Genomic DNA, 115343 nt, shown 5'->3' with positions numbered 1-115343 from the left:
TATGAAAGCAAAAGAAGTTCTGGAATTATTAGAAATATCAAAACCAACCCTAACTAAGTATGTAAAAGAAGAGAAAATAAGAGTAACGGTTATGCCAAATGGATTTTATGATTACAACTATTTATACAAGGGTTTCAACTCCAAAACAAAAGAGGGATTTAGAAAATCAAATTGAATTATTAAAACAGTTTTGTTTTAATAGTGGCTATAAAATACACGGAGTATTCTCTGAACAAGCAAGTGGAATTAGCTTTGAAAAAAGAAATGAATTTTTTAAAATGCCCGATAGATATTCTTGCAGGTAAGGTACAAAGGGTTGTTATAGCCTATAAAGATAGGTTGAGCAGAGTGGGATTTGAATTGTTTAAACGCTTATTTAGAAAATTTAACACTGAAATAGTTGTTGTATCGGAAGTTGGAAGCAAGAAGCTTGATTCTCAGGAAATAATTGAAGAAATTATAAGTTTGCTCTACTGTTACAGTATGAAATTTTATAGCAAAAGAAAAATTCAAAAAATAAGAAAGCTTTTAGAAAGTGAGGTGTTTGAAGATAATACTCAAGAGGACAGAGCAAATACAGATAAACAAGAACCATGAGTTATGGAATTATTGTGATAAAGTGTGTTTTGCAGCAAAGAATTTATACAACTTTGCAAACTACACTGTAAGACAGGAATTTATAAAAAGTGGCAGGTGGATAAGATACAGAGAACTTGACAAAATGTTAAAAGACCATGAGAGTTATAAGAGCCTGCCAGCTCAGACTTCACAGCAAGTGCTAAGACTTCTTGATAAAAACTGGAAGTCATTTTTTAAAGCAATGAAAGAATGGGGCAAAGATAAAAGCAAATTTTTGGGTAGACCTAAATTACCAAAGTATAAGAAAAAAGACGGCAGGGCTATTTCTATTTTTACAAATCAGCAGTGCAAGATTAAAAATGGTTATTTGACTTTTCCGAAGACAGAATTAAAGCTAAAGACAAGGATAACAGACAAATTAAAAGAAGTCAGGATAATACCAAAAGGAAGCATTTATGTAGTTGAAATAGTTTATGAGAAAGAAATAGCCAAGGTAAAAAGACCACCAAAGAGGATAGCAGGTATAGATTTAGGGCTTAATAACTTTGTAACTTTAGTAAATAACATAGGCATAAAGCCTATTGTTATTAATGGCAAAGTTATTAAGTCAATAAATCAGTATTACAACAAGAAAAGAGCACAGCTTATGAGTTATGTAGGCAATAGAGGAAGTAGCAAAAGAATAGAGAAGTTGACTTTAAAGAGGAACAACAGGATTAAGGATTTTATGCACAAAGCAAGCCGTTTTATAGTCAACTGGTGTAAGCAACACGAAATAGACACTCTTGTTGTTGGGTATAATCCAAACTGGAAGCAGGAGATAGAGCTTGGCAAAGTAAATAATCAAAATTTTGCTTCTATACCATTTAATCAGTTTGTAAATATGCTCAAGTATAAGTGTGAAGAAGAAGAGATTAACATAATAATTACAGAGGAGAGCTACACAAGTGGCTGTAGTTTTTTAGATGGAGAAGAAATCAAAGAAATAAATTATAATCCACGTCGAAGAATAAAGAGAGGCTTATTTAGGAGCAACAAAGGGATATTAATAAATGCGGATGTAAACAGTGCGTATAATATTATAAGAAAAGTATTCCCCGAAGCATTTGCTGAGGGGATAGAGGGTGTGGGGTTACACCCAATTAGGTTGAATGTAGCCTAACAAAGAATAGTGTTTAGCAAAATTTTAAATAGTTTTTAATACTTTAAACACTATTCATAACCTTCACCCATAAAACCTGATACCTTCACAAAACCATCTTGGTCTGTGACAAGCTGTTGCGTGCCTGTCCACCATTCTTTTTTAATAAGATTATAAAGAGCATTATAAATTGGTTTTACCCTTCCATCTTTTGTAATAAATCCAGCTGGTGCACCAAGCCAAGCAAAAGTATCAATGAAATTCCACCAAGTAATAGCTTCAACAAGTGGATGTGCAAAGAGCATTTTGTAGAAAAGTGTTGCTTCCATTGCCTGTCTTTCTTCGCCCTCAGGAGTTGATGGCCAGCTTTCAGGCTTGTAGTCGTTGAGGTCTTTTATGTGCGGTGGCATAAGCTTTCCAGAGATTAATGTAATTTCTGTGAAATGAAGAGGCAGGCCAAAACGTGAAAACCTTTCAAGCACTTCCTGAGTCTTTTCCACTCCCCAGAAACCCTGGTGCATATGTGACTGTATTCCTATTGCATCAATCTTCACACCTTTGTCAAGCAACGCCTCAATCAGTATTTCATAGGCATCTGATACAACATAGTCATTGATAAGCAGAATGCTTTTTGGGTTTGCCTCTCTTGCTGCGTCAAAGACCATTTTGACAAGTCCTGGTCTGCCGTATTGCCTGCAAATTCTTGTAATGCCATTATCGTATTTTCTAAAGTTTGGCATTATGACAACCTCATTTATTACATCCCACATATCAATAAGACCGGCAAAGTCCCTTACCTCACGCCTTATCCTCATAAGCTGGGCTTCTAAAATTTGGTCATTTGTAAGTTCTAAAAGCCAGTCTGCAGTAACTGTGTGCCAGCAAAGCGGATGACCTTTGAGGACAAATCCGGCATTTTTTAGCCACTGAGCAGCGTTTTTAAGTCGCTGAGTATCTGGTTTTCCTCTGACAGGTTCAAACCTGCCCCAGTAAAAAGGAAGTGTGGCAAAGTTGAAAAGATCAACAAATTTTTCAAAAGCCATTTCAGCTTTTTCTTTCAATTCACCTGAAAACTCACCATTTACAAAAGGAACAACTGAAAATTCTGCACATCCAAACAAAAACTTATGTTTTATCTGCTTTACGGTGATTTCAACATTTTTTAAAGGTTTACCATCAGCTGTGGTAATTTTCAATAACACCTGACTTTTTCGATGTTGGTATCTATCCATTCTAAACCCTCCCAAAAAAATATTCTAAAAACTCAAGTTAAATAGCGTTACCAGCTATTTGAGTGTAACAATCTGACCAGGATTAACTTCAACAACACTACCATTTACAGAAAGCCATACAGAAATGGCCGAAGGATTATAAACAATATCTCTTTTTACAGAAAACTCAAGCATTCTCAACGCTTTGATGTATCTTACAATTTCAATATTTGTCGCGAACCAAATAGAATTTGTTTTTGAAACCATCTTGCAAAACTCTTCAATCAACTTCCAGTTATTTTCTCGCTCAAACTCAAAACTGTGACCCCATACATACAAAAGTTGAAGTTGATTTTTATTTTCTATTTCTAAAAATCTTTTTGTAATTTCAAGAAGATTTTGTTTGTGATGGCAGGTTGGATTCCAAACAATAAAGTTTGCTGGCATGTTAAAGTTATAGGTTGAATTTACTGTTCGTGAATATTCAATGCCAAGCGAGGGTATAATCTTTATCACTTCTTCATTGTAAACTCCATACGGGTATGACATTCCCTTAACAGGAGATCCAACCAGAAGCTCTAAGTATTTCCTGTCTTCAATAATCTCTTCAATTATACGTTCAAGGGGTATTGAGTCTAAAAAAGGGTGAGTTTTTGTATGTATTGCTACCTCATGTCCTTTATAAAGCTGAGAAACTTCATCAGGAAGAACAAAGATATCCTTGCCAAGATTTGCTGAGTTTAAAAAGAAAGTTCCCTTAATCCCGTATTCGTTAAATATGCTGACAAGTTTTCTGTCATATACCTGTCCGTCATCATAGCTCATTGTAAGCGCCTTAGACCTACCACCAGGAAATAGATAGCTTACATTCATTTATAATCACTCCATTTAAAAAAATTTAAATCTCATCTTCGGTTGTAAAAGGAGATGCTGGCAAGCCCTCTTTGTTGTAAAGATTTGCACCTTCTGGATTATCAGCCCAAGCGTACCGCACATAAACTGGGTTTTGAATACTGTCGTGCCACACAACCACTTTGTTATCTTTTATGATAGCATTTGCCCATACAAATTTCTTATCTTTTCCGGCAATTGCAAAATGTTTTAGCATTCCTCCTTCTTTTGCAACAAGTCCGCTCCCAAGTTCTGAAAACTCCAAAATAATTTTATTTCCTTCAATTTTCATAGACCTGTATAAAGGTCCAGATGCAACCAAATCCTTTTCACCGTATGCAACTTTTTGCGCAAGAAGAGCAAGCCTTTCACCCACATCTTTTTTATTCGATGGGTGAAGGTCGTTCCACTCACCAAGGTCAATTGCAACTGCCATTCCCACATTGTCAAGATGCAAAAGTGCTCTTCTTTGTTCTTCCCTCAACCTTGCCCAGTTGCTCTCACAAGGCTGCGGCTTTGCTTCCATAAAGTTTGCAAGCTGTACGTATAGAAAAGGTAGACTGCTATCACCCCATTTCTTTCTCCAATCTTCAACAAGATCACACAGTTTTTTACAGTAACCCTCAGGCCTGTCTGTATTGGATTCACCTTGATACCATATTATACCTTTTATATTGTAATTTAATAATGGTGCAATCATTCCGTTATAAAGACCTGTAGGTTTGTACTGCCAAAAAGTTTGTGGTGGCAGAGGTTCTGGGCTTTTAACACCCACCTTGCACAGCCACTGGCCTTTTAGGTCAATCTTGAAATCTCCTATAAATATCTTGTATTCCTTCCCTTTTACAAACTCTCCATTTCCATCGTTGCTTATTACTCTTACAACAATTGTATTTTTTCCTTCTTTTAGAAGACCAGCAGGTATATTATACTTTCTTGGCGGATATCGGTATGAAGTTGACCCAACAAGCTTTCCGTTGACATATGTAAAGTCACTATCAACTATTGTTCCAAGATATAATTTTGCTGGATTTGCTGCCATGCAAGAAGGTATGTCTATTTCTTTTCTGAACCACACAACACCTATTGTTGAACCAAGGCCCATCTCTTTCCATGTAGCTGGTATTGTTACAATTTTCCAGTCAGATGTGGAACAATTTTCATCAAAAAATGAAGGTTTGCTATTAAGACCGATATCGTGGGTATCTAAATAATCAAACCATGCCTTTATTTTAGTTTCCTGTTCTTTTGATACAGACTCTATGTAACTGTCATCTTTAAGTTTTTCAAATTCATCAGGGTTTTCAATGAATTTATAGACTATATCATTACTCATCCATGCTTCAATTGGTGTTCCACCGACACATGCTTTAATCAATCCAATGGGCACATTGTATTTTTTATAGATCGCTTTTGCAAAAAAATATCCAACAGCTGAAAACTTAAGAAGTGTTTCTTTGCTGAGAACATCCCATGAACCACCTTCTAACTCTTCTTGAGGTCCTTTAAAGTTATATCTATCGGGGACGGTAAACTGCCTGATAAGCGGAATATTGCAGTCATCAAACTCTTCAGGATATAAATCGATGACTCTTTCCATCGGCAAAACCATATTAGACTGTCCGGAGCATACCCACACATCTCCAATGAGAATGTCTTTGATTGTAACGGCATAATGTTGGCATTTGATTTCCATAAAGTATGGACCGCCAGCATCCATGGATGGCAAAGTAACTTTCCATTTTCCCAAGTGATCAGCTACTGCCGTGTATGACTTTCCCAGGAAATTTACTGTTACCAGCTCGCCTGGTTCAGCCCAGCCCCAGATATTTACTTGTTTGTTTCTTTGAAGCACCATACCGTCGCTAATTAAATAAGGCAGCCTCAACGACATACTCAATCACCTTAACTTTTAATATTTTAGATAGGAAAGCGATTTCATAAATATAAAAATTGTATTACATAGTTTCTAAAATGATTATATCATCTTGCAAAATAAAATAAAACCAAAAAAATATTTTTGTTGCCTTTTTTGTCTGCCAAACTACACTTGACAAAATCTTTTAAAAGAATTATTTTATTTGAAGATGCTGAAGAATAATAAATTCTGAAGATTAATATTGTCTATAAAATGGGTATTTAAAAATTATAATAAGCATTTTGAAAGGGAGAAAAAGAAAAGTGATTCCACTTAGAGACACAATTCCAAGTAGAGAAAAGCCTTTTATGACATGGTTTATAATAGTTACAAATGCCCTTGTTTTTTTATTTCAAGTTTCTCTTCCACCGGATGCAGCCAATGAACTTGTTTTAAGATATGCATTTGTCCCTGTTGACTTTACTAAAGCTTTGTCACATGGTCTTGTAACAGGGATTACTTATTCAATAATGCCAATAATTTGTTCGATGTTTATGCACGGAAGCTGGATGCATCTTATATCTAACATGTGGTCACTCTGGCTTTTTGGCGACAATGTTGAAGACAGGGTGGGACATTTTAAATTTTTAATCTTCTATCTTTTGAGTGGATTTTTTGCAGCTTATACCCACTGGTTTTTCAATACAGACTCTAATGTGCCAGTTGTTGGAGCATCTGGTGCAATCGCAGGTGTGATGGGTGCATACTTTTTGATGTTCCCACTTTCAAGTATTGTTACACTTATACCGATTGGGTTTATTCCACTTTTTGTAAACATCCCGGCTGTATTTTATCTTGGTCTGTGGTTTTTATCACAGGTATCGTCTGGAATTTTAGAACTTTTTGGACCAGTATTCGGAGGCGGAATAGCTTGGTGGGCTCATATAGGTGGTTTTGTATTTGGCGCACTTACAGTTAATTTCTTCAAAAAGAGGTACCGCAGATACAATAATTTTTTCGATGATGAAATCTTTTACTACAGATATTATTAAAATTCTTAAAAAGGAGAGTGCATGGTATGAGCTTTTGGGATTTGCTTATATTTTTCATCATAGCAAGTTCTCTTCAGCCTGCTTTAAAACAAAGGATGCTTGAGTCTGCAAGGCAAAAGCTAATTGCTAAAATAGAGAAAAAAAGAGGTTCAAGGGTGATACTACTTGTTCACAGGCAAGAAACTATGAGCTTTTTAGGCTTTCCAATATACAAATACATTGACATAAACGACTCAGAGGAAGTAATCAGGGCAATCAATATGACAGACCCGTCAATCCCGCTTGATATAATTCTTCACACACCGGGCGGGCTTGTTTTAGCATCAACCCAGATTGCAAGAGCTATAAAACGGCACAAAGGCAAAGTCACAGTTCATGTTCCGCACTATGCAATGTCAGGTGGGACGCTCATTGCACTTGCTGCAGATGAAATAGTTATGTCAGAGGATGCAGTTTTAGGTCCTGTTGACCCTCAGATTGGCGAATTTCCTGCTGTGTCTATTTTAGAGGTTGTAAAACAAAAAGCTATCAATGAGATTGACGACAAAACATTGATTTTAGCAGATATTGCAAGAAAAGCTATCAAACAAACAAAAGAGATAGTTTTGGAACTTTTGTCTAACAACTATACTGAGGATGTTGCTCAGAAAATAGCAAATGAGCTTGTTGAGGGTAAATACACACATGATTTTCCAATAACATATGAAAAGGCAAAAGAGCTTGGGTTAAAGGTAAGCTGTTGCATAGATAAAGAAATCAAACAGCTCATGTGCTTATACCCCCAGCCTGTTTCTAAAAAACCATCAGTTGAATATCTATGGGAGCCTAAAAGACAGTAGCAGAGTTTTAAAAATTTGATTTTTTTATGTTGTGAATATAGAATAAAATTTGTTAGTCTCCATTTACAACATCCACAAATGCATCCCACATTTTTTGCATTTCTTTTATGTTTTCATTCTTTATGCTGTCAATATACTTTTTAATTTCCCTCTCTCTTATCTTTGGATATCTTTTCTTCCAGTTTTCTTCAAGTTTTTCGACAATTCTTTTAACCTTGTTTACGTCAACCTCACCGATGACAATAAGAGAACCGAATTCTTCGACAAACCATTTTATGCCATTGTATTCTATTATTTCTGTTGGTTGATTTATGTCAACTGGAAGTTCTGGGTTTTTTGCTGTTGAGAGAATGGAGAATCTGTAGACAAGGCACAGACCTTTTTTTGAAGGAATTATTCTAAAGTATCTTTTGCATGCCATCAAAGCTTTGAACACAAGCATTGTGCGTTTTATTGATTTGATCAGCTCAAACAGTGTAGTGTAATCATCTTCAATTGGCATTCTAAAATCCCACCAGGAGTTTAAACCTTCTTCTTGCAAAACGTATTGGCGAAATCTGATTGAAGAGAGTTTTTTAAGAACTGATTTTCGCTGCATGTGTACCATCTCCCTTTAATTTTTTTTTTGCTGCAAGCAGCAGCAAAGGTTATTTTAACTGAGTTTTATTCTCTTTGGAAAGACAAATTTTTATGCGAAGTTGATTTTTGATTAGAGTTTAAACTGTAATTTTCTCAATTGTGCAGTAATTGCTTGAGAATAAAGTATTTGAGGCTGTGTTGTTTATGGCAAAAATTCATGGTGAAATAAATTTTTAATCTCACCTGATAAATTTGATCTTTAAACTTCGCATAAATTTTGGAGTTGTTCAAAAATGCGGCTGGTTGTAAACTGTATGTGAGAAATAAAGCGTGATGAGGGTATAAGAAAAATAGAGTTATTAAAGCTTAGATGAAAAAAGTTTTACCTTGAGAGGTGGCAAAAGATGGGATGGTGATTGCCGTCATTATCTTGATTATCCTTGCTCCAATCCTCCTGCCGCTAATATTCATTTCAAAGCCCAAAGGGAACCTTTCCTATACCTCAAACACCAAAGGTAGAGCTCCCTCTAAATTAACAAAAGGATTCTTATACACATAATCATATATTTTGTTATGTTTTACTCCCTCTTCCTCTCAGTCCCCAAAAGGAAGGCTACAAACCCCCTCCTCTCTCAATCCCCAAAGGGGAGGCTACAAATTAATAATATAGTGCAATCTGTATCTAAAGTTGATGTCTCTCAATCCCCAAAGGGGAAGCTACAACCGTAGATAGCTTGAAGAGCCTTGCAAGGAACAAATGGTTAATTTTTCAAGCTGCAGTATGTTATTTCTATTATACACCTCAAAATTTTGCAAGTCAACACATACCTGAAATTACCTTTTGCTGTCGACCCCCGGGGGTTTTTGAGAGGATTACGGGTCGACTGCAATTGGAAAATACAAAAGCTAGTTTAAGTCTTATATTTCAAGATACATAAAGCCATATGGAACAAATAAACAAACAAATACGCTAATTACAGGATAAATTGCAAGTAATATGTCTTATTTTGCTTTTATTAAAATTTATGATACATGCCTCTTTTATATTTTGTAACGCTAATATAATGATTATACAGATTGCGCACCGACTAAATAATTGCTATCTTTATTAAAGTTCGCATATTTCTTGAACTTTTCAACTACCAAAAAAGGTTATAAAATAAACCTTGAAATGATTAAACTTACATAGAGGCTGAAAAAATTGTCTACTCTAAAAAAGTTGTAGAGAAAAAAGGAGGAGTGTAATATGGGAACAGTTACCTGTTCTGTGCTTGTAGGAATATCTCACCAGAACTATAGTGGAATTATTCCAGAGTATATATTGAATCTTTGGGAAAATGATAGACCTGCGTGGGTGCTAAGAAAAATTTCACAGGAAAGCCGTTTTGAAGACCACAAAATGAATACTGAAGATAGTGCAATTGTTTAGATTCCCACTCTTGAGAACATATTTGAGGATGCTCTTTTAATGATAGGATTATATGTTCTTAGAGATAAAAAGTTAATTGAGCTTGCAGAAAAGTATTTTAAGAAAGACTTGAGCGAGAGGCTTATGCTTTATGATGACATAGACCAAGAAAACTTGAAAAATCTTTATGAAACTTGTAGAAAAATAAAAGCAAATTACAGAAAGTTTTGCAGAAAGCCTCGTCCTTTTAGGGCGGGGATGAATGCAATGATTGAAAATGAGAACCGATTATGATATAATTGAATCAAACCTTTAAAAATAGCAGGGTAGATTATAATGCATACCTACAAATCAACACGACATGCTAAATTTCTAATCAACTATCACTTTGTCTGGATACCAAAATATCGCAAGGATATTTTAAAAGACCCTGAAGTAAAAAAGATTGTCGAAGAAACAATTGAGGAACTTTCCAGGACATACAATTTCGAAATTTTAGCACTTGAGATAATGCCTGATCATATTCATTTGTTTATTTCAGCACTTCCAAGATATTCACCAAGTGAACTAATTAACGTGATAAAAGGTACAACTGGTAGGAATATAGCTCAAAAGTTTCCCAAGTATAAGCAGAAGGATTCAGTGTGGACAAGAGCATATTTTGTTGCAACAGCTGGCAATGTGTCTTCTGAAACAATCAAAAAATACATAGAAAGTCAATGGAAGAAGGCAGAAAAAAATGGATAAGACATATATTCTACCTATCCCGGAAGAGTATCAGGTTTTGGCAAGAGAACTTTCAAAACAATCAGGTAAAATCTACTCTAAAGCTGTAAGTTTTCTAAAGCGAATGAACAAAAAAGCTATTAAGATTTCAAAAAAGACATTTGACAGGTACATGGAATGGTGGATACATCAGAGAGACTTTGTTCTTCACAGCCAGAGCAAACAGGTAGCATACCGACAGGTATGGACAAATTATATTGCAACTTTTAGAAAAATACAAAAAGCAAAAAAGAAAGGCAAAAGTACATCCCAAATAAGGTTGCCATACAAGAATAAGAAATATAACAAGGTTGTATATAAGGATAGTGCGATACATGTAGAGGACAATAAGTTAGTTTTTTCTAACATGAGAGGTATGCCCAAAATAAGATTGTCAGATATAAACCCAGATGTAAAGCCAAAGTATGCTGAATTGCTTTATCATACAAATATGAAGAAGTACTATTTGCATGTGGTAGTTGAAATTGAGAAGAAAAAGGAAAAGGAAAAAGAAGAGAAAAAGGTTGAAAAAAGGGGAAAGATTTTAGCAGTAGACCTTGGGGTAATACATCCAATGGTTTGCTTTGATGGGCAAAATGTTTTAATCTACAATGGCGGAGTTTTGAACTCAAAGATAAGGTATCGCAACAAAAAGATAGCAGAGTTTCAACAGAAACTTTCTTTGTGTCGAAAAGGGTCTAAGAGATTCAAAAAGTTTGAAAAAGCAAAGAGAAAGGTTTTGAGCAAGTTGAACAACCAGATAAGAGATGTGTTGGAAAAATACACATCTCATTTGATAGGGTATTGTATCAAGAATGGTATTGGAACGATAGTAATAGGCGATGCAACTGGAATAAGGAAAAGTAAGAAATACAACAAAGTAGCAAACCAAAAGATACACCAGTGGTTGTTTAAGAGAATAGAAAAGAGGCTCAAAGCTAAGGCAATATTTGCTGAGATAAAATTTGAGAAGGTAAGGGAAAACTGGACATCCCAGGTTTGTCCTGTGTGTGGAAGCAAAAACAAACCACAGGACAGGAACTATAAATGTAACAAGTGCGGATTTAGATACCACAGGGATGGAGTTGGAGCGATAAACATCTACAGAAAGTATACAGAGGCAGAACCTCTGGTAGTAGGGCAGTTGGCCTGCTCCACAGGTGTAAGGTTTAGAGCCCACCTGTGTTGCCCAGTAGAATGGAACATCCATCTATGGAAGAAAGATTCTACTGGGAAGACAGCCTGAAATAAAGAGCTGTCAGGAATCCTCGTCTCTGTGAGGCGGGGAGAAGTCAAAAAATTGTTGTAAGTATCTTAGATTGTTCATCAGTTACAAAAATGAAGCTGAAATGTTTGCAAGCTTATTCGATGGATGTTGAAGTTTTAAAAACTGTTTATAAAAGAGAGTTCAATGCTTGGACTCACAGGCAAGAAATAATAGGAAGTCTTGATGAAATTAACCCTTAAATATCTAAAAAGAAAAGGAAAATAAAACATGATATGGGACCCTTACTTAGAAAACTATCTTTCACAAGCCTCAGAGGTTGAAAAAGTACAAATTACTGAGCAAATAGAAGGGATTTTCCTGCAAGCAAAGGAAGAGAACCTTCCACTTATTAACTATCCTTTCAGACTTATTGGCAAAGATAAAACAACAGGTGAGATACTGTTTTCTGTCAACCTTGAAAAGTCATTTGCTGGCTTTTATTTTATTGGTGCGCATGTAAAAAATGGCCATATCAATTTTGGCATAGCAAATGGAATATCCGGTTTTAATGATTTCAAGAAAAAAGTTCTTGATTGTGCAAGGATAATTATTAAAGATAATTTGTTTGAACTTAAGTAAAGTTTTTGCCTGTAAATATTTTCTTCAAAGATATTTTGTTGTATAATGGTATAAAGTGTATTGTTATTACTGAATCTGTCGAATACACAACAAAAAAGAAGGTGGACAAGAAAGATGATTTTTTATAATGCTCATCAACCAGAAGATAAAAACTTTGACTATACTCTTTTTCTTGGCGCAATCTTGCACGATATTGGCAAAACAATAATTATTCAATAAAACAAGGGGATTATCCATATTTTTGTATTGTCAAAGGTGATATATCCGGAATACAGGATTTTGTTTTTGACACCAAAATAGATGGTGCTTTAAAAGCACTCAAGGCAAAGTCTTTTTATATTTCGTTTCTTCTTGACACAGTTGCAAAATACATTTTAAAAGAAGAGGAAATACCCATTTGTAACCTTATATTCAATGGCGGATGGCATTTCTATCTATTGATGCCTGCATACTTTGTAGAGAAACTTGAGCAGTATCAGAAAAAGATTGATAGGCTATTATTTGAAGCACACAGAGGTTCAATTAGCATTCTTCTTTAGAGCTTGTTACACAAAACGTATTAAAGATTTATGAAAGTTTAAATAGCTTGTTTGATGGCATTTACTTGAAGAGAATTTCATGCATGACGCAGCAGCCAAAGACAAGTGGAAATTTGCTCAGCGGTGTGTTTGTTCAAAAAGATGGTGCTTGCTTAGAATATGACAGACAGCCAGAGATTTTTTCAGAGATGCTAAGAAGGCAGCTTTTGAACATCTACTACCAAAGGTTTGGAACACATCCAGAAGAACAGAGGTTTTTCTTTGTCATAAAAGATGGCTTGAAAAAACAGCATGTGGTTCCTTCAAGAATTGAGTATTTTGGTAGATACGAAGTATTTGCCTCAACAGAGCTTCTTGATATGTTTTGTCAGTTGTTTTGTGTAAAGTAGATTTTGTAAAACTCTGCTATTCAGCTTGTGCAGACTGCAAACCAATTTTCTTCGCAGAAAAATTGACTTTTGTAAGCTTTTCATAGAGGGTAAATTATAAGTAGTAAGAAAGTTAAACTTAAGGAGAAAAACCCGTTAATAGGAAAAAGCATTGTTAATGCTATATTTTACCAAATATAAATGATCAAGCACAGAACAAGGAAGGGATTAATTATGGATGAAAAAACAGTGAAAGAGAGCTGGTGGGATAAAAAAAATATACAAGATGCTACTGTGAGAGTGACAGATATTCTTAACGAAAAAGAAAAATTAACCATGACAACATTTAGAAATTACAACATCGTAGAGGAGCTACCAGCCAAAGGCGGAGAATGCGATGCTTACGTTATAGAAAATAATGGTAATAAGATGTTTTTAAAGCTATACAGAAAGGGTGTTACCCCCAAAATTGAAGTATTAGAAAGATTAAAAAAGATATCTTTTGAACTAAAAGAACATGTTGTAACAATTTTTGAAGTGGGTAAAGATGAACAGACCGGCAGATATTTTGAGATAATGGAATATATTCAATATGGTAGTTTAAAAGATAACATAGAAAAGGTAAAAGACAAAGTTGATATTGTAGTAAAAGAAATTGCAGAAGCTATTGAAGCACTGCATAAAAAGGGAATTGTTCATAGAGACTTGAAACCTTCCAATATTCTTATAAGAGATTTAAAGTCATTGGACCTTGTACTGATTGATTTTGGGATATCTTTTGCTATGTCTGAAGAGTTTTCTAAGGTTTTCACTACATTGAAGGGGACATATTCTTATATGGCTCCAGAAGAAATTTCAGGTTATTTTGGCAAAGAAATTGATTGGTGGCATTTAGGAATAGTAATATATGAAGTTTTAAAAGGTAAGAATCCTTTCTCTAATTTATCAGAGGCTGTTATTATAAATACTTTTGCTACCCAAGGGGTACAAATTCCAGAAGATATTTCTGAAAGATACAAAATTTTGTTGAAAGGACTTCTTACGAGGAACTACAAAAAAAGATGGGGATATGAACAGATCAAGCAGTGGTTAAATAATGTGAAAAACGTACCTGTGTTCTATGAAGAATATAATGAGGAGAGCAAAAATTATGATGTTAAGGAATGGAATAGTGTTGGATTTTCTTCTGACTCCGAGTGGGTAAAAGCAGGTGTTGAAACAAACCTCAGTCCGCAAGAGGCGAAAATTTTTTGGGAAAAAGGATTTTCTGCAAAAGATATGAAGGAATGGGTTTTAGCTGGTTTTAGGAAAGGCAATATTGCATTGGAATGGTATAATTATAGTTTTAGCCCAAAAGAATCTACTATATTTGACAACCTTGGACTCAGTCCCAAAAATGCTTACGAGTGGCAAAGAAAAGGTATTACTGCTTTTGATATACTTGAATTATTAGAAAAAGGAATAGATAAGAATAAAATATTTGATTTTGTTGAAAAGGGTATTTTTCATTATATTATGAATGGTTTCTCAGAGATAGATGCTCAAAAATGGAAGAAATATGGATTTGATGTTGATGAAGCGAAGAATTGGGCTGAAAAAGGATTTAGTGCTGACGAAGCCGAAGAATGGAAAAAAAATAATGTTAGCATAATTGAAGCTGTCAGATGGAAAACAATAAAAGTAAAGCCAATATTAGCATCAAAATTTATAAATTTGGGATTTAGCATTAATGAAGTTGAAGAAATGGTTTTTAAAGGAACAAAAGATAGTGAAATTTTAGAAAGGATAGCAAATGAAATAATTGAATGGTGTAAGGCAAAATTTTCAGTGTCTGAAGCAGTCGATTGGATAATAAAAGGTTACAAATTACATCAAGCAGTTCGCAGAAAAAAGCTTTTAAGAGATATTAAAAAAACATTAAAAAGTATATATAAAGTGTCTATATTTTACCTTGTGGGTTTGATAGCAACAAGGTTGATATTATATTTTACCACAGATCAGTATTTTTACGATGTCATAGTTAAAAAATATTTTGACAACAGTAGAAATTATTATATGTTTGTATTGATTGTTATATCATTATTATCATATTATTTATATAAAAAATATTTTCATTTTACCAAGATTAAAATTGCAAGATTATCAATTTTGTATGTTTGTGCAGTTATGTTCTATTTTTCTTACATTTCATCTTATGAATATTTCATTAATGGCACAGCAAACAAGACATTAGTTAACTCAGTGTATTTTTATTTTGTTTTATCTGTTATTTCAGTATTATTCAAAATTTTAAGACGTTATAATGATTAAATATAAATTTAAAAATTAAGAGGATGATAGTATGAGTAGCTTCACTTATTGTTGGACCTTTGTCGGCAATAAAAATTTGACTGAAACTCTTAGAGAAAACAAAGAGTTTTTTAAAAACCAAATAGATAATTCTATTAGCCATGTAAAAGACATGCTAAAAAATATTGATTCATGCTTTTTAGGTAAGGATTTAATAGAAAATCTTGAAAAATGCAAGAAAGATTTTTTGGAAAAATACACAATGGAAATTTTGTTAAGTGAAAACCATACTCAGTGGGTTGACGCGCAAATTGCAAAACTGCAGGATGTAGTTCGAAAAACAAAGGAGTATATTATTTTAGTTAAAACAGAGCTGACAGATAATTTAGATATCCAAACATTAAAAGCTTTTATAGATGTATTACCAGATGGTGCTTTAGAGACCAAAAAAAAGATACAAAAAATTATAGAATTATTTGAAAATTTAGAGAAAGAATTTAAAAATCCCAATGCAAATATAAATGTTATAAACCAGTATCTCAATATATTCCCAAAAGATTTATGTAATAATAGATATTATAAAAAGATGAAACAATATACCGAAATTCTAAACACTATAGAAAAGTATACATTTGATAATCCTTCAGATATTGAAATACTAAAGGAGTATTTAAAAGAAGTACCAAGTGAGTATCATGGTATTATAAGAAGGATAAAACAAAAATTGCTTGAGCAAAAAACTTTTGAAATAAAAGATCAAATTGAAGTAGAAAGAATTACTAAAGAAGAGAACACCGAGGTTACAAAAAAGGAAGAGATATTAGAAAAGATTGAAGTTATATTTGATAAGTTAAAAAATATAAATCTCAAGTTGGCTGAAGAAAAGAAACAGTTAATACAAGAGGCAAAAGAAACAGATGATATATCAAGAGTAGAACTGATTTTTGAAGACCTCAAGTTCAGTTACATAAAGGCAAGAACAATATATATTCAAACTGAAGTATTAAAAAATGATTTAAAAATGTACGAAACATTTGCAGAAGAGGTAGGTATGAAAAGTGAATTTAATGATTTAATGCAAATGAGAGTATTGTATAAAGAAGCAGTTGATGATTTTGTAAAAAGACTACTTGAAAGAAGAAAACAGGTTTTGGAACAGAAAATCAGAAAGGCTTCAGTGGATAAGTTTATTGGAAAAATAAGAGAGTTAGGTTATTCTGTTGTAGAAGAAGGTTTGATGGAAAAATTATCAAAGGGTGAAATAGTAGAAATTAGAACACCTTTTGGAGATGATTATATGTTGAGAATAAAATATGAAAATGACGGAATAAAAATTATGTTTGTAAGGTATGTTGAAGATGAAAGAAGTTTAAGTGAATATGAAAAACATAAGGATATCTCTATAGCAAAAAAGTGGTGTTCCGATTATGACAAAATTAAACAGCTTTTAAGTCAGGAAGGGATAGTAATTGAAGACAAACAGAGGATTGAACCTGAAATGAGATTTTATTACATGAAAAGAGAAAAAATGGAAGTCAGCAAAAAACATCAAAATATCAAAAACATTAATATACAACAGAGACAAAGGAGTGTGTAAAGTATGGCAAACGACATAATACCTGAAAAAATCAAAGGCATACCAAAGTTTGCAAAAGAGCTTTTAAGATTTTGTTCTATAACATGTCAGTTTGTTCTTTTTGGGAATATTTATGACCTTTTTCCATTTCCACAAGGTGAAAAATATATACCCATGAATATAACTCAATTTATTGCTCATTTGCTTACTACATATGATAGCTACAAGATTGTAATAGAGTATGTTCCTCTTGAAGGGTTTAGACTATTAAAAGGAGATGAAGGAATATTTACAAACCTCTCTGGAAGAAAAATTGGTGATAAAGTTGTGACTTTGCTTGATGCGTATGAAACTATAGAAAAATTTATTACAGGTGATGAGAAGGCAGCTGTTGTTATTAACTTTTCATCGAGATTGCCAGAGATTTCTTGCAGTAGAGATTTACCAGATTTTCTTTACCACACATTCAAGCTCTCTATTAACATAAACCAGAAAGGTAATCCACCTTCTTATAATCCAATAATTTTCCTTGTAGAAAAAGAAAATGATTTGCCGCCATGGTATACTGTTGAAAATCCAAGAATAAGAACAATTCCTATTCCAAAACCTGATTTTGAGATAAGAAGATGGATAGCACAAGCTCTTTTGCCGCGAATGGATGAGTGGACAAGTTTGCCTGAAAGCAAAAAGGAAGAATTGATAAAAGATTTTGTAAATCTGACGTCTGGCATGTTTGCAAGGGAAATGCTTTCTATAGTAGTTTTGTCAAAGAGAGAAAATCTGAGTGCAAGAGAGATTGGAGAAGCAACAAGGAGATATAAAGTTGGTGTCAGCGAAAATCCATGGGCAAAAATAGATAAAGAAAGGCTTAATAACGCAGAGGAATTTTTAAAAAGAAGAGTTATGGGGCAAGAAAAAGCTATAAAACAAGCAGCTACTATATTGAGAAGAGCTTTTTTCAATCTTTCGGGTTCACAATTTTCGCGATATTCAAACAGACCTAAAGGTGTTTTGTTTTTTGCAGGACCAACCGGTGTGGGGAAGACTGAACTTGCAAAAGCTATAACAGAATTAATATTTGGAAGTGAACATCATTATATAAGATTCGATATGTCAGAGTTTTCACACGAACATTCTGACCAAAGACTCATTGGTGCGCCACCCGGATATGTGGGATATGATGTTGGTGGTGAGTTGACAAATGCCGTAAAACAAAATCCTTTTTCAGTAATTCTCTTTGATGAGATAGAAAAAGCTCATCCAAAAATACTTGATATTTTTTTGCAAATACTTGACGATGGCAGACTTACCTCTGGCAGGGGAGAAACTGTATACTTTTCTGAAACTCTAATAATATTTACATCTAACCTTGGTGTTTACGAAGTGACGTCGGATGGCAAAAAAATACAGCGCATCTCACCAGGAATGAGTTATGATGAAATTGAGAAGATTTTGACTGAAGCTATAAAAGAATATTTTACATTCAAGATTGCAAGACCTGAAATTTTGAATCGTATAGGAGAAAACATCATTGTATTTGATTTTATACGCAATGAAAATGTAAAAAAAATATTGGATAAAATGCTGAATAATGTTAGGATAAAACTTGAAGAAGACAAGGGGATAAAGCTTGAAATATCAGATAATGTGCAGCAAAAGATATATGAAGAAATTGTAAAAGACCTGTCTATGGGTGGAAGGGGAATAGGTAATAAACTTGAACTTTTGTTTATAAATCCTCTCTCAGAGCTTTTGTTTAAATTATTTCCTCAAACAGAAAGTACTGTGGTGGTTAATGAATTGGTTAAAAAAGATGACAGGTGGGAACTTAATGGAAGAGTTGTTGGTTAATATTATACATTATCCTGTTTACACACTTGGACCTGGTAAAAGAACAGGTATTTGGCTGCAGGGATGCTCAATAAGATGTAAAGGATGCATGTCTTTACATACATGGGAATTTGATAAAAGCAGAGCAATTAAAATAGAAGAAGTTGCTAATGTCCTGAAGAGTTTTGGTTGCAAAAAACTAACAATAAGTGGTGGGGAGCCATTTGATCAGCATGTCCCCCTGCAGAGTCTTTTAAATTCTATAAGAGACTTTTTTGATGACATTCTTGTTTATACTGGATACACATATGAATACCTTTTAAATAAACATAAAGATATTTTGAAGCTAATAGATGCATTAGTGGATTCCCCTTTTATAGAAGGACTTGAAAGTGAATTGATTTGGAAAGGCTCAGAAAATCAACGATTTTTCCTTTTTAATAAGTCTTTGAGCAGTGATTATTCACTCTGGATAAAAAAGAAAAAAGAAAGAGTTCTCCAGATTATTAATCAGAAAGATAAATTAGTTATAATAGGCATACCCTACCAAAAAGATACTGAGGTGTTAATAAATGGAGAGATATAAGATATGTCCAAACTGTAATTGGCAAAATCCTCCTGATGAAATAATCTGCATCAAATGTATGGCAGATATAATAAATGTGCCTGTAACTGGGGATAGTGCAGTCAGAGAAGCTAAGAAGACTGAAGGGATAGAAAGAAAAGAATCTTTTAAAAAAGAGTCTTACGATGATAGAACAATGGTTGAAGTTTCTAAAATCGTTTTGAGGGGGAATAATTTTGTATTAGAGGTTTTTAGTGGCGATGTGGTAGGTAGACATGAAAAAGGAAAAGAATATTTGGAAGTATATAAAACTGTTTCAAGAAGACATGCAAGATTTTTCAAACAGGCAGGTACCTGGTATGTTGAGGATTTAAATAGCACAAATGGAGTTTATATAAATGGCAGGAGGATAAAAGGTAAAGATGTAATCAAAAAAGGTGACAGGATATCTCTTTCGTTATCATTAGAACTTACAGTAGATGAGTTACAGTAAAAAAACCAGATAGGAGTTGTAAACATGTATAAAGTTTTTTATTTTACGAATAGAGGGAATTTGAGAAACACAAACGAAGATGCTTTGTTAATTTCTGAGAAAATTATAAGCAATACTGATATGGAAAAATGTGAGAGTATATATATTAATGACAAAAATATTTTTCTTGCTGTTGCAGATGGTATAGGAGGAAACAATAAAGGTGAGTTGGCCTCAAAAATGGTTTTAGAAGTTTTGCAAAGTTATAAAGAAGATATTATCAAAAAAGAGCTTTTTATTGAAGATGCAATTAAAAAAGCAAGAGATGAATTAGAAAATTATGCGCAGACAAATCCAAACAGTTTTGAAATGGGATGTACGATTGCAGGGATCTTGATTGTTGACAACAAAGTTCAGGTTTTCAATGTAGGCGATTGCAGAGTTTATAGATTGCTTGGAACAAGAGCAATTAGATTAACCAAAGACCATACTGTGGTTGAAGAGCTTGTCTCAAGTGGCTACATAACTGTGGATGAGGCAAAGACTCATTCTAAAAAGCATACTTTAACTTCTGCAATAATAGCAGATAATTATCGAACAGAGGTTCAAATTTATAGAAATGAGACAGAAATTATTGATGAAGATAGGTTCATCATATGTAGTGATGGGTTCTGGGATGTATTTGAAAAAGAAATACCAGAAATTTTTTATTCTGATGATTTTTGCATGGAATTTCAAAAAAGATTTTATCTGAGAAATTTCAATGACAATGTTTCTTTTATCTTGCTAACATAACATCTTTCAAAATAACAAAAAACATAATAGTAATCTAACTGAAAATATAAATATAATATTTATCAGCTAGATTTGAAAATTCTTGAAAGGGTAACTCCTCTTTTCTTGGAAGCAAAGAGCAGAAAAAGTATTTACAGAATTAAGGATAATTCTTTTAGATTCTGGTATCGATTTGTTTTTACCAACAAGACTTTAATTGAACAGGGATTGATTGATGAAGTTATCGAGAATAAAATCAAACCTTTTATGAATGAGTTTATTGGAGAAGTTTATGAGGAGATATGCATGGATTATCTTAAGATTTTAAACAAGACAAAAAAATTACCCTTCATTTTTGAAAATATAGGTAAATGATGGGGGAATAATCCTTATAAAAAGCGTGAAGAAGAAATTGATATAGTAGCATTTAATCAAGATAATATACTCCCCTACTGGACAGCAAGCTTTAAAAAAGACAAAAACCAGCGTCAAGCGTGCGGATGTGTCCAGAGCATAGACCTTGGGATATATTCAACACATGCAAACACTTTTGCACTTACTGCTATGCAAATTTTAGCAGAAATTCAATCCTCAAAAATGCGAAAAAATATGATGTCAACTCACCACTTCTGTGTAGTAGACTTGGTCTTGAAAAGGATGAAAATAAGAATGAGAGAAAAAGATGGCTCTATAAAACTTGACAAAAAAGCTATTTTGAAAGCAGAGGCAAACCAAAAAGAATTAATGACACAGCTTGGTTTTTACGAATATGAAAAAATTTCTCTTGAAGATAATTCTAATAATTGGCTTGTAGAAAAAATTTTGGATTATCTCAAAAAAACAAAGCAGGGAAACTTGCTGTAAAGAGGGCTATTGCTACTTCTCTTTGCAGCTTTTTCTTTTTTTAGAGGAGAAAATTAGGTATAATTAAATTATACTGAAGAAAAATTTAGCAATAAATGCAAAATGTTTTTCTGAAGAAAGGAGTGGAGATAGTCAAATGAAAGTAATATACCAAGTTGGGAGACTGGATAATCCTGCAATAGCTATTAAAAAATTTTATATTAAAAATTTTAATGGTGAGATAGTTGAGGAGAGCGGAGAGTCTGAACTTTCTTCAACTGTGTTGCGAGATTTTCTTCGCAAAAGAGGCTGTGAGGCAAAAACAGTTGTTATATATCCTGTTAGCATTGTTCTTAACAGTAGACTTCCTGAGTACATTCAGCCAACCAATTTAAAAGAAGAAATTGCAGCCATCTTTAAAGATCCATCAGACTACCTGAAAAATCCAGATGAGTTTATAGATAAAATAGAACTTGAAAGGTGCAGGGACGAAAAGCTTATTGTTCACTCTCTTGGTGAGTATATGGGAACATTTCTTGATACAAGCTATGATGATATTGTACTTGAGATTCTTTTTGATATGATAGAAAGACACTTGAAAGGTGAACTTGAAGAACTTTACCTTGACATTTCAAGCGGACACAACATTTATATTTCTGCAATTTTGGAGGCTGCAAGACACTTTGCTGTTTTCTCAAATCTTATGAATTGGCTTGATGAAAGCAAAGTGCCAAAGATATGCATCACTTTTTCTGACCCGATTATAGGAAGTTCAGCAAAAAGTTTTGAGATACACATTCAGCAGCAAAGATTTACGGCATTTTTCTCATCTCCAATTAAACGAAAAGAGGCAGCAGAGTACAACTTTTCATTTTTAAGAAATATATATCCAGATCCAAATAACGGTGCAAAAGGGTCAGAGGCTGCAAAGCTCAAACAGCAGGTGAGAGAAAAAAGAAAGAAATTGAGAGAGAAGATAGAAATGTTTTGCCTTTTGTTTTCTGCCATAAAAAATAACGTTCCTTTGTATCTTTACTATCAGCACTACCACTCTATAGATGAGATAAAAGAAGAGATTTTCAAGCTAATTGAACATGCCAAGGGTCAGCTTTGCAGCAATTATCAAAAGTCTCCCAACCTCAATAAAAGAGCTTACATAGATGCAATTTTGAGTTTGGGATTTTACATTGGGATTGTAAATATGCTGGAAAAGCACAATATAACTATGTTCTGTCAGGATACAGGAATTGACCTAAACTTTCTAAAGAGAAACTTTTTTGAGATTTATTCAACATTCAGAGTACCTACAAACTATGTTATGCTTAGCAATGAAATATCAAATACGCAAAAAATATTAGAACAAATGGACGATATTAGTAGCTGGACAGGACTTTACAAGATAATTGATCCTGGAAAGCTGGTGGGCGAGCCAATTGACAGAAATTATTTTGCCCACAGCGGATTTGAAAGAAACATAACAGAGATAAGGACAGAAGACAGCACAATTTTTGTAAGATATGCAGTTAATACAAATTTTAATGTAATCAACTGCTGGCTGAAAGATAGAATAGAATAGTTTGATGTTTATAAATTTGTGTAAGAATCAAGCCACGGCAGGAACAAAAATCTTCTTTATTATCTTCCTGGCTTTTTTATCTTGTTTTGCTTTTGGGAAAATTTTATTGGTTATTACTATTTGAAGCAGTATTATAATGTTAATCTTAGGATGAAAGGAGTTTATGGTTATGGAAATACAAGAGGAAAACTGGGTTTTAATATCAATCATAGGTAAAGGACGAGAGAGAAGAGATGGAGCTAGGGGATATGAAAAGACGCGCTATGTTTTCAATGCAAAATCAGAAAACGAATACTTAACAAAAGAGACAGCCTTCTTTGGTATAGGACTTCTTGAATATTTAAAAGATGTTGAAAAGCTCAATATTGACAAATTTATAGTTGTTGGAACTGACAAGTCAGCATGGTCAGAGCTTTTGATGGTAATACCACCTGAAGAGCAGCAAAGCGAGAGTATATCTGATTTGTATCTGAAAGTATATGAGCAAGAGAGCGCAAAAGACGAAGAAGAAGGCGTCTCTGAGGAGATATTAAAGAAATGGGAAATGACTTTGCAAAATTTTTTGCCAATTTTGAGGTTACACAGAGTCAAACCTTTAGATTTTAAGGTTTATCTTGATATTATCCTGAAAGAGCTTGAACCACAAAAAAAATATAATGTAGTTTTTGATTGCACACACGGGTTTAGATACATTCCAATTGTTTTTTCTTATGCTTTAATGTTTTCCAAATATTTGAGAAATATTGACAACATTAGGATTTTTTATGGAGCATTTGAGATGAAGGATTATTTTCTACACAGAGAGAATTACTCACCGGCTATTGAGGTTGGGTTTGTAAACGAAGCTGTAAAGCTCATAGAATCTATGTCGACATTTGAAAATTCAGGATATTTCTCTTCTCTGCTTGATTGTATAGGTATTAAAAATACTGAAGAAACATATTTCAAGATTGAAATGAACAGACAGCCTTGGCGTGAAGTAGAAAAAATTATAGAGGAATTGGGAAGCAAAAAACAGCTGTCAGAGAATTTTTATATTGAGGAAATATCAGATTATTTGCTCAAAGAATTCTCAGAACTGAACAGGCAGAATAGGCTGTATCTGAGGATGTTCAAAAGAGCCCAGTTTTTCTTTAGGCGAAATCAGTATCTCAAAGCTTTAATTCTCTTATATGAAGCAATAATTTTATTGTTTGCTGATGTGTATGGGATAAAAGATGTGATGAATTATGATTCGCGAGAAGAAAGCAGAAAAAAAATTAAGACAGAGATTCACAATTCCAAAATTGACCCAGAGAAAAATAGACTTATAAAAGATAAGGATGAAGCAGAAATTTACCGAACTTTAGAGTATGTTCGAAATGCAGCAGCACACGGTTCAGAGCCACGGACTAATCAAAATTATCTGCTAAATTTAAAAGCATTCAATGATTTGTTTAATTTAGCATCTGAGCTCTTTGAGAAGATGTTAAAGCGAAAAGATGAGCTGAAAAGATAAATACAAAAATGCCCGTTCACTCAATCTCAAAGGAGAGGCTACAACTTTGTTGTTGTGTATAGAAAAAGGCGTGTTGGAAAAACTACTCTGCTTACTGGGTTTTGCAAAAATAAACCCTCATATTTTTTGTTGCTAAAGTATACAATGATAAAATTAACCTTGAATTTTTTTTCAGATAAGATACTCTCTAAAAGTGGAAACTGACATTGATTAATGTGCAAAATATATTTCTGTACTCATAGATTTAAAAATTCTTAAGAAGGTAACTTCCCTTTTCTCGGAGGAAAAACTTCGCATATTTTTTGAACTTTTCAATTATCAAAAAAGGGTATATTATTTCCCTGTAAATCTTTTCTTCAAAGATATTTTGTTGTATAATGGTATAAAGTGTATTGTTATTACTGAATCTGTCGAATACACAACAAAAAAGAAGGTGGACAAGAAAAATGATTTTTTATAATGCTTATCAACCAGAAGATAAAAACTTTGACTATACTCTTTTTCTTGGCGCAATCTTGCACGATATTGGCAAATTTTATATGAGAACAGAAAACCCTGATGCTAAAAAGAACATCTCAAGAGAATATGAAGCATTTTACAGAGAAGAAGGAAAGTATGCTCCGCGACATCAGGAGTGGAGCGCGTTTTTTGTCGAACATTTTTTGCCAGAAAGTTTAAAAACGGTCATATCTCTTGTTTTGTATCATCACAGACCATCTTCATACCAGCAGTTTTTGATAAGTGTTGCTGACAAGATCTCAGCCAAAGTCGACAGAAAGGATGCAGTCGAGGAAGAAACAGGTGAAGACAAATCAAAGTACTTAATCTCTGTTTTGTCTCAAATAAGCCTTGATGAAAAAAAGAGAAATACGAAAACACCTTATTATAAGCTTCTGAAAAAAAGGTATGAAGTTGAACCACCTTCTAATAGTTTCAATACAAATGCAAAAGAAGATTATCAAAACCTATGGACAGAGTTTTCCAGAAAAGTAAATGCTCTGAGAGATGGTTTTGGTAGTTCATTTGACTTAGAAGACTTTGCGACTGCTATTTACAACTTGCTTAGAATTTACACATACAACATTCCATCTGCTTTTTACTATTCGCAGCCTGACATATCCCTTTGGGCGCACAGCAAATCAACTGCTGCAATTGCATTTTGTCTTGACAGGCAGCTTAAAAAAGAGTTTTCGCAGGAAAATGAACGAGTAAAAATTTTAGAGGCTATGAACACAAAACTTTTGCCGGGCAATGATTATTCAATAAAACAAGAGGATTATCCATATTTTTGTATTGTCAAAGGTGATATATCCGGAATACAGGATTTTGTTTTCGACACCAAAATGGATGGTGCTTTAAAAGCACTCAAAGCAAAGTCTTTTTATATTTCGTTTCTTCTTGACACAGTTGCAAAATATATTTTAAAAGAAGAGGAAATGCCCATTTGTAACCTTATATTCAATGGCGGAGGGCATTTCTATCTTTTGATGCCTGCATACTTTGTAGAAAAACTTGAGCAGTATCAGAAAAAGATTGATAGGCTATTATTTGAAGCACACAGAGGTTCAATTAGCATTCTTCTTGATGCAGAAATAGTTGACCTTTACGATTTTGCAGGTAATTTTGGAGATTGCTTTGACAGAGTTTCATCGAAAATCTACAGGAAGAAAATTTCCAAGTTCAAAAGTGTTATTGAACAGGAAAATTTAAGGTTTTTTGAGCCGCATGAGGACTATGAACAAAAATGTCCTCATTGTTCAAGGGAGCTGAAACTAAAACAAGATGATTCTGATTTTTGCGAATTTTGTGAAAGCTTTGTTGACTTTGGCGACAGACTGATGAAAAGCTATTTTATCATAGATTCATGGGGGAAAGAAAAGGACTTTTCGGATTTTGATAGGGTAGAAGACATTTTTGAGGCATTTGGAAGAAAGATTTTATTTTCAAACCACTATGAAAGCATGGCAAGTACAATTGTTATTGACAGAAATCGACTTGAAAACTTGTTAGAAAGAAATGTAAATATTGAAAAAGGGAATAAATCAAATAAATTGAGATTTGAGATTGATTTTTATGAAGCTCTTGATATTTCAACACATGCACCTTTTAAAAATGAAGTTAGTCTGAAAACAATAGAAGAGATATCAGATTCTTCAAAAGGAATAAAGACATGGGGAATTGTTCGCGGTGATGTTGACAATCTGGGAAAAATTTTCAAAGAAGGGCTTGGCAAAGACAGTTCAATTTCAAGAGTGATGACTCTATCTGAGGAGTTTTCACTGTTTTTCGGCTACTATTTCAACAGGCTTGTAAGTGAGCAGCAGGACAATATTGTTGTTATTTATGCAGGTGGGGATGACTTTTGCATACTTGGTCAGTGGGATGTGCTACCTCATACAGCACACAAAATTTATACAGAATTTAGAAGCTTTTCATGCCATAATCCAGATATTACACTTTCAATGGGCTTTGAAATAGCACCAGATAAAAAATATCCAATTTACAGGGTTGCTATTGTGTGTGGAGATCATCTGGACAAAGCCAAAGAATACGAAAGAGAAGATGGTAGGAAGAAAGACTGCCTTGCGTTTGGCGGCAATTTTGTTGGCTGGGAAGATTATGATGATGTGGAAAAGTTGAAAGAGACAATTGCAGATTTAATTGGTAGCAAAAACGTTTCAAAAGCGCTTATAAACGGCATCTATGCCGTTTGCAATCTTAAAAAGATAGCACAGACCCAAGATGAGCTTTTCAAATCATGGAGGTTTGTATATTTCATGGCAAGGTTAAAAGATAGGTATAAGAAGTATTCAAAAGAGCTTGAAGATGTTTTACGAAAAATTATTGATAAAAAATCAAATTCTTTGTACAAGCACTCATACCTTGCAGCGCGCTGGGCTGAGCTTGAGCTGAGAAGGTAAAAATCAATTTTGGGGAGAGGAGAATTTGTTATGCCAGCGCAACAGAATGTAAATCCGATTGTTAGCTTGAAAAATGATATTTTGAGCAAGATCCAGACTGCGATTGACCCTTCAAAGGACAAAGATGGTACTGTTTTAGCTGAAGTTTCAGAAAAGACAGGTCAGCTTTTGAAAGATTGTGGTGTTACTGTTACTCAGCTTAGAAAAGTGTTCACAGAGGTAAAAAGACTTTCTCCTGATGATGAAAATTACAAATACAAATTGAATCTTTTGAAAGCAAAGCTTGCATACACAGCAGGAAGGTTTCCAAAAATAAAAGATTTCCAGGAGATAGTTAACAAAGCAATTCCTGTGGCTTTGCAAAGCCCTGATGCTTTGAGCAGGTTTAAAGACTTTTTTGAAGGCGCTGTTGCATATCACAAGTATTATGGCGGAAAAGAGCAATAATCACAAAAGGAGGAGACTATTGCCATGGATGTAATCTTGAAAGGAAAATACATCATAAAGTGCAAGATTAAAGCTGTAACAGGTCTTCACATTGGTGAGGGCAACAACAGCCTTGAGATTGGCGGAATTGACAATGCAGTTGTGAAAGATGCAGAAGGCAAGCCTTACATTCCAGGTTCTTCTCTCAAGGGTAAGATGAGATCTCTTATGGAGTTTGCAGAGGGAAAGGTAAGAGATAATTTGCTTGTTGTGTCGGTCAAAAGGGAAGGTAAACCAGAGATATGCATTCACATGTGCGATGATTTGAATTGTCCTGTATGCGGACTTTTTGGCAGAAACCATGGCTCACATGATTTAAAAAGTGGTGGAAAGATAGATCTTACAGACGCAGTCATCCCCACAAGGCTCATTGTTCGCGATGCAAAGCTGATAGAAAGCTCTATAACTGACGAGATGAAAGAGAACCTTGACCTTGAGTGGACAGAAGTGAAGTTTGAGAACAATATAGATAGAATAACATCAAAGGCAAATCCAAGACAGAGCGAAAGAGTTCCTGCAGGTGTACAGTTTTCAGCAGAATTTGTCATAAACAGATTTGAAGTTAACAGCAAAGATGACCAGAAATACTACCTTGAAAAGTTTATCAAAGCAATGAAGCTATTAGAAGATGATTACCTTGGCGGGCAGGGTTCAAGAGGAAATGGAAAAGTGAGGTTTGTTGATATAGAGATATTCTACAAGGATTCAAGCGATTATGAAAAAGACTCAAGTGAACTTCAGCCAATTGTGACGGCGAAAAGCCTTGATGATCTAAAACTTTCTTAACAAATCTGTTTTTTAAAAGGTGATAAAAATGGACAAAAACAAAATTTGCAGAGCTGTGATGAGCTTTAAAGCACCTGTGCACATTGGCGAAAAGGAAAAACTATACAACATCACCAGAGCGTTTGCGCATTCAGACACGCTTATGTCTGGCATAATAAATGCATATTCGCTGCTTTACGGCAAAGATGAAACTGAAAAGCTGATTAGTGAATTCATAAACGGCACACCACCGTTTGAGGTTTCGTCTACAATGCCGTATGTTAACTTTCAGTATTTTGTGCCTGTTCCTCTTGGCTTGAACATGGAAGAGTACAAGAATAAAGGAATAATAAATGCTGAACATCAAAAGGAGCTCAAGAAAATAAAGTTTGTAAGAGAAAAGGATCTGTTTGAAGGCTTTCCATTCAAATACAAGCCGGCAGGAAGCTTTCTAATACCGCAAAGTGAGTTTGAAAATGATAAAAAAAAGACTTTTTCTCTTGGCAGGACAAAGGAAAGGGCAAGAGTTTCTGTCGACAGACAAACATCATCTTCTAACATATATTACTTTTCTCATTTTGAGTTTGAAAAAGAATCAGGTTTGTGGTTCTATCTAAAGATTAACATCGAAAAGCTGGAAAATAAAATCAAAGCAGCGATAAGGCTTTTGGGCGATGAAGGACTTGGCGGCGATAGAACCTGTGGGCTTGGAAGCTTTGATGTTGATTTTAAAGATGATGTGCCGCAGTTCAAAAGCGATAAATCAAAATATTACATGAGTTTGTCTTTAGTTAATCCAAAAGATGAAGATGAGATAAAAAGCGTTGTGTATTACGAGATTTTGACGCGAAGTGGATATGTCTACTCCAAAGCAGGGCTTGGGATAAAGAGAAAAACTGTCAGTGTGTTTGGCGAGGGTGCAGTTTTTTCCAGTAAAATATGTGGCAGAGTGGTTGATGTCACACCCGAGAAGTTTTTAAGTCACAAGGTGTACTGTTTTGGGCTTGCCTTTTTGGCTCCTCTGCCGGAAGGGGTGATGCTGTTTGGCAGCAGATAGCTTTGAAAGCAAAACATACGAGATTGAGATTCTGACTCCCACAATCATAGGGGGACAGGATAAAATTCAGAGTTTTGAGTTTGTAAGAGAAGGAGAGTATTTGTACTTTTTGAACTTTGATAAGCTCTTTGAGAAAAACCTTTTTAAAGATAGCTTCATTGAAGAGCTTTCAAGAGGGCTTTCGTCAGGTGCAAGAGATTTTAATATAAAAGATATTTTGAAAAAATATAGCATAGATTTTAAAAAGGCGGTAAAGTACAGGCTTAGACTTGAGGGTGTTACAAGCCATTGCAAAGAAGTAGTTGCTTTTGTAAAAAGTGCAGGCAGGTTTTACATTCCGGGATCGTCGCTAAAAGGGGCAATGAGATCTTCTATAACAAAAGCTCTTTCGAAAAACCTTTTGCAGCTTTATGAGAATGCGCTATCAAATGCATACCAGAAGGCGTTGAACAAAAGCAGAGTTGATTCCAAGTTTGTAAGCCGTGATGCAGATGAGAAGATTTTTGGAACACCTTATGAATCGCCGTTCAAATACCTAAAGGTAAGCGACAGCAGCTTTGCAGATCAAGAGAGTGCAGGGATTTTTGAAATAAAAGTTTTGAACATATGTTCAAATCATGCAAAATGGTTTTCGAGAAATGGTAATATTGATGACCCAAGTCAGGCAACTGCCATTGTTGCTGAAGGATTGAAACCTGGTGTAAAGCTTTATGGAACTATCAAAGCTGAAAAAGATTTAATTGAAGGCAACAGCGCAGTTAAAGGGTTAAAGGAGAAGCTTTTGACAAGTGGAGCATCATCTTCACCATATGAGTTTGTTGCCCAGATTTTAAGTTCTGTTGCAAAGGATTATATCCAGAAAGAAATAAGCTTTTACTCAAAATATAATCAAAAGCAGATTGTTTCTGAGTATCAAAAACTTTTGAGTATTTTGAATTCTCTTGACAAAAATCAGTTTTTGCTCCAGATAGGATTTTCAACAGGATATCTTTCAAAAACTGTGGGAATATTTTTCAACAAAAACCATTTTGAAAAACTTTCAAGGGTAGATACTCAGTCGAAAATCTATCCAGACATTTTTCCAAAGTCACGACGGCTTTTGTTCAAAGATGGGAATATTTGGACAGTCCCCGGCTGGATAAAAGTAACCATTAGATGATGGGCTGTGATGAAAAAGTGGCAAAATACTTTACATTTCATTTCTGGGCAAGGGAGGATGGCGTATTTTTGCCATCCTCTTATTACTCTAAGGTATATGAAGCTTTGAAAAGTCTTCTTGCTACAGAGCAGTTTACCATCTCACCCATTAGAACAAAAAACAAAAAAGAGGTTGAAGATGGCATATGGGTGTTCGAAGATTTTAGAATATACCTTGCAACACCTTTTTTAGAGCTTGTTACACAAAACGTATTAAAGATTTATGAAAGTTTAAATAGCTTGTTTGATGGCATTTACTTGAAGAGAATTTCATGCATGACACAGCAGCCAAAGACAAGTGGAAATTTGCTCAGCGGTGTGTTTGTTCAAAAAGACGGGGCTTGCTTAGAATATGACAGACAGCCAGAGATTTTTTCAGAGATGCTAAGAAGGCAGCTTTTGAGCATCTACTACCAAAGGTTTGGAACATACCCAGAAGACCAGAGATTTTTCTTTGTCATAAAAGATGGCTTGAAAAAACAGCATGTGGTTCCTTCAAGAATTGAGTATTTTGGTAGATACGAAGTATTTGCCTCAACAGAGCTTCTTGATATGTTTTGTCAGTTGTTTTGTGTAAAGTAGATTTTGTAAAACTCTGCTATTCAACTTGTGCAGGCTGCAAACCAATTTTCTTCGCAGAAAAATTGACTTTTGTAAGCTTTTCATAGAGGGTAAATTATAAGTAGTAGGAAAGTGCTGCGAGGTGAGAAGCGATGTCGCTAAGTTCTCTTCTTGGCGCATCAATAATGCTCAATGGGCTTGCAGAAGGGTTAAAAGTTTTTGCAATTGTTGTTGTTCTGGGGTTTGTTATAAAAGGGTTTTGGCAGGGCTTTAAAAAGGCGCTTGCTAAGAATTAAAGTATTTGCAAAGAAATAATAGCTTCTGACAACACTCTAAAAGGGCTTGAAAGCCACAAAATGGCTTTTTCAAGCCTTTTTTCTTATTATCTTTTTGGACAGCCCCATTAATTATTTTATGTTCAAACATTCTCAATTTACCATGGATTTTCTCAATTCTTTAACTTTTTCAATCTGAAGCTCTGTAAGTTCTGCAATCTCTTCATCACTAAACCCCTTTTTTATTAATCTTTTTGCAAACTCTATTGAGGCTTCTAGTTTACCTTCGAGTTTACCTTCAAGTTTACCTTCAAGTTTACCTTCAAGTTTACCTGCCATGAAATCTTTTGTCTTTGCCTCATCTAGAAGTCTTGCAACATTTGATATAAACTCACCCATGGCATTCACTCCTCCTTCTTTCAACCTTCTTGCAACTCTATCGTACTCTGGCTTTTGATCTTCAGAAAGCCTTAGCCTTATAATGCGATACGACCATTCCAAAAATCTATCTACATTCTTTTTGCTCAGCTTCTTTAAGTTCTTCTCAACCTCTAAAAGCCTTCTTATCAGCTCACCCCTGTCTTCTCTTACCTGCTCAAGATAAAACACTATAGGTAGCAGTACATCCTTTTCTCTTTCCAAAAGCTCCTCTACATTAAGCTCTATTATGTCAACTACTCTGTATCTAAACACATCATCCTTAAATATGTCAAATGCTTCCATAAGGTCGGTTGATATACTCCATCTTTCACCTATTCCATTGTATACAACTATCGGTATAATTGCTGGCAGGATTTGGACCCCTTTTCTTATCTCCTCCGCCCATAAACTTATCATGTACTTTAAAATCTTTTGCTGCATCTCTTTTTTTACAGTTGACTGGTTCTCAATCAGAATATAAAAATATACTTCCCTGTCCTTTAGTTTTGCTTTTGCTACAATATCAGCCTCAACCTGCGAAAACTGCTGGGTAACATAGTTTGTCTTGACAAGCTCGATAGAGTCTTCTTCTATGATGTCTGCCCATGTATAGTATAGTATGTCTTTTACCAGCAAAAGTATTTCTTCTTTGTCTGAAAACAAAAACTTGAACGTTGTATCGTGCTCTTTTGGTGGCAATTTCTCGCACACAGTTTTTTCTCCTTTTTTCTTAGGTTGTATGGTTTTCTGTACACTTTTATTATACCACACTATGAAAGCAAAAGATACATTGCTTATTTCAGATTCCAAGAAAGTGACTACCACTTTCTTTTTTCAATCCACAAAGAAAAGTCTACCCACTCTTTCCTCTCAATTTCCAACAGGAAGGCTACAAACCTTCTCTTCCTTATCAATCCCCAAAGGGGAGGCTACAAACACGTTAAAAAGCTTGATTTTATTATATCAATATTATACACCCCTGTCAATGTTTTTATATCGAAACATCTGTGTAAAACTCAAATCAGCCCAGAAAAATCAAGCGATAAAAGCTTATTGAACCTTTCCGTCTATCCAGCTGCTGCCAGAAGGTTGTTCAAATCCATGTGCAGCAAATCTGAAACCGTATACAAATCAAACCTTAAAATTTTGCCACCGGAGGTCGGCAGATATGACTTTTGGTCAAAATGAAATAATATAAGTCATCTTTTGAATAATATTCAAAAACCATAATCTGTATTACTCTTGCTTTAAAAAAACAAAAACCACAAGCAGCTTTTTAACTCTAAAGCCACTTGTGGTGCAATTCTCTTGCTGTCAATTCAAAAGCTTTTTCCTCAATCTCTTTATCTCCTCAATATCAAGTTCGGTCAGCTCTGCTATCTCTTCATCTCTTATACCCTTTTGTATCATCTTCTTAGCTATTCTAATTTGACTTTCACGAATACCTTGTTGCAAGCCCTGCTGCAAACCTTGTTGCAGACCAAGGCTGAAATCTTTTGCTCTTGTTTTATTAAGAAGTCTTGCTGTGTTTGAGGGAGTTAAAATAAAATTGTGTCCACTGTATAATTAGTATTGAAATAATCACCAAGGGGGGTTTACGATTATGGTGAAAAATGAAATTTTTGAGACCGCTAAAAATATGGCTATCGAACAAATTATGTATTGCTTCCTGTGATGGCTCTATTTGCCCAGCTCTAAAACAGCTAAAAGTAAAATTTGCTCGATTGCTTTATGTTATCGGAAAGAAAAGTAGCCTTGCTAAAAACGAAAAAGACAAAGGCAATGGCTTTTATTGAAGTAAAACTTGCAACACCTGACTTGTGTCTTGAAATCTTTGTCCCTCGCACAATCCCTAAGAATTTCCGACCTTCTATCCTCTTCTTTCCGCTACAAAAGAGTTGATAGTTCATACACCGACCTTCTTATGTCTTTAGTTGTCAATAGTTATCCAGAACCGCTTCACAAGGCAGACAGAGGTGCTAAAACCCTCTTAAAATTTGCTAAGGGTATAATTCAGAGCAGTCAGCACTTTTACAGAAAAGATCCACTCAATATGACTTTTATGAAATTTCGAGATAGCCTCAAGTTTGATGATAAGGAGTGAAATGAATGTTCAATTGTGCTGCCGCTTTATTATAAACTTGACAATGATTTTTCTGGGTATCCGGGATTTTTGACAGAGGCAGCCAATAATATTTATAAGATTCTAAACAGCAAAAAAATAAAGATTTGGCGAACTGCAACATAACTGTTGCTGATTTTGTTAGAATGCATGAGAGAATGCTTTTAAAAGGTAATTTGGAGAAGAGCAAAGCTGCGGTAAAAAAGCTTTACGAACAGCTTCTGAAAAAGACAAATACTTTAAATGCTGCAGTTTATTGCAATCTCATGCTGTATATAGAAAAAAGTATTTTTTTTACGATAACCTTGGTTTAATTGCTCGTTCTAATTTAGAACTTTTTGTAAATGAGCTGAAAAAGAGGTATGAAAAACTTAAAGAGTTTGGATTTTCAAATAAAAATGTTATTGACCAGAAAAAACTTATTGATATTCTCAACAGACCAGACGAAAAAACGCTTGTGATATTTAAATCGCATGATCCTGATGAGCTGCGAAATCTTGCATATCAGATTGGCATGTCAATTTTTGAAGACAGGCGCAGAAGCGGCAAGATTGACCCTGTTGTAAGTTTTATATTTGACGAGGCTGATGAGATCATTCCGCAGGATGCAAAGGATTCATACGAGCGTTCAAGCGAGGTTGTAATGCACTTAGCAAGGCGAGGAAGAAAATTTGGCTTGGGGATAGGTATTGCAACCCAGAGGATTACTTACCTTAACACCAATATTATGGCACAGCCGCATACATATTTTGTCAGCAAGCTTCCGAGAAAGTCTGACCAGGAGAGAATAACAGATGCTTTTGGTATTAGTGAAGATATGTTCAAGCAGACATTCAAGTTCAAAAAAGGATGCTGGCTACTTGTAAGCTATGATGCAATTGGTTTAGAAGCTGTACCGTTGCCTATTTATGTACAAAATGCAAACGACGCTGTGCTTGAATTTCTGAGAACTCTTTAATATAACTAATCAAAGCGAGAAAAATAAATTTTATTCAATTCTAAACAGGCTCAAAAACTATCAGCATTTAAAAACAAACATCTCAAAAAATATTTTTCCAATAATGAGAAATAAAATTATTTTAAAAAGCAAGAATGTCATGACATCTAAGATAATCCATATGCAGGCTTACAAAATATACTTTAAAGTATAATAAAATAGAGTATAATAAACATGAGGTGATTTTTTATGAAAAAATTTATAAACCGCAGCAAAGAACTTGAGTTTTTAGAGAAACAGTATCAAGAGAAAAATTCATCGCTTGTTATCATTTATGGAAGAAGGAGAATTGGCAAGACTGCACTTATTAAAAAATGTATTCAACACAAGCCTGCTATTTATTTTTTGGCTTCTGAAGAGGCGGAGAATCAAAACATAGAGTATTTTAAAAAAGCTGTAAGCAATTTTTTAAAAAATCCTTTGATTGAAAGATTATCTGGTGTAGGTTGGGATGATATTTTTGATGTTATAGTAAATTCAAAAATTGATAAAAAAGTAGTGATAGTATTTGATGAATTTCAAAACTTGTGCAAAACAAATCCAGCTTTTGCTTCGGTTGTTCAAAGAATCTGGGATGAAAAACTAAAAAACCAAAATTTCATGCTTATTTTAAGTGGTTCTTTGGTTGGCATGATGCAAGAACATGCTCTTTCTTATTCAAGTCCTTTGTACGGTAGAAGAACAGGACAAATAAAGCTGAAGCAGTTTTCTTTCAAAGAAGCAAAAGAATTTTTTCCTGAAGTGTCAGACCACCAATTTATATGGATATATTCCATCATTGGCGGTGTTCCAAAATATTTAGAGATGTTCAAGTTTGAAGGCGATATTTACAAGGCAATTGAAGAAAATATTCTAAACAGACAGAGCTTCTTGTATGAAGAGCCTATATTTTTGCTTGAAAAGGAAGTTCATGAGGTAGGAAGCTATTTTTCGATAATTAAAAGCATTGCGCTTGGAAACCATAAACTCAGTCAAATTGCCCAGAACCTTTCTGTAGCACAAACAAAACTTACAAAATACTTGAATACTTTAATGGACCTTGATATTGTAAGAAGAGAAGTTCCAATAACAGAGGAGTATCCAGAAAAGAGCAAAAGAGGGTTATATTTTATAAACGATAATTTCATAGATTTCTGGTTTAAGTTTGTATATCCCTACAGAGAACAATTGGAACTTGACAATACTAAATATGTGCTTGAAAATATCAAGTCAAGAATTGTGACAAATCACATAAGTTTTGTTTATGAAGAAATTTGCAGGCAAATTTTAATGGATTTAGTAAAAACAAAAGAGATTGATGTTCAGTTAGACAGAGTAGGCAAGTGGTGGGATTCAAAGTCGGAGATTGATATAGTAGGAATTGGTAAAAATACAGGTCATGTTGTTTTTGGTGAATGCAAATATTCACAAAATGTAGTTGATATTGATGTATTTTTTAACCTTAAGAAAAAAGCAGAAAGTATCAAAATATTTCCTGAGCAAAAAGAACTTTATATTCTCTTTAGCAAAACAGGATTTTCAGAAAGGCTTTTGGAGTTTGCGAAAGAGACAAAGAATTTGATACTGATAAAGTTTCCATAGAAATAGCTCAGGTAGCAAGAACGTCTGTATGGGCAAAAAGGATTATCAAAACACTAAGATAAAGATCGGTCAAAGAAAAACCCAATCAAGTAAGTGCTGAATTTTCAATGCTAAATAGTCTAAAAGAAAAAGGATTATTGGGTGAAAATTTTAGTGTTTCGATTATACATTCTGATACTCCAGATGGCATTATGGCTGGGCTAATTAATAAAAAAGTAATAGAACTTATTTTTGAAGGTTCAACAGTTTTTATGGCAGAGGTAGAAGATGTGGATGTCTCAAATGAAGTGAAATTGCAAAGGTCCTTAGGGAATTTTATGCAAGTTGTTGGAAAAGAACTATTAAAGGGTTCAAAAGAAACAACTTTTTTTGCGCCAATTGGTGGCTACAAATACATGACTTATCTGGGATATGTTGCAGGTGCTCTTTTTGGTTATCCATCTGGGTATATGTACGAAAAAGATCAAGAGTTGCTTGTTGTGCCCCCAATTCCTATTGAAATAAATTTTGATTTAATTGCAAAAAACAAAAATTTTATAGCAAACTTGCTGAAAGCTGGGCAGCTGAGTTATCAAGAACTTAGTGAAGCTGAAAAAGAAGTTGTAGACACAATGCCTTATTTTTTCGAAAAGATAGTAGTTGATGGGCAAGAGATTGTAAGCCCAAATGCTTTTGCACAGTTTATTTTTGAAGATTACATCAATACAACAATAAAGGTAAGTACAGAGGTAAAAGAATTAATAAACAAAAATGAGCAGTATAAGAATTTTATTCATAATCAGTTGATGGAACTTATAAAGAAGGTAAAATTGTATTTCAAAAATTACAGGGAGTATCAGGGTTTAAAAGGAGAACTGCAACACAATGAAACTTGGGGAATAAATAAACCATATATTTACAAAGGGGTATCAAATGGCAGTAAATTTGTATTCAGATGCGCATATGATTTTGACAGTATCAACAGCGTCTTATCTATATACAAAATCTGGCTTAAACATGATGAGTATGAAGATGACTGCGGGAAAATTGCAAAAGGAAAAAAGATAATAGATATGGATAAAAATAAATTAGTTGAAATAGATATTGAGGAAGAGTGAAAAAATTAAACTTAAAAACTTTAAAGCCACAGGCAATGCAAAACAAATTATGCCTGTGGCATTTTTATTCAATACCAAATGAAAAGGTACAAATCCTTTCAACCTTATCAATCCCCAAAGGGGAGGCTACAAACACGTTCAAATGCTTGACTTTATTGTATCAACTTTATGCAGGGGTGTCAATGTTTTTTTATCAGTACATCATATCAAAATCCTGCTCAGTTCAGAAAAATCAAGCTCTTAAGCCTCATCTATCCTTCCGTCTATCCAGCTGCTGCCAGCAATTATGTCAAAGTCTGTAGCATAAGCACTGAAACCGAGTACAAAATAAACCTTAAAAAATATCCACCGGAGGTCGACAGAAATGACTTTTGGTCAAAAAGAAATAATATAAGTCATCTTTTGAATAATATTCAAAAACCATAATCTGTATTACTCTTGCTTTAAAAAAACAAAAACCACAAGCAGCTTTTTAACTCTAAAGCCACTTGTGGTGCAATTCTCTTGCTGTCAATTCAAAAGCTCTTTCCTCAATCTCTTTATCTCCTCAATATCAAGTTCGGTCAGCTCTGCTATCTCTTCATCTCTCATACCCTTTTGTATCATCTTCTTAGCTATTCTAATTTGACTTTCACGAATACCTTGTTGCAAGCCCTGCTGCAAACCTTGTTGCAGACCAAGGCTGAAATCTTTTGCTCTTGCTTCATCAAGAAGTCTTGCTACATTTGATACAAATTCACCCATATTCTTACCACCCCCTTGTTTAACCCTTTCTACTAACCGTTCATACTCCTCTTTTTGCTCTTCCAGCAACCTCGGTCGTATTATGTAATATGCCCACCTTAAAAATCTGTCTATGTTCTCATTGCTCAGTTTCTCTAAATTCTTCTCAACCTCTAAAAGCCTTCTTATAAGCTCATCCCTTTCTTCTCTTACCTGCTCTAAATAAAATATTATCGGCGTTAGCAAGTCCTTCTCCTCTTGAAGAATCTTTTTGACATCTACTTCAGACACATCTACTACTCTGTAACTGAATACATCATCCTTGAAAGTCTCAAATGCTTCCATTAAATCAGTAGAAAGATTCCATCTTTCCTTTGTTCCGTTGTACACAACTATGGATATGACAGGCGGAAGATTCTCTGCCCCTTTGCTAAGTTCATTCCACCACAGGCTTACCATGTACTTTAGTATCTTCTGTGCCATATCCCTTTTCACTGTCGACTGGTTCTCTATCAGGATATAAAAATATACTTCTCTTCCTTTTAGCTTTGCTTTTGCAACAATATCGGCTCTGAGCTGGGATAGGTGCTGTGTTACAAATTCGCTGTCATCAAATTCTATAGACTCCTCATCTATTTCATCTGCCCAGCTGTATCTGAGAATCTCTTTTATAAGCACAAGTAGCTCTTTTTTGTCTTTGAGCAAGAACTTAAAAGTGGTATCATGCTCCATTGGTGGAATTTCAGAGCTCAAGGCACTTTCACTCCGACTTATGAATTTTTCAGAATAAAATTCTACACTCTGTAGCCAAAGATGTTGAGTTTGTTTTATTTTTTGTCCAATTTAATTATACCACAAAAGCGGTCTCACAGTTTCATTTTTTTAATCTTCAAAGGGCAGGCTACAAACCAATGGTTTCAACAGAATTCAAGCACTTGTTGATATCAAGTTTCAATTCCCAAAGGGGAGGCTACAAACTATCAAAGCAAATGCAAATATGGGTGATGAGCAAATTTTCAATCCCCAAAGGGAAGGCTACAAACGCTACCGGTGCTATTATTCTAATTGATAGTACCGGATTTCAATCCCCAAAGGGAAGGCTACAAACAGGCTGCCGAATACGCAAAGCCTAAGCTTGAAGAAAGTTTCAATCCCCAAAGGGAAGGCTACAAACCAATTTTTTATTGTTCTGGTTATATTGTTGTTTTAAGTTTCAATCCCCAAAGGGAAGGCTACAAACCTTTATCAACCTCTAAAGCAGCCTGTTTGATTTCAGTTTCAATCCCCAAAGGGAAGGCTACAAACTGAACATTAGTACCTGTAACCAAAGCCTCTCTTGGTTTCAATCCCCAAAGGGAAGGCTACAAACTTACAGTTTAAACAACAAAACCTCCCTTTTCATAGTTTCAATCCCCAAAGGGAAGGCTACAAACGTATTGTTACTGGTAGGCTTATAGATGTTAAGGATTAGTTTCAATCCCCAAAGGGAAGGCTACAAACCCAATTGATACTAAATTGTAGATTCATGGAAAAATAGTTTCAATCCCCAAAGGGAAGGCTACAAACCGAAATGATAGAAAAAGCAATAAAAATTTTGCTTCGTTTCAATCCCCAAAGGGAAGGCTACAAACTAATTATGTTTGTTTTTCTTGTAGCAATATAAAACAGTTTCAATCCCCAAAGGGAAGGCTACAAACAAAAAGGAGGTTTAAAAGATGAAGTGGATAGAAGTGTTTCAATCCCCAAAGGGAAGGCTACAAACAAATCTTTGTCATTGTGCAACCATCTATAAGTTCCGTTTCAATCCCCAAAGGGAAGGCTACAAACATTGCCCGCTGCCCAATTAATCTTAGGTGTTTGAGTTTCAATCCCCAAAGGGAAGGCTACAAACATTGCCCGCTGCCCAATTAATCTTAGGTGTTTGAGTTTCAATCCCCAAAGGGAAGGCTACAAACCTGATGTTCCTTCAAATTCATTAGCTGTTGTTATTGGTTTCAATCCCCAAAGGGAAGGCTACAAACCTAACGTTCCAATATGCAGATGTATTTCTTGTGGCCGTTTCAATCCCCAAAGGGAAGGCTACAAACTATGACTATGAAGTTTGCAGCGTTAACCGTGCTTGGGTTTCAATCCCCAAAGGGAAGGCTACAAACTCTTTACTTACAGTGGAAATGCAATGAGAGGATTGTGTTTCAATCCCCAAAGGGAAGGCTACAAACTGGCAATTGGTCTGTACGGCTTGTCTTTGCTATATAGGTTTCAATCCCCAAAGGGAAGGCTACAAACTTTTTTATTTTGTCAAGTATTTTTTTAAAAAAATGTTTCAATCCCCAAAGGGAAGGCTACAAACTTATAAGAAACAATACATTTTATTTTGAATTTATGTTTCAATCCCCAAAGGGAAGGCTACAAACGGAGTGTTATGATGTTCAAAGAAGACTGGAACAATATGTTTCAATCCCCAAAGGGAAGGCTACAAACTATGGTTGATTTTATAGTGGATGGATTGTTAGTTTGTTTCAATCCCCAAAGGGAAGGCTACAAACTTATTTTCTCGAACCACAGTTGTGGATCGAGGTTTGGGTTTCAATCCCCAAAGGGAAGGCTACAAACGTATCGCCAAAATTGAAAAGACGGCATAAAATATTGTTTCAATCCCCAAAGGGAAGGCTACAAACCGTCGGTTCAGGTGCCTACCTGGATCGCAGCGCACAGGTTTCAATCCCCAAAGGGAAGGCTACAAACTAATTCCCAAGTTTCAATAACTTGACCATCTTTGAGTTTCAATCCCCAAAGGGAAGGCTACAAACTATCAACAATTGTGTTTTTATTGCCCTGGCTAATCTGTTTCAATCCCCAAAGGGAAGGCTACAAACCGAAAGCAGTCCTTCTCAATGTTGTGAGAAGGACTAGTTTCAATCCCCAAAGGGAAGGCTACAAACTATTTATGCATTTACAGAATTGTGCTTGCAAATTTAGTTTCAATCCCCAAAGGGAAGGCTACAAACTGAACAAGTTAAAAAAGGCAAAATTCATGTATTTGAGTTTCAATCCCCAAAGGGAAGGCTACAAACCAATAATTCTTCAAAATCAACATTATATCGATTAGCAGTTTCAATCCCCAAAGGGAAGGCTACAAACGGTAAAAAATGTTAGAGAGAAATTTAATTAAAAAAAGTTTCAATCCCCAAAGGGAAGGCTACAAACTAATTCATATATAAGCCTCTCCTTAATTTCATTAACGTTTCAATCCCCAAAGGGAAGGCTACAAACCAACATCAGCGACCGAATTGTTAGTATCCAAATTGTGTTTCAATCCCCAAAGGGAAGGCTACAAACCTTTTAGCCCCTGCGTAGCCTACCCTTTGGGGTTGTTTCAATCCCCAAAGGGTAGGCTACAAACGCTCAGTAGCTGTTGTAGACTTCGAAGTGATTCTTGTTTCAATCCCCAAAGGGAAGGCTACAAACTCCATGCAGCGCTGACAAGCTGTATGAATGTTTGAAGTTTCAATCCCCAAAGGGAAGGCTACAAACCGAAAGAGTTTGATAGGTATGGATTCGTTAGACCTTGTTTCAATCCCCAAAGGGAAGGCTACAAACTGAACAAGCTTAGAGAAATAAGAAAAGCCAAAAAAAGTTTCAATCCCCAAAGGGAAGGCTACAAACGCAACAAAAAGGCAGACCAACTGAATGGTTTTACCGAGTTTCAATCCCCAAAGGGAAGGCTACAAACGATAGTGCATAATAAGGGGGATGTATTTTTATTTTTTTGTTTCAATCCCCAAAGGGAAGGCTACAAACAACTTGCACCTAATATGAAGAACAGAAAATATGCGTTTCAATCCCCAAAGGGAAGGCTACAAACAAACATTTATGAGCATTTAAAACATGTTGTAACAGCGTTTCAATCCCCAAAGGGAAGGCTACAAACCAAACGCTACTTTAGATATTACGACACAATGCAATGTTTCAATCCCCAAAGGGAAGGCTACAAACTCCCAGCATATTCTCCTATTTTATTCCCATTTACAGTTTCAATCCCCAAAGGGAAGGCTACAAACCTTGTAAGAGCTCCTACAATATCAACTCCACCAGTGTTTCAATCCCCAAAGGGAAGGCTACAAACGCAATCATTCTATTATAAACATCTCTCTTTAAGTTATGTTTCAATCCCCAAAGGGAAGGCTACAAACTGTCCTGTTTGTGGTAAGCCAATAACAGATAATTTCAGTTTCAATCCCCAAAGGGAAGGCTACAAACCTTTATATTCATTTACTTTGGTATGGTATTGTCTTCGTTTCAATCCCCAAAGGGAAGGCTACAAACAATTTGTCCAAGAAGCTAAAAATTTTATAAGGGAGGTAGTTTCAATCCCCAAAGGGAAGGCTACAAACGTTTTATGTTACAAAGATGAAAGCATTATTATTGACAATGGTTTCAATCCCCAAAGGGAAGGCTACAAACAAAAAGAAGAAAAAGTAAGAAAAGTTATAGAAGGAGTTTCAATCCCCAAAGGGAAGGCTACAAACTTTTGATTGTGTTGCCAAAATTTTAAATAATAAAAGTTTCAATCCCCAAAGGGAAGGCTACAAACGTAGGATGTCTACCAGGCCCTACTATTTATGAAGAGTTTCAATCCCCAAAGGGAAGGCTACAAACAAATGAATAAGACGAAATGGATAGAAGTTAGAAATGTTTCAATCCCCAAAGGGAAGGCTACAAACGAATACCCACCCCAACTCTTGACAAAGAGCCGAAAGTTTCAATCCCCAAAGGGAAGGCTACAAACTGTTGCCAATTATGCTATAATAGTTCTATAAAGAAGTTTCAATCCCCAAAGGGAAGGCTACAAACCGACAAACTCTGCTTCTCCAGAAGCAGAGTCTATGTTTCAATCCCCAAAGGGAAGGCTACAAACTCCATGCAGCGCTGACAAGCTGTATGAATGTTTGAAGTTTCAATCCCCAAAGGGAAGGCTACAAACCATTCGAACCGTGGTGGATGCTATCCGCCACGGTTAGTTTCAATCCCCAAAGGGAAGGCTACAAACCGGGTGGCGATGTTTTTGCAGGGCAGGCTATATATTGTTTCAATCCCCAAAGGGAAGGCTACAAACACGGAGCGGAGTTATAGCTCCGCTCCGTTAAATCCCAGTTTCAATCCCCAAAGGGAAGGCTACAAACTGAATAAGATAGAAGTTAGAGATGAAAAAAATTTCCGTTTCAATCCCCAAAGGGAAGGCTACAAACCGGGCTTTTTGCACGTATCAGATAGCCCCCACTTTGGTTTCAATCCCCAAAGGGAAGGCTACAAACGGTTTTGGTTTCTTACCGGCCGGTTTGCAAATACGGGTTTCAATCCCCAAAGGGAAGGCTACAAACCGTCTGCTGGAGCTTTTTTCTGCTTGCGTGTTTTGGTTTCAATCCCCAAAGGGAAGGCTACAAACCCGTAGATGGCTTGAGAAATCTTACAAGGAACAAATGGTTAAGTTTTCAAGCTGCTGTAGGTTATTTCTATTATACTCCACAAGCTCTTGAAAGTCAACACATACCAGAAATTACCTTTTGCTGTCGATCCCCGGGGGTTTTTGGGGGGATTACAGGTCGACAGCAATTGGTAAATGCAAAGTCATAATACGTCGCAAATCACAAAGTACATAATTAAAAATGTCAATTTTTGCACAAACAAAAATAATATAAAATGAAAAAAATGACATATATATCTAATTAACTTCGCATAAAATTTGACCTTAAAAATTATAATGATGATATGTAAAATTAAAAAGTGTACTAAGTAACGAGGATTGCAAGTTCAAAATTTGGTTGTATCTTGAAAATAAAATTGGTATAATTAACATAAAAGCGAGGTGAGAGGCTATTGATAGAGGAAATGGTTGAGATTGGTGATGTTCTAATTGGTGATGCATCTGGAAATGATGCCTATTTATCTGTTCTTACAGAAGATATTGAGGTTCCATCTGGGGATGAAAAGAGATATGTTGCAAAAATTAACTTTTCTACAAATGAGAAAAAGATTAATATAGACTGTGCTGAAGAAATTGATAGTGAAACTGCTAAAAAATATGTTTATGTTGGTTCGGCAGAAGGGGCAAATTCGTCACAATGGTTTGCTTCTACGACATCTTTTGCATATTTTCTAACAGAAACCATTCCAAACCTTGTTGAATGTGAAATACCTGTAGTATCTGACATATGTAAAAAAATATTGGATATGTATTTTGTCAAAGTCAAAGAATATCTAAGCAAGTCTTCTGAACTTTTCGATGAAGAAAAGAGGTATTTGCAGCAGAGAATAGAGAAAAAATACGTTTATTTTTTAGATACTGACAATATAGTGGTAAATGACAACAAGAGACTGACTGAAAAGCCGCTATCACAGATTTACAAAGAACTAATTAACAATGCAAAATCAACAGATAAGATTTTTAAGCAATTGAGAGATGTTTTTACAAAGGAATGTACAAATGGATTAAGAAAATTAACAGAGCTAAAACCTCAGCAAATAGGCTTATATGTACTTTGCATTGATGGGAAACCTTTGACAAGCTATCAAGAGTATATTGACGCTGTTATTGCATACAAACGCCAGGTCAAAAAAGGCACAGAAAAAACTAAAAAGAAGCAAAAAGAAGGTAATATATGTTATATATGTTTGGACACAGATAACTTATCTTACGAAGGATTTAAAAAGACAAAGTTTAAATATTTTACAACAGACAAAAATATTTTTGCATCTTATCTTGACCAAAAGAACTATGCCAAGAACATAACTGTATGCGAAAAATGTCTTTTAAAGCTTGTGGCAGGAGATATATTTTTAAGAAATAAACTTAAAACCCAGCTTGGCTCTTTTGATGTATATGTTCTGCCAACTTTTGTTTACACAAGTGCAAAGCTAACAAAAAACTATTTAGAAGAACTTTCCCAAAATATCACGAATTCGTTGAACACTGCATGGAACTATAACAGCCTGGAAAAACTGCGAGATGATATATACAACTTTCTTTCATATTTCGACCAAAACCACTATTTTTTACTGAACCTGATTTTTTACAGAGAAGCACAAGCAAGTACAAAGATAATAAGGTTTATACCTGACATCAATCCTTCAATTTTCGACAAGATTTACAATGCAGCATCAAAAGTCTTTTCTCAATATACTGACCTCATTGGGAATGACCCTTCTTTTAAGATTTCCCTTGAAAGCATCTATTACAGCGTTCCAATAAGGCTCAAAAACATAAGTGAGAGTAAAGAAGCGCAAAGGCTTTTGAACATCTACGATGCTATTTTTTCTGGCAGAAAAATAGCAAAAAATGTTCTCATAGAAAATTTTATAAAGGCAGTAGGTGTTGTTGTTTACAAGAAAGAAGGGTATAACATATCAAAGCTGATAAGAAACAACATTGCTTCAATGGTTATCAGAATGGTTTTTGTTATAAGATTTTTAGAAATTTTGGATTGTCTGGAGGTGAAAAGAGGGATGGATGTTGCGCAGCTGAATTTGTCCGACGATCTCAAAAGCTATATTCAACAAATGAATTATGATGAGCCAAAGACAGCTCTGTTTTTGCTTGGAGTTTTGATTGGCGAGATAGGAGCAAAACAATATCTTGCTACCAAAGATAGGCAAGACGACTCTGCTGGGCACAAACCAATTTTGAACAAGATAAATTACAATGGGATTGACAAGCCAAAGCTTATAAGACTGTGCAATGATGTTTACAACAAGCTGAGGCAGGAAAAGATTTTGCCATACACCGAGATGATTTTTGCCGAGATGAAGAGGCTTTTGGACAAGCACATAGATTCATGGAAGCTTGACAAGTATGAAACTCTTTTTTACATCCTCTCAGGTTATGCATACAAAACTCAAAAGGTTATATTAAATGCTTCTTCAAACTCTCAGGATACATCTAATTAAAATAGGAGGGCTGATGTAAAGATGGAAAAGAAGATTATTGATAAGACCAGCGAGATTTTGTTTACCTATGATGCTAAGCTTTGCAATCCAAACGGTGACCCGGATGAGGAAAATCGACCAAGGATGGATTGGGAAAAAGAGATAAACCTTGTGTCAGATGTTCGTTTAAAAAGGTATATCCGTGATTATGCAGACGACCAGGGTATTCCAATTTATGTTCGAAAGATTGAAGGCAAGAGCGTAAAGCCAGAAGAAGTAATCAAAAGCGTAGGAGAAGACATCGACGAGCTTGAGACGTTCATTGACATAAGGCTTTTTGGTGCAACAATACCTATTAAGAAAGAGACGAGAACTTACATCGGGCCTGTACAGTTCAACTGGGGATATTCACTCAACAAGGTTGAACTTTTAGAAGCATCTATCACAAGCCATTTTGCAAGCGATGAGAAAAAACAGCAGGGTGCTATAGGAAAAGACTACAGAGTGAAATACTCTTTCATAGCTTTTTCTGGAATAGTGAGCGCAAGAAGAGCAAAAGAGACAAGACTTACAGAAGATGACCTAAAGTTTTTGGATAGAGCAATGAAAGAAGCAATTCCACTTCAGGCAACCAGAAGCAAGATAGGTCAGTATCCGAGGCTTTACATGAGAGTAGAGTATGTAGATGATAAGACCTTGCTTGGAGAGCTCAGAGATTATGTCAAGCTTATAGAAGTTGTCGAAAAACCGCGAAAAATTGAAGATGTTCAGCTTGACATCACAGATTTGGCTGAGTTTTTGCATAAGAACAAGAATGTAATTTCAAAGATTTACTATTTCAAACACCCAGAGCTTTGCCTTGTTTGCGGTGGCAATGTTGTGGACTTTAAAGATGCATTTGGTACTTTTGAGCTTGAAGAAGTTTAGAAAAACAAGGTGAGAAGAAAATGAAATTTTTAGTGTTTGACCTCAAAGGTAAGTTCGCTCACTTTAGAAAATTTTATACAAACTCATCATCGCTTTCGTATCTTGTGCCACCGAGGACTGTGATTGAAGGTATGGTTGCAGCTATCTTGGGTTTTAAGAGGGATAGTTATTATGGGGTGCTCTCAGCAGAAAACCTTTTAGTTGCAGTACAAAAGATAGAAAGGACATATAAGATTGTACAGACGGTAAATTATATAAAAGCTCAAACTGTAAATGAACTAAAAAATCCAAATACCCACACACAGGTGCCGCTTGAGATCTTGGCTGGCTACAATGGATTTGTAGGTTTTAGAGTTTTTGTTATGCCCAAAGATGAGAAGATATATTCTCTCTTGAGGGCAAGGCTTGAAAGTGGCAAGTCAGAATTTCCGATATACTTTGGCAGTGCTCCGTTTGCTGCAAAAACTGAGTTTTTGGGTGAATTTGAAGCTTGCAGGTGGGAAGACAGCAGGGCTGGTATTTTAACTGTGCTTGATGCAGGCTTAATAAAATCTCTAAGCTTAGAGTTAGAGTCTGCTTCTTCTCTTGCTCTTATGAGAGACAGGATGCCGTGCGATTTTGACAAAGATAGGTTTGCCACAAAGGTCAAGACGTATATTCACGACGAAAATCTCAATCCTATCTGGGTAGATTTGGATAGCAGTGCGCAAGACAAGGTGTATTATATAAAAGAATTTTCAGGTGACAGAAAAGAATGCATTTGTGTGATGTAAAAAATCTTTTGCCATTTGGGGGATAGCCCAGATGGCGTTTTTCTTGTTTTGTCAAAAAAGTTTTTATATATTGTCAAAAAGGTGGGATTTGTATGGAGTATTATTCTCACAAAAATCCTGATAAGCTTCTTTATGATCACCTTCTTGAAGTTTATCACTATGCTATGAAGGCAAATGTTGAGCTTAAGAACTGGGAAAAAGAAGCGCTGCAAATTATATGTCTTTGTCATGACTTTGGGAAATTTACAACATTTTTTCAAAGTCATCTTAGCGGTGTATCAAGCAAGCATTCACAGCATGGTTTTTTATCAGCCATCTTTGGAGTCTTTTGCTGGATGCAAAAGAAAGGACTGTGCTTACAACAGATGAACCCCCCAGCTTCTTTAGATGAAGTCATATCTCTTTTGATTTACGCTTGCATTCTTCACCATCACGGAGATGTCAAGGATATTAGCAAGAACCTGCCAGAAAAGTTTAAAGGAGATTTCAAGGCAGATATAAACCTTGTTCAGAAAATAGATGATGCCTATGTTCAGATTGAGGATTTGAGGTGCAACGCTGAAGATATAAAACCTTTGCTTGAAAAAATTGGACTTGGCAACAAATTTGAAAAGTTTTTGGCACAGCAAAGGGGTTTTATAGAGGATATCCTAAGATATCTTAAAAGAATTGAATATGGCATTCGCATGATTGGTATGATACCGCAGGCTTTCAAAGATGGAACTGAGCTTTATTTTGCCCAGCAAAAGTTGTATTCTCTTCTCATATGGGCAGACAAGATGTCGGCTGCAAATTACAAGTTACTGTTTCCTTGCTATGCTTCGTCAGACAGACTTATTGTGGCAAGAGACAAAGTTATCAAACCAACTCAGGACAAAAATCTGCAGAGAATAAGGCAAAGTGTGTTTGAGGCTGTGCTTTCAAATATTGAAAAGAACAAAGAGAAAGATATATTTTCAATCACAACACCAACTGGTACAGGAAAGACTTTGGCAGGAGTTTTTGCAGCATTAAAACTGAAAGAGATTTTGGAAAAGTCTGGTAGGATAATATATGCTCTTCCGTTTACCTCTATAATAGACCAAAACTACCATGTTGTCGAAAATCTATTTAAGGCAATAGAAGATTTTGAAAAAAACAGAGACAGGTACTTGTTAAAACACCATCATTTAACTGATGTTGAATTCAGGGGGAAAGAAGGAGCGCTAAAAGAAATTACAGATGAAATTACTGTATTTGAAAAAGTTGCTTCAGAGTGTTTTATAGAAAACTGGACATCTGGGTTTGTAGTGACAACATTTGTCCAGCTGCTTGAAACTTTAATTTCGAACAGAAACAGGATGCTCAAAAAATTTCATACTTTTTATGACTCAGTACTTCTCCTTGATGAGATTCAGGCAATTGATGTTGAGCTTTTGCCGCTTGTTGAAGAGGTTTTAAAGAAACTAACACAGCTTTTCAGGTGCAAGATTATTCTCATGACAGCCACAAAACCGCTTATATTCGAAGATGCTTGTGAGCTTGCAGGGTTTTGTGACTATTCAATTTTTAACAGAACAAAGCTTATGTATCACCACAGCGATTTAAAAGTAGCTGAATTTGTGGATTTCTTCTTACAAGAGGTATATGAAGACGAAAAATCGTTTTTGATTGTTGCCAACACCATAAATCAGTCGCATCAAATCTACAATGGCATAAAAAACAACCTCAAAAATAAAGAGGTTATTTACCTTTCAGCAAGCCTTGTACCAAAAGATAGAAAAGATATTATAAAGAAAATTGAAAAAATGTTAGAAAGTGGTGCAAAACCCATTGTTGTTTCAACTCAGGTGATTGAGGCAGGGGTAGACATTGACTTTGATTGTGTAGTAAGAGACATAGCTCCTATTGATTCAATAATCCAGTGTGCAGGAAGGTGCAACAGGCACAATGAAAAAAGCCAGGGTAGTGTGCTGGTTGTAAACATGAAAGATGAAAGTGGCATAACCTTTGCAAAAAGAGTTTATGGCAACACGGCAATTGAAATATCAAGAGGACTTCTTTTGAAGCATCTTGAAGTGGAAGAAAAAGACTATGGTATGCTGATTGATAGTTATTTCAGGATGATAAAAGAAAATAAATCATTTAAAAAGTCTGATGAGTTTTTGAAGGCAATAAGGCTTTTAAAGTTTGACAGTATTCTGGAAAAGGAAGAACTCACAATTTCAAGGTTTAGTCTTATCCAGCAGCGGGGTGGGTATGTCAGCGTTATCATAAGAAGCAATGAAGAAATAGAAGATGCTTATCAAAGGTATATAGACTCTTTTTCCATTAAAGATTATTACGAAAGAAGAGAAATCTATCTTAAACTTAAAAATATCCTTTTTGAATATACAATTTCTGTGCCAATAAAATACGCCCAGATTTTTGATGAAGAGAAAGGAATATTATCTTTGCCACCCACATCCTGCCAGCGATACTATAGCCCTAAGACAGGATTTGTGTATGACCCAAACGACCATATTATTTTTGCCTGAGTTTAAGAAACAGGATGGTGTTTTGAAAATGGATATTTACATGACAGGTGTTTACATCTGGTATTACAACATCTGCAAAAGACAGGTGTGGCTCATGGCACATAGCATCTTGCCAGATGAGAACGACGATAACATTGTGCTTGGCAGGTTTCTTCATGAGTATTATTACAGGAAAGATCAGAAGGAAATAAAATTCGGCAATGCAGTGTTTGACATTCTGTATCAGGATAAAGATGAGATAGTGATTGGTGAAACAAAGAAATCTTCAAGGTTCAAAGAAGCATCAAGGTATCAGCTTTTGTTTTATATAAAGCTTCTAAAAGAAGCAGGAATTTCAGCAAAAGGAGTGCTTTTTTATCCAGAGGAAAGAAAAAAGGAAGAGGTTGTTCTGACAGCTGAGGAAGAAGAAAAATTGGAAAAGATGATAGCTGAGATTGAAACGATAATTGAAAAAGAAAGCCCGCCTCCTGCAGCCACATGCCGATATTGTCCAAAGTGTGCTTACAGGGAATATTGTTTTGCTTGAAAAACAAGTCAAATGTCTTCAAAAAACTTTTCGGGGTGATTTGAAGTGAAAAAAGACCTTTATGTGTTCAATTCAGGATTTTTAAGAAGGAAAGATAACACCATCATGTTTGAAACAGATGAGGGCAAAAAATATTTTCCTGTTGAAGAGATAGAATCAGTTTTTATATTTGGAGAGGTTGACATAAACAAAAGATTTTTGGAGTTCATGACAGAAAAGAATATATGTGTACACTTTTTCAACAGGTATGAGTACTACGTTGGTACATACTACCCGCGCGAACATTACAACTCAGGCATTGTGATACTCAAGCAGGTAGAATTTTACAACGACTATAATAAAAGAATAACCATTGCAAGGTCAATTGTTGAAGGTGCTGTTTTGAACATGCTTGTGGTTCTGAGGTACTACAATTCCCGTGGAAATATGTTAAAAGATGAGATAGAAACTATCGAAAGAATGCGCCATAACATAAGCGCCTGCAGTGATGTAAATACGCTTATGGCTTTGGAAGGGAATATAAGAGAAATCTACTATAAGTGTTTTAACAAGATACTGGATGATGAAAATTTTACATTTGTCCGCAGGAGCAAAAATCCACCTCTTGACAGGATAAATGCTCTGATTAGCTTTGGAAATTCTCTTTTGTATGCTACAACTCTTGGAGAGATTTACCAGACACAGCTTGACCCACGCATTGGGTATCTACATTCTACAAACCAGCGTAAGTTTTCTTTGAATTTGGATATTTCTGAAATCTTCAAGCCCATAATTGTTGACAGAGTAATTTTTTCTCTTGTTAACAAGAAAGTGCTGAGCGAAAAACATTTTGAAAAGGAACTAAATGGAATTATTCTAAATGACCAGGGCAAAAAATTGTTTATCTCTGAGTACAACCAAAAGCTTTACTCAACCATTATGCATCCAAAATTGAACACTCAGGTGAGCTACAAAAGGCTTATTCGGATGGAAGCATATAAGCTTCAGAAGTTGTTTTTAGAAAATATAGAATACAAACCTTTTGTTGCAAGGTGGTAGGAGCTATGTTTGTGATTCTTGTTTATGATGTCAATGAAAAACGGGTGGCAAAAGCTTTGAAAAAATGCAGACAATATCTTACATGGGTACAAAATTCGGTATTTGAAGGAAATATATCAGAGGGGACATTGAGAAGACTAATTCTCGAACTTGAAAGAATACTGGATTTGTCTGAAGATTCGGTTATTATCTACAAATTTCAAAATACCTGGTACTCAGAAAGGCAAATAATTGGCATTGAAAAAAATCCTGTGGATTTTATGACATAGTGAATCAAAATAAATGGGAAACCTCAAGGGGGTATCCATCATCTTTTTGGATACCCTTACTTACTATTTTATGTTCAAATATTCTCAATTTACTATGGATTTTCTCAATTCTTTGACTTTTTCAATCTGAAGCTTTGTAAGTTCTGCAATCTCTTCATCACTAAACCCCTTTTTTATTAATCTTTTTGCAAACACTATTGAGGCTTCTAGTTTACCTTCGAGTTTGCCTTCAAGTTTACCTGCCATGAAATCTTTTGTCTTTGCCTCATCTAGAAGTCTTGCAACATTTGATATAAACTCACCCATGGCATTCACTCCTCCTTCTTTCAACCTTCTTGCAACTCTATCGTACTCTGGCTTTTGATCTTCAGAAAGCCTTGGCCTTATAATGCGATACGACCATTCCAAAAATCTATCTACATTCTTTTTGCTCAGCTTCTTTAAGTTCTTCTCAACCTCTAAAAGCCTTCTTATCAGCTCACCCCTGTCTTCTCTTACCTGCTCAAGATAAAACACTATAGGTAGCAGTACATCCTTTTCTCTTTCCAAAAGCTCCTCTACATTAAGCTCTATTATGTCAACTACTCTGTATCTAAACACATCATCCTTAAATATGTCAAATGCTTCCATAAGGTCGGTTGATATACTCCATCTTTCACCTATTCCATTGTATACAACTATCGGTATAATTGCTGGCAGGATTTGGACCCCTTTTCTTATCTCCTCCGCCCATAAACTTATCATGTACTTTAAAATCTTTTGCTGCATCTCTTTTTTTACAGTTGACTGGTTCTCAATCAGAATATATTTCAGATTCCAAGAAGTGACTATCACTTTCTTTTTTCAATCCACAAAGAAAAGGCTATCCACTCCTTTCCTCTCAATTTCCGACATAGAGGTTAAAATTCACCTTATTACAATCCCAAACGAGGAGTCTACAAAATCTCCTACCACCTTCAATCTCCAACGGTAAGGCTACAAACGATTTCGCCCCATACTCTGTTGCTAACCTTCTCAGCCATGACACTCACTCCCTTACAAGAAGACATAAAAATACCACCTCAACACTGTTGGGTTGGGTGGTTGGTTAGTGGAATATCACTTTGATTCTTGTCGCCAAGTCTTTAATTGATGTTCCGTCAATCTTGTAGTTATTTAAAAACTCCTCAATGGTGTCATACTCTTCCTCAGTTTCCGGTTTGTTATACTCACAAATATAGATTTTATCATAATACAAAAGCGAATAATGCTTGTCATTATATTCAAACTCTATTTCACCAACCGCTTTTAAGTCATCAATAAACTCTTTTAGCGAAGAATAAGTATCATACATCATTCTTCATCACTCCAAATATCCTTGATTTTCTCTCTTTCCGCTTCAGTGTTTCAATCCCCAAAGGGGAGGCTACAAACTGGTGGTGGTGGATATCCGAAGGCAGCGGGAATTACTTTGTTTCAATCCCCAAAGGGGAGGCTACAAATGCTTTTCACATGGGAGTATTGACAGAGCTGAGCCTGTTTCAATCCCCAAAGGGGAGGCTACAAATTAGTACGCACGATTGATATTCCTGTTCAGCTTTTCAGTTTCAATCCCCAAAGGGGAGGCTACAAACTAGGATGTCTACCAGGCCCTGCCAATTGGGAGGAGTTTCAATCCCCAAAGGGGAGGCTACAAACGGGAAATGGCAGCAAAACTCATGGCAGCAGCAGATGGTTTCAATCCCCAAAGGGGAGGCTACAAACTAATGAAGCTAAAGAGAAGACTGACAGAGTGATTGAGTTTCAATCCCCAAAGGGGAGGCTACAAACGCAGGTGCTGTGCGGTTGCAGTGCGGATGTAAATTGTTTCAATCCCCAAAGGGGAGGCTACAAACAGAGAAGGTGCTTTTAAAACAGCTGATGGCAGAGTTAGTTTCAATCCCCAAAGGGGAGGCTACAAACTTTATTGCTTCGCTTGTGTTAATATAATACTGTCTTGAGTTTCAATCCCCAAAGGGGAGGCTACAAACAATAAAACTCTATACTGCGCATGTCTCTAAGTAGTGTGTTTCAATCCCCAAAGGGGAGGCTACAAACTTGTGAACAATCCTGCTGATCAAAATGCACAGGTTATGTTTCAATCCCCAAAGGGGAGGCTACAAACTCCTCTAAAAGCATTGCCACTATAACTAAAAACTTGTTTCAATCCCCAAAGGGGAGGCTACAAACAAAAGAAATGGAGGGTTGAAAAATAATGAGAAAAGAGTTTCAATCCCCAAAGGGGAGGCTACAAACTCAATTGGTATGTGCGCGGTGATAAAAAGGAAATAGAGTTTCAATCCCCAAAGGGGAGGCTACAAACTGTAATTCAAGAATATGCCCGTGGAATAGAAAGCATTTGTTTCAATCCCCAAAGGGGAGGCTACAAACAAAAAGGCTATGTTACAAATTACGATTTATTCAAGTTTCAATCCCCAAAGGGGAGGCTACAAACTATTGAACTTATAGAAAAGCTTTATAATGCAGGATTTAGTTTCAATCCCCAAAGGGGAGGCTACAAACACAAAATTGGCTCATTATAAAGCTGTTAAACGAAAGTTTCAATCCCCAAAGGGGAGGCTACAAACTAGTCGTTTTGGAGGGTAAAGATTATCAAAAAAGGAGTTTCAATCCCCAAAGGGGAGGCTACAAATTATTACCATCCAGAATAATATAGTTATTCTGGATGGGTTTCAATCCCCAAAGGGGAGGCTACAAATGAACAAGTTAAAAAAGGCAAAATTCATGTATTTGAGTTTCAATCCCCAAAGGGGAGGCTACAAATTGTGTGAACTAACAGGGCTGAATTACAACGATGAAGTTTCAATCCCCAAAGGGGAGGCTACAAATTACACGATTGACAAGATAACAAGAAAGTTTGACCGTTTCAATCCCCAAAGGGGAGGCTACAAACCAAATTACTATTCTCAATATACATAAAATTTTTTTCAGTTTCAATCCCCAAAGGGGAGGCTACAAACAATCATCCTATCAAACTGTACAATCAGCACTACATCAGTTTCAATCCCCAAAGGGGAGGCTACAAACAAAGTAGAAGGATTGTTGAAGTGCTCATATAAAAAAGTTTCAATCCCCAAAGGGGAGGCTACAAACCCGTAGATGGCTTGGGGAATCTCACAAGGAACAAATGGTTAAGTTTTCAAGCTGCAGTAGGTTATTTCTATTATACACCACAAAAGCTTACAAGTCAACACATGTCAAAAACTTCCTTTTGCTGTCGACCCCCGGGGGTTTTTGGGGGGATTACAGGTCGACAGCAATTGGTAAATGCAAAAGTAAAAAAGTTATGAAAAATGAAAATACAAAAAGTAAAAATCATAAATAACATTATAACAAAAAAAGAAAATATAAACTGAAATACAAATAATATTATTTATCAAATATAATGAAAGTTCCAAATTTTCATGTTCATAAATGAAATTCGCATAATTTTTGACCTTAAAGTTATCAAAATCTCATATTAAAATTGCCTATGTCTTTTGTATTTCCAGTCTGTGAAGGAGAGTGAAAAAAGTGCATTTACTTGTGTATGATATTATGAGGGTTGCAAAAGAATTTCACTCACCTGTTTGTCTTCGTTTTTTGAATTCGACCTATCAGAGAGTAAGCACTTGTGAGAAATGCCTTCCAAGAGTTCACTTTAAAAGGAAGAATAATGGCAATATCCGTGATTATGATTGTCAAAGTATGATATACTATAACATATCAGTAATCAAATATTACTTTCCATACTAAGATGACCCAAGTCTTAAATTTGGCGCTGCACATTCTGATTTCAGGGTTGACTTTTCTAATATACCTGAAGACTTAAAAGACTATTTTGAGATGTGGGATGAATATTCAGCTTGTTCTAATTAAAAACTGAAATGTATTATAAAATTTATAAGTAGGAGATGATACAGTTGATTATAAGTGCAAGCAGAAGAACAGATATCCCAGCTTTTTTCGGCGATTGGTTTATAAACAGAATAAAAGAAGGATTTGCAATGTATCGAAATCCCATGAGGCCTACTCAGGTTTTTGCAGTGTCGCTTCATCCAAAAGATGTTGATGCCATAGTCTTCTGGACAAAAAATCCCAAAAATTTTCTAGACAAGCTAAAGTACTTAGAAGAGTATACTTATTATTTTCAATTCACAATTACCCCTTACGGCAAAGACATAGAACCTAATATTCCACCAAAGGATGAAGTTATACAAACTTTTATAGAGCTTTCAAACATGATAGGCAAAAAGAGAGTTATCTGGAGATATGACCCAATAATTATTACCGACAAAATGCCGCTTAGTTACCATAAGGAAAAGTTTGAGGAGCTCTGCGAAAAGCTTTCACCTTACACTCAAAAGTGCATAATAAGCTATGTTGACTTTTACAGCAAGGCAGTGGATGAGCTGAACAAAATAAATGCAAAGGATCTTTCGGTAGAGGAGCTTTACAATGTCTTTGGTGCAATAGGCAGTATAGGGAAAAGATATAATCTGAGTGTTGAGACATGCACAGAAGATGTGCCGATTGAACAGCTGGGGCTGAAAAAAGCGCACTGTGTGGATGGCGAGCTTATAAGGGAACTCAGAAAAGAAAAAGGTTTTTGTGAAGATAAAGAATACAAAAAAGACAACAATCAGAGAAAGGCGTGCGGGTGTGTTCAGAGCATAGACCTTGGAATATTCAATACCTGCAAACACTTTTGTACTTACTGCTATGCGAATTTTAGTAGAAATTCAATTATCAAAAATGTAGAAAAGTATGATGAAAAATCTCCTCTTTTGTGCAGTTATCTTGACCTTGAAAAAGACGAGGTAAGAATTAGGGAAAAAGATGGCTCAAGGAAGATTGAGAAAGATAATATTCTTCAGGAGAAATTCAATGAATTAAAAACAATAGAGCAGCAATCTTTTTGTACTATGGAAGAAGTTTTTTCAAAAGAAGATTCTAACGATTGGCTTGAAGAAAAAGTTTTAGAGTATCTCAGAAAAATCAAAAACACAATAGAAATCTGACTAAAACTATGTTGTAATATTTATTGATTTCAAAGTTATTAACTTTAAAGTTAGTAACTCTGGAGTTAGTAACTTTAAAGTAGGTGATTTTATGTTTGTTGGCAGAAAGTATGAGCTTGAAACATTAAACAAACTTTATAATTAAGACAAATTCCACTTTGTTGTTGTGTATGGAAGAAGGCGTGTTGGAAAAACTACTCTGCTTACTGAGTTTTGCAAAAATAAACCCTCAATATTCTTTGTTGCTGAAGAATACAATGATAAAATTAACCTTGAATCTTTTTCAGATAAGGTCCTATCTTATTTTAACCTTGAAGGGTTAGTGGGCAGATTTGAATCATGGGAGAAGGCATTTATATTTTTGGCACAGCAAGCGAGGAATAAAAGATTAATTGTTGTAATTGATGAATTTCCTTATATAGTTAATTCAAACAAAAGTATACTATCACTTCTGCAAAATTTGATTGACCATCATCTAAAGAATACCAAACTTTTTTTGATTATCTGTGGATCTTCTGTAAGTTTCATCGAAAAGGAAGTTTTAAGCTATAAAAGCCCTTTATATGGACGAAGAACTGCTCAGTTAATAGTTGAGCCATTTAGTTTTTTTGAAAGTAGAGAGTTTTTCCCTAATTATAGTTTTGAAGATCAGGTTATTGCATATGGAGTTTTGGGAGGAATTCCTCAATATTTGAGTATCTTTGACAGCACAAAAGACATATACGAAAACATCAAGACAAAAATATTGGACAAGTCATCTTATCTTTATGAAGAACCAAAACTGCTTTTAAGGCAAGAAGTAAGAGAACCAGCTTTGTATAATTCGATAATAGAAGCAATAGCAACAGGCAGCAGTAAATTAAGTGAGATATCTGCAAAAGTGGGAACTGACATTGATAAATGTGCAAAATATATTTCTGTACTCATAGATTTAAAAATTCTTGAAAAGGTAACTCCTCTTTTCTTGGAAGCAAAGAGCAGAAAAAGTATTTACAGAATTAAGGATAATTTTTTAGATTCTGGTATCGATTTGTTTTTACCAACAAGACTTTAATTGAACAGGGATTGATTGATGAAGTTATCGAGAATAAAATTAAACCTTTTATGAATGAGTTTATTGGAGAAGTTTATGAGGAGATATGCATGGATTATCTTAAGATTTTAAACAAGACAAAAAAATTACCCTTCATTTTTGAAAATATAGGTAAATGGTGGGGGAATAATCCTTATAAAAAGCGTGAAGAAGAAATTGATATAGTAGCATTTGACAACAATAACATCCTGTTTGGTGAATGCAAATGGAGAAACCAGAAAGTTGATATGTCTGTTTTGAATAACCTAATAGAAAAGAGTATGATTTTTAATAATCGTAAAAAGTTCTATGTGTTATTCTCAAAAAGTGGTTTTGCAGATGAGGTAATAAATTTTGCTATACAAAATCCTTATGTGTTATTGATTAGTAAATTTGAAGTTTAAAAATGGAATAATGATAACAGTTTTATTTCAATTCCGAAATGAGGACTACAAACTTTAAAAATATTAGCACTATGTATTGTAAATTTCAGAGACATTTACAGGTAAAAATAGTTCTTGCAATTTTCTTTTACTCAAAATTTGCATGTGCTTTTGATGTTTTCTTTTCCAGTTGTTATAATTGGACTATCTTGGAGCTGTCTAAAAAGATGAATGGACAGCTCCTTTGATTTTACTTTTTTGACATAGTGATATATTTTTAATATAATATGTCAAAAAAATGATAACATTTGGTAATAAACCAATAGCTCGTAAACATGATGAAGTTATCTTCAAAAATTCAACTCATACCAATTTTTGATACTTATTGACTCACAAGCTTTTATCCCACAAAATCATTTGGTCAGAGTAATTGATAAAATCATTGATAAAATAAGATATATCAACCATAATGGAAAAGAACAAAGGTGGTGGTACAAGCAGTTATCACCCGTTGATGTTATTAAAGGTGTTAATCTACGCTTACATACAAGGTATTTATTCATCAAGAAAAATAGCTCGGGCTTTACGAGAAAACATTACTTTTATGTGGCTCTCAAAATATCAAGCTCCTGATTTCAGGACTATCAACAGATTTAGAAAAGAAATTTTGGGAGAGGCAATTGAAAATATCTTTGCCGAGGTAGTTAAACTTCTTCTAGAGTTAGGGTATGTAAACTTCGACTTTTATTATCTCGATGAAACAAAAGTTGAAGCTAATGCGAACAAGTATTCTTTTGTTTGGGCTAAAAGTACAAGAACTTTCGAAAAAAAGTTAAGGGAAATAGTTAAAAACACACTCGAAGAAATTGATTTGTAATCATGATGGGCAGTGTAGAAAACTTCATGTCGGTAGCTCGCATGGCAGCGGCTTGGTTGATTGGCCTTGGTCCCGTGGGTTGGATTATTCTTGGTATTACAGGCATAATTGCTTGGGCTATAGCGGCGTGGAAGGCAAACTTCCTGGGCTTCCACGATTGGTTGACTAGGGTTTGGCAGACCATTCGAGAAAGCGCAAAAAAGCGTGGGATAGTATGTTTCAATCCCCAAAGGGCAGGCTACAAACCAGGTTAGTGCATATTTTGTGAGTGGGACAACTGAGTTTCAATCCCCAAAGGGCAGGCTACAAACTTGTAGGGTTATTACAGAAACAGAAGATGGGTACATGTTTCAATCCCCAAAGGGCAGGCTACAAACTAAGGATAAGCTTAAAAAACTTTGTTGCAAGCCTGTTTCAATCCCCAAAGGGCAGGCTACAAACACGTAGAGAGTCCTCAGAGTCTTGCAAGGAATAAATGGTTAAGTTTTCAAGCTGCAGTAGGTTGTTTCTATAATACACCACAAAAGCTTACAGGTCAACACATGCCAAAAAAACGACCTTTTGCTGTCGACCCCCAGGGGTTTTTGGGGGATTACAGGTCGACAACAATTGGTAAATACAAAAGCTTTATTTCGCAGGTTCATCTAAATACATGGCTTTAAAAGGTAATAAATGTAATAACAAAATAGTAAATCATTGCTTGTAAATAAGAATTGACTGAATTGTTTTTTGAATATAGTTTTAGAGTGCTCAGAAAATGGACTGAAATGGTGTAACAGCGCTTATAGAATGATCTTTGTAATAGACCAAATAAAGATGATGGTATTAAAAAAGGGGCTATTTACAAAGATAATATGATAGCCCCTTTCTTGTAAAGTATGGTTTTTGCTTCGTAGAGTTTTACCTTAGTTTTGCTCAATGAAAATTTCAAAATGTTATTTTTCCTTTCACTACTGTGAAGAATAAGTGCTTGATTGTGTTGTACCACTCTCAAGAGGCAGGCTTTCTTCAACGCTTTGCTGGCTGCCCTGGTCAGCCGATGATGGTTGCTGGCTCTGTGAAGAAGGTTGCTCCTGCTGCGAGGTATTGCCCTCCTGTGGCACAACCACCTCTTGTGGTGCTTTGTGAATGTCACAGTAGCTGGTTGGTGCTTGGTACATATAATCATCAGGTGGGACAGCTGAAGAACCTGGCCAAATAGGATTATCTCTTTTTATAAACACCTTTTCAATTGTTGTTGGGCAGTACTGTGTTGCAAGCTTTTTGGACTCTGTGCAAACTTTAAGTTTTACATGCCTGTCGCAGTACTCTGTTGGTTCTGTGCCTTCAGCAAAAATCTCTTTTATAACCTGACTTCCACGAGGGTCTTGTTTGCAAAGGCTTGTTGCAAGTTTGCCTGACTCTTTACACACATACCTTTCCACAATTCCAGCTGGTCTTATAAACTCTGAGCTTACACCTTTTTGGCTCACAACCCTGTCCATTATTCCTTTGAAAATTTTCAGTGCCGGATTTGTCCCAGTTAAATAATTCAGTGCAACAGGCTTGTCTTCGCCAACCCATACGCCAAGCGCATAATTTGGAGTGTATCCCACAAACCATCTATCTTTGCTATCATCGGTGGTACCAGTTTTTCCTGCAACAGGGTATGAAAATCTGACACCTACTGTTATCCTTGCAGTGACAACGCTCTGGAGCATATTTGTAAGTATATATGCATTCTTTTCATCCATTACTCTTCTTTTATAGGGCGTTCTTTCAAATATTGTAATACCGTTTTTGTCTTCAATTTTTGTTATAAAATAGGGCTTTATATACACACCGCTGTTAGCAACTGCAGCAAACGCAGCAGTCAGCTCAATGGGCTTGACTCCATAGGTAAATCCACCAATTGCAATTGAAAGACTGTTCATATCCTGTGGTGCAAGAGTTGTAAAACCAAACCTTTTCAAGTTTCTATAAACATTTTGAATTCCCAGATTATATGCAACCTTTACAGCAGGAACGTTTGCCGACCATATCAAGGCTTCTCTTACTGTCATAAATCCTTTGTATCCACGCTTACCTGATACAACATTGCTTTTATACCAGTTTCGTGGTGTGTATCTGCCAACAGAAAATGGTACATCATCAATCACAGTTGCAGCAGTATAGCCATTTTCAAGCGCTAAACTATAATCAGCAATTGGCTTTATGGCAGAGCCCGGCTGACGCACAGACATTGTTGCACGGTTCAAAAGCCTAACACCTTTTAAATTTCCTCTTCCGCCTATGATACCTTTCACAGCACCTGTTTTAAAGTCAATCAAAACAGCTGCTGCCTGTGGCTGTGGTACTCCTGATGCATCGTAGTGTTTTATTTTTGGCATAACTGATGGATCTGAAAAAACATCTTCCATTATGCTTTGTATTGTTTCATCCATTGTTGTATAGATTTTAAGCCCGCCGCTATAGATTAAGTTTTCTGCCTCATCCTCAGAAATTCTTTTCCTTTCAGCCAGAATTTCAATGGCTTCATCTATCACAGAATCAACAAAGTACGGATGTTTGTATGCACTTTCTGCAGAGATGTCTTTTTTTACATAAACAAGTGGCTGATTTTTTGCCTCTAAGTACTCTTGTTCGGTTATATATCCAAGCTCAAGCATCTTTTTAAGAACAATTTCCTGCTTTTTCTTTGCATGGTCCGGAAATACATATGGATTATAATATGAGGGGTTTTGAGTAATTCCAGCAATTAAAGCACACTCTGCCAGAGTCAGTTGCGATACATCCTTTCCAAAATAGGTGTATGCTGCAGCTCCAACACCATAAGCACCGCTACCAAGATTAATTGTATTGAGATACTCTTCTAAAATCTGTTCTTTTGTCCATCTTTTCTCAAGCTGAATGGCAAGGTACTGCTCTTGAATCTTTCGTTTAAAAGATTTTTCAAAGCTCAAAAGTTTATTTCTCACAAGCTGCTGGGTGATTGTGCTTGCGCCTTCTGAAAGAGAACCGCTTTTTATGTTTTTGAATATTGCACCGAATATTCTTTTAATGTCAATTCCATTGTGTTGCCAGAACCTCTCATCCTCAATTGCAACAAAAGCGTTTATGAGATTTTTTGGAATCTTAGTATATGGCACTCTTATTCTGTTTTCACTGCCATGAAGCCGGGCAATTTCATTTCCGCTCTGGTCATAGACAATAGTTGTTTGGGTGTCTGCAGAAGATGTTATTATCTCCAAAGCATTTGCTGGTATTGCCTTTATGTATCCTGTGACCATTCCAAAACCAGCACCAATTAAAACTGCCATGCTTGCAATCAAAAGTACTAAAGTAGTTCTTAAAAAGCTTTTGAGAAAAAGCCTAAATGGCGTTTGTATTTTTGTTTTTTTATTTTTGCTTTGCAACGAATATTCCTCCCCTCTTTCCTTATTCAATTATACCACAAAAATAAATATGTATACCATTCTGGGAAAAGGTGGATGGCAGTCAGCTTTTAAACCTGTTTAAAATGTGGTATAATTAATAGCAGCAAAGTAGATAGAAATACTCAAAATTTTCTTTATGACAGGAGAGAGTCAATAAAATGAAAGTAAAAGATATCTTGGAAAAAGCATGTCATGAGAATATTCTTTCTAAAGATGAGATAAAGCTTTTGCTGATGGCAGAAGATAAGGATAAAGAACTTCTTTTCGAAACAGCAGACAGGGTAAGGAAAGAGTATGTTGGCGACGAGGTTTTTTTAAGAGGGCTTATTGAGTTTTCGAGCTACTGCAAAAACGACTGTTTTTACTGCGGACTGAGAAAAAGCAATAGACACGCTCAGCGTTACAGAATGCAGGAAGATGAGATTGTAGAGGTTGCGAAAAGGGCGTATCAGATGGGGTACCGCACGGTGGTATTGCAGTCTGGTGAGGATATGTATTACACCAAAGACATGCTGTGTTCAATCATAAGGAAGATAAAAAGCAGCGTGGATGTTGCTATAACACTTTCGATTGGTGAAAGGTCGTATGATGAGTACAAGGCATTCAAAGATGCCGGGGCAGACAGGTTTTTGATGAGATTTGAAACTTCAAACGAAAAGCTATATAGAAAATATCATCCCGGAATGAGCTTTGAAAACAGGATAGAATGTCTCAAATGGATCAAAAATCTTGGGTATGAGCTTGGAACAGGTTTTTTGATAGGCCTTCCGGGGCAGAGTATTGATGATTTAGCACAGGATATACTTTTTGTAAAAGAGCTGGATGCAGATATGATAGGCATCGGACCTTTTATTCCTCATCCACAGACGCCTCTAAAAGATGCAGAGGAAGGTTCGGTGGATTTGACCCTCAAGAGCATTGCTATTTTGAGGCTTTTGATTCCAGATAGCAACATACCTGCAACAACTGCGCTTGGCACTTTAGACCCTCTTGGAAGACAAAAAGGTCTCATGTGCGGTGCAAACATTGTGATGCCAAATGTAAATGACCTTGAGTACAAACTCAAATATGAACTATATCCTGGGAAGATTTGCATAAATGAAGATGCGACAAAGTGCAGAGGTTGTATTGAGTCAATCATTATTTCGCTTGGCAGAAAAGTTGGACATGGAAAAGGACAAAGCAGGCATTACAAAAGAGCTGCTGCGTCTTAAAATTCCATTGATTTTACATTTATGTTGCTGTAGACTTATAGGTATAAATTAAGAATGTAGATTTGATTTTTGTAACCGAAAAGGAGTCAGAATATTTATGAAAAGAGAAAAAGCCAATACTAAAAGAGTTTGGGTTGTTGTTCTGATTGTAGCAGTATGTGCTCTTGGTATTTTGTCTGGATATTACATGACAGGGCATCTTGGTAAAAGACCTGCTGCTCTTGACCAAACTTCGCAGACAGACCAGTCTTCCCGGCAATTGCAAGGGGAAAATGAACAAAATAGCTCAAGCCGAGCACAGCAGGGTCAGGTTACAAACTTACAAGGTTCTGAGTCAAAGCAGCAGGATACAACAATTTCTTCAGAGGTTTACAAGGCTTTTGCAAGATTTGATGGTGGTGTTGATGCCCATGAAATTCAACTTTCTCTCATAAATACCAATTTTGATTATAAAGAATTTGAGATTAATGAAAATCTCACTCATGGGCTAAGTCTTTCAGAGGGTGAGATTGTTGAAGTAGAGTTTGAAAAACCTCAAGATGGTGGCAACCCCCGAATTGTGAGCATAAAAAAGCCTGACAAAGTGACTCTAAAAGGGAAGTTTGTGGGACTTGCAGATAACAACTTTGCAGAGTTTGTGTTTGACCAAAAACACATAGTTCTTCAGATAAGTAATGTTTCTGACAAATTAGCTTACTTTGATGAAAATACCTATGTTGAAGTAACTTTTAAAACAAATCCTCAAAATCCTAAATCAAATCCAGTTGTTGAAGATATAAAGGTTCTAAAATAGAAAATGATGTAATTTAAAGCAAAAACAAAAGGGGCAGATACTTTTTAGTTTTTCAAAGTACTGCCCCTTTTTCTGTTGTGATGTTCTCACTGTATATATTCCCTCTCTTGTATGATGCAACAATTCCCAAAATGGAAAGGATTGCAAACACCAAAAAGCTTGTCTTCATACTCTTTAAAATCAGGATAGAGTTTTCGTGCGAAAGTCTTACTCCTTTTAAAGACAGCATTGATACAAACGAGACAATTGCCATTGAGAATGCTTGACCGACAACTCTCATGACAGAAATTGTTGATGATGCCGTTCCATAGAGTGACTTTGGCACACAGCTCATGACAACATTTGTGTTCGGCGATGAAAAGAGTCCAAAACCAATTCCCATAATAAGAAGATTTAGTATAACAATCACAAGGCTTGTCTTGCTGCTAAATAGCGAAAACACAAAAAGTCCTATGGTTGTGAGGACCATGCCGGCTGTTGCGAGTTTTCGCGGCTCTACCTTTTCAGAGGCTCTGCCAGCAATCAATGAGGTTATAACCTGCGAAAGTGGCTGGACAATCAAAATAAAACCTGCAAGCTGGGATGGCAGAGCTTTTACAAGTTGAAGGTACAGCGACAAAAGGTAAGACGCAGAAAATGTGCAGCTGTAGTTTATTAGCGCTGCTAAGTTTGAAAATCCAAACTGTGGGATTTTTACAAACAGTTTTACGTCCAGAATGGGATTTTGAAGTTTTGACTCTGCAACAACAAAAATTACTATCAAAATTAACCCTGCAAAGAACGAAATTTTAGAGGTATTTCCCAGTTCAAATGTGGAGGCTCCGTACATCAAAAGAAAAAGCCCTGTCATCGACAGGATTGTGCCCATTTTGTCAAGTGATTTAAGGCTGTCAACCAGTTTTGCTTGCTTTGCATTTTTCACTTCTTTTTGGATCAAAAATAAACTCACAAATGAACCAACAAGTCCTATAACAGAACCAAACAAAAATATGCTTCTGTATCCCCAAAGTTTTACAAGCAAACCACCTAAAAAAGGTCCTAAGGATGTTCCCAAGTACACAACTGCTGTGTTTATCCCTAAAAGCCTTCCCCTTATTTGTGGTAAGTGTTCTTCAATCAAGATTGCCATTGATGTAACAAATGTGAATGCTGAGAAAAATCCCTGCAGGCTACGGAAGACAAAAAGAATTTCTACTGTGTTTGAGAGTGCACACATCAGGGTTGAAAGTGTAAACAGCAAAAGCCCTGTTTTGAATATCTTTGTTCTGTCAAATGTGTCAGAAAGCTTTCCCATGGGAAGGATGAAAGCTGCAGAGAATATCAAAAATATGCTTATCACAAGGTTCAGTTCTTCAGCGTTGAGCTTAAAACTTTTTGCTATATCTGGTGCAGCAATGTTAACGGCGCTTGACATAAACGGCACCAAAAAAGAAGAAAGTGTTGTTGCGATGAGTATGTTTTTATTTATTTTTCTGTCTTCTTGACTGTGCATTGTCCCTATCAATAGCTCCCTTCAAAATTTTATAAACTTTTTATTCTTCAAAGCTACATAATATAATAATATCACTTTTTGACAAAAATAAATACACCATAAAGAACAATTTTGCATATTTTAAGACTTTCGAGAGGAATTTTGATGATGGTAAAATAAATTATATAAAGTATTAAATAGCTTTGTCCACCTGAATTGTGAAAAAATCAAACATACAAGGTGAGAATGAAAATGAAAGTTGCATGGAGCGCAACTCATCAGGAGTTTTTGATTACAGATGGCTATTACTTTTCAGGGCTTTACAAAGAACTTTTTAAAAGAAAAATTGAAATTAAGGAAGTAGATGATTTTAATAAGCTTTTTGAGTATGACGTCATAGTTTTCAACTACCCAGAAAATCCTTTCAGCAATGAAGAGAAGGAAAAGATAAGAGAGGCTTTACAGCAAAAGGGCAAGAAAATAATCTTTACAGCACATTTCAAAAACAAAGATGGTGTCTCTGAAATTTGCAATAGCATCACAAAAGAATATGGAATAAACATATTGCCAGAAGGCATAAAAGATAAGGTACACCATTTAGAAGATGACCTTTTTATAATAACCACAGATGAAGTAAAGCTTTATCAAAAAGGTGTAAAAGAGGTTGTGTTCCCGTACTCAGCTCCGCTTGAGGTGGGAAATGGAGCTGAAATTATACTGAGGGCAAGAAAGACAAGCCTCACAGACAGCGGCAAAAAATCGCCTGTGCTCATTGCTCAAAAAAGGTTTGAAAGCGGTGGAAAGCTAATTGTGTGTGGAAGCTGCATCTTCTGGGACAACTTTTCCCTCTTTAGGCTTGATAATTTGCAGTTTGTGGTGAATATATTTGGAGGGGCTGAATAGAAAGAAGCTGGCTGGCAGAATTTTTATGGTGTATAATTGAAAGTAGAAAAGAACATACTGAAAAGGTGCTTTTGTATTATGGAAGACTACATTTTAGAAGAATTCAATTATGATAAGTACAAAAATATAGAAGATGATAACAGATATGAAATTATCGAGGGAAGGCTGTACAATTTAGCTCCCTCTCCTTCAATTTTTCATCAGCATGTGTGCGGAAACATATACCATAAACTGAGGATTTTTCTGCAAGGAAAAGAATGCATACCTTTCATTTCGCCTGTGGACGTGATACTTGCACCAAAAGGAGCTGAAGATAAGGATATAAAAAACGTTGTGCAGCCAGATGTATTCGTCATTTGTGACAAATCTAAGATTGATCAAAAAGGGATTATAGGAGCACCAGAATTTATTATAGAGGTTGTTTCTCCAAACACATCTGCAAGGGATTATCTTATAAAACTAAAACTATATGAAAAATATGGTGCAAAAGAGTACTGGATAGTGAATCCTCAGGAAAAAAGCGTTGCTGTATTTATACAAGCAGAAGAAGATGGATTTGACAGAGGCAGAATATATTTTCATCCAGCTATGGTAAAATCCTCTGCTTTGCCTGGCTTTGAAATGTCAACTGAAGAGATTTTCAGCAACATATAAAAGATTAAAAAAGTGGCAAGGTGTTATTTTTCATACCTTGCCACAACTCTTGTTGAAATACCACCACGTTCGTGAAACTCTCCAATCACTTCCATAAACTTTGGTTCAAGCAGTTTTACAAGGTCGTCTAAAATCCTGTTTACTGCATGTTCTTGCAAAATTCCCACATTTCTAAATGATGTCAGGTAATATTTCAATGATTTTAGCTCGACAAGCTTTTTGTTGGGTATATACCTTATTGTAAGCCGGGCTGTGTCAGGAAGACCTGTCCATGGACAGACTGACGAAAACTCTTCTGTGATATATTCCACTACCGTGTTCTTTTCAGGGTATTCATAAGGGATTGCTTCTAAGACCTCTGTGTCAATCTTTTCATACCCATAGATGTCAAATCTTCTTTGTTGATACTTATCAGACATAGAATTTGCACTTCCTTTCCTTGTTTTTTTGACCGGGGTTTGCCGCGACCCGGGCAGCGCTTTGAAGCATCTGCTAAAATGATTTTACCACACTTTTATTTACGATGTAAATTGGAGTATAATGAAAATTAACATACAAATTTAAAATTTTTGAGGAGAATGATGAATGCCAGAAAAGAGCCCTCATTACATAGAAGAGATTTTTGATTATGTTAGCCAGCGTCCACAGAAGTTTGTCTTGAATTTCTGGGAAGACCCAAGGTATTTTAAGCTTCACAGGCACAACTTTGTTGAATGTATGTATGTTGTAAAAGGGGAGGGGACAGAATATATAAATTCAATAAGCTACAGCTTAAAACCCGGTACATTCTCAATTGTAATGCCTTACCAGATTCACAGAATAGACTATTCGGAGCAAAAACCTATTTCAATCTATGTTGTTGCTATTTCGTTTGAGGAACTTTTAGCACCATCAAGCATTTTTTACAGAATAGGTAAACTTCTTTTAAATTATGATGAAAATATCCTTCCCTATTACTACTTTGAAGGCAAGGAAAAAGAAGTTATGGATAGGCTTTTTAAAGAAGCGTGGATATATTACAACCAGCAGGATGTGTGGGCAGAGATAATACTCAAAGCTAAGATTTTAGAGATAGTTACGTATTTCGATAGATGTAGAAATTTTGCATGTGCTAAAAACTCTCAAAAACCTGCCTATAACTTTGTCCAAAACAGGGCTAAAAAAGAGAGCATTCCTGTTCCGACCGACTACTGGCAGCTTGTGTACTATGTGCATAGAAATTATAACCAAAACATAGACCTAAAGACCTTGTCGAAAGAGTTTCACCTAAGTCCTTCTTACGTAAGCCAGCTTTTCAAAAAACTTGTTGGGAGCAACTTTCACAACTTTTTGATTGAGGTGAGGCTTCAGCACGCATGTAGCTTGCTTCTTTCAACAGACAAGCCGGTGACAGATATTGCTCTTGAGGTTGGGTTTGATTCGTATTCAACATTTGCAAGAGTTTTTCACAAACACAAAGGTATGAGCGCACTGGAGTTCAGAAAAAGAGGGGGAGTTTCATAGAGCAAGTCTCACAAATGAATTTTGGTTAGCTAAAAGAGTGATGGGAAATACAACATAGAAAGTTAAAAGGCGGGTGTGCTGCCCGCCTCACAATAAAAATAGATTTTTACTTTTATGCCTCTTTTTTCAAAACCTCTTTTATCTCTTCAACACCTGCAACCCTGCCAGAGAATATAAGCTTTTCATCTACAACAAGTGCAGGTGTTCTCATAACACCGTAAGACATTATCTTTTCGATGTCTTTTACCTCTTCAAATTTAGCATCAATTCCAAGTTCCTCAGCTGCCTTTTTAGCATTTTCCATTAGTTTTTTGCAGTTTGCGCATCCACCACCAAGAATTTTTATAACCATCTTTCCTATCACACCTTCCTTTCTTCCAAAAGTTTTATCCAAGAATAAAATTAAATAAATATCCGGTTACAATAATTCCACAACCCACAATTGCAACAAATACTGCTAAAAGTTTTGGTTTTAAAACCCTTCGCAAAAGTATCATCTCAGGCAAAGAGAGGGCTGTCACACTCATCATAAAAGAGAGTGATGTTCCCATCGAAATTCCAAGGCGCCTAAACTCGCTTACAAGTGGAATAATTCCTGCTGCGTTTGAGTAAAGAGGTATCCCAAGCACTGTTGCAAAAATTACAGCAAAAGGATTGTTCTTGCCAGCAATCTTTGCCAGTGCACCTGTTGGGATGTAGCCGTGCAAGAATGCGCCAATACCAATTCCAACAACAACAAACACCCATACCTTTTTTATGAGCTCAATGGTAAATTCCAGTGTTTCTTTGAGACGCTGATTTAAAGTTTTTTTGTCCTCAGCAATTTGAACATCTCCAACTTTAATTTTAAAAACATAGTCCTCAACATACTTCTCAAGATTAAGTTTTCCAATTACAATACCACTTACAATTGCAATTATCTCACCTGAAAGTACATAAATAAGAGCAATTTTAAGACCAAAATTTGCATACAGAAGTCCAAGTGCAACCTCATTTACCATCGGTGCGGCAATTAGGTACGAGAATGTCACGCCAAGCGGAATTCCAGCTTCAACAAAGCCAATAAAAAGTGGAACTGCTGAGCAAGAACAAAATGGTGTCACAATTCCCAAAAGCGCTGCTAAAATGTGGGCAAGGAGGATATTTTGGTTTTTGTGTGAAAGAATTTCTCTTGTTTTTTCAGGTGAGAAAAAGCTTCTTATAAAGGTTATGACAAATACAATCAAAAATAGCAGGATAAAAATCTTGATTGTGTCAAATATAAAAAAGTTTACAGCACTTGCAAGCTTTGAGTTCTGAGGGATTTTGAAAATATTGTATGTTACAAAATCTGCAAATTTCTGAACAGGCGAAAACAAATGCTATCACACCCTTTCAGTCTTTTGACTCTCAATTATAAAGATCTCTGCAATATTCAGTAAATCATTGACATATTCATTTTTAATCCTGTAGTGCATATTTGCACCCACTTTGCGATGCTCAAGCAAACCAGCTTCTTTTAGGATTTTCAAATGTTGAGATAAGTTTGGCTGAGAAAACTCAACAAACTGTAAAAGTTCACATACGCACTTTTCCCCGCTCAAAAGACTTTGAATTATCTTTATTCTAATTGGATGGGAAAGTGCTTTGAACACTTTTGCAAGCTTTTCTTCCATGGACATATTTTTTGCACAATCTTTCTTTTTTCAGCTTTAAAAGAAAGAGTTGTGCTTTTTACACCCCACTTTCATTTAGTTTATAAGCATTTAATTATATAATAAACTAATAATTAAAAAAAAGCAAGCATAATTATTTAAGGACATAGAATATTTCAGTGCAAGTTCTGTTTTGAAGTCAAAAGTTTTGAAATTATAAAATGCTGAATAAAAGTTCATATTAAGTCAATTATTTGGTAAGATAACGATGATAATTACATAATTGCAGTTGCAAGCATTAACGAATGTGATGTTTTGGTATCATTGAATTTTAAGCATATAGTTAGATATAGGACAATTCATGGCGTAAACACAATAAACAAACTTATGGGTTATAGGGAAATTCAACTAGTGTCCCCACTTAAATTTCACAACAGGCAGACCACAGATAATTATTTCTGCAAGCCGTCTGTGGCTTTTTTGTTTTTTAGAAAGCCAGCTTTTTAAAAAAGCTTGGTTGTAAGTAACTTTCACAACTTTTTGATTGAGGTAATGTTTTTAAGCACGCATGAAATTTGGTGCTTTCAAAAGAAAAAAACGAGAGACAAGCATTGATTTTGAGGTTTTAGATATTCAAAATTGTTTGAAAAGACTTGTAACGACTGTTTTGAATATGCAATTCAAACGCATAAACTTGCAAATAAACCTTAAGAATGGTATTATAATCAAAGATAATGTAATTGCAAAAATCATATTTTAGAAAAAAATTAAAATAGTTTTCAATTGTTCCTTTTTAATTACTATAAGTAAATGGAGGGAATTTTTTATATGAAATAAATTAACTTGAAACTGTCAAGTGAAAAAATCCTTTTTGGTATTCTGGCATTTTTTAGTATTGTGCTTTATATAATTTTCATATTCACCATAGTAGGCTTACTTTATGTTATTCCAATAATAATTTTTTTGTTCATCTCAAAAGGTATTTTTATAGGAAACATTAAAGGGAATGCTGTAAAGCTTTCTTATAATCAACTTGGTGACATCTACAATGAATACAAACAGATGGCAAAACAAATGGGATTTGATGAAGTCCCAGATATTTATCTAATTCAAGGTGGGGGACTTCTAAATGCTTTTGCTACAAGATTTGTTGGAAGAAATTTTGTAGTTATTTATGCAGATGTTTTAGAACTGGCATATAAACAAGGCATTGATGAGGTTAAGTTCATTCTTGCGCATGAACTTGGACATCTTAAAGCAAATCATCTAAAATACAGATGGCTTGTTCAGTTGAGCATATTTTTAATTCCATTGCTTGGGTATGCTTATTTGAGAGCATGTGAATATACAGCAGACAGATATGGAGCATATTATTCACCAAATGGTTCTTTAAAAGGTTTGACTTTACTTGCAGCAGGCAAGGATTTGTATAATAAAATTGATATCGATGAGCTTTTAAAGGGAGCAAGAGAGGATAAAAGTTTTTGGATGAATTTTGCAGAACTTTTTTCTACTCATCCCTGCTTAGTAAAAAGAATAGAAGCTGTGAAGGAATTTTTGCGTTATGTTAACTCAGCTCAAGATAATTCACAAGTTTATAGCTTTGAGTCTATTTAAAAAAATGCAAAAGTTGTATATCAAAGTTATTGTGTTTTACATATAAAAAACGTGGAACTACCAATAGATAAATCTTGGTTTAAATGGTAAGTTAGCCACGGTACAGGTTTGCAGAAAAAACCTTGCCGTGGCTTTCTGTTTTTTTTTGGTAGGCAAAATTCTGTGCCTGTTTTTCTAAAAGCGTGGTATAACAATAATGAGAGGTTTAAAAAACAAAAAAAGGAGTGATTGACCATGAAAAAGTTTGTAAGCTTTATTGTAATCTTGAGCCTGCTTTTAACCTTTGCCTTCCCAGTAGCACAGGCAGGAACAATCACACAGAAAGTACAGGCAGCAATAAACAAAATAGACTACATCACAGCAGGCGAGTTTGTAACATCGTTCTTAATAGGTGCAAAAGTAAAGCCAAATGGTATAGCTGACTACTGGGGAAAGGCAGTCAAAATGGGCTTGATTCCCGGTGAGGTCAAAAAAGACAGACCCATAACACGAGCTCAGGCAAGCTACATTGTGTGGAAGCTCATCAATGCAGTGCCAGAGCTTAAGGATAAGAATATACCGGTCAAAACAGTTGTACTGTCACCGGTAGATTACACATTCTGGTCAGGAGGGGATGTAACTCACAATTTCAGAGGTGCTTATGTTGCGTGGACTCCACCAGAATGGGATAATAGCCCTTGGGCACATTTTAACTCAAAGTACGCTATTATGGCATATGACCTTGTTGTGATTGACAAGTATTATAAGGACGGGACAGTTAAGACAGTGCATGTATGGAACAGGCTAAAAGATTACTTTTTGCCGCTTGACTGGTGGAAGGTTTTGCAGAGGTTTATGAAAGAGAACCCTGACAAAGTCAAGTTTGATATGCCTTCAGAAAGATTAAAAGCTCAAGTGTGGGTGTTGGGACATTACAAATTTTTAGCAAGTAAGAGTATTTCCGATAAAAAATTTGCAGTACCAGATAATGTTAACAGACAGCTGTATTCGTTATTTTATGTTCCTAAAGATTTTCCTCGTGGCTGGGGTGAAGGATATTCGTTTTTTACTTTTAAAGATGACAAGAGCGAAGGGAAATTATACTACCAGATATTCTTACCATGGCTTGAATTTGGCAAGTACAAGAGCACAAATGTAGATGACTGGCAGTGGACAGCAGAGCTCAATCCTGTGACGAATGAAGCACTTAACAGGTGGCTTATGAAACTGCCAAGGAAGCTCCCACTTGACTGGACAAGGTTTAAATACATTTGCAGGGACTATGATTCAATACCGAAACTCTATCAAGAGGCAATAGCAAGACTTGCAGACCTTGGCATAATCCAACCAGAAGCCAATGTTGATATGAACATATTTAAAAACGTTTATAAAAACTTTAAACCGATTGCTGATGCATGGACAGGTGTTCCAAGATATCCACCTGTAATGAACGTGCCTGATATAAGGTTCAATGCAGGTAAGGCTTTAACAAGGGCAGAAGCAGTTGATATGATAACAAAGATATTTGATGAAAGCAAAAGAGTTGTGTTTGATGAACTGACATTTAAAAATGATACTATCGATGATTATGGATATAATTATAAGTTTAAAGAAGCAAGGGGATATGAACCTGACGGTTTATACTGTGTTCTCTACTACCATACAGGCAAGACAATAACGTACCGAATAGATGAACTGTGGCAACTGTTGTATTGCAAATATAGACTTACAACTGAAAAGAGGTTGGTGCTTCTTAGTTCGGAGGACTCTGTTGGAATAGTTTTTAATAGAGAATATGGTGCGATAGGAACAACAGCAGCTCAGATATCTTTATATGATGGGACGTACTGATTCTGCTGAGGAGGTGTTTTCGAGGATGAAAATATTCAAGAGCAAGGGACAAAATAAACCCCTTGCTTTATTTTTAATCTTGGTATTTGTATTTGAACTTGTAGCTCAGTTTTTGCCCTTAACAAAAGCATATGCAATTGATTATAGTGCAGTAGCCAATAATTATTATGAAGGTGGTTTTGATAGTTATAATGGAATAACAAGAACAGATGTTATAAGGGATATACTTCACGGTGACATAAATAGCGACCAAAAAATAGACAAACAGGGTTACGGCACCTTTTACCTCAACACCGAATACGCAATAGACTACAGGAAAGCAGTATATGGACTGCCGGGGAATGTACAGGGCAATCCTTATGGTGCAACCAAAGTAAGTTACAGTGCAAATCCTTGGAAACCATCATCAATCGGTTACTGGTGGATAAAAGAATACCAGCCAAACATTGCAACAATAGTACCGCCTAATACTTCTGGTGCAACCAGAGTTATATTCAAATACGATGGATATGACATGAGCCGTCAGCCATATCAAAATCCTTACTGGTCGGAAACTGGCGATGATTTTTTGAAGTGGTCAGACCTGACAAGTTCAAACCTTGCATCAAAAACAGATAGTGATGTCAGGAACCAATATAACAGTTTGGTTGCACAGTACAGAACAAATAGTTTGGGTAGTAAAGAGAAAGATAAAATTTACAACACATACGTGAAAGGCGGATACTATCTCAGAGCTGTGAGCTCAAATAAAGATATAGATGGTTCATACATCAATGCACTTTCCTGGCTTACAGAAGATTTACTTTTCAGCAAAGGCGTTATAATAGGTTCTGCACAGGAAGGATATTTGCAAATAATCCTGTTTTTCAGGAAAAACGGAAAAGTTGCACCTGTAAAATTTACTGGTGCAATTAACAAGTTCTTGCCAGACCAGCAGGACGTAGTAGCCTACAGTATTTCATACGGTAGTTCAAATTTACCTAAAACATCAGATGGTTCTGCCTTTGTATTTGACCCTGCGAAAAACTCTACAGCTAATATCAACCTAACAGTTAAAGGTGTATTTTACGATTATAAGGATTACAACCATAGCATAGTAGACATATGGTATTTTACAAGAAACGACGCAAGATACTACACAGTTTTAAACTACTTTAAAATCAATGATGTTGATTACACAGACCAGCTTATTTACAAAGGTGTGACAGGTGAAAATAGGTACAGAGAAGGGGATTATCAGAGAAATCAATCTGACAATAGTAAAGCAGTCTTCACAAGCCGATCGAGCGATTACAATATTCAAATACCATCAAATCTTTTACAAACAGGTACTAACACAATAACGATAAGTGCCAAGGTAAGAGTATTCTTTACAGCAGGTTACCATGTAGATTCCTACAACTCAGCAAGCCAGACAATCACAATAATCAAAAAGCCTTCTCTGTCAGACCCACAGCTTGAGCTTTCAGTAACTCCTTCTTACAGCGAAGTTGTAATCTCAAACGGTCAGTACAACCCATCCACAATCCAGCACAAAGTAAAACCTGTAAAAGTGTCGGGTATGACAGTACCAGCAGGCTGGAGGATTGTGAGACTTGACTTTGTGATTGACAAAGACAGAAGCAGGGTTCAAAGTGCAACAACACCGGATTACAGCGAAAGCTATGATACAACAGCAACATCCATCACAAGCTTTACACAGAGCAAAACTTTTGATTACAACACAACATACATCCAGCCGGGCAAGGAAGGTACACCGGCATACTACGGCAAGGTCAGGTACGTTTTGAAAGACCCAAACGGGAATTTGCATACATCAGATTGGTCAAACCCTCCTGCACCTGTCCAGGCAAGAGTCAGTGTGAAAGAAAATTCTGATACACCAGTGCTTTTTGCAAATTCAAATGATGTAATTAATCTTGATAAGAATGGCAATCCAACTACATACACAGTAAAAATCTCAGCCACTGCAAAGGTGGGCGAGACAGGGGCTAAGACAATTCAAAAATGGGTATTCACAGCAGTTCATAGCGAAAATACATTGGTCGATTTTTTTCTGAAGGAAAAATAGAACTTTCTCCTGCGCTGTTAGAGTTAATTAATGTAGTTTCTAAGATGCCAGGAAATAAATTGAAATTGATAAGTGATTTTATAAGGGGATTGAGTAAAAACGATGATTAGACTTTGCTTACCCCAACAAATGTTCGCTATTCTAAAATTAATTCAAAGCAAATCAAACTTTTTGAAACCCCAGCAGACACAGGACAGCTCGAAAGCTCAAAACAGACTCCGGTATATGGCACAAAACAAGAATACAAACGGGTTTGCAGGAAGCAGGCAAACCTGAGAAGGGCTTTCGAGCTGGGGTTAAGCGACAAAACAGGCAAAGAGGCAGGGAAAAGATTTGTAAACGATTTCACAAAAGTGCTGCATAAAAAAGTCATATCAGCTACAAAACACCTGGTTCAAAAGCCCAAACAAGGCTTGTGCCAGTAGCTAAAACTCTTGAGAATCCTGGCATCAAACTGTGTTGCAAATTTTAAAGTTAGGGTATATAATAAAAACTGTCAGGGAAAGTGTATGAAAAATACGTCTACAAAAATGTAAAAATAAAAAGTACGTTTTCAAATTAAGCTAAGAAGGGTATAATAAAAGTAGAGGATTTTTAGAATACTCATCGAAGAGAGCAAGTAAGGTGTGGTATGCACCTTAAAAGCATACCGGGCTGTGGCAGCAAGCCTCTCCCTAGCTTCGGGACGTAAAATATAGAAGCGCATTGGGGCTTTTCCTTCGTGTTGGCGCCCTGCTGCCTAGGGATGAGAAATTCATCCCGAAAACAAAACACGAAGGCATAGTGTTTATAGGTAAAGGAGTAGACCCTGGGTCATAATGCCCAGGGTTTTTGCTTTAAAGGGGGTTCTTCTTTTATGGATCAGTTGCAACAAGCACTTGAAAATTACAAAGAGGTAATAGGAAAGTATTTTGTGTATACTTTAGATGATGGACAAAAAATAATACTAAAGTGTGGGAAAAGGAATTTAAAACATTTATTAGGTTTACATAAACTTCTTGACAGACCGCATTTGTCAAAAGCACCCCCAGATAGAGTTTTTAAAAGCATCAATGAAGGAAAAATCACTTTTGCTTGCCTGAAAACAAGCAAATATTTCAACGAAATTGAGGATAGAATAAAATTTTTTGATATACTCCCCATATTAACAAATAGCAAATACATAATTGATTTTGACCCCAGTAAACTGCAAAACTGCAAGCTCCAGTCCAAATTTTTGTTCTTCAGAATAGAAATAGAAGCGAACAAACCTGTTTATCTTTATTTGGGGATTAGAGAAAGGAGCGAAAAACCAAAGATATACTGTCCAGAGACCTTTATAGTTCAACGTCGCCAGCCTGATAAGTATTGCAGGAATCAAAAGTTAGTTCAAATTAAAAACGTGAGAATATTGAGTCAACAGAGAGTGCACAGACTGAAGAAGGTAAAAAAATACGGAACAAAAAAATTCTTAATGCAAAAAAGGCAATAATAAGTAAGGATTCTGCTGCGAATGTAATCGGAAAACCCTTCAAAAAGAAGTTAGTCACAGATAGTTTGCTCCAAAAACTATCTGTGACTTTTCTGTTTTTAACAACAAAAAATTCTGTGTCGAAATTTTGAAAAGTGCCGTATAAATATTATTGAAAAGCTTGAGAAAATCAAAGAAGGGGAAGAAAGATGGATAATACAAAAAAGAAGAAATCTATATGGTTTGAAGTGTTTTTGGTATGGGTTATTAGCGTATTCCTGGCAATACCTGCATTAGTCATACTATTTCTGCTGCATGGTACAGTAGATAACAAATTATACCAGTTTACTGCACGGGCTTTTATTCTTTTCCTTTTATTTCTTAGCATCGTTGGTTTTGCCTTGAGTATACATTTTCATCCTACTTTAAAACAAGTCTGCAGTAAAAATTGTAACGACAATAAACCGACAACGAACTTGAATAAGAGTTAATGGAGGTTAGCCACGGTACAGGTTTGCAGAAAAAACCTTGCCGTGGCTTTCTGTTTTTCTTGGGAGAAAAACTATTTACTGTGATAACAAATATGGTATAATTAAATAGAGGAAATGAACATTTATAACGAATGGTTATATGGAGTGATGTTTATGAAAGAAGAGGTATACAAGAAAATAGGTGAAAAACTTCGAGAGTTGAGAAAACAAAGAGGTTTTACCCAGGAGCAGGTTGCAAAATACCTGGGTATTACTCAGGAACAACTTTCATATTATGAAACCGGAGCAAGAGAAATAAGCGTTGCTACATTGCAGGCTCTTGCAAGGTTATATGGTTGTGATTACAACTACCTTTTAAGCGACGATGAACAATTAAACACACAGGTTGCGATTAATTTTAGAGCCGATGAAATTGCAGACGAAGACCTTGAGGTTATAGCTTTTGCCAATGAGTTTGTAATGAACCTTGATATGATGTACAGGATGTGTGAGGAGATAGAAAATGAGTAATATTGCAGAGCTTAGAGCACTGGAAACAAGAAAAGAACTTGGGCTTGCATTTTATGAACCGGTTGACATTTTTAAAGTCCTTCATGAGATTGAAGGTATATCAGTTGTGATTATGGAAATGAGCAACAAGATGTCAGGTTTATTTACTCGAAAAGGCAAAGCAAACCTGATAGTAATCAATTCAAGAAAGAGTCTGGGACATCAGAGGTTTACAGCCGCACATGAATACTACCACTTCAAGTATGGCAAAGGCGTTGTAAGCAGGATCTGCCCAATAAGAAAGTTTGCAGATGACAACCCGGAAGAAAGAGAAGCAAACATTTTTACTCTTAATCTTTTGGTCCCTGCCGACGGGCTAAAATATGTGCTGCAAAAAAAGACAAAAGGTAAACAGATAGGGATTAGTGATATAATCTTTCTGGAGCAATACTTTGGGGTAAGTCACCAGTGCATGTTAATAAGGTTAAGAGAACTGGGGATAATCAATGAACAGCAGAAAAAAGAGTTTAGCCAGAATGTAATTGCCAAAGCAAAAGAATATGGATATTCTACTCAGCTTTATAAAGACACATCAGATAAAGAAATTCAAGTATATTCAGAGTATGCAGAGCTTGCAAGAAAACTACTTGAAGCTGGCAGAATTTCATACGGCAAATATGAGGAACTTTTAGTAGAGGGCGGATATGCACCTTTGTTGTTTGAACCCCAGCAGGATACAGAAGGTGAAATAAATGAATTTGAAGATGCCAATAGTTTTTGACAATGATTGTATTTGTTCCTTTTCATGGATAAACAGACTTGATATAGTAGATAAACTTTTCGCAGGTCACATTATCATTCCAGATGATGTATTGAATGAAATAAAAAAATTGCTCAAATACAAATCATATCAGTATGTGTTTCATAACATAGAGTCAAAAATAAGAAATCAGGAGTATCGCCTTGAAAGAATTCCAATTTTAACCCCTTATGAGGAAGAGTTTAAGAGCTTGACAGATGAGGAGAGAAGAAAGAATCCTATTGGCAGTGGTATAATATATTTAGAACCAATTGCCACAAATGTATCTTTTAGGTGTTAATACAGAGTGTCAAATTTTTTAAATGAGTAAAACGAAGGTAAGTAAAATCAAAAGGAAGTTAGCCACGGCAAAAGTTAGGAAGTAAATTTGCCGTGGCTTTTTATTTTTTGGGCAGGCAAAATTTTTGTGTAGCAAATTTCAAAATCATGGTATAACTATAATGAGAAAAAACTTTAGCAAAAAGGAGTTGATGTAGTCATGAGAAAACTTTTAAGCTTTGCAGTCATCCTGAGCCTGCTTTTAACCTTTGCCTTCCCGGTAGCACAGGCAGGAACAATCACACAGGCAGTAACGACAGCAATAAACAAAATAGACTACATCACAGCAGGCGAGTTTGTAACATCGCTCTTGATAGGTGCAAAGGTAAAGCCAAATGGTATAGCAGACTACTGGGGGAAAGCTCAGACTATGGGCTTGATACCGGCAGAGGTAAAAAAAGACAGACCCATAACACGAGCTCAGGCAAGCTACATTGTGTGGAAACTCATAAATGCAGTGCCAGAGCTTAAGGATAAGAATATACCGGTGTCAGTCAGAAGAGTACCACCAACAGAAGCGTTCATGAGAGGTATTTGCTTTTTCGGTGGACCACTTGCAAGCAATTATGACATCTTCAACAGGCAGATAGTTGGCTACGACCTTACCGACTTTATTCAAGGTTATCAACTGCTGGTAATGGAATACAAATACGCTGACGGAAGGACTGAATACAAATATGTGTGGGACAGATACAAGGATGCCAGTTTAGCACCGGGAACATACAAGTATATAGATGACCCGTTCAGAAAGATACTCGCAGAATTCAAGAAAAAATACCCTGACAAGATAGTATACGCACCACGTCCATACCAGAAGGGCTGGATGTTCACAATAGACCCTTTGGTCGAGGTAAAAAAGTTGAATTTGAAATATCCGACGGATGTGTATTGTACCAATTTTGATTCGTATACAAAGAAATACGTTAAGGAGAGATATAGCATAGATAGTCCTGAAAGAATAATTGATTGGTTATTTTCAGATATAGACCTGTGTACTCCGCTTGGTATACCCCTTACCAGATTTGATTTAGCAGCGATAACCTATCTTTATCACACACAGGGAAGAGAAGTATTTCAGGGCGGTATAGCAAACTACAACATCAAAGAACATCCATACTTCAACATGTACCTTGAGGACTTTTTAGTAAACTATCCCAGAAAATATCCAACCGACCATACAAGGTTTGCTTACTACTGCAAAGATTATAGCAAGATACCGCAGATGTACAGAGAACCGATGTTGCACTTAGCAGATTTGGGCATTATCACACCCGACCAGTCAGCACTGTACATTGGCGTTTACTATTTCAATGCAGGCAAAACGCTAACAAGGGCAGAAGCTGTACAGATGATTGCAAGAGTATTCGATAAAAGCAAAAGAGATGTGCTAGATGAATTCAATTCAAAAGTACAGGAATATTGGGCTGTCAAAAATGAAGTAGGATTAGGATATTATGTTTATTATGACGATATTGTGCGTAAATTTGTAACTTCTCAAAATAAATATTCCTTTGATGAGATGGGAGGCGGAGTTGTATTTGCTAATCCACAGGTTATTGTAAGGATAGAAGAACCGAAAGTAATGAGTATCACAAGGGTTAACGCAAAATTGTATCCCCAAGGATATGGCGGCTTTGGATTGGCTCAACAAATAAGCTTGGGAGATTATGATTTGGCTGGCTTTGGTGTAGGAGATAGAGGATGTATCGTTTATGATGAAGTAGACAGTGTTAAAGTAGAGATTTCCGACAATCAAAAAACTCAATTGATTGATTACGTACCGCTTGCATATAGAGATGAATTAAAGAAAGACCTTGCAAACTATACACCCGCAAAAGTTAAAAGTATGAGTAAAAGTGGAGAGATTTTGAAGCAATATGGTGATGTATATATCAATTACAAAGCTAAACCAATACACGGAAGAATAATGGATTATGAGCTTTACACAGTGATACCACAGTATAAGCTTACTGATAAAAATTATTATCCAATCTTGATAGCAAAACCAAACCCAAAATACAAACAATAAAAGGGGGGTAAAAGGGAAAGATGAATAATAAGCACAGGAGCTTGTTTAAGGCTCTTTCTTTTTTATGTATATTGTCTTTAATTTTAAGTCTTGTCCCACCAGTAGGGATATGGCAGAGAATTAATGCAGATGATACAACCCTATATAATGGCGGTTACACAAGCTATAATGGTTTAGGTAGCTATGACTGGGCAAAGAAAGCGGGGGTAAAAGACCCAACAGACCCTAACAAATATCTTGATAAAATCCAAGTTAACGGCAAAGATGAATATTTCAACTGTGAAATCTACGCAGAGCGTGGGCAGGTAGTGTATGGCACACCAGATGATGTGCCAGAAAATCATCTTGTTTCCCCAGCGGGATTCAAACCGGCAGCAGATGGGTATTTCTATGCCGTCAAGCAAAGCAATGGGTCATACAAATTAGCACTGCCAGGAACACCGGGAGCTGTCCGTGGCTGGTTCAGATACCTGGGATATTCAAAGTCAGGAGCTCCGTTTTCCGACTCCAATTTCCCTCCTGACTTAAAGCCGGAAGTTGTACAGCCAAATGAAGTGGTTAAACTCTCAAGTGTTCCTGCTTCGGCAAGAGATGACCTTGGTCTTGCAGGGTATGACCCGAGCAGGGTATCTCCTTCTGACTGGCAAACACTGTGGCAGAATCTGCACCTGTTAACAGAAAAAGATTCTGTACCTACCAATCCTTGAAACAATTGCTTTTTGACAGCGGAAAAGTGACATCAGTAAGTCAACTTCCCACATATGTTGCATACCTTGGCACCGACGCAAACCACAACGCTTCAGCAAGAATTGTATGGCGTGATTCTACTGGCAGACTCAGATACAGAACATATACAGGTTTTATTCCGCAGGGCGGCAGTCCTAAAGTTACAACAAAAACTGTTGATGGCACAATAGTTTCAGGTTTGAGCTTTGCAAGTGGCAGCGGTTCGTCCAGCTTGAATGGTGCAGTTTTGCAGTATAACCGCTATGGAAGCAACACAAAACCTTCAGTGGACCTTTACATTGACGGGATACTTGATGATCAGCTTGGGGCAAATTCAGCAAACCCATACTATGACAACAATGCCCTTACAAGAAATGACGTTTTGCAGTATCAAACAAGGATAACGTCAATCACAATCAATGGCAATCCTGTTAGTAGCAGTATTATCAACAGATGGACAGATGCAATAGTTACCAAAAGAGATGTTAATACAGTTAACTTCAGGACAGCAGTAGAAGGCAGGCGATTTGATATACCAGCAGATATGCTGAAAGACGGAGATAATACAGTTGTGGTCACAGGCGAAACACGGGTAGTATTTGACGTAGGGGATGGCAAAACAAAAACTGTATTTTCACAAAATTCAGCAACCTTAACATTTACAATCAGAGTTCCAAATCCACCAGCACCACAGCTTCAACTTTCAGTAACTCCTTCTTATAGCGAAGTTGTAATTTCAAACGGTCAGTACAACCCATCAACAATCCAGCACAAAGTAAAACCTGTAAAAGTGTCGGGTATGACAGTACCAGCAGGCTGGAGGGTTGTAAGACTTGACTTTGTGATTGACAAAGACAGAAGCAGGGTTCAAAGTGCAACAACACCGGATTACAGCGAAAGCTATGATACAACAGCAACATCCATCACAAGCTTTACACAGAGCAAAACTTTTGATTACAACACAACATACATCCAGCCAAACAAGGAAGGTACACCGGCATACTACGGCAAGGTCAGGTACGTTTTGAAAGACCCAAACGGGAATTTGCATACATCAGATTGGTCAAACCCTCCTGCACCTGTCCAGGCAAGAGTCAGTGTGAAAGAAAATTCTGATACACCAGTGCTTTTTGCAAATTCAAATGATGTAATTAATCTTGATAAGAAATAGCAACCCAACTACATACACAGTAAAAATCTCAGCCACTGCAAAGGTGGGCGAGACAGGGGCTAAGACAATTCAAAAATGGGTATTCACAGCAGTTCATAGCGAAAATACATTGGTCGATTTTTTTCTGAAGGAAAAATAGAACTTTCTCCTGCGCTGTTAGAGTTAATTAATGTAGCTTCTAAGATGCCAGGAAATAAATTGAAATTGATAAGTGATTTTATAAGGGGATTGAGTAAAAACGATGATTAGACTTTGCTTACCCCAACAAATGTTTGCTATTCTAAAATTAATTCAAAGCAAATCAAACTTTTTGAAACCCCAGCAGACACAGGACAGCTCGAAAGCTCAAAACAGACTCCGGTATATGGCACAAAACAAGAATACAAGCGGGTTTGCAGGAAGCAGGCAAACCTGAGAAGGGCTTTCGAGCTGGGGTTAAGCGACAAAACAGGCAAAGGGACAGGGAAAAGATTTGTAAACGATTTCACAAAAGTGTTGCATAAAAAAGTCATATCAGCTACAAAACAGCTGGTTCAAAAGCCCAAACATGACCTGTGCCAGTAGACAAAAGTCTTGAGAATTTCAACTCTGAGTTGTATTGTAAAAACTGAAAATTAGAGATATAATGGAGTCAGTGGGAGAACCTATAAGCACAATGCATCTACATTAAGTCACAGAAAAAAATTGCGGCTTTTTGCTTTTTTGTAGTATAACTGCTCACTCTCGTGGTATAATTAGATTGTAAGGCAATATGCCCCCTGGAAGTTTGCCAGGAAAAGGGGGTTTGCAGTTTGTGAAGTTAACAAGAAGCTATGATGTGGGGTTTAAAAAACTTTTTTCAGACAAGATAAATGTTTGCTGGTTTATAACCGAAATAATCCCGGAACCAAGACTCAAAAACTATACACAGTCGGATATTGAGATTGTTGCAACAGAGTCTATAAACAACCAGTGGAAAGTACGACGCTCTGATATGGTATACAGACTCCCCTATTCATCATCGTGGATATACTTGCTGGTGGAGTTTCAAAGCAGGCCAAATAAGCAAATGCATTGCAGAATCTATGAGTACGTATTTCTTATTCAAAAGAAGTATCAGATAAACAAAAGACTTCCTGTGGTTGTACCAGTGGTTTTGTATAATGGAGTAGAAAAATGGCAACCTGCGACACAATTCGCTGATAACGTTGAATACGCAGAAGATTTTCCTGAGTATGTTCAGAGATTGAATTATATTTTCATCGACGTAAGAGATATACCGGAGGATAAACTGCTGAATGGCAACAATGTGCTTGCCGCTGCCCTGTACGTAGACCAGGTTGCAACAAACCCGGACAGTGTTGTAGAAAGACTTTTGGAACTGGGCAAAAACATCAGAATTCCGGAAGAACAAAGAGAAGAGCTGGCAGAATGGCTTTATCATGCAGTACTGAAAAGTTATAAGATACCCCGGGAAGAAGTCAACGAGTTGTTTGAAAAATCAAAAATTTTGGGGGTGGAAGAGATGTTTCAAAGTACTGCAATGAAAATTAAAAAAGGACTTGCAGAAGAAAAGAGAAAAATAAAGTTAGAGAGCAAAATTGAAGGGAAAATTGAAGGAAAGATTGAAGGAAAGATTGAAGGCAGAATGGAAGCACAACTCGAGATAGCAAGGAATCTGATACTTGAAGGTGCAGAAGATAGTTTTATAGCTAAAGTAACAGGACTTGATATTGAAAAAGTAAAAGAGCTTAGAAATCAACAACAAAAACAATAGATTTTGAGGCGGGGTTTTAACCCTGCCTTTTGTTTTCAGGAACAGAGTCAAGGTATAGTAACTAAAAAGTCATGTTGGTCAAAAAACGACCAGCCCAAAAGCCCAAACAAGGCTTGTTCCAGTAGTCAAAGAGCTTTGAAAAATCTCTTTTTAAATTGTATTGCAAAAACTGCAAAGAAGGTGTATAATAAAACCAGTTAGCAAAACCACACCTTAAAATCTGTCTACAAAAATGTAAAAATAAAAAACTACCACAGCAAAAGCTGTGGTTTTTGTTTTTCTGTGTGGTATAATAAAAATTGTAAGCAAAAACTTTCAAACAGAAAAAGGTGGTTTCGTTATGTTGTTCACAGTAGTAGTAAGCAAAGAGGATAACTGGTATGTCGCTAAATGCGTAGAAAACAGTGTAGCTTCACAGGGGAAAACCATCGAAGAAGCAATAGCTAACTTAAAAGAAGCTATTGAACTTTATTACGACGGCGAAGAAATACAAAAACCACAAATGCCACCGTTGATAACTACCATAGAGGTGGCAGTATAAAATGTCTTACAGGTATCCTATACTAAAACCACAGGAAATAATAAGAGCACTCAAAAAAGCTGGATTCAGGGAAGTTGCACAAAAAGGCAGTCATCTCAAACTCAAAAAAGAAAACCCAACAAGGGTCGTAATTGTCCCAATGCATGAAGAAGTTGCAAGAGGAACATTGAAAAGTATTCTGGAACAAGCAGGAATAAGTCTGGAAGAGTTTTTGGAACTCCTTTAGGTTTTCTCAATACCCAGTAGTTTCATTGTTGTAAAAACTGAAATTTTGTGTATAATAAATTCAGGCGGGAAAACTGCACTTAAAACCTGTCTACAAAAATGTAAAAATAGAAGCTACCACAGCAAAGAGCTGTGGTTTTTGCTTTTGTGACGATATGCTTGTAAATGAGGAGTAACAATTATGGAAAGCACTGTAATGCAAGAAATTCATCGGTTTCAGGAGAAATTCTATGAAGAAACAAAAAATATGACTTTGCAAGAATTTTTAGAGTACGTACACAAAAGAGCAGAAAAAGTCAGGAAGGAATTAGAAGAGTTTAAAGAAGAAAATGGAAAAGAAATACTGAAACAATAAGTACCCTGTTTTCAAACCATGTTGCAAGACTTAAAAATTCGATGTATAATTAAAACAGTTAGCAAAACCATGTTCAAAATGCGTCTACAAAAATGTAAAAATAAAAAGGAAGTTAGCCACGGTACAGGTTTGCAGGAAAAAACCTTGCCGTGGCTTTTTGTTTTTTGGGCAGGCAAAATTTTTGTGTAGCAAATTTCAAAATCATGGTATAACTATAATAAGAAAAAACTTTAGCAAAAGGAGTTGATGTAGCCATGAGAAAACTTTTGAGCTTTGCAGTCATCCTGAGCCTGCTTTTAACCTTTGCCTTCCCGGTAGCACAGGCAGGAACAATCACACAGAAAGTACAGGCAGCAATAAACAAAATAGACTACATCACAGCAGATGAGTTTGTAACATCGCTCTTAATAGGTGCAAAGGTAAAGCCGGATAAGCCTCTGGACTACTGGGGAAAGGCAGTCAAAATGGGCTTGATACCTCAAGAGGTCAAAAAAGACAGACCCATAACACGAGCTCAGGCAAGCTACATTGTGTGGAAGTTAATAAATGCGGTGCCGGAGCTCAAAAACAAGAACATACCGGTGTCAGTCAGAAGAGTACCACCAACAGAAGCATTCATGAGAGGTATTTGCTTTTTCGGTGGGCCTGGCGGATATGAAAATGAATTTGGTTATGTTCCAGGTTACGACCTTGATGATTTTATTCAGGGTTATCAACTGTTGATACTGGAATACAAATACGCAGACGGCTTGACTACATTCAAGTATGTATGGGACAGATACAAAGGTATAAAATATGACCCTGTGGGTGGGATAAATAAAATAAGCAAAGATTTTTTGGGATTAGTTGCAGAGTTCAAGAAGAAATACCCTGACAAAGTGGTATACGCACCACGACCGTGGCAAAAAGGCTGGATGTTTGCAATGGATATTGTAAGGGATACAAAAGGTATTCCAGCTACAATAGATGCAAGTGTTCATAGTTCAATTGACTATGCAAGACAAATACTTACTAAAGCCGAAGATGTTATCAGCAAGTTTACAAAGCTTGGTTACCCGATAACAAGAGAGGATATAGCACAGATAAACTACGGTTATTATTTTGAGAAGAAAGGAACTACTTTGAAAGGTTATTATGGATATTACGACATCAAAGAACACCCATATTTCAATATGTACCTTGAAGACTTTTTAATAAACTATCCCAGAAAATATCCAACCGACCATACAAGGTTTGCTTATTACTGCAAGGACTACAGCAAGATACCGCAGCTTTACAGAGAACCGATGTTGCACTTGGCAGATTTGGGCATTATCACACCAGACCAGTCAGCACTGTACATTGGCGTTTACTACTTCAACGCAGGCAAAACGCTAACAAGAGCAGAAGCTGTACAGATGATTACAAGAGTGTTCGATAAAAGCAAAAGAGATGTGCTGGATGAGGTTAGTGTAAAATCTTCAGCTTATTGGATTCCAGAAGCTAATATAGGTACAGGCAGATATATGATTTTTGAAAAGGAAAAGAAAAAATATACAGAACTTGAAACAAAAGCAGATGAAAGTGGCGGTGGAGTATCCTTGGCTTCTACCCAAGCTTTATTTAGAATAGAAGAACTAAAGTCAATGAGATTTGTTATAATGGCAAAGAATGTAATACCTAACAAATATGTTTCAGAAAAAGGTTTTGGTAGTTTTAGTATTGCTGAAACAAACAGCATGTTAGGGTCAATTGATTTAGCAGAACTAAACTTCAATGGGCAATCAATTGTCCTATATGATGAATTTGATTATCCTAAAATTGGAATTTGCGACCCATTGGTTAGTCTATGGGACTATCCTAAAACAAAACTTCTTGCCTACGTTGCACCAGCATACAGAGATGAACTTCAAAAAGATTTGAATTATTACACGTTTGGAAAAATCAAATCTGTATCCAAAAGTAATAAAATTATCAAGCAATATGGGGACGTATTTATTGTTTTTAATGCTGCATATCTCTTTGGTGCTAATGTAGTTAAATACGAACTCTATACTGTATTACCTTTGTACTTTACTGAAACAAGAGAGAAAAATTATTACGTGTTTCTTTCCCCTGCAAAACCAAATTCAAAATATACTCAATAAATAAAGGGGTGATATTAAGGTGCTTAAAAAACACAAGAGCTTGTTCAAAGCTCTTTCTTTTTTATGTATACTCTCATTAATTTTAAGTCTTGTTCCACCAGCGGGGATATGGCAGACAGTTAAAGCAGATGATATTAATTTGTATAACGGCGGATATGATAGTTACAATGGTAAGGACAGAAGTTACTGGATGCAACAGGCAGGTTTCAAGTCTGAAGAAATTAACACATATAAATCAATTAAGGTTAACGGCAAAGATGAATACTTCAACTGCGAAATCTACGCAGAGCGAAGGATGGTAGTGTATGGTACACCATGGGATGTGCCAGATAACAACTTTGTTTGGAATTTCAAAGAAGACCCCAATGGGTACTTTCATAAAAACAGAGATGGTACAGGTCCACGTGGTTGGTTCAGATATGCTGGTTATACTATGAACGGTGACCTTTTTCCAGACAAAGAATTTCCAAACGATGGTGATGGAACACAACCAGTAGAATATGCCAATATTCTAACATGGTCAGAAATCCGTCAATTAGATAACTTTACAAAGTCAAAACTTGCCGTGGCAGATTATGACCCAAGCAAAGTTGCAAGTTATCAATGGGAGACTGTAATGGAAATCAAGATATAATCTTAAAGATTTAAAATCGGGGCAAAGTCTTGGTCAGCTATTTTCCAAGTTTAGTAGCGATACATTACCACCGGATGAGTTCAAACAAAGAGCAGTGTTCAAGGGTGTAGACAGCCAAGGAAGTGCATCTGTTGTAATTGTTCACAGGAAAAACGGTGGGCTCTGGTACAGAACATACTCCGGTATGGTGATAAAACAAGACCCATCAAAGCTTCGTTCAGACTCAGTTTCAATAACCCTTGATTCGTACAGTTATCTTGTAAAACTTGACCAGAACGGGTCTGTGTTAAAATATGACCCTGCAACAAACATGTCACCAAGTGTGAATGTGTTTATCACAGGTAAACTTACGGACAATCTTGGCACAAATGGTGCAGACCCTTACTATGAAGGTTTAGTGACGACAAGAAACGATGTTACAAGTTATGCAACTATCATTAACTATTTTAAAATTACACATAAAGATCCAGAAACAAATAAAAACTGTAAGGGAAAGTGTATTAAAAATACGTCTACAAATTGGCGCTCTGCTGCCTAGGGATGAGAAATTCATCCCGAAAACAAAACACGAAGGCAAACCAGTTAGCAAAGCCATGTTCAAAACCTGTCTACAGAAATGTAAAAATAAAGACTACCACAGCAAAGAGCTGTGGTTTTTGCTTTTTAGTAGCATAAATACACCGATTTGTGGTATAATCATTACCAGATAGCTTTTCTTTGATAGTTTGCATATAAAAGTTTTTACTGAGAATAGGAAGAAATAGGATAAAACTTACAATAATGTAACTAGTTATAGATAAGATAAGGAAACTGGTTAAAAAAGAAAAATAAAATGGTAAAATCATATGATACAAAGAATGAGAGAAAGAAATATAACAAGAACAGATATATTGGAATGTATACAGGAAGGTGAAATTATAGGACAGTACGATAAAGATTATCCTCATCCAAGTTGCCTAGTATTAGGGAAAAGTAAAAAAGGGAAGTGCAATGCATGTTGTTTGTGCTGTTGGAGAAGGATGGTTATGGCTTATAACCGCTTATTATCCATCCGAAGATGAGTGGTGTGATGATTTCAGAACAAGTGATAAAGAAAGAATGAAATGTTCATTGTGCGGTGCAAGTATGATAGAAGGGAAAATTAAACATATTGTAGATATGGAAAAACAAACTATTATTATTAAGGATGTTCCCGCTCTTGTATGTAAACAATGCGGGGCATCATGCCTTGACGACGAAGTTGTTGAAAAACTTGAAAAAATGGTAGATGAGCTATTGAAAAACAGAGCAGAAATTGTTATTGCAAATTATTCTGAAATGGCCGCATAAAGCCACAAATGAGTAAAACGAGAAGGTGTAAAGAAACTTCCAGCAATAATTCCGATAGTAACGTACAACGGTCTTGAGAAAGATTGGTATATACTGCAAGAAATAATTATAGAATGGGTGAGTTTGTATCAAATGTTGCAAGACTACTGGATGAATTACAGATATGCATTTAGCTTAGCCACACTGTTCACATGTAGAAAATTTTACATTTTGCAAAAAAATTGCTGTGATATAATTATTAAAAAATGCCATTAATCATCTCCGATATAGAACTGGAGGTTTGGTAAATGCTAAAACAGATGATTACAAAATTGGAGAAATTCCCACCTATAATTAGGGTATCGCTGATTTTTATTGGTTTTGGATTATTTTCTCTTTTAACCTTTAGAATTGGAGAATTTGTTGGCAGACTAATTTACGATATATTACATTAATGAATTAAAATATTATCACAAGAAAAACTTTAATTAACACCTTCGAAGTACATTTTTGGATAACATCTTTACTCCGGCAAACACAAAAAGTAAGATTAAGAAAATTTGGTTAGATAGTATACTGCAATTTGTGTTCTGTTTTTAAGATTTAACTTTTGAAGAATGGATGTTATGTAGTTTCTTACTGTACCTTCAGAGATGAAAAGCATGGCTGCAATTTCCTTATTTGAGTATCCTTGTGATATGAGCTTTGCAATTTCAAGCTCTCTTTCAGTAAGGTTTTGTGTTTTTTCAAGCAGCTGCTTACTAGTCCTTTTCAATACATCTGAAACGTATAAAGCAATTTCTTTGTCTATAACAACCTTACCATCAAGCACAGACAAAATGGAATTTACAATATGCTTTGCATCAGAGCTTTTAAGGATGTACCCATCTGCGCCAAAACTCAAGCTCTTTTCTATGTAATCTTCTTCACAAAATGTTGTTAATATTATCACTTTGACATTTGGAAATTTGGTTTTTATATTAAAAGTTCCCTCAATACCATCCATAACAGGCATTCTAATATCCATAAGAACAACATCAACATGCCACATATTGAGAAACTCTATTGCCTCTTTTGCATTGGTGTAAAGGCTTACAACATCAAAATTTTCAAGCTCAAGGATGATTTTAAGACCGTCCAAAACGGCAGGGTTATCATCAACAATTAAAACCTTAGGTTTTTTCAAAGTAGTCTTCCCTTTGCCTTCAAAGTTCAAATGCTTGAATGTTTTCTACCAATGCTTTTATTTTACTAAAATTTTTTATAATAATGAAGATATATTCTAGAATACGCCGGCTTGTGGTATAATTAAATCAGAGGCGGGGAAGAGGTGTTAGTGTAAGAAAGGAGAAAGTTTGTAGCATTGAGGAGACTACGAGTATACATTGACACCTCAGTTATAAGTCACTTAGACCAGCAGGATAATCCTGAGTATATGCAGATAACAAAAAAATTTTGGGATGAGCTTAAACAAGGAAAATACAATGTATACATTTCAAGTGCAGTAATAACTGAATTAAATAAGTGCAAGGAACCAAAAAGAAGCAGGCTATTAGAGTATATGTCCCAGATAGAATTCACGAGAATTGAGATTAACCAACAAGTTTTGGAACTTGCGCAGAAGTATGTAAATGAATGTATAATTCCGTCAAAGTATTTCGACGACGCAGTCCATATTGCAGTTGCAAGCATTAACGAATGTGATATTTTGGTATCATGGAATTTTAAGCATATAGTTAGATATAGGACAATTCAAGGCGTAAACGCAATAAACAAACTTATGGGTTATAGAGAAATTCAACTGGTGTCCCCACTTATGATATTAGAGGAAGAGGAGTGACAAATATGTTTGAAACAAGTGCGATGAAAGAACTGCACAGGATACAGGAGGAGATCTACGAAGAAACAAAAGGCATGACCCCAGAAGAATTTATTAGATATTTTGAAGAAACGGCAAAAAAAGTAGAGAGAGAATTAGAGGAACTGAAAAAGAAAAGAAAGAAGGAAATTATTTAATAATTTCATAACAGGCAAGCCACAGATAATTTTTTCTGCAAACTATCTGTGGCTTTTTTGTTTTTTATAAAGCCAGCTTTTTAAAAAGCTTGTTGGGAGCAACTTTCACATTTTTGATTGAGAAGAGGTTTCAGCACGCATGCAGCGTGCTTCTTTCAACTGACAAGCCGGTGACTACTGAGATAGCTCTTAAGGTAGTCTTTTACTCATGTTCAACCTTTGCAAGGGTGTTTCACAAACACTAAGACATGATGCTTTAGAATTTAGAAAAAAAGGAGTATTCCAAGTAAAGTTACAAATACCACAGTAAAGGGATTGTTCTTGCCAGCAATTTTTGCAAGTACACCTGTTGGAATGTAGCCGTGAAGAAAAGTACTAATGCCAATTCCCACAACTACAAATACAAGGGTTTGTGTCATACTTGCTTTAAAAATTTTTTATCCTCAGCAATTTAAATATTTCAGGACATAAATAATATACAATATTAAAGTTTTAAGTTAGGCAATACTTACACAAAATAGAAAAACCCTCTGCAGTCTTTAAAATATCTATTCTTTGCTGCAAAAGGCAACAAAAAGTATTAAATAAACTAACTTACAATTTTGTAATAGGTTTTTGCTGTAAGGGCATACACGCCAGTATAAAATATAGCAAACACAAGTATAACAGCAGATGTGCAAAGAGCATACAAAGGTATATTTGTAAGGTTGAATACCTGTAACATTTTAACTATTATTTTAAAAGCAAACGCTATGTGAACTATTGCTGAGAATAAAGGCAAAAAGAAGGTTGCAAGTATTTGGCTTTGTATTGACTTTTTAATCTCCTGATGCGTCATACCCACTTTCTGTAAAATTTCATAGCGATGCCTATCATCAAAGCCTTCTTCAATTTGTTTATAATAAATTATAAGCACTGTTGCCATAATAAACAAAAGTCCAAGAAACAAACCAATGAATAATAACCCGCCATAGATAGAGTAAAAACCTTCTCTTGCCATTTCACGAACTTCAATTGTTGCATTATTTACTATTTTATTTAAGCTATTTTTTAGTGCTGTGCAAATGTCCATGAGATTATCATTGTTACCATCAAAATCAAAACCATAATAATATGAAAATTGTACCATGTCGTTTTTATTGCTATTTAGTGAACAGAAGATTTTCTTCATTGTTTCAATGTCTTTGACTATTATCCAAAAACAACTAATAGCTGGTGTAAGGCTATTAGTTAGAGAGTTTGAAGTTAATCGTTTTTTAATTGAGAGTTTGAAACCATTGAAATTGATAATGTTCTCAGAGATATTAACATTACTAGTATACAGAAGAACTTCATTATCAGATAATTTGATAACTTTCTTTTCAATATTATTGTAGTCCTCAAGAGGCACTACAAAGGCAGTGGCTGAGTTCTTATCAAAAAAATTTTGTTTTTTTATTCTGAAATGAGTTTTATCTTGAATCAAAGCAAGCTCCAAATATTTATATTTAACCATGTTTTTAGAAACTATATTAAATTTTTTCAATTGCTGCATTATCGTATTATCAACTTTTTTTACATTTTCTAAGTTAATATTGTCCGATGTAATAATTATTTCTTGTGGATAGCGAGTTTTTAAAATATCCTCAACTCCAATATACAGGGAAATTGTGGTTGAAAGTACAACAATTACTGCTGTTGAAAGTATACATATGTTTGCAAGTCCAACTGCATTTTGTTTCATCCTGTATATCATGTTAGAAATCCATATAAAATGATGAGGTTTATAGTAATAGTTTTTGTTTTTCCGAAGAGTCTTTAAAAATGCTATGCTTCCAGCGGTAAACAAACAATATGTCGCTATCATTACTAAGATAACTGCAACAAAAAAGATGTTCATCGCTGCTAAAGGCTTTTCAGTTGTAAGTGCAATGTAATATCCAATCCCAAGGCAAACTATACCAATGATGGTTAAAAGCCATTTTGTTTTTGGTTCTTTTTCTCCTACATTGCTTGCTTTTAATAATTCAATGGGTTTTGATAGATGTACCGAGAAGATGTTATATATAAGGTTTAATATAAAAATTCCGCTGAATAAAAGAGTTGTGACCAAAATGGGTGACGGTGATATTTCAAAACCAAACACAACTTTAAAACTTACAATTTTAAAAAGTAGAAGTGTCATAAGTTTGCTTAAAATTATTCCTGATAAAATACCAGATGCAATACATATCAGTCCTATGATTACCGTTTCAAAAAACATAATCCTTGCTATATGTCTTTTTTCCATTCCAAAAATATTGAAAAGTCCCAATTCTTTTTTACGCCTCTTTATCAAAAAGCTGTTTACATAAAAAATAAATATAACAGAAAAAATACCAATTACTCCTGCTCCAAATCGCAAAATACTCCTCAGCGCTTGGCTATCGCTCAAATGTCCGATATCTTCTGTATTAGCCAAAAAACACATGTTGTAAAACATCATAACTGCTCCAATACAGGTCAAAATATATGGGATATATGCTTGGGTATTTCTTTTTATGTTGTTGGCTGCAAATTTTATATAAAAAGATTTAAGCATTCCGGATACCTCCTGTTGCAATCATGGTAAGCGTATCGGAGATTTTCTGATACATTTCATCATTTGACATTGAACCTTTATAAATTTGATGAAAAATCTCTCCATCTTTTATAAACAAAACTCTTTTTGCATAGCTTGCAACTTTTATGCTGTGTGTGACTACAAGAATTGTTTGACCTTCATTATTTATCTCGGCAAATAGTCTTAATAATTCTTCGGATGAATGTGAGTCAAGAGCACCAGTTGGTTCATCGGCAAGAATAAGCTGGGGTTTTGTAATAAGTGCACGGGCAATTGCAGCTCTTTGTTTTTGTCCGCCTGAGACCTCATAAGGATATTTTGAGAGAATATCAGAAATTCTAAGTTTTTCAGCAACAGGTTTTAACCTCTCATACATTTCTGTATATGGTCTTCCTGCTAATACAAGAGGTAACAGGATGTTGTCTTGTATAGAAAATGTGTCAAGAAGATTGTAATCTTGAAACACAAAGCCTATGTTATTTCGTCTGAAGGCTGAGATTTCTTTTTCATTCATTGACGTAATTTCTCTGCCATTTAGTAATACTTTACCGCTTGTAGGTTTATCAAAACCTGCAATGATGTTTAACAGTGTTGTTTTACCTGAACCTGATTCGCCCATAATAGCTATATATTCTCCTTGCTCTACTGAAAAAGATACACTTGCAAGTGCCTGAACAGGATTTCCACCAAATCTTGTTGTGTAGATTTTCTTTAAACTATTCACTTCTAAAAGAACATGTGTCATATTTTACTTCCCTCCGAGTGCAAAATTGACTTTTTTATTCTTGTCCATTATAACAAAAAAGAGAAAATGCTTGCCTTATTTTTGGCTTACATTTTCTCTTCTCAATCTTACATTTTAGTAAGGTTTTAATTAGATAAACTAATCTGGTGCTATATCAACAGTATCAAAATTGATTTTTACTTTTGTGCCCTTTCCAACTTCTGATTCGATTATAATTTTGTGTGATAGTTTATATAAAATCCGCTTGCAAAGGTAAAGTCCAATACCTGTAGATTTTTTCTCCAGGCGACCGTTATACCCTGTAAAGCCTTTTTCAAAAACACGGGGCAAATCCTCTTTTGCAATACCTATGCCTGTATCTTCAATAACCAATGTATTTGGCAAATTGTTTTCCATATAAATAGAGATTTGACCACCGGGGTTTGTATATTTAAGCGCATTTGAAAGTATTTGTTCAATAACAAATGTTAGCCATTTTTCGTCAGTTAACACATGGCAGTTTAATTCTTTGTAATTGAGTTTTATCTTTTTTCGTATAAAAATTAGAGAGTATTTTCGCAGCGCTTGTTTTACAATATGGTCAAGTGAATATTTCTTTAGTAGTAAGTCATTGCTCATATTTTCCATACGAAGATATTGAAGAACCATTTCAACATACTGCTCTACCTTGAATAGTTGTTCTAAAAGTTCACTGCTAATTTTTGATTGTTCTGCTTGTAAAACCAGCTTTATAGCAGCTATGGGTGTTTTAATTTGATGTGCCCATGCTGTGTAATAATCAATCATATCTCTATAGACTTTCTCATTATTAGTTAAAATTTCAATTTTGCTTTCATTAATGATTTTAATTAGTTCTTGATAATCTTTTTCAATCAAATCCTTTGCAATTGAAAAAGAAAAATCCGCAATCGTAATGTTTCGTTTTAGTTTTTCAAGTGTTATATGTTGTTTATAAAATGAGAAAAAGTCAGTAATTCCAATGATAAATGCAAAAATATATGTTAGTACTAAGCTATAAACTGTGGGTTCTAAAGGAAGAGAATAAAGGAATGAAATAGAAAAAAATATACAGCTTGAAACCAACAGATAAATGATAAGCAACATATTCCGTTTTAAATATGCCCCTATAATGTTTATGTAATCCTTCATATTTTTTCCCCTCATTCTATAATATATCCAATGCCTTTTTTGGTTTTGATAAAATTTTCGAGACCTAACTCAGCTAACTTTTTGCGAAGCCTTGTTATATTTACTGTAAGAGTATTATCGTCAATAAAGCTATCACTTTGCCAAAGGTGTTGCATAATTTCTTCACGGGATACCACTCTTCCGGCATTTTCCATAAGCAATTGCAAAATTTTGTATTCATTTTTTGTTAACTCAATTTTTTTATTTTGATGAATTAGAGTGGTATTATTGAGATTTAAAATAACTCCCTTGTGCTCAATAAGGTTTATATTTGAGACAAATGAGTAAGTTCTCCTTATCAGGGCATGGACTTTTGCTGTAAGGACGTTCAAATCAAAAGGTTTTTCAATAAAATCATCTCCACCCATATTGATAGCCATTATGATATTCATATTATCGCTTGCAGAAGATATAAACATAATAGGAACTTTTGATATTTTGCGTATTTCGTTACACCAGTAAAACCCGTTGTAAAAAGGCAATATTATATCAATTAACACGAGATGTGGCTCAAATTGAATAAAGCACTCAATGATATTTTTAAAATCTGTAACATAAAGTGCGTCGAAATCCCATTTGGACAGGTGGTTTTTTATAGTTTCAGCAATAGATATATCGTCTTCAATAATCATTATCTTATACATTAAAAATCACTCCGACAAAAGGTCTACATAAACAGGGTACAGACAGATTATATTTTTTTATAACCATTTATTCAAGCATGCTTTTGAGTAACAATTGATTAACAAATGCCTATGTCTAACACTTTTGAGATTAAGAAAATTTGGTTAGATAGTATACTGCAATTTGTGTTCTGTTTTTAAGATTTAACTTTTGAAGAATGGATGTTATGTAGTTTCTTACTGTACCTTCAGAGATGAAAAGCATGGCTGCAATTTCCTTATTTGAGTATCCTTGCGATATGAGCTTTGCAATTTGAAGCTCTCTTTCAGTAAGGTTTTGTGTTTTTTCAAGTAGCTGTTTACTAGTCCTTTTCAATACATCTGAAATGTATAAAGCAATTTCTTTGTCTATAACAACCTTACCATCAAGCACAGACAAAATGGAATTTACAATATGCTTTGCATCAGAGCTTTTAAGGATGTACCCATCTGCGCCAAAACTCAGGCTCTTTTCTATGTAATCCTCTTCACAAAATGTTGTTAATATTATCACTTTGACATTTGGAAATTTGGTTTTTATATTAAAAGTTCCATCAATCCCATCCATAACAGGCATTCTAATATCCATAAGAACAATGTCTGGATTTTTTTGCATTACTACGTCTATTGCATCTTTTGCATTTGTGCAAAGCCCAACCACATCAAAGTTTTCAAGTTCAAGTATGATTTTAAGACCATCTAAAACAGATTTATCATCGTCAACAATCAACACCTTTGGTTTTACCACAGAAATTTATTCCCCCTTACACTTTAATGGAACAAACACAACTATAGAAAATCCAAAATGGTTGTCAATATTAACGGTGGCATTCATTGCTTTCGACCTTAATTTTATGCTCATAAGTCCAATACCGTCTTTGATTTCTCCTTTTTTTGTACCGTTGTCATGTATATACAAGCGAACATACATTGGTTTTGCTTCTAAATATACAGTAACAACAGTTGCATTTGAGTGTTTAGAAACGTTTACAAGAGCTTCTTTTAAAATTGCCATTAAGTTTTCGAATATGTACGATGGTATATTCTCAATGTCACCGCTGCACTTTAAATTTAATTTGCAAAAGTTAAACTCTTCTATCACCTTTTCTATATACCTTGTTTTAGACTCAAAAGAATTTTTGTGCGAATATACAAAGTTTCTGAGGTTCTTATATGAAACTTGAGTTTGGTTTAAACATGATGAAAGTATCTTATTTATTTGTTCATCTTCTAAAAGACCTTTTTTCTCAAGAAATGTCTTTAGAGCATTTAGCTGGATATTGACTGCTGCTAAATTGTGCCCCACTGTATCATGCAAAGAAGCTACAAGTTTCATCTGCTGATTTTTTTCAGAAAGCTTTTGTATTGTTTGCTGGGATTGTAAAAGTTCTGATTTGAGTCTGCTCAGTTGAAGATTTAGGAGTCTTAGATTATCTATGTTCTGAATATACTTTTGTTTGTTTTCTTGAAGTATTTGGTAGGTTGATTTTGAGTAAAGAGCAAATATACAGATTAGGAAATAATCTTTTGCAAAATTTGCAGGCATAAAGAACGTAAATATCAATAATAAAAAAGCTATTAGCATTGGTACAAGTTTGCTTTTATAATCCCAGAATGTGATCAATGAGCAGGGAATCAAAAATGAAAATTCCCATCCAAAAAGTTTGATGGAAATTACAATTAAAATTAGCTGAACAAAAGATATTGTGAAAACATAAAATCTTGATTTCAAATATTCAGTTTTTGCAACATCTAATATCAAAAATACAAGCAAAAACAAAATTATAACTTTTGAAATTTTTAGATTGATATATAGGCTAAAGAAGGCATATATAGTTACAATTAGTGGTAACATAGCATTTCATCTCATTTAACTGTTTTCTTACAAACATTTTATCATATTTTATATCGTATTTTGAAATATTAATGCAAGAAAATATAACATTTATTTAATTACATCTTTAAAATTACATTTTTGGAAAGCCGATTTATGCCAACAAGAACAAAAAGTATACAAAATGTTATTACTATCAATATATCAATTAGCATGTTTTCAAGGGGCTTGCCTATTAGCATATTTTTTGTAAGATTTGTTGCATATGTTGTTGGAAAAATAAGAGCTAATTTTTGCAAAAACATTGGCATAATGCTAAGCGGCCAGTAGCAGCCACCAATCATGCACATAATTGTTACAACCATAGAGTTTAAAGTTGCAAGTTTTTTTATATCATTTACTATGCTTATGAACATCACTGCAAATGAAACAAACATAAAGCTACAAATAGAAAGAACTATTAATATGACCAGAATATTTACGCCAAATGAAAGGTTGAGAAAATACTTGCATAACACAACAAAAAATAGTAGCTGTAAAAATGTAACTGAAAATATGCTCAATATTGATTGTAAGATATAACTTTGTGGTGAAACTGGTGAACAAAGAATCCTTATAATAACTCTTTCTTGATAATCTTTTAGTATAATGTTTGAAGCATTTAAAGCAAGCCAAAAAAGAGACATTACAAAAAGTCCCGAAGCAAATGAAACAGAAAGTGCTTTTGACTCATGCTTAAATTGTTCGCTGAATACCAAAGGTGAGTGTTCAAAAATATACTTAGAAGTTTCTAAATATTTTGATTTATTTATGTTATTTTGTGAAATAAGAACCTTAAAAATGCTATTTATATATTCTTTTAAAACCATATGTGTCTCAGCCTTACCAAAAGTGTATATTTTGATATTTGTTCTTTTTCCATTTATAATATCATCAATTGTCTTATTATTTAACACAATAACGCAGTCAACACCGCTCTGAACCATCTGACTTACAATAGACTTTTGAGGGTCAAAGATTTTTACATCAAAGCATTTCCTTAGCTGATTATCTATAACTTCTACTATACTTGTCTTATTTTTGTCAGTTATAATTCCAATCTTGTAAAGTGTATCAACATTTGTTGCGAAAAATGTCGAAAGAGCTACTGCAACCGATGGAAGTACTATCATCAAAAATAGATTGAATCTGTCTTTCAGCAACCTTTTTATATTTATCCTGAAAACTGCCATGATTTCACCTTCCTTATCAAAAGTGCGCAAATAATGAAAATACATAAACAAATGAAAATAAGATATAGCAAAGCATTTTTAGAATATCTTGTATCTGCAGGATTGTAAATTATACTAAAGAAAGCTGATTGTACAGCATAATTTGGCAAAAACTCTCTCAACGTGCCCAAGAACCCGTTTCCTAAGTCAACTCGCATATATCCTCCTGCCAAAAATGTAAATACGATAGCGGCTGAGCTCACAATTACATTTGAAATCATATAGTTTTTAACAACAAGAGCGACAAAAACTCCAAAAAGTATTGCAAATATGCTGTATACAAGCAAAAGTATAAATACAAGTATTAAGTTATTACCCCAGTTTGCGTGGTAAATGTATTTCGAAAATATAACAATAAGACAAAGCTGAGCATACAAAAATACCATTTGAGCAAGCGCCTTTGCAATGAATATATCATATGGACTTTTTGGTGATGCAAAAAGTCTTAGCAAGGTATTTTGCCGCCTTTCTTCTTCAATAACAGCAATTCCACCAAAACTTCCATAAAGCGCCATCATGACAACCATTGTAACTGCATAGTAATCAAGAGCTCTTGGGAAGTGACCCGAAAATGCAGATTCAAAATTTATCGATTTTGGTATGTCAGAAGGCGAATAAATACTTTTTATAAATTTGTAGTAGTTTGCAAAAATATTAAAATACACTTTGACAAATTCAGCTTCTTGTGAACCTGCTTTTGAGGTAATTTCAATATCAAAATTTCCAAAAGGGCTATAATTTGAATGATTATTCCTTTGACGCTTTTTAAACATTACAACAGCAACGTATTTATTAGAAGATGAAAACTTTTTCAAAGCAACTGACTTAGAAGCAAAAACTTCTGCATGGAATACTTTTACAAATGTTTTATCATATCTTAAAATAGTATCATAAATACTTGGTTTAAAATTATCTTCAACAATAATTATATCCATCTTTGGGATATTAGCCTGTTTAAAGTATCCAGAAAGTGCATTACCAAGAATGAATATCAAGACAATTGGAAAGATGAGCATTATAGAAATAAGTGGAATGCTCATTACGTTTTCTTTTAATGTATAAAGAAAGGCTTTAAATGCTGCTCTCATGAACAATCTCTCCTTTTTCGTCTATGGTATAACCCATCACAGCAAAATACAGTTTTTCCATTGTTGGTTTTTCGTAAGTGATTGAAAGTATTTCGCAACCATCTTCAGATAAAATCTGCACAATTTCTTTGATAGGATTTTTTGATTTTTCAACTGTCAAAGTGAGAAGATTTTTAGTAAGGACTGCATTTTCAATGTCATCAATTTTTTTTAATTTTTCCAAAAGTCTTTCAGTAGCCTTGTTGAGTTTTATTTCAATAATGTTCTTTTCAGATAGTTTTTTCAAAAGATAGTCTTTTGGACCATATTCAATAACAGTTCCTTTATTTATAAAAGCAACAGATGTGCAGATTCTATCAACCTCTTCGATGTAGTGAGTAGTGTATATTATTGTAATCCCACTTTGAGAAAGTTTTTGAACAGATTCTAAAATTAGTTTTCTTGAGTATATATCAATTCCAACAGTAGGTTCATCCATTATAAGAAGTTTAGGGTTGTTTATAAGCGCTGCTGCAATGTTTATTCTTCGTTTCATCCCGCCAGAAAGATTTTTTACCTGTTTTTTTATACTATCATGCATTTGAACAAACTCTAAAGCAAACTCTATTCTCTCTTTCAGTACCTTTCCAGAGAGATTATAGAGTGACCCGAAAAAGCTTAAATTCTCATACACAGTTAAGTTACTATAAAGTGCGATTTCCTGTGGAACAATTCCAATTTGTGACTTTAACTCTTTCAAAGCTTTATTTAGAGGCTTTTCAAATATATTTATTTCACCTCTGTCTATGTTAGTAAGTCCCAGAATACAGTTTATAAAAGTAGTTTTTCCTGCACCATTTGGACCCAAAAGCCCAAAAATTTCACCTTCTTTGACAGTTAGTGACAGATTGTCAAGAGCCAAAACATTTGCATATCTTTTTACAAGGTTTTTGACCTCAAGCGCAATCATAGCTTTTCATCACCTTCTCAAATTTTAGTTAACTTCAATTACAATATTAGAATATACTATTGAAGAAAATTTTTGCAGTGATATTTGTCATGTTTTTATTAAAAAATTGTTTACAAATTTTTAAATAATTCTTTATACTTTTTTAAAAAATTTTGGGTTAAATATTAAGTGAAAAGGCTAATAAGGAAAGAACAAAAGATTGAAAAAAAGAGACTCCTCCTTTTAAGATAGATTTTGGAAGGGGCGGCAAAATGACAAAGGAATCTGTCCTTTGTCTCCGCCCCTTTCTTTGTTGAAGAGTTTGGATAAAAAAGAATAGTTATCGCAATTTTTTAAGATAAACATATTTTTATTCTTTGTGACTTAACCAAACAAAAAGCCATTTACCATATTATTTTAATTTTCAAAAACATATTGTAAATAATCCAATTGTTACATCTCTTATTCTATTCAAAGTAGTTTACAAATACTAACAATAACAAAAAAATATACTACAATAATTGTTTCTGAACCTTAAAAATCAAAAAATCACAATGCCTTGTTTTTTGTCATTTGTAAATAACAATTAATTAACATAAAGACAGTTTCAAAAAGTTTAAATAATTCAAATAAACGAATTAATCAAATACCACAAAGCAGGCACAAATATTGCAGGGAGAAGATTGCCAACTTTAATTTTTGATACGCCAAGCATATTTATTCCTATTGCGAATATCAGAACAGAACCCACCATTGACATTTGCAAAACTACTATGTCTGTCAAAAATGGTTTTATCAATCCTGCCAAAAGTGTTATAGTCCCTTGATAAAAAAGCACGGCAACACTTGAGAACATCACGCCAATTCCCAATGTTGCTGAGAATATTATGGAAGTTATACCATCTAAAATGGATTTTGCAAAAAGAATGCTAAAGTTATGGTTTAGCCCATCTTCAAGACTCCCTACAATAGCCATAGCTCCAACACAAAACACAAGACTTGCAGTGACAAAGCCTTCTGTAAATGTTGAGTTTTCTGATTTTATTACTTTTGATACAGCCTTTTTAATTCTATCACCAAGCTTTTCCAAAAAATCTTCAATTCTCAAAATCTCTCCTACAAGCCCACCAATTACAAGCGAAAAAATCATTAGCATTATGAACTGCCTGTCTATTTTGCCGTTTGAAAGTATTTTAAAAATTCCCTGCAATACACCAGAAATTCCAATAAAGATAACAGAAAGAGATATTGCCTGCATAATTGTTGCCTTGAATCTTTCTGGTATCCCAAATTTTAAAATAAGTCCAAAAATAGAGCCTACAATAACAGCAAGTGCATTTACTATAGTTCCAAGCCCTGTCATATTTTAAATTCTCCTTTGTATGTAATATTTTTGACTTTAAACTTGTTATAGTAGTATAATTGTTATATAAAAATAATTATTTTGAATACTTCAAACTGATATACAACCTTATAACATTTTTATTATTTATATTTTGATAACAAATCTAGAACTCACGACATGTTGAAAAGTTATATTTTTAAAATATTATATTACTTTTTTTAAAGATTATCAAATTATTTTAAAAGGGTGAAAGAAAAATGGGTATTTCGAAAGAAATAGTAAACCAGATTGCTGAGAGCATGTTGTCGCTTTTTCCAATGATAACAAAGAACATTTTAAAAAAAGATGAATTTTCAGAAAAATATGGTCTGCCACCACGTTTTATTCACATTTTACATATCACAGATGTTTTTGGACCCATGAATATGTCTGAGCTTGCAAAAAGGCTTAACATCTCAGCACCAAACCTTACACCTATTATAGATAAGCTTATTGCTGAAGGATATGTACAAAAGCTTAAAGATGAGTCTGACAGACGAATTTCAATAGTACAGACAACTAAAAAAGGTAAAGAACTTTTAAGTTTTCACACTCAGTGGGTAAACCAAAATTTAGAAAAAAACCTTTCGAGACTTTCTGAAGATGAAATTGAAGAGTTGTGGTACTTGCTCAAAAGGTTGAAAAAGCTTGTACTTAAAATGATAGGATGTTGTTTGGAGAAAAAGGAGGGCAGCAGTAAAGATGATAAAGCTTTTTAGGTATTTAAAACCTTACAAATGGGCAGTGATTTTAGCTCCGCTTTTTATGCTTTTAGAAGTTATGATGGACCTAATGCAGCCGAGGTTTATGGAGAGGATAATTGATATTGGACTCAAAAGAGGCGATATAGGGTATATTTTGAAAATAGGTTTAATAATGATTGTAGCAGCCTTAATTGGAATGGTTGGTGGTGGTGGATGTGTTGTATTTTCAAGCATAGCAAGCCAGAACTTTGCATATGATTTGAGATGCGAACTTTTTAGAAAGGTTATGGCATTTTCTTTTAAAAATTTAGATAGATTCAGACCAGAGACACTGATTACGAGACTCACAAATGACGTTGCTCAGATTCAAAATGTTGTTATGATGATGCTTAGGATTGTTGTACGAGCACCACTTCTCTTTATAGGTGGGATTATAATGACTCTCACAATCGACCCAAAATTATCTTTAGTGTTATTTGTCTGTATACCATTTGTAATATTAATTTTTTACTTAATGATTAAATTTAGCTTCCCATTATTTTACCAGCTCCAGAAAAGAATAGATAGGGTGAACGCTGTAATGCGCGAGAACCTTTTAGGAAGCAGGGTTGTAAAAGCTTTTGTCAGACACGAATATGAACAAAAAAGGTTTTATGATGCAAACCAGAATCTTTTGCAAACCTCTTTAAAGGCTTTTGGGATTGTTGTAATAATAATGCCGCTTTTTGGACTTGTTATGAATATGGCAATGGTTGGTGTTGTATGGTTTGGCGGGTTTGAAGTAAAATATGGCAACCTGCAAGTGGGACAACTCATGGCATTTATAAACTATTCTATGCAAATATTGTTTTCTCTCATGATGATAGGAAATATCTTTTTATTTATCACAAGAGCAAGTGCATCTGCGGAAAGAATAAACGAAGTTTTAGATTGCGAGATTGATATCAAAAGTAAGGAAAAGGCTATTAAAAAACCAATTGAATTTGGCAAGGTAGAGTTTAGAAATGTAACATTTTACTATAACCAAGATGAAGAAAATCCGGCGCTTGAGAACATATCATTTGTTGCAAATCCTGGTGAGATAGTTGGAATTATTGGCACAACAGGTTCTGGTAAATCTACATTGGTAAGCTTAATCCCAAGACTTTACGATGTTCAAGAAGGTGAAGTACTGATTGACGATATAAATGTAAAAGACTATGATGTTGAAGCTTTGCGAAAAGTCATAAGTATTGTTTTACAAGACACAATTCTCTTTACAGGTTCAATAAAAGAAAACATTGCATGGGGCAACGAAAATGCCACAATGGAAGAGATAATTCAAGCTGCAAAGACGGCACAAGCTCACGATTTTATCATGAGTTTTGAAAAAGGGTATGACACAGACGTATCTGAGCGTGGAGTAAACCTTTCTGGTGGGCAAAAACAGAGAATTTCAATTGCCAGAGCAATCTTGAAAAAACCTAAAATACTAATATTAGATGATTGCACCTCTGCTGTCGATATGGCAACTGAAAAAAAGATTCAAGCAGCACTTAAAGAGTACATGAAAGGGACAACAACATTTATAATTGCCCAAAGAATATCTTCAATTAAACATGCAGACAAGATAATTGTTATGGACGCCGGCAAGATTGTCGCAATTGGCACACATGATGAGCTTATCAAAAGCTCTCCCCTCTACAGAGAGATCTACTTAACTCAAACAGGAGAGGAGGAAAACAAAATTGCCTGATAAAAAGCATCAATCTTCATTTCAACCGCCTGTATTTGGACCAGGTCCTGTGCCGGGAAGAGGTCCAGGACATAGATTTTCAAACAAAGGTTCAAAACCTAAGGATTTGAAAGTTACTTTAAAAAGGCTATGGGGATATTTTAAAGAATTTAAGCTTTTGTTATTAGTGATATTTTTAACTATTACAATAGGTGCAATTTTACAGATTATCTCTCCACTTTTAATTCAACAAGCTATAGACAATTATATAATTCCCAGAAGACTTAGTGGACTTTATAAAATAATTTTAGGAATGATAGGGATTTACATTGTCAATTCAATTTTTGCTTATCTTCAGGGTTATGGTATGATGGTAATTTCACAAAAAGTTGTTTTTAAGATGCGAAATGACCTTTTTTCAAAACTTCAAAAACTACCAATAAAGATTTTTGACACAAAATCGCATGGAGATTTAATGTCAAGGCTTACAAACGACATTGATGTTGTTACAAATACCTTGAACGCAAGCTTGACTTCTATTTTTTCAAGCATTATAACGATTGTAGGTTCGATTGTTGTTATGCTTTTATTAAGTCCAGTTTTGACAGTTTTAACATTGACAGTTGTGCCACTTATGTTTTGGCTTACTAATCTTATTGCATCGAGAACGAGAAAATTGTTTTCTCAAAACCAAAAGCTATTAGGAAGTCTAAATGGTATAATTGAAGAAGACATAACAGGTCAAAAAGTTATAAAGGTTTTTACAAGAGAAGAAAAAGAAATTAAAAAGTTTGAAAAAGTTAATAAGGAATTAACACAGGTGGGGATAAAAGCACAGATATTTTCAGGAATCATTCCACCTCTTATGAACCTTTTGAACAACCTTGCGTTTATCATTGTTGCAGCATCAGGAGGTTTTTTAGCACTCAAAGGCTTTATTACAGTTGGCACAATTGCAAGTTTTATTCAGTATGCAAGACAGTTTACAAGGCCGCTCAATGATCTTGCAAACCAGTTCAATCAAATTCAATCTGCGTTTGCTGCTGCAGAAAGAGTATTTGAGATTATGGATGAGCAAGAAGAAATGTCTTCAGAAGATGAAGTTGAACTGAAAGACATCAAAGGAGAGGTAGAATTTAGAAATGTATGGTTTTCATATACAAAAGGTCAACCTGTGATAAAAAATATCAGTTTTAAAGTAAAACCCGGGCAAATGGTTGCGCTAGTTGGTCCAACTGGAAGTGGTAAAACTACAATTGTAAATTTACTAAGCAGATTTTATGATGTGGACAGTGGTCAGATTTTAATTGATGGTATTGACATAAGAAAAATAAACAGACACAGTCTCAGAAAAAAGCTTGGGATTGTCCTTCAAGACACGTTTTTGTTTTCAGAGCCTGTGAAAGAAAATATCCGATATGGAAAGCTTTCAGCCACTGACGATGAGGTAATATTAGCTTCAAAGATGGCAAACGCACATGACTTTGTAAAACATCTTCCGCATGGTTACAATACAGTGCTTACAGACAACGGAATGGATTTGAGCCAAGGTCAGCGTCAGCTATTGGCTATTGCAAGGGCAATTTTGTCTGACCCTGCCATTCTTATCTTAGATGAGGCAACAAGTAACATTGATACAAGAACAGAAAAACTTGTTCAAAGTGCAATGTTAAAACTTATGCAGGGAAGGACAAGTTTTGTAATAGCCCACAGACTTTCAACTATCAGAAATGCTGACCTTATCCTTGTTATATACAACGGTGAAATTATCGAACAAGGTACCCATGAAGATCTTTTAGCCAAAAAAGGGTTTTATTATAATCTATATATGAGTCAGTTTGTGGTGGTGTGAAATATAAAGTAATAAAATAAAAAGTTGTATAGTTTTTTAAAATACAATATTGCTATACTAAAAAGTAATAAGGTATAATGAAAACGATTAAGAAATGAGAAATGAATAAATATTGAAGTTAGATTCTTTAAAGGCATGGGTAAAAATATATTAAACATTCGAGGGGGACTGGAGGCATTTTAATTTATGTTTTCAAAGTTTTATCTTTCAAAATGTTTCAACAAAGGTTTAAAAACAGCACTTTTGTTTTTTATCTTGAACATAGCTTATTTAGCAGGAGTTATCTACATAGTATTTTATAGAGAACCACTTTTTGAAAAATGCAAACTAGTTGTTGCTATTCTCACAACTGCAGTAGTTATAGCAGACAGCTTTTATTTATTTTATGTGCTTTATAAACTTTTACAAGAAAAATATAAACTTAAAATGTTTTTGCATAAGACAGTTGCAGAGAGTGATATTTTAAAAAGAAAACTTTTTGAGATAACAAAAAAGGAGTACAAAAAGTTACCAAATGGGAAAACGACAAAGATAGTTGAGATTGCCTATTTTGACATGGTTACAGGTCTTCCAAATAAACTTCAGCTTGAGATATTCTTTGATAGGTTAAGAAAAGATGTGCCTTCACATTTTAATGAAATAGCGGTTGTTGTTTTGGATATAGAAAATTTATTAGAATTTAAAACGGTGAATCTTTATTCACTTACTAATGTTATATTAAAAGATATTGGATATAAACTTAAAAATGAACTTCCTGAAAGAAGTTTTGTTGCAAAAATAGAAGATAATAAATTTGTAATACTTTTTTATGATTATGGTTGTAGGGATTTGCTTTTGCAGTACATAAAAATTATAGAAGAAATCATAGATGGAAAATGGTATTTAGTCGGTGAGGAACTTGAACTGAAGAGTATTATAGGAGTTGCTTTTTATCCTAATGATGGAAATAACCTTTTTGAGATTTTAAGATCTGCTACAAAAGCGCTTGAACACGCAAAAATAGTTAATCACAGAAAGATATATTTTACGAGTAATGAAGAGAATACAAAATTTTCATTTTGTATTTCCTTATCAAAAGAACTCAAGACAGCTGTATGTAAAAAGAATTTTTTGCTTGTGTACCAACCATTGATTGATTTGAAGAAAAACAAAGTTGCAGGAGCAGAAGTGTTTTTAAGATGGATAAACCCTCAAAAGGGGATAATCTCTGCTAAAGAATTTATGTCAATTGCCCAGAAAGAAGGTATGATTCCTGAGATTGAAGAGTGGGTACTGGATACAGTTTCACAGGATATAGAAGATTTTGAGAGGACATGTACTGAGGAGTTTTTTATATCTTTAAATGTGTCTTTTTTAGACTCGTATGTGGTTGAACGCATATTTTCAAACAAGGTTTTAACTTCTTATGAAAAATATAGCGATATGATAGTGTTTGAGATAAGCCAACAGGACATTGATGCAAATCTTTCTGAATGTTTAAAAGTTGCTGAAGAAGTTAAACAAAAAGGTTTTAGAATAATTATTGATGATTGGTGCAGTGATAATATTGCTATTGATACTATAAGGTATTTTCCTGTTGATGCAGTAAAGATTGACAACAGATGTATAGAAACTGTGGTCTTTGACAAGAGTATATGGACGATAGTTAAAGGAGTTATTGATATAGCCCATGCTTTAAAGATAAAAGTAATTGCTGAAGGTGTAGAAACATCATTTCATTACAAGATTGCAAAAGATCTTGGTTGTGACGTTGCTCAAGGTTTTCTATTTTCAAAACCACTTTTTAGAAGTGAGTTTTTAGAGTTTTATAAAAAACATGAAAATCAATTAATGGTTGTGTAAATATTATTCGAACGTTCACTCAAAAATTTTTTGTATCATTCGGAAATTATGATATAATAATTTTCAATAAATATTTAAGAGTATCCTATTGCCGGTTGTATTTTTGGAGGTGTCTTTTTTGCAAAAGATTGGTAAACAAGAAAGGCTTATTTTTATAACAAGCACACTTGTTCAAAACCCGATGAAACTTTTTAGCCTCAATTTTTTTTGTGAAAAACTGAGCTGTGCGAAATCAACATTGAGTGAAGATATAGATTTGATATCTCAAATATTTATTCAAACAGGTCAGGGGAGACTTGAAACAGTTAGTGGAGCTGCAGGTGGGGTTTATTACATCCCTGTTATGAACAAAGAAGAGGAATTGGAGTTTTTAGAATTTCTTAGAAATGACTTGCAAAATCCTGAGAGAATTGTGTCAGGCGGCTTTGTATATATAAACGATATAGTTTTTAATCCTGAGGTAATTAAGAAGGCTGCCAAAATATTTGTAAGGTTATTCTTAGAAAAAGAGATAGATTACATTGCCACTGTTGAGGCAAAAGGTATAGCTTTGGCATCGTATGTTGCCCAGTATTTCAATAAACCTTTAGTTGTTGCAAGAAACTCAAGCAAGTTTACAGAAGGGTCAACTGTTAATATTTCATATATTTCTGGCACAACAGGTAAAATTGAAACAATGACAATGGCAAAAAAAGCTATTAAAAGGGGAACAAAGGTACTGTTTATAGATGACTTTATGCGCGGCGGTGGAACAGTTCGGGGTATGAAAGATTTACTTTCAGAGTTCGAATCAAGTTTGGTTGGTGTTGGGGTGCTAATCGCTACAAAAGATAAAAAGTCTGTCGATGTGGATTACAAAAGCCTCTTGATTCTTGAGGAACTTGATGCCGAAAATAAAAAAATTATCTTTTCTATCAACCCTCAGGTTATTTCATAAAAATTATACAATATGCACCAAATAAAAAGAAATTTTTGTTAAAAATGATAAAGGAAAAGATTAAAAAGTGGAGAATTATATAAAATAACAACATTAAATTTTAACATGGAGGATGGACTTATGCAGGTGACAGATGTTAGAATTAGAAAGATTACAAACGAAGGAAGAATGAAGGCTATTGTATCTGTGACATTTGACAACTGTTTTGTCGTTCATGACATTAAGATTATCGAGGGGCAAAACGGGCTTTTCATTGCTATGCCAAGCCGTAAAACACCTGAAGGTGAGTTTAAAGATATTGCTCATCCAATTAATCAGGAGACGCGTGACATGGTTCAAAAAGCTGTTATTGAAAAGTATGAAGCTGTTATCTCAGCTGGAGAATAAAATAGTAGCTTAAATTAAAAGAAAAAGAGGGTCTTTAGGGAAAAATTGATTCCTAAAGCCCTTTTTGTTTTTTAGTGAACCGTGATGAGGTTTATACCTGGAAGCAGGTCAATGATAATTCTCTTTTCCTGACCATTTTGTAAAAGAGCGATTAGTGTAAAACCTTTTATTTCAGAATAGTTTTTATTATCTATAACAAGAGTAGTTGAATCAAGCGGAGTTATTTGTACGTTCTTGAGAGCTACTTCATAGTCGATAAATTCTTTTACTGTTGGTACCCACAAAAGTTTTTTGCTCATGAGGTTTGCAACAAGTCTTAAGCTTTTGTCAAACTGAGGCGAGATATATACATTTTTATTTTTCACAACAAAAAGCTTATTTTTCTGCATAGGGTGTGCAAAATAGTCGTGAATAATACACACTCCATTTTCATTAACAAGTTTATTAAGCTGAGATTGTGAGATAATCTTTGGAAGATTTTTGAATCTTACCGAGTTCCATTGGTATAACGAATTGCCTTCACCAAAGTTGTAGTTTTTGAAAAAAATTTGCGGATGCCATGTAACCTTATCAGGCTGAAGCATGTTAAGAGTATCAAGCTTTACGTCAAGATACGACCAGCAGTATTTGTATCCATGTTTCAAAAAAAGGTCAAACGAATAGTTTTTGCTGCCATGAATAGCACCTTCGCTCTTTAAAGCTGCATTTCGTGTACCATCAGAAAGGCTGTGGTCAATCCAGTCGTCAAGTTTTAAATAGCTTGTATCCTCTAATGCTTTTTTAATAAGCTCAACAGTGTTTTCTTTGGCAACTGGTGATGCTGTGTGCAAAACCACCTCTATTTTATTTTGTGCCAAAAATTCTATAAGATTTCTATATTCTGGATTATCAAAACCAGGTATTCCCTTTACTGACTTGTAGAAGAATCCCCATGTTATTGGAATTTTATATCCTACAAATCCCTTTTTCATATAAGTAGGGTCTTTAGCATCTGTTGTGCCAAACATCATGGCTTTTATAATCGAAATCATGTTTGAGTCAGAATGATGAGAAAATATTAGAATAGCTTTTGTGCCGTTTGGTGCTCTTGATTTTATTGAATATGTGTATTCTGCAGGAAATATTGAATATGCATATGTCTTTTCAAATCCCTTTCTAAAAAGCTGTGTTGTAGTGTATATGTGTTCTCTGTTTTTTCCAATCACAAAATATTTTATATCATCAGAATTTGAAAGAAACATATATACATTTGCCTTATTTTTAATGTTATATGCTTCAATTGAATCGTAGTTGTTTGCATAACCTATAGCACAGTTTTCAAGCTTTAAATAAAAGTCTGAAAGAGAGTCTGTAACATACATCGGTTTTGTAAATTTTTCAAGTTTGTAATCTCTTTTTAAGATAAAAATAGGTTTTGACTCAAATTCGACTACTGAGTATTCTTTGAAAACTTGATGGTCTTCCTTAGACTTTAAACTCTCTTCAACATTTATAACATCCTGCGAAGAAGATACAAATATTTTTCTGGTAAACCTTTGGAAACCATTTTCAAACTCTTGCTCAATATAGTTATTATAAACCTGAACATTTTTAAGCAATAATGGGTATTCTGATGGTTTTATAAAAGTTATCTTGAAATTTTCAAACTCACAACTTATGAGATTGTGGCTTGTCTGAAAAATCTCAAAACTTATATATCTGCTATCAATCGGAATAGAAAAAGAAGTTTTAAATGTTCCTTTGCCAGAAGTTACTTTTATCTTTTCAGGAAGTACAAGGATTTTTGATTTATTTTCAGAAAAAATAGAAATTTGTACATTGATTGTTTCATCGTCTTTGAGTTGCGGTGGTCTTTTAAATGTACAGTTGTAATTAAAGGCAAGCTGAACAGATTGATATTGGTCTTTGAGAGCAATATTTGGCGAGGTTATTTTATAAAATGCATCTAATGTATGAAAATTAATCTTTAAAGTATTATTTTTGCCATCTGACAAAAATAAAAGGTCTGAAGGTTCGCTTTTTTCAAACTTCCAGTTAACCGCTCCATTTTCAAAAAACGGCAGCACAATTGTTTGAACCTCTTGTCTTTTTGTTGATGGTTCATTTAAAAGTTCAGGTGGCAATATTTTGGCAATAACTTGACTGCCTTTTAAAATCTCAATATAGTTTCCTTTTGGTTTTACAGCAAATAAAGACTTTACAGGTGCGTTCTGCAGAGCATGAACTTTGGTATAAGAAAATAGATTTATGAAAAAAACAAGTGGTATCAAAACTGCAACAAGGCTTTTCTTCATCTCTTTTATTATTTTATCTCCTTTCTGCTTTTTATTCTTTTGTGGTCCTGAATATTAATTATATTGCGTTAAAAAGAAAGATTCAATTAAAGTTACTTAATTTTTTCTTTTTGGATCTTTAAAATCTCTGAAACAAATACAAACTTTATATTTTCTTTTTCAGCCTTTTGAATTGCTTGCTTGAAAGCTTCAATTGTTGTTATGCCCCCCTCTGTTCCAAGATGACCTATTGCTATTGCAAACCCTTTCTTCTTTGCTGTATTAAAAAGAATATCAAATCTATCTTCTATTGGTTTTAATTCATTTCTTAAATCAAGCACAATGTCT

General features: G+C 34.9%; 98 protein-coding genes, 10 pseudogenes and 2 CRISPR repeat arrays (1 of these 110 running past the window's edge). Of the genes and pseudogenes, 80 read left to right on the top strand and 28 right to left on the bottom strand.

What is annotated here, in order from left to right:
- Position 1 precedes the first annotated feature (1 nt).
- Both CaldiYA01_RS11920 and CaldiYA01_RS11915 read left to right on the top strand, forming a co-directional pair.
- Positions 2 to 597: pseudogene (locus CaldiYA01_RS11920) on the top strand (IS607 family transposase).
- Positions 545 to 1741 carry an RNA-guided endonuclease InsQ/TnpB family protein gene (locus tag CaldiYA01_RS11915; protein WP_207180026.1) on the top strand — a complete coding sequence of 399 codons (1197 nt, stop codon included), beginning with the start codon at positions 545 to 547 and terminating at the stop codon, positions 1739 to 1741. The pseudogene CaldiYA01_RS11920 and the gene CaldiYA01_RS11915 overlap by 53 nt, the downstream one beginning before the upstream one ends.
- 50 nt (positions 1742 to 1791) lie before the next feature.
- Here the strand turns inward: CaldiYA01_RS11915 and CaldiYA01_RS11910 are convergent, their stop codons facing one another.
- Genes CaldiYA01_RS11910 through CaldiYA01_RS11900 form a run of 3 tightly spaced genes read right to left on the bottom strand, consistent with a single transcriptional unit; the run spans position 1792 to position 5716 of the window.
- The gene (locus CaldiYA01_RS11910; RefSeq protein ID WP_238480547.1) at positions 1792 to 2952 is read right to left on the bottom strand and encodes an endo-1,4-beta-xylanase; all 1161 of its coding nucleotides are present in this window, start codon (positions 2950 to 2952) and stop codon (positions 1792 to 1794) included.
- A 54-nt stretch (positions 2953 to 3006) separates the two neighbouring features.
- On the bottom strand, positions 3007 to 3804 hold the full coding sequence (locus CaldiYA01_RS11905; protein ID WP_207180024.1) for a polysaccharide deacetylase family protein: 798 nt from the start codon (positions 3802 to 3804) through the stop codon (positions 3007 to 3009).
- Between the two features lie 25 nt (positions 3805 to 3829).
- Positions 3830 to 5716 carry a sialate O-acetylesterase gene (locus CaldiYA01_RS11900; protein ID WP_207180023.1) on the bottom strand — a complete coding sequence of 629 codons (1887 nt, stop codon included), beginning with the start codon at positions 5714 to 5716 and terminating at the stop codon, positions 3830 to 3832.
- A 287-nt stretch (positions 5717 to 6003) separates the two neighbouring features.
- Between CaldiYA01_RS11900 and CaldiYA01_RS11895 the strand changes: the two genes are divergently transcribed.
- Together CaldiYA01_RS11895 and CaldiYA01_RS11890 are read left to right on the top strand one after the other, a co-directional pair.
- On the top strand, positions 6004 to 6732 hold the full coding sequence (locus CaldiYA01_RS11895; RefSeq protein WP_207180022.1) for a rhomboid family intramembrane serine protease: 729 nt from the start codon (positions 6004 to 6006) through the stop codon (positions 6730 to 6732).
- Positions 6733 to 6758: 26 nt separating this feature from the next.
- A complete protein-coding gene (locus CaldiYA01_RS11890; protein ID WP_207180021.1) occupies positions 6759 to 7571 on the top strand; it encodes an SDH family Clp fold serine proteinase in 813 nt (270 codons plus the stop codon).
- 52 nt (positions 7572 to 7623) lie between these two features.
- On the opposite strand, the gene CaldiYA01_RS11885 is transcribed toward CaldiYA01_RS11890, so the two are convergent.
- Entirely contained in the window at positions 7624 to 8169 is a 546-nt protein-coding gene (locus tag CaldiYA01_RS11885) for a hypothetical protein (protein WP_207180020.1), read from the bottom strand.
- Between the two features lie 1227 nt (positions 8170 to 9396).
- Here CaldiYA01_RS11885 and CaldiYA01_RS11880 point away from each other — a divergent pair.
- From CaldiYA01_RS11880 to CaldiYA01_RS11765, 25 genes and pseudogenes are all read left to right on the top strand, one after another.
- Positions 9397 to 9579 (top strand): hypothetical protein, encoded by a 183-nt coding sequence (locus CaldiYA01_RS11880; protein ID WP_207180019.1) that lies wholly within the window; start codon positions 9397 to 9399, stop codon positions 9577 to 9579.
- 39 nt (positions 9580 to 9618) lie between these two features.
- Positions 9619 to 9852, top strand: coding sequence for a hypothetical protein (locus CaldiYA01_RS11875; protein ID WP_207180018.1), 234 nt, complete (start codon positions 9619 to 9621; stop codon positions 9850 to 9852).
- Between the two features lie 42 nt (positions 9853 to 9894).
- A complete protein-coding gene (gene tnpA / locus CaldiYA01_RS11870) occupies positions 9895 to 10305 on the top strand; it encodes an IS200/IS605 family transposase (RefSeq protein ID WP_207180017.1) in 411 nt (136 codons plus the stop codon).
- Positions 10298 to 11569, top strand: a complete 1272-nt coding sequence (locus CaldiYA01_RS11865; protein WP_207180015.1) for an RNA-guided endonuclease InsQ/TnpB family protein — start codon at positions 10298 to 10300, stop codon at positions 11567 to 11569. The genes tnpA and CaldiYA01_RS11865 overlap by 8 nt, the downstream gene beginning before the upstream one ends.
- Positions 11570 to 11818: 249 nt before the next feature.
- The gene (locus tag CaldiYA01_RS11860) at positions 11819 to 12169 is read left to right on the top strand and encodes a hypothetical protein (protein WP_207180014.1); all 351 of its coding nucleotides are present in this window, start codon (positions 11819 to 11821) and stop codon (positions 12167 to 12169) included.
- A gap of 215 nt (positions 12170 to 12384) precedes the next feature.
- Positions 12385 to 12708, top strand: a complete 324-nt coding sequence (locus CaldiYA01_RS12380) for a hypothetical protein (RefSeq protein WP_307729606.1) — start codon at positions 12385 to 12387, stop codon at positions 12706 to 12708.
- 65 nt (positions 12709 to 12773) lie between these two features.
- A complete protein-coding gene (locus CaldiYA01_RS11850) occupies positions 12774 to 13097 on the top strand; it encodes a hypothetical protein (RefSeq protein WP_238480546.1) in 324 nt (107 codons plus the stop codon).
- A gap of 213 nt (positions 13098 to 13310) precedes the next feature.
- Positions 13311 to 15386 carry a protein kinase domain-containing protein gene (locus CaldiYA01_RS11845; RefSeq protein WP_207180013.1) on the top strand — a complete coding sequence of 692 codons (2076 nt, stop codon included), beginning with the start codon at positions 13311 to 13313 and terminating at the stop codon, positions 15384 to 15386.
- Positions 15387 to 15417: 31 nt separating this feature from the next.
- The gene (locus CaldiYA01_RS11840; RefSeq protein ID WP_207180008.1) at positions 15418 to 16962 is read left to right on the top strand and encodes a hypothetical protein; all 1545 of its coding nucleotides are present in this window, start codon (positions 15418 to 15420) and stop codon (positions 16960 to 16962) included.
- Between the two features lie 3 nt (positions 16963 to 16965).
- Entirely contained in the window at positions 16966 to 18792 is a 1827-nt protein-coding gene (locus tag CaldiYA01_RS11835) for an AAA family ATPase (RefSeq protein ID WP_207180006.1), read from the top strand.
- On the top strand, positions 18773 to 19357 hold the full coding sequence (locus CaldiYA01_RS11830) for a 4Fe-4S single cluster domain-containing protein (RefSeq protein ID WP_207180004.1): 585 nt from the start codon (positions 18773 to 18775) through the stop codon (positions 19355 to 19357). The genes CaldiYA01_RS11835 and CaldiYA01_RS11830 overlap by 20 nt, the downstream gene beginning before the upstream one ends.
- On the top strand, positions 19344 to 19829 hold the full coding sequence (locus CaldiYA01_RS11825; RefSeq protein WP_207180002.1) for an FHA domain-containing protein: 486 nt from the start codon (positions 19344 to 19346) through the stop codon (positions 19827 to 19829). Before CaldiYA01_RS11830 ends, CaldiYA01_RS11825 begins: the two co-directional genes overlap by 14 nt.
- 24 nt (positions 19830 to 19853) lie before the next feature.
- Positions 19854 to 20603: a PP2C family protein-serine/threonine phosphatase gene (locus CaldiYA01_RS11820; RefSeq protein ID WP_207180001.1), complete on the top strand. Its 750-nt coding sequence runs from the start codon at positions 19854 to 19856 to the stop codon at positions 20601 to 20603.
- Between the two features lie 66 nt (positions 20604 to 20669).
- Positions 20670 to 21029: pseudogene (locus CaldiYA01_RS11815) on the top strand (DUF234 domain-containing protein); the annotation flags it as partial.
- A gap of 18 nt (positions 21030 to 21047) precedes the next feature.
- A pseudogene (locus CaldiYA01_RS12575) lies at positions 21048 to 21446 on the top strand (DUF1848 family protein); the annotation flags it as partial.
- Positions 21447 to 21582: 136 nt separating this feature from the next.
- Positions 21583 to 23001: a CRISPR-associated CARF protein Csx1 gene (csx1, locus tag CaldiYA01_RS11805; protein WP_207179999.1), complete on the top strand. Its 1419-nt coding sequence runs from the start codon at positions 21583 to 21585 to the stop codon at positions 22999 to 23001.
- A 169-nt stretch (positions 23002 to 23170) separates the two neighbouring features.
- Positions 23171 to 24499: a TIGR02221 family CRISPR-associated protein gene (gene csx2, locus CaldiYA01_RS11800; protein ID WP_207179997.1), complete on the top strand. Its 1329-nt coding sequence runs from the start codon at positions 23171 to 23173 to the stop codon at positions 24497 to 24499.
- Positions 24500 to 24688 (top strand): annotated as a pseudogene (locus CaldiYA01_RS12570) (hypothetical protein); the annotation flags it as partial.
- A gap of 257 nt (positions 24689 to 24945) precedes the next feature.
- Complete coding sequence (gene cas10, locus CaldiYA01_RS11795; protein WP_207179995.1) at positions 24946 to 27420, top strand: type III-A CRISPR-associated protein Cas10/Csm1; 2475 nt, start codon at positions 24946 to 24948, stop codon at positions 27418 to 27420.
- A gap of 30 nt (positions 27421 to 27450) precedes the next feature.
- Positions 27451 to 27867 (top strand): type III-A CRISPR-associated protein Csm2, encoded by a 417-nt coding sequence (gene csm2, locus CaldiYA01_RS11790; RefSeq protein ID WP_207179994.1) that lies wholly within the window; start codon positions 27451 to 27453, stop codon positions 27865 to 27867.
- Positions 27868 to 27891: 24 nt separating this feature from the next.
- Complete coding sequence (gene csm3, locus CaldiYA01_RS11785; RefSeq protein ID WP_207179992.1) at positions 27892 to 28692, top strand: type III-A CRISPR-associated RAMP protein Csm3; 801 nt, start codon at positions 27892 to 27894, stop codon at positions 28690 to 28692.
- Between the two features lie 28 nt (positions 28693 to 28720).
- Complete coding sequence (gene csm4 / locus CaldiYA01_RS11780) at positions 28721 to 29728, top strand: type III-A CRISPR-associated RAMP protein Csm4 (RefSeq protein WP_207179990.1); 1008 nt, start codon at positions 28721 to 28723, stop codon at positions 29726 to 29728.
- Positions 29715 to 30887, top strand: coding sequence for a type III-A CRISPR-associated RAMP protein Csm5 (gene csm5 / locus CaldiYA01_RS11775; RefSeq protein ID WP_207179988.1), 1173 nt, complete (start codon positions 29715 to 29717; stop codon positions 30885 to 30887). Before csm4 ends, csm5 begins: the two co-directional genes overlap by 14 nt.
- Positions 30888 to 30904: 17 nt before the next feature.
- Positions 30905 to 31507 (top strand): hypothetical protein, encoded by a 603-nt coding sequence (locus CaldiYA01_RS11770; protein ID WP_238480545.1) that lies wholly within the window; start codon positions 30905 to 30907, stop codon positions 31505 to 31507.
- Between the two features lie 131 nt (positions 31508 to 31638).
- Positions 31639 to 31782, top strand: a complete 144-nt coding sequence (locus CaldiYA01_RS11765) for a hypothetical protein (RefSeq protein ID WP_207179984.1) — start codon at positions 31639 to 31641, stop codon at positions 31780 to 31782.
- Between the two features lie 132 nt (positions 31783 to 31914).
- Here the strand turns inward: CaldiYA01_RS11765 and CaldiYA01_RS11760 are convergent, their stop codons facing one another.
- Positions 31915 to 32892, bottom strand: a complete 978-nt coding sequence (locus CaldiYA01_RS11760) for an Rpn family recombination-promoting nuclease/putative transposase (RefSeq protein ID WP_207179982.1) — start codon at positions 32890 to 32892, stop codon at positions 31915 to 31917.
- A 603-nt stretch (positions 32893 to 33495) separates the two neighbouring features.
- Positions 33496 to 33636: a hypothetical protein gene (locus tag CaldiYA01_RS12375; protein WP_238480544.1), complete on the bottom strand. Its 141-nt coding sequence runs from the start codon at positions 33634 to 33636 to the stop codon at positions 33496 to 33498.
- A gap of 148 nt (positions 33637 to 33784) precedes the next feature.
- Between CaldiYA01_RS12375 and CaldiYA01_RS12370 the strand changes: the two are divergent.
- The 5 genes and pseudogenes from CaldiYA01_RS12370 to CaldiYA01_RS11735 all read left to right on the top strand — a co-directional run.
- Positions 33785 to 34135 (top strand): annotated as a pseudogene (locus tag CaldiYA01_RS12370) (IS256 family transposase); the annotation flags it as partial.
- 165 nt (positions 34136 to 34300) lie between these two features.
- A complete protein-coding gene (locus CaldiYA01_RS12425; RefSeq protein ID WP_269076402.1) occupies positions 34301 to 34429 on the top strand; it encodes a hypothetical protein in 129 nt (42 codons plus the stop codon).
- 130 nt (positions 34430 to 34559) lie between these two features.
- Positions 34560 to 35261, top strand: a complete 702-nt coding sequence (locus tag CaldiYA01_RS11745; protein WP_238480543.1) for an FtsK/SpoIIIE domain-containing protein — start codon at positions 34560 to 34562, stop codon at positions 35259 to 35261.
- Between the two features lie 228 nt (positions 35262 to 35489).
- Positions 35490 to 36881 carry an ATP-binding protein gene (locus tag CaldiYA01_RS11740; protein ID WP_207179972.1) on the top strand — a complete coding sequence of 464 codons (1392 nt, stop codon included), beginning with the start codon at positions 35490 to 35492 and terminating at the stop codon, positions 36879 to 36881.
- Between the two features lie 98 nt (positions 36882 to 36979).
- Positions 36980 to 37978, top strand: a pseudogene (locus tag CaldiYA01_RS11735) (CRISPR-associated protein); the annotation flags it as partial.
- A gap of 510 nt (positions 37979 to 38488) precedes the next feature.
- On the opposite strand, the gene CaldiYA01_RS11730 reads toward CaldiYA01_RS11735, so the two are convergent.
- Entirely contained in the window at positions 38489 to 39454 is a 966-nt protein-coding gene (locus tag CaldiYA01_RS11730) for an Rpn family recombination-promoting nuclease/putative transposase (protein WP_207179970.1), read from the bottom strand.
- Positions 39455 to 39580: 126 nt separating this feature from the next.
- Positions 39581 to 44147: direct repeats of the CRISPR family, unit length 30 nt; unit sequence GTTTCAATCCCCAAAGGGAAGGCTACAAAC.
- Positions 44148 to 44578: 431 nt separating this feature from the next.
- Here CaldiYA01_RS11730 and CaldiYA01_RS11725 point away from each other — a divergent pair.
- The 7 genes from CaldiYA01_RS11725 to cas2 all read left to right on the top strand — a co-directional run bounded on the left by CaldiYA01_RS11725 (position 44579) and on the right by cas2 (position 52673).
- Positions 44579 to 46645, top strand: a complete 2067-nt coding sequence (locus CaldiYA01_RS11725; RefSeq protein ID WP_207179968.1) for a TIGR02556 family CRISPR-associated protein — start codon at positions 44579 to 44581, stop codon at positions 46643 to 46645.
- Positions 46646 to 46666: 21 nt separating this feature from the next.
- Entirely contained in the window at positions 46667 to 47551 is an 885-nt protein-coding gene (gene cas7b, locus CaldiYA01_RS11720) for a type I-B CRISPR-associated protein Cas7/Csh2 (protein ID WP_207179960.1), read from the top strand.
- 20 nt (positions 47552 to 47571) lie between these two features.
- Positions 47572 to 48324 (top strand): CRISPR-associated protein Cas5, encoded by a 753-nt coding sequence (cas5, locus tag CaldiYA01_RS11715; RefSeq protein WP_207179958.1) that lies wholly within the window; start codon positions 47572 to 47574, stop codon positions 48322 to 48324.
- A gap of 92 nt (positions 48325 to 48416) precedes the next feature.
- Entirely contained in the window at positions 48417 to 50840 is a 2424-nt protein-coding gene (gene cas3 / locus CaldiYA01_RS11710) for a CRISPR-associated helicase Cas3' (protein ID WP_207179955.1), read from the top strand.
- Between the two features lie 28 nt (positions 50841 to 50868).
- The gene (gene cas4, locus CaldiYA01_RS11705) at positions 50869 to 51366 is read left to right on the top strand and encodes a CRISPR-associated protein Cas4 (RefSeq protein WP_013404368.1); all 498 of its coding nucleotides are present in this window, start codon (positions 50869 to 50871) and stop codon (positions 51364 to 51366) included.
- A 45-nt stretch (positions 51367 to 51411) separates the two neighbouring features.
- Entirely contained in the window at positions 51412 to 52404 is a 993-nt protein-coding gene (gene cas1b, locus CaldiYA01_RS11700) for a type I-B CRISPR-associated endonuclease Cas1b (protein ID WP_011915684.1), read from the top strand.
- A gap of 5 nt (positions 52405 to 52409) precedes the next feature.
- A complete protein-coding gene (gene cas2 / locus CaldiYA01_RS11695; RefSeq protein WP_013404366.1) occupies positions 52410 to 52673 on the top strand; it encodes a CRISPR-associated endonuclease Cas2 in 264 nt (87 codons plus the stop codon).
- Between the two features lie 84 nt (positions 52674 to 52757).
- On the opposite strand, the gene CaldiYA01_RS11690 is transcribed toward cas2, so the two are convergent.
- Complete coding sequence (locus tag CaldiYA01_RS11690; protein ID WP_238480541.1) at positions 52758 to 53507, bottom strand: Rpn family recombination-promoting nuclease/putative transposase; 750 nt, start codon at positions 53505 to 53507, stop codon at positions 52758 to 52760.
- Positions 53508 to 53760: 253 nt separating this feature from the next.
- Positions 53761 to 54009, bottom strand: a complete 249-nt coding sequence (locus CaldiYA01_RS11685) for a hypothetical protein (RefSeq protein WP_238480540.1) — start codon at positions 54007 to 54009, stop codon at positions 53761 to 53763.
- A 47-nt stretch (positions 54010 to 54056) separates the two neighbouring features.
- Positions 54057 to 55805: direct repeats of the CRISPR family, unit length 30 nt; unit sequence GTTTCAATCCCCAAAGGGGAGGCTACAAAC.
- An 809-nt stretch (positions 55806 to 56614) separates the two neighbouring features.
- On the opposite strand from CaldiYA01_RS11685, the gene CaldiYA01_RS11680 reads away from it, so the two are divergent.
- The 3 genes and pseudogenes from CaldiYA01_RS11680 to CaldiYA01_RS11670 all read left to right on the top strand — a co-directional run.
- The gene (locus CaldiYA01_RS11680; protein ID WP_207179946.1) at positions 56615 to 57712 is read left to right on the top strand and encodes a DUF1848 domain-containing protein; all 1098 of its coding nucleotides are present in this window, start codon (positions 56615 to 56617) and stop codon (positions 57710 to 57712) included.
- Between the two features lie 91 nt (positions 57713 to 57803).
- A pseudogene (locus CaldiYA01_RS11675) lies at positions 57804 to 59188 on the top strand (ATP-binding protein).
- A 301-nt stretch (positions 59189 to 59489) separates the two neighbouring features.
- Positions 59490 to 60038, top strand: a pseudogene (locus CaldiYA01_RS11670) (transposase); the annotation flags it as partial.
- 956 nt (positions 60039 to 60994) lie between these two features.
- On the opposite strand, the gene CaldiYA01_RS11665 reads toward CaldiYA01_RS11670, so the two are convergent.
- Positions 60995 to 63439: a transglycosylase domain-containing protein gene (locus CaldiYA01_RS11665; RefSeq protein ID WP_207179942.1), complete on the bottom strand. Its 2445-nt coding sequence runs from the start codon at positions 63437 to 63439 to the stop codon at positions 60995 to 60997.
- Positions 63440 to 63618: 179 nt separating this feature from the next.
- On the opposite strand from CaldiYA01_RS11665, the gene hydE reads away from it, so the two are divergent.
- Positions 63619 to 64674: a [FeFe] hydrogenase H-cluster radical SAM maturase HydE gene (hydE, locus tag CaldiYA01_RS11660; RefSeq protein WP_207179940.1), complete on the top strand. Its 1056-nt coding sequence runs from the start codon at positions 63619 to 63621 to the stop codon at positions 64672 to 64674.
- A 97-nt stretch (positions 64675 to 64771) separates the two neighbouring features.
- Positions 64772 to 65467 carry a hypothetical protein gene (locus CaldiYA01_RS11655; RefSeq protein WP_207179938.1) on the top strand — a complete coding sequence of 232 codons (696 nt, stop codon included), beginning with the start codon at positions 64772 to 64774 and terminating at the stop codon, positions 65465 to 65467.
- A gap of 52 nt (positions 65468 to 65519) precedes the next feature.
- Here CaldiYA01_RS11655 and CaldiYA01_RS11650 read toward each other — a convergent pair whose 3' ends face one another.
- Positions 65520 to 66959, bottom strand: coding sequence for an MFS transporter (locus tag CaldiYA01_RS11650; RefSeq protein WP_207182860.1), 1440 nt, complete (start codon positions 66957 to 66959; stop codon positions 65520 to 65522).
- A gap of 231 nt (positions 66960 to 67190) precedes the next feature.
- On the opposite strand from CaldiYA01_RS11650, the gene CaldiYA01_RS11645 reads away from it, so the two are divergent.
- Complete coding sequence (locus tag CaldiYA01_RS11645; RefSeq protein ID WP_207179937.1) at positions 67191 to 67841, top strand: hypothetical protein; 651 nt, start codon at positions 67191 to 67193, stop codon at positions 67839 to 67841.
- A 78-nt stretch (positions 67842 to 67919) separates the two neighbouring features.
- On the top strand, positions 67920 to 68495 hold the full coding sequence (locus CaldiYA01_RS11640; protein ID WP_207179935.1) for a Uma2 family endonuclease: 576 nt from the start codon (positions 67920 to 67922) through the stop codon (positions 68493 to 68495).
- Between the two features lie 23 nt (positions 68496 to 68518).
- On the opposite strand, the gene queF is transcribed toward CaldiYA01_RS11640, so the two are convergent.
- Positions 68519 to 68914 (bottom strand): preQ(1) synthase, encoded by a 396-nt coding sequence (gene queF, locus CaldiYA01_RS11635; RefSeq protein WP_207179933.1) that lies wholly within the window; start codon positions 68912 to 68914, stop codon positions 68519 to 68521.
- Between the two features lie 166 nt (positions 68915 to 69080).
- Here queF and CaldiYA01_RS11630 point away from each other — a divergent pair, with 166 nt between their 5' ends.
- Positions 69081 to 69998, top strand: coding sequence for an AraC family transcriptional regulator (locus CaldiYA01_RS11630; protein ID WP_207179930.1), 918 nt, complete (start codon positions 69081 to 69083; stop codon positions 69996 to 69998).
- Positions 69999 to 70110: 112 nt separating this feature from the next.
- Here CaldiYA01_RS11630 and CaldiYA01_RS11625 read toward each other — a convergent pair whose 3' ends face one another.
- Genes CaldiYA01_RS11625 through CaldiYA01_RS11615 form a run of 3 tightly spaced genes read right to left on the bottom strand, consistent with a single transcriptional unit; the run spans position 70111 to position 71659 of the window.
- Positions 70111 to 70350: a thioredoxin family protein gene (locus CaldiYA01_RS11625; protein ID WP_207179928.1), complete on the bottom strand. Its 240-nt coding sequence runs from the start codon at positions 70348 to 70350 to the stop codon at positions 70111 to 70113.
- Between the two features lie 34 nt (positions 70351 to 70384).
- Positions 70385 to 71356 (bottom strand): permease, encoded by a 972-nt coding sequence (locus CaldiYA01_RS11620; RefSeq protein WP_207179926.1) that lies wholly within the window; start codon positions 71354 to 71356, stop codon positions 70385 to 70387.
- Between the two features lie 6 nt (positions 71357 to 71362).
- Complete coding sequence (locus CaldiYA01_RS11615; RefSeq protein ID WP_207179924.1) at positions 71363 to 71659, bottom strand: ArsR/SmtB family transcription factor; 297 nt, start codon at positions 71657 to 71659, stop codon at positions 71363 to 71365.
- Positions 71660 to 72200: 541 nt separating this feature from the next.
- On the opposite strand from CaldiYA01_RS11615, the gene CaldiYA01_RS11610 reads away from it, so the two are divergent.
- The 22 genes and pseudogenes from CaldiYA01_RS11610 to CaldiYA01_RS11510 all read left to right on the top strand — a co-directional run bounded on the left by CaldiYA01_RS11610 (position 72201) and on the right by CaldiYA01_RS11510 (position 92044).
- Entirely contained in the window at positions 72201 to 72392 is a 192-nt protein-coding gene (locus tag CaldiYA01_RS11610) for a hypothetical protein (RefSeq protein ID WP_207179922.1), read from the top strand.
- Positions 72393 to 72475: 83 nt separating this feature from the next.
- The gene (locus CaldiYA01_RS11605; protein WP_207179920.1) at positions 72476 to 73249 is read left to right on the top strand and encodes a M48 family metallopeptidase; all 774 of its coding nucleotides are present in this window, start codon (positions 72476 to 72478) and stop codon (positions 73247 to 73249) included.
- A gap of 234 nt (positions 73250 to 73483) precedes the next feature.
- On the top strand, positions 73484 to 75079 hold the full coding sequence (locus CaldiYA01_RS11600) for a hypothetical protein (protein ID WP_207179918.1): 1596 nt from the start codon (positions 73484 to 73486) through the stop codon (positions 75077 to 75079).
- Positions 75080 to 75104: 25 nt separating this feature from the next.
- Positions 75105 to 77150, top strand: a complete 2046-nt coding sequence (locus tag CaldiYA01_RS11595; RefSeq protein ID WP_207179916.1) for an Athe_2463 domain-containing protein — start codon at positions 75105 to 75107, stop codon at positions 77148 to 77150.
- 856 nt (positions 77151 to 78006) lie between these two features.
- Complete coding sequence (locus CaldiYA01_RS11590) at positions 78007 to 78621, top strand: PBECR4 domain-containing protein (protein ID WP_207179914.1); 615 nt, start codon at positions 78007 to 78009, stop codon at positions 78619 to 78621.
- Positions 78622 to 79244: 623 nt separating this feature from the next.
- Positions 79245 to 79601: a helix-turn-helix domain-containing protein gene (locus CaldiYA01_RS11585; protein WP_013402333.1), complete on the top strand. Its 357-nt coding sequence runs from the start codon at positions 79245 to 79247 to the stop codon at positions 79599 to 79601.
- Positions 79594 to 80361, top strand: coding sequence for an ImmA/IrrE family metallo-endopeptidase (locus CaldiYA01_RS11580; protein WP_207179913.1), 768 nt, complete (start codon positions 79594 to 79596; stop codon positions 80359 to 80361). Before CaldiYA01_RS11585 ends, CaldiYA01_RS11580 begins: the two co-directional genes overlap by 8 nt.
- Positions 80333 to 80680, top strand: a complete 348-nt coding sequence (locus CaldiYA01_RS11575) for a hypothetical protein (protein WP_238480539.1) — start codon at positions 80333 to 80335, stop codon at positions 80678 to 80680. Before CaldiYA01_RS11580 ends, CaldiYA01_RS11575 begins: the two co-directional genes overlap by 29 nt.
- Positions 80681 to 80878: 198 nt before the next feature.
- Positions 80879 to 82747, top strand: a complete 1869-nt coding sequence (locus CaldiYA01_RS11570; RefSeq protein ID WP_207179905.1) for a hypothetical protein — start codon at positions 80879 to 80881, stop codon at positions 82745 to 82747.
- A 20-nt stretch (positions 82748 to 82767) separates the two neighbouring features.
- Positions 82768 to 83454 carry an Athe_2463 domain-containing protein gene (locus CaldiYA01_RS11565; protein ID WP_207179903.1) on the top strand — a complete coding sequence of 229 codons (687 nt, stop codon included), beginning with the start codon at positions 82768 to 82770 and terminating at the stop codon, positions 83452 to 83454.
- Positions 83400 to 84644 carry a hypothetical protein gene (locus tag CaldiYA01_RS11560; protein ID WP_207179901.1) on the top strand — a complete coding sequence of 415 codons (1245 nt, stop codon included), beginning with the start codon at positions 83400 to 83402 and terminating at the stop codon, positions 84642 to 84644. Before CaldiYA01_RS11565 ends, CaldiYA01_RS11560 begins: the two co-directional genes overlap by 55 nt.
- A 793-nt stretch (positions 84645 to 85437) precedes the next feature.
- A complete protein-coding gene (locus CaldiYA01_RS11555) occupies positions 85438 to 86400 on the top strand; it encodes an Rpn family recombination-promoting nuclease/putative transposase (RefSeq protein WP_207179899.1) in 963 nt (320 codons plus the stop codon).
- Positions 86401 to 86740: 340 nt separating this feature from the next.
- Entirely contained in the window at positions 86741 to 86941 is a 201-nt protein-coding gene (locus tag CaldiYA01_RS11550) for a type II toxin-antitoxin system HicB family antitoxin (RefSeq protein ID WP_207179897.1), read from the top strand.
- A gap of 1 nt (position 86942) precedes the next feature.
- Positions 86943 to 87167: a type II toxin-antitoxin system HicA family toxin gene (locus CaldiYA01_RS11545; protein WP_207179895.1), complete on the top strand. Its 225-nt coding sequence runs from the start codon at positions 86943 to 86945 to the stop codon at positions 87165 to 87167.
- Between the two features lie 180 nt (positions 87168 to 87347).
- Complete coding sequence (locus CaldiYA01_RS11540) at positions 87348 to 87521, top strand: hypothetical protein (protein ID WP_207179893.1); 174 nt, start codon at positions 87348 to 87350, stop codon at positions 87519 to 87521.
- A gap of 254 nt (positions 87522 to 87775) precedes the next feature.
- The gene (locus CaldiYA01_RS11535; RefSeq protein ID WP_207179891.1) at positions 87776 to 89647 is read left to right on the top strand and encodes a hypothetical protein; all 1872 of its coding nucleotides are present in this window, start codon (positions 87776 to 87778) and stop codon (positions 89645 to 89647) included.
- A 19-nt stretch (positions 89648 to 89666) separates the two neighbouring features.
- Positions 89667 to 90281: an Athe_2463 domain-containing protein gene (locus tag CaldiYA01_RS11530; RefSeq protein WP_207179889.1), complete on the top strand. Its 615-nt coding sequence runs from the start codon at positions 89667 to 89669 to the stop codon at positions 90279 to 90281.
- Positions 90282 to 90375: 94 nt separating this feature from the next.
- Complete coding sequence (locus CaldiYA01_RS11525) at positions 90376 to 90819, top strand: hypothetical protein (protein ID WP_207179888.1); 444 nt, start codon at positions 90376 to 90378, stop codon at positions 90817 to 90819.
- A 307-nt stretch (positions 90820 to 91126) separates the two neighbouring features.
- Positions 91127 to 91342 carry a DUF4258 domain-containing protein gene (locus tag CaldiYA01_RS11520; RefSeq protein WP_307729583.1) on the top strand — a complete coding sequence of 72 codons (216 nt, stop codon included), beginning with the start codon at positions 91127 to 91129 and terminating at the stop codon, positions 91340 to 91342.
- Between the two features lie 37 nt (positions 91343 to 91379).
- Positions 91380 to 91610, top strand: a complete 231-nt coding sequence (locus CaldiYA01_RS11515) for a type II toxin-antitoxin system MqsA family antitoxin (RefSeq protein ID WP_207182858.1) — start codon at positions 91380 to 91382, stop codon at positions 91608 to 91610.
- A gap of 18 nt (positions 91611 to 91628) precedes the next feature.
- Positions 91629 to 91727, top strand: a pseudogene (locus tag CaldiYA01_RS12365) (Rpn family recombination-promoting nuclease/putative transposase); the annotation flags it as partial.
- Between the two features lie 170 nt (positions 91728 to 91897).
- Positions 91898 to 92044: a hypothetical protein gene (locus CaldiYA01_RS11510; protein WP_207179886.1), complete on the top strand. Its 147-nt coding sequence runs from the start codon at positions 91898 to 91900 to the stop codon at positions 92042 to 92044.
- Positions 92045 to 92139: 95 nt separating this feature from the next.
- Here CaldiYA01_RS11510 and CaldiYA01_RS11505 read toward each other — a convergent pair whose 3' ends face one another.
- Positions 92140 to 92775, bottom strand: coding sequence for a response regulator transcription factor (locus tag CaldiYA01_RS11505; protein ID WP_207179884.1), 636 nt, complete (start codon positions 92773 to 92775; stop codon positions 92140 to 92142).
- 177 nt (positions 92776 to 92952) lie between these two features.
- Here CaldiYA01_RS11505 and CaldiYA01_RS11500 point away from each other — a divergent pair, with 177 nt between their 5' ends.
- The 3 genes and pseudogenes from CaldiYA01_RS11500 to CaldiYA01_RS12475 form a co-directional block, all read left to right on the top strand.
- The gene (locus tag CaldiYA01_RS11500; RefSeq protein WP_207179882.1) at positions 92953 to 93429 is read left to right on the top strand and encodes a type II toxin-antitoxin system VapC family toxin; all 477 of its coding nucleotides are present in this window, start codon (positions 92953 to 92955) and stop codon (positions 93427 to 93429) included.
- A 5-nt stretch (positions 93430 to 93434) separates the two neighbouring features.
- The gene (locus CaldiYA01_RS11495) at positions 93435 to 93605 is read left to right on the top strand and encodes a hypothetical protein (protein ID WP_207179881.1); all 171 of its coding nucleotides are present in this window, start codon (positions 93435 to 93437) and stop codon (positions 93603 to 93605) included.
- A gap of 70 nt (positions 93606 to 93675) precedes the next feature.
- A pseudogene (locus CaldiYA01_RS12475) lies at positions 93676 to 93915 on the top strand (helix-turn-helix domain-containing protein); the annotation flags it as partial.
- 279 nt (positions 93916 to 94194) lie between these two features.
- On the opposite strand, the gene CaldiYA01_RS11490 reads toward CaldiYA01_RS12475, so the two are convergent.
- The 10 genes from CaldiYA01_RS11490 to CaldiYA01_RS11445 form a co-directional block, all read right to left on the bottom strand.
- On the bottom strand, positions 94195 to 96165 hold the full coding sequence (locus CaldiYA01_RS11490) for an FtsX-like permease family protein (RefSeq protein WP_207179879.1): 1971 nt from the start codon (positions 96163 to 96165) through the stop codon (positions 94195 to 94197).
- Positions 96158 to 96931, bottom strand: a complete 774-nt coding sequence (locus CaldiYA01_RS11485) for an ABC transporter ATP-binding protein (protein WP_207179877.1) — start codon at positions 96929 to 96931, stop codon at positions 96158 to 96160. The genes CaldiYA01_RS11490 and CaldiYA01_RS11485 overlap by 8 nt, the downstream gene beginning before the upstream one ends.
- 138 nt (positions 96932 to 97069) lie before the next feature.
- Positions 97070 to 98080, bottom strand: a complete 1011-nt coding sequence (locus CaldiYA01_RS11480) for a sensor histidine kinase (RefSeq protein WP_207179875.1) — start codon at positions 98078 to 98080, stop codon at positions 97070 to 97072.
- 11 nt (positions 98081 to 98091) lie between these two features.
- Complete coding sequence (locus tag CaldiYA01_RS11475; RefSeq protein WP_127352685.1) at positions 98092 to 98763, bottom strand: response regulator transcription factor; 672 nt, start codon at positions 98761 to 98763, stop codon at positions 98092 to 98094.
- Between the two features lie 130 nt (positions 98764 to 98893).
- Positions 98894 to 99529, bottom strand: a complete 636-nt coding sequence (locus CaldiYA01_RS11470) for a response regulator transcription factor (RefSeq protein ID WP_207179874.1) — start codon at positions 99527 to 99529, stop codon at positions 98894 to 98896.
- Between the two features lie 6 nt (positions 99530 to 99535).
- Complete coding sequence (locus CaldiYA01_RS11465; RefSeq protein WP_207179872.1) at positions 99536 to 100636, bottom strand: sensor histidine kinase; 1101 nt, start codon at positions 100634 to 100636, stop codon at positions 99536 to 99538.
- 98 nt (positions 100637 to 100734) lie between these two features.
- On the bottom strand, positions 100735 to 101847 hold the full coding sequence (locus CaldiYA01_RS11460; RefSeq protein ID WP_207179870.1) for an ABC transporter permease: 1113 nt from the start codon (positions 101845 to 101847) through the stop codon (positions 100735 to 100737).
- Positions 101829 to 102974: an ABC transporter permease gene (locus CaldiYA01_RS11455; protein ID WP_207179868.1), complete on the bottom strand. Its 1146-nt coding sequence runs from the start codon at positions 102972 to 102974 to the stop codon at positions 101829 to 101831. The genes CaldiYA01_RS11460 and CaldiYA01_RS11455 overlap by 19 nt, the downstream gene beginning before the upstream one ends.
- Positions 102958 to 103923: an ABC transporter ATP-binding protein gene (locus CaldiYA01_RS11450; protein WP_207179866.1), complete on the bottom strand. Its 966-nt coding sequence runs from the start codon at positions 103921 to 103923 to the stop codon at positions 102958 to 102960. Before CaldiYA01_RS11450 ends, CaldiYA01_RS11455 begins: the two co-directional genes overlap by 17 nt.
- A 604-nt stretch (positions 103924 to 104527) precedes the next feature.
- Positions 104528 to 105265, bottom strand: a complete 738-nt coding sequence (locus CaldiYA01_RS11445) for a DUF554 domain-containing protein (protein ID WP_207179864.1) — start codon at positions 105263 to 105265, stop codon at positions 104528 to 104530.
- Between the two features lie 239 nt (positions 105266 to 105504).
- Between CaldiYA01_RS11445 and CaldiYA01_RS11440 the strand changes: the two genes are divergently transcribed.
- The 6 genes from CaldiYA01_RS11440 to spoVG all read left to right on the top strand — a co-directional run bounded on the left by CaldiYA01_RS11440 (position 105505) and on the right by spoVG (position 112722).
- Positions 105505 to 106005, top strand: coding sequence for a MarR family winged helix-turn-helix transcriptional regulator (locus CaldiYA01_RS11440; protein ID WP_207179862.1), 501 nt, complete (start codon positions 105505 to 105507; stop codon positions 106003 to 106005).
- Positions 105989 to 107725, top strand: coding sequence for an ABC transporter ATP-binding protein (locus CaldiYA01_RS11435; protein ID WP_207179861.1), 1737 nt, complete (start codon positions 105989 to 105991; stop codon positions 107723 to 107725). Before CaldiYA01_RS11440 ends, CaldiYA01_RS11435 begins: the two co-directional genes overlap by 17 nt.
- A 49-nt stretch (positions 107726 to 107774) precedes the next feature.
- A complete protein-coding gene (locus CaldiYA01_RS11430; protein WP_408612173.1) occupies positions 107775 to 109556 on the top strand; it encodes an ABC transporter ATP-binding protein in 1782 nt (593 codons plus the stop codon).
- A gap of 186 nt (positions 109557 to 109742) precedes the next feature.
- Positions 109743 to 111398, top strand: coding sequence for a GGDEF domain-containing protein (locus CaldiYA01_RS11425; protein WP_207179859.1), 1656 nt, complete (start codon positions 109743 to 109745; stop codon positions 111396 to 111398).
- A gap of 118 nt (positions 111399 to 111516) precedes the next feature.
- A complete protein-coding gene (gene purR, locus CaldiYA01_RS11420; protein ID WP_207179858.1) occupies positions 111517 to 112335 on the top strand; it encodes a pur operon repressor in 819 nt (272 codons plus the stop codon).
- Positions 112336 to 112455: 120 nt separating this feature from the next.
- Entirely contained in the window at positions 112456 to 112722 is a 267-nt protein-coding gene (gene spoVG / locus CaldiYA01_RS11415) for a septation regulator SpoVG (protein ID WP_013404331.1), read from the top strand.
- A 71-nt stretch (positions 112723 to 112793) separates the two neighbouring features.
- Here spoVG and CaldiYA01_RS11410 read toward each other — a convergent pair whose 3' ends face one another.
- Entirely contained in the window at positions 112794 to 115016 is a 2223-nt protein-coding gene (locus CaldiYA01_RS11410; protein ID WP_207179857.1) for a hypothetical protein, read from the bottom strand.
- A 92-nt stretch (positions 115017 to 115108) separates the two neighbouring features.
- Positions 115109 to 115343 carry the 3' end of a divergent polysaccharide deacetylase family protein gene (locus tag CaldiYA01_RS11405; RefSeq protein WP_207179856.1) on the bottom strand. 617 nt of this gene lie beyond the right edge of the window, so 235 of the gene's 852 nt are visible here — the last part of the coding sequence; its start codon lies off the right edge, out of view; it ends in the stop codon at positions 115109 to 115111.

This window comes from Caldicellulosiruptor diazotrophicus (assembly GCF_017347585.1).
Classification (GTDB): Bacteria; Bacillota; Thermoanaerobacteria; order Caldicellulosiruptorales; family Caldicellulosiruptoraceae; genus Caldicellulosiruptor; species Caldicellulosiruptor diazotrophicus.
This window is presented reverse-complemented; position numbering and strand designations above follow the sequence as displayed.

What these genes read in the sequence shown, in the direction of transcription:
- CaldiYA01_RS11910 (WP_238480547.1), bottom strand. Translation starts at nt 2,952, where the DNA reads ATGGATAGATACCAACATCGAAAAAGTCAGGTGTTATTGAAAATTACC.
- CaldiYA01_RS11905 (WP_207180024.1), bottom strand. Translation starts at nt 3,804, where the DNA reads ATGAATGTAAGCTATCTATTTCCTGGTGGTAGGTCTAAGGCGCTTACA.
- CaldiYA01_RS11900 (WP_207180023.1), bottom strand. Translation starts at nt 5,716, where the DNA reads ATGTCGTTGAGGCTGCCTTATTTAATTAGCGACGGTATGGTGCTTCAA.
- CaldiYA01_RS11890 (WP_207180021.1), top strand. Translation starts at nt 6,759, where the DNA reads ATGAGCTTTTGGGATTTGCTTATATTTTTCATCATAGCAAGTTCTCTT.
- CaldiYA01_RS11885 (WP_207180020.1), bottom strand. Translation starts at nt 8,169, where the DNA reads ATGCAGCGAAAATCAGTTCTTAAAAAACTCTCTTCAATCAGATTTCGC.
- CaldiYA01_RS11880 (WP_207180019.1), top strand. Translation starts at nt 9,397, where the DNA reads ATGGGAACAGTTACCTGTTCTGTGCTTGTAGGAATATCTCACCAGAAC.
- CaldiYA01_RS11875 (WP_207180018.1), top strand. Translation starts at nt 9,619, where the DNA reads ATGATAGGATTATATGTTCTTAGAGATAAAAAGTTAATTGAGCTTGCA.
- tnpA (WP_207180017.1), top strand. Translation starts at nt 9,895, where the DNA reads ATGCATACCTACAAATCAACACGACATGCTAAATTTCTAATCAACTAT.
- CaldiYA01_RS11865 (WP_207180015.1), top strand. Translation starts at nt 10,298, where the DNA reads ATGGATAAGACATATATTCTACCTATCCCGGAAGAGTATCAGGTTTTG.
- CaldiYA01_RS11860 (WP_207180014.1), top strand. Translation starts at nt 11,819, where the DNA reads ATGATATGGGACCCTTACTTAGAAAACTATCTTTCACAAGCCTCAGAG.
- CaldiYA01_RS11845 (WP_207180013.1), top strand. Translation starts at nt 13,311, where the DNA reads ATGGATGAAAAAACAGTGAAAGAGAGCTGGTGGGATAAAAAAAATATA.
- CaldiYA01_RS11840 (WP_207180008.1), top strand. Translation starts at nt 15,418, where the DNA reads ATGAGTAGCTTCACTTATTGTTGGACCTTTGTCGGCAATAAAAATTTG.
- CaldiYA01_RS11835 (WP_207180006.1), top strand. Translation starts at nt 16,966, where the DNA reads ATGGCAAACGACATAATACCTGAAAAAATCAAAGGCATACCAAAGTTT.
- CaldiYA01_RS11830 (WP_207180004.1), top strand. Translation starts at nt 18,773, where the DNA reads ATGGAAGAGTTGTTGGTTAATATTATACATTATCCTGTTTACACACTT.
- CaldiYA01_RS11825 (WP_207180002.1), top strand. Translation starts at nt 19,344, where the DNA reads ATGGAGAGATATAAGATATGTCCAAACTGTAATTGGCAAAATCCTCCT.
- CaldiYA01_RS11820 (WP_207180001.1), top strand. Translation starts at nt 19,854, where the DNA reads ATGTATAAAGTTTTTTATTTTACGAATAGAGGGAATTTGAGAAACACA.
- csx1 (WP_207179999.1), top strand. Translation starts at nt 21,583, where the DNA reads ATGAAAGTAATATACCAAGTTGGGAGACTGGATAATCCTGCAATAGCT.
- csx2 (WP_207179997.1), top strand. Translation starts at nt 23,171, where the DNA reads ATGGAAATACAAGAGGAAAACTGGGTTTTAATATCAATCATAGGTAAA.
- cas10 (WP_207179995.1), top strand. Translation starts at nt 24,946, where the DNA reads ATGATTTTTTATAATGCTTATCAACCAGAAGATAAAAACTTTGACTAT.
- csm2 (WP_207179994.1), top strand. Translation starts at nt 27,451, where the DNA reads ATGCCAGCGCAACAGAATGTAAATCCGATTGTTAGCTTGAAAAATGAT.
- csm3 (WP_207179992.1), top strand. Translation starts at nt 27,892, where the DNA reads ATGGATGTAATCTTGAAAGGAAAATACATCATAAAGTGCAAGATTAAA.
- csm4 (WP_207179990.1), top strand. Translation starts at nt 28,721, where the DNA reads ATGGACAAAAACAAAATTTGCAGAGCTGTGATGAGCTTTAAAGCACCT.
- CaldiYA01_RS11765 (WP_207179984.1), top strand. Translation starts at nt 31,639, where the DNA reads ATGTCGCTAAGTTCTCTTCTTGGCGCATCAATAATGCTCAATGGGCTT.
- CaldiYA01_RS11740 (WP_207179972.1), top strand. Translation starts at nt 35,490, where the DNA reads ATGAAAAAATTTATAAACCGCAGCAAAGAACTTGAGTTTTTAGAGAAA.
- cas7b (WP_207179960.1), top strand. Translation starts at nt 46,667, where the DNA reads ATGGAAAAGAAGATTATTGATAAGACCAGCGAGATTTTGTTTACCTAT.
- cas5 (WP_207179958.1), top strand. Translation starts at nt 47,572, where the DNA reads ATGAAATTTTTAGTGTTTGACCTCAAAGGTAAGTTCGCTCACTTTAGA.
- cas3 (WP_207179955.1), top strand. Translation starts at nt 48,417, where the DNA reads ATGGAGTATTATTCTCACAAAAATCCTGATAAGCTTCTTTATGATCAC.
- cas4 (WP_013404368.1), top strand. Translation starts at nt 50,869, where the DNA reads ATGGATATTTACATGACAGGTGTTTACATCTGGTATTACAACATCTGC.
- cas2 (WP_013404366.1), top strand. Translation starts at nt 52,410, where the DNA reads ATGTTTGTGATTCTTGTTTATGATGTCAATGAAAAACGGGTGGCAAAA.
- CaldiYA01_RS11685 (WP_238480540.1), bottom strand. Translation starts at nt 54,009, where the DNA reads ATGATGTATGATACTTATTCTTCGCTAAAAGAGTTTATTGATGACTTA.
- hydE (WP_207179940.1), top strand. Translation starts at nt 63,619, where the DNA reads ATGAAAGTAAAAGATATCTTGGAAAAAGCATGTCATGAGAATATTCTT.
- CaldiYA01_RS11655 (WP_207179938.1), top strand. Translation starts at nt 64,772, where the DNA reads ATGAAAAGAGAAAAAGCCAATACTAAAAGAGTTTGGGTTGTTGTTCTG.
- CaldiYA01_RS11650 (WP_207182860.1), bottom strand. Translation starts at nt 66,959, where the DNA reads ATGCACAGTCAAGAAGACAGAAAAATAAATAAAAACATACTCATCGCA.
- CaldiYA01_RS11645 (WP_207179937.1), top strand. Translation starts at nt 67,191, where the DNA reads ATGAAAGTTGCATGGAGCGCAACTCATCAGGAGTTTTTGATTACAGAT.
- CaldiYA01_RS11640 (WP_207179935.1), top strand. Translation starts at nt 67,920, where the DNA reads ATGGAAGACTACATTTTAGAAGAATTCAATTATGATAAGTACAAAAAT.
- queF (WP_207179933.1), bottom strand. Translation starts at nt 68,914, where the DNA reads ATGTCTGATAAGTATCAACAAAGAAGATTTGACATCTATGGGTATGAA.
- CaldiYA01_RS11630 (WP_207179930.1), top strand. Translation starts at nt 69,081, where the DNA reads ATGCCAGAAAAGAGCCCTCATTACATAGAAGAGATTTTTGATTATGTT.
- CaldiYA01_RS11625 (WP_207179928.1), bottom strand. Translation starts at nt 70,350, where the DNA reads ATGGTTATAAAAATTCTTGGTGGTGGATGCGCAAACTGCAAAAAACTA.
- CaldiYA01_RS11615 (WP_207179924.1), bottom strand. Translation starts at nt 71,659, where the DNA reads ATGTCCATGGAAGAAAAGCTTGCAAAAGTGTTCAAAGCACTTTCCCAT.
- CaldiYA01_RS11610 (WP_207179922.1), top strand. Translation starts at nt 72,201, where the DNA reads ATGAAATTTGGTGCTTTCAAAAGAAAAAAACGAGAGACAAGCATTGAT.
- CaldiYA01_RS11600 (WP_207179918.1), top strand. Translation starts at nt 73,484, where the DNA reads ATGAAAAAGTTTGTAAGCTTTATTGTAATCTTGAGCCTGCTTTTAACC.
- CaldiYA01_RS11595 (WP_207179916.1), top strand. Translation starts at nt 75,105, where the DNA reads ATGAAAATATTCAAGAGCAAGGGACAAAATAAACCCCTTGCTTTATTT.
- CaldiYA01_RS11590 (WP_207179914.1), top strand. Translation starts at nt 78,007, where the DNA reads ATGGATCAGTTGCAACAAGCACTTGAAAATTACAAAGAGGTAATAGGA.
- CaldiYA01_RS11585 (WP_013402333.1), top strand. Translation starts at nt 79,245, where the DNA reads ATGAAAGAAGAGGTATACAAGAAAATAGGTGAAAAACTTCGAGAGTTG.
- CaldiYA01_RS11580 (WP_207179913.1), top strand. Translation starts at nt 79,594, where the DNA reads ATGAGTAATATTGCAGAGCTTAGAGCACTGGAAACAAGAAAAGAACTT.
- CaldiYA01_RS11575 (WP_238480539.1), top strand. Translation starts at nt 80,333, where the DNA reads ATGAATTTGAAGATGCCAATAGTTTTTGACAATGATTGTATTTGTTCC.
- CaldiYA01_RS11570 (WP_207179905.1), top strand. Translation starts at nt 80,879, where the DNA reads ATGAGAAAACTTTTAAGCTTTGCAGTCATCCTGAGCCTGCTTTTAACC.
- CaldiYA01_RS11565 (WP_207179903.1), top strand. Translation starts at nt 82,768, where the DNA reads ATGAATAATAAGCACAGGAGCTTGTTTAAGGCTCTTTCTTTTTTATGT.
- CaldiYA01_RS11550 (WP_207179897.1), top strand. Translation starts at nt 86,741, where the DNA reads ATGTTGTTCACAGTAGTAGTAAGCAAAGAGGATAACTGGTATGTCGCT.
- CaldiYA01_RS11545 (WP_207179895.1), top strand. Translation starts at nt 86,943, where the DNA reads ATGTCTTACAGGTATCCTATACTAAAACCACAGGAAATAATAAGAGCA.
- CaldiYA01_RS11540 (WP_207179893.1), top strand. Translation starts at nt 87,348, where the DNA reads ATGGAAAGCACTGTAATGCAAGAAATTCATCGGTTTCAGGAGAAATTC.
- CaldiYA01_RS11535 (WP_207179891.1), top strand. Translation starts at nt 87,776, where the DNA reads ATGAGAAAACTTTTGAGCTTTGCAGTCATCCTGAGCCTGCTTTTAACC.
- CaldiYA01_RS11520 (WP_307729583.1), top strand. Translation starts at nt 91,127, where the DNA reads ATGATACAAAGAATGAGAGAAAGAAATATAACAAGAACAGATATATTG.
- CaldiYA01_RS11515 (WP_207182858.1), top strand. Translation starts at nt 91,380, where the DNA reads ATGAAATGTTCATTGTGCGGTGCAAGTATGATAGAAGGGAAAATTAAA.
- CaldiYA01_RS11510 (WP_207179886.1), top strand. Translation starts at nt 91,898, where the DNA reads ATGCTAAAACAGATGATTACAAAATTGGAGAAATTCCCACCTATAATT.
- CaldiYA01_RS11495 (WP_207179881.1), top strand. Translation starts at nt 93,435, where the DNA reads ATGTTTGAAACAAGTGCGATGAAAGAACTGCACAGGATACAGGAGGAG.
- CaldiYA01_RS11490 (WP_207179879.1), bottom strand. Translation starts at nt 96,165, where the DNA reads ATGCTTAAATCTTTTTATATAAAATTTGCAGCCAACAACATAAAAAGA.
- CaldiYA01_RS11485 (WP_207179877.1), bottom strand. Translation starts at nt 96,931, where the DNA reads ATGACACATGTTCTTTTAGAAGTGAATAGTTTAAAGAAAATCTACACA.
- CaldiYA01_RS11480 (WP_207179875.1), bottom strand. Translation starts at nt 98,080, where the DNA reads ATGAAGGATTACATAAACATTATAGGGGCATATTTAAAACGGAATATG.
- CaldiYA01_RS11475 (WP_127352685.1), bottom strand. Translation starts at nt 98,763, where the DNA reads ATGTATAAGATAATGATTATTGAAGACGATATATCTATTGCTGAAACT.
- CaldiYA01_RS11465 (WP_207179872.1), bottom strand. Translation starts at nt 100,636, where the DNA reads ATGTTACCACTAATTGTAACTATATATGCCTTCTTTAGCCTATATATC.
- CaldiYA01_RS11460 (WP_207179870.1), bottom strand. Translation starts at nt 101,847, where the DNA reads ATGGCAGTTTTCAGGATAAATATAAAAAGGTTGCTGAAAGACAGATTC.
- CaldiYA01_RS11455 (WP_207179868.1), bottom strand. Translation starts at nt 102,974, where the DNA reads ATGAGAGCAGCATTTAAAGCCTTTCTTTATACATTAAAAGAAAACGTA.
- CaldiYA01_RS11450 (WP_207179866.1), bottom strand. Translation starts at nt 103,923, where the DNA reads ATGATTGCGCTTGAGGTCAAAAACCTTGTAAAAAGATATGCAAATGTT.
- CaldiYA01_RS11445 (WP_207179864.1), bottom strand. Translation starts at nt 105,265, where the DNA reads ATGACAGGGCTTGGAACTATAGTAAATGCACTTGCTGTTATTGTAGGC.
- CaldiYA01_RS11440 (WP_207179862.1), top strand. Translation starts at nt 105,505, where the DNA reads ATGGGTATTTCGAAAGAAATAGTAAACCAGATTGCTGAGAGCATGTTG.
- CaldiYA01_RS11435 (WP_207179861.1), top strand. Translation starts at nt 105,989, where the DNA reads ATGATAAAGCTTTTTAGGTATTTAAAACCTTACAAATGGGCAGTGATT.
- CaldiYA01_RS11425 (WP_207179859.1), top strand. Translation starts at nt 109,743, where the DNA reads ATGTTTTCAAAGTTTTATCTTTCAAAATGTTTCAACAAAGGTTTAAAA.
- spoVG (WP_013404331.1), top strand. Translation starts at nt 112,456, where the DNA reads ATGCAGGTGACAGATGTTAGAATTAGAAAGATTACAAACGAAGGAAGA.
- CaldiYA01_RS11410 (WP_207179857.1), bottom strand. Translation starts at nt 115,016, where the DNA reads ATGAAGAAAAGCCTTGTTGCAGTTTTGATACCACTTGTTTTTTTCATA.